The sequence below is a fragment of the Megalodesulfovibrio paquesii genome (genome assembly GCF_054653055.1).
Map to the genome: position 1 here is coordinate 1 of NZ_BAAIGQ010000007.1, position 113,637 is coordinate 113,637.

General features: G+C 63.7%; 100 protein-coding genes and 2 tRNA genes (1 of these 102 only partly in view). 52 read left to right on the top strand and 50 right to left on the bottom strand.

Annotated elements, in window-relative coordinates; all coding sequences use genetic code 11:
- From ACYQ00_RS16430 to ACYQ00_RS16500, 15 genes are all read left to right on the top strand, one after another.
- The coding region (locus tag ACYQ00_RS16430) for a phage tail assembly protein (RefSeq protein WP_460033180.1) at nt 1-283 on the top strand (283 nt) is incomplete at its 5' end.
- 122 nt (nt 284-405) lie between these two features.
- On the top strand, nt 406-996 hold the full coding sequence (locus tag ACYQ00_RS16435; RefSeq protein WP_460033181.1) for a hypothetical protein: 591 nt from the start codon (nt 406-408) through the stop codon (nt 994-996).
- Nucleotides 936-3,188 (top strand): phage tail tape measure protein, encoded by a 2,253-nt coding sequence (locus tag ACYQ00_RS16440; protein ID WP_460033182.1) that lies wholly within the window; start codon nt 936-938, stop codon nt 3,186-3,188. Before ACYQ00_RS16435 ends, ACYQ00_RS16440 begins: the two co-directional genes overlap by 61 nt.
- On the top strand, nt 3,181-3,396 hold the full coding sequence (locus ACYQ00_RS16445) for a tail protein X (protein WP_460032480.1): 216 nt from the start codon (nt 3,181-3,183) through the stop codon (nt 3,394-3,396). The genes ACYQ00_RS16440 and ACYQ00_RS16445 overlap by 8 nt, the downstream gene beginning before the upstream one ends.
- Nucleotides 3,397-3,405: 9 nt before the next feature.
- Nucleotides 3,406-4,686: a phage late control D family protein gene (locus ACYQ00_RS16450; RefSeq protein WP_460032479.1), complete on the top strand. Its 1,281-nt coding sequence runs from the start codon at nt 3,406-3,408 to the stop codon at nt 4,684-4,686.
- Between the two features lie 7 nt (nt 4,687-4,693).
- On the top strand, nt 4,694-5,410 hold the full coding sequence (locus ACYQ00_RS16455; RefSeq protein WP_460032478.1) for a phage baseplate assembly protein V: 717 nt from the start codon (nt 4,694-4,696) through the stop codon (nt 5,408-5,410).
- A complete protein-coding gene (locus ACYQ00_RS16460) occupies nt 5,407-5,790 on the top strand; it encodes a phage tail protein (protein ID WP_460032477.1) in 384 nt (127 codons plus the stop codon). Before ACYQ00_RS16455 ends, ACYQ00_RS16460 begins: the two co-directional genes overlap by 4 nt.
- Before the next feature lies 1 nt (nt 5,791).
- A complete protein-coding gene (locus tag ACYQ00_RS16465; protein WP_460032476.1) occupies nt 5,792-6,130 on the top strand; it encodes a GPW/gp25 family protein in 339 nt (112 codons plus the stop codon).
- A complete protein-coding gene (locus tag ACYQ00_RS16470) occupies nt 6,127-7,233 on the top strand; it encodes a baseplate assembly protein (protein ID WP_460032475.1) in 1,107 nt (368 codons plus the stop codon). The genes ACYQ00_RS16465 and ACYQ00_RS16470 overlap by 4 nt, the downstream gene beginning before the upstream one ends.
- Complete coding sequence (locus ACYQ00_RS16475; RefSeq protein WP_460032474.1) at nt 7,230-8,600, top strand: phage tail protein; 1,371 nt, start codon at nt 7,230-7,232, stop codon at nt 8,598-8,600. Before ACYQ00_RS16470 ends, ACYQ00_RS16475 begins: the two co-directional genes overlap by 4 nt.
- A gap of 1 nt (nt 8,601) precedes the next feature.
- Nucleotides 8,602-10,890, top strand: a complete 2,289-nt coding sequence (locus ACYQ00_RS16480) for a hypothetical protein (protein WP_460032473.1) — start codon at nt 8,602-8,604, stop codon at nt 10,888-10,890.
- A gap of 9 nt (nt 10,891-10,899) precedes the next feature.
- The gene (locus tag ACYQ00_RS16485) at nt 10,900-11,859 is read left to right on the top strand and encodes a tail fiber protein (RefSeq protein WP_460032472.1); all 960 of its coding nucleotides are present in this window, start codon (nt 10,900-10,902) and stop codon (nt 11,857-11,859) included.
- 158 nt (nt 11,860-12,017) lie between these two features.
- Nucleotides 12,018-12,497, top strand: coding sequence for a hypothetical protein (locus tag ACYQ00_RS16490; RefSeq protein ID WP_460032471.1), 480 nt, complete (start codon nt 12,018-12,020; stop codon nt 12,495-12,497).
- 197 nt (nt 12,498-12,694) lie between these two features.
- Nucleotides 12,695-12,859, top strand: coding sequence for a Com family DNA-binding transcriptional regulator (locus ACYQ00_RS16495; protein ID WP_460032546.1), 165 nt, complete (start codon nt 12,695-12,697; stop codon nt 12,857-12,859).
- Nucleotides 12,856-13,587 carry a DNA-methyltransferase gene (locus ACYQ00_RS16500; protein WP_460032469.1) on the top strand — a complete coding sequence of 244 codons (732 nt, stop codon included), beginning with the start codon at nt 12,856-12,858 and terminating at the stop codon, nt 13,585-13,587. The genes ACYQ00_RS16495 and ACYQ00_RS16500 overlap by 4 nt, the downstream gene beginning before the upstream one ends.
- 236 nt (nt 13,588-13,823) lie before the next feature.
- Here ACYQ00_RS16500 and ACYQ00_RS16505 read toward each other — a convergent pair.
- The 5 genes from ACYQ00_RS16505 to ACYQ00_RS16525 all read right to left on the bottom strand — a co-directional run bounded on the left by ACYQ00_RS16505 (nt 13,824) and on the right by ACYQ00_RS16525 (nt 18,281).
- Nucleotides 13,824-13,900 (bottom strand) — tRNA-Pro (locus ACYQ00_RS16505).
- Between the two features lie 100 nt (nt 13,901-14,000).
- Entirely contained in the window at nt 14,001-15,146 is a 1,146-nt protein-coding gene (locus tag ACYQ00_RS16510) for a M48 family metalloprotease (RefSeq protein ID WP_460033183.1), read from the bottom strand.
- Between the two features lie 18 nt (nt 15,147-15,164).
- Nucleotides 15,165-15,797 (bottom strand): LemA family protein, encoded by a 633-nt coding sequence (locus ACYQ00_RS16515; protein WP_460033184.1) that lies wholly within the window; start codon nt 15,795-15,797, stop codon nt 15,165-15,167.
- Nucleotides 15,791-17,680 (bottom strand): DUF2207 domain-containing protein, encoded by a 1,890-nt coding sequence (locus tag ACYQ00_RS16520; protein ID WP_460033185.1) that lies wholly within the window; start codon nt 17,678-17,680, stop codon nt 15,791-15,793. Before ACYQ00_RS16520 ends, ACYQ00_RS16515 begins: the two co-directional genes overlap by 7 nt.
- Before the next feature lie 43 nt (nt 17,681-17,723).
- A complete protein-coding gene (locus tag ACYQ00_RS16525) occupies nt 17,724-18,281 on the bottom strand; it encodes a LemA family protein (protein ID WP_460033186.1) in 558 nt (185 codons plus the stop codon).
- A gap of 219 nt (nt 18,282-18,500) precedes the next feature.
- Between ACYQ00_RS16525 and ACYQ00_RS16530 the strand changes: the two genes are divergently transcribed.
- The 5 genes from ACYQ00_RS16530 to ACYQ00_RS16550 all read left to right on the top strand — a co-directional run bounded on the left by ACYQ00_RS16530 (nt 18,501) and on the right by ACYQ00_RS16550 (nt 23,415).
- Complete coding sequence (locus ACYQ00_RS16530) at nt 18,501-19,556, top strand: extracellular solute-binding protein (protein WP_460033187.1); 1,056 nt, start codon at nt 18,501-18,503, stop codon at nt 19,554-19,556.
- Between the two features lie 184 nt (nt 19,557-19,740).
- Complete coding sequence (locus tag ACYQ00_RS16535; protein ID WP_460033188.1) at nt 19,741-20,859, top strand: ABC transporter ATP-binding protein; 1,119 nt, start codon at nt 19,741-19,743, stop codon at nt 20,857-20,859.
- A complete protein-coding gene (locus tag ACYQ00_RS16540; RefSeq protein WP_460033189.1) occupies nt 20,856-21,701 on the top strand; it encodes an ABC transporter permease in 846 nt (281 codons plus the stop codon). Before ACYQ00_RS16535 ends, ACYQ00_RS16540 begins: the two co-directional genes overlap by 4 nt.
- Nucleotides 21,698-22,552, top strand: coding sequence for an ABC transporter permease (locus ACYQ00_RS16545; protein WP_460033190.1), 855 nt, complete (start codon nt 21,698-21,700; stop codon nt 22,550-22,552). The genes ACYQ00_RS16540 and ACYQ00_RS16545 overlap by 4 nt, the downstream gene beginning before the upstream one ends.
- On the top strand, nt 22,552-23,415 hold the full coding sequence (locus tag ACYQ00_RS16550) for a glycerophosphodiester phosphodiesterase (RefSeq protein ID WP_460033191.1): 864 nt from the start codon (nt 22,552-22,554) through the stop codon (nt 23,413-23,415). Before ACYQ00_RS16545 ends, ACYQ00_RS16550 begins: the two co-directional genes overlap by 1 nt.
- 49 nt (nt 23,416-23,464) lie before the next feature.
- On the opposite strand, the gene ACYQ00_RS16555 is transcribed toward ACYQ00_RS16550, so the two are convergent.
- From ACYQ00_RS16555 to ACYQ00_RS16570, 4 genes are read right to left on the bottom strand one after another with little or no spacing between them, the layout of a single operon-like run.
- Nucleotides 23,465-24,631, bottom strand: a complete 1,167-nt coding sequence (locus ACYQ00_RS16555) for an MltA domain-containing protein (protein WP_460033192.1) — start codon at nt 24,629-24,631, stop codon at nt 23,465-23,467.
- Nucleotides 24,632-24,666: 35 nt separating this feature from the next.
- Nucleotides 24,667-25,956 carry a NupC/NupG family nucleoside CNT transporter gene (locus tag ACYQ00_RS16560; RefSeq protein WP_460033193.1) on the bottom strand — a complete coding sequence of 430 codons (1,290 nt, stop codon included), beginning with the start codon at nt 25,954-25,956 and terminating at the stop codon, nt 24,667-24,669.
- Complete coding sequence (locus ACYQ00_RS16565; RefSeq protein ID WP_460033194.1) at nt 25,953-26,804, bottom strand: hypothetical protein; 852 nt, start codon at nt 26,802-26,804, stop codon at nt 25,953-25,955. Before ACYQ00_RS16565 ends, ACYQ00_RS16560 begins: the two co-directional genes overlap by 4 nt.
- A 3-nt stretch (nt 26,805-26,807) precedes the next feature.
- Nucleotides 26,808-27,641: a ParA family protein gene (locus ACYQ00_RS16570; protein WP_460033195.1), complete on the bottom strand. Its 834-nt coding sequence runs from the start codon at nt 27,639-27,641 to the stop codon at nt 26,808-26,810.
- Nucleotides 27,642-27,747: 106 nt separating this feature from the next.
- Between ACYQ00_RS16570 and ACYQ00_RS16575 the strand changes: the two genes are divergently transcribed.
- Entirely contained in the window at nt 27,748-28,857 is a 1,110-nt protein-coding gene (locus ACYQ00_RS16575; RefSeq protein ID WP_460033196.1) for a glycoside hydrolase family 3 protein, read from the top strand.
- Nucleotides 28,858-28,869: 12 nt separating this feature from the next.
- On the opposite strand, the gene ACYQ00_RS16580 is transcribed toward ACYQ00_RS16575, so the two are convergent.
- The 3 genes from ACYQ00_RS16580 to ACYQ00_RS16590 form a co-directional block, all read right to left on the bottom strand.
- Nucleotides 28,870-29,754, bottom strand: a complete 885-nt coding sequence (locus ACYQ00_RS16580; RefSeq protein WP_460033197.1) for a DUF6920 family protein — start codon at nt 29,752-29,754, stop codon at nt 28,870-28,872.
- A complete protein-coding gene (locus tag ACYQ00_RS16585) occupies nt 29,735-30,376 on the bottom strand; it encodes a TetR/AcrR family transcriptional regulator (protein WP_460033198.1) in 642 nt (213 codons plus the stop codon). The genes ACYQ00_RS16580 and ACYQ00_RS16585 overlap by 20 nt, the downstream gene beginning before the upstream one ends.
- 103 nt (nt 30,377-30,479) lie before the next feature.
- Complete coding sequence (locus tag ACYQ00_RS16590; protein WP_460033199.1) at nt 30,480-32,000, bottom strand: aminotransferase-like domain-containing protein; 1,521 nt, start codon at nt 31,998-32,000, stop codon at nt 30,480-30,482.
- Nucleotides 32,001-32,147: 147 nt separating this feature from the next.
- On the opposite strand from ACYQ00_RS16590, the gene ACYQ00_RS16595 reads away from it, so the two are divergent.
- The gene (locus ACYQ00_RS16595; RefSeq protein ID WP_460033200.1) at nt 32,148-33,113 is read left to right on the top strand and encodes an EamA family transporter; all 966 of its coding nucleotides are present in this window, start codon (nt 32,148-32,150) and stop codon (nt 33,111-33,113) included.
- Between the two features lie 51 nt (nt 33,114-33,164).
- Here the strand turns inward: ACYQ00_RS16595 and ACYQ00_RS16600 are convergent, their stop codons facing one another.
- Nucleotides 33,165-33,800 carry a substrate-binding periplasmic protein gene (locus ACYQ00_RS16600; protein ID WP_460033201.1) on the bottom strand — a complete coding sequence of 212 codons (636 nt, stop codon included), beginning with the start codon at nt 33,798-33,800 and terminating at the stop codon, nt 33,165-33,167.
- A gap of 481 nt (nt 33,801-34,281) precedes the next feature.
- On the opposite strand from ACYQ00_RS16600, the gene ACYQ00_RS16605 reads away from it, so the two are divergent.
- From ACYQ00_RS16605 to ACYQ00_RS16635, 7 genes are all read left to right on the top strand, one after another.
- Nucleotides 34,282-35,781, top strand: coding sequence for a hypothetical protein (locus ACYQ00_RS16605; protein ID WP_460033202.1), 1,500 nt, complete (start codon nt 34,282-34,284; stop codon nt 35,779-35,781).
- A 54-nt stretch (nt 35,782-35,835) separates the two neighbouring features.
- Nucleotides 35,836-36,426 carry a tRNA 5-(aminomethyl)-2-thiouridylate-methyltransferase MnmM gene (gene mnmM, locus ACYQ00_RS16610; RefSeq protein WP_460033203.1) on the top strand — a complete coding sequence of 197 codons (591 nt, stop codon included), beginning with the start codon at nt 35,836-35,838 and terminating at the stop codon, nt 36,424-36,426.
- Between the two features lie 169 nt (nt 36,427-36,595).
- Nucleotides 36,596-36,934, top strand: a complete 339-nt coding sequence (locus tag ACYQ00_RS16615; protein ID WP_460033204.1) for a hypothetical protein — start codon at nt 36,596-36,598, stop codon at nt 36,932-36,934.
- A gap of 34 nt (nt 36,935-36,968) precedes the next feature.
- Nucleotides 36,969-39,212, top strand: coding sequence for a methyl-accepting chemotaxis protein (locus ACYQ00_RS16620; protein WP_460033205.1), 2,244 nt, complete (start codon nt 36,969-36,971; stop codon nt 39,210-39,212).
- Nucleotides 39,213-39,471: 259 nt separating this feature from the next.
- On the top strand, nt 39,472-40,839 hold the full coding sequence (locus ACYQ00_RS16625; RefSeq protein WP_460033206.1) for a YhjD/YihY/BrkB family envelope integrity protein: 1,368 nt from the start codon (nt 39,472-39,474) through the stop codon (nt 40,837-40,839).
- A 201-nt stretch (nt 40,840-41,040) separates the two neighbouring features.
- Entirely contained in the window at nt 41,041-42,816 is a 1,776-nt protein-coding gene (locus ACYQ00_RS16630; RefSeq protein WP_460033207.1) for a sensor histidine kinase, read from the top strand.
- On the top strand, nt 42,813-43,715 hold the full coding sequence (locus ACYQ00_RS16635) for a PhnD/SsuA/transferrin family substrate-binding protein (protein ID WP_460033208.1): 903 nt from the start codon (nt 42,813-42,815) through the stop codon (nt 43,713-43,715). The genes ACYQ00_RS16630 and ACYQ00_RS16635 overlap by 4 nt, the downstream gene beginning before the upstream one ends.
- 96 nt (nt 43,716-43,811) lie before the next feature.
- On the opposite strand, the gene ACYQ00_RS16640 is transcribed toward ACYQ00_RS16635, so the two are convergent.
- The 7 genes from ACYQ00_RS16640 to ACYQ00_RS16670 all read right to left on the bottom strand — a co-directional run bounded on the left by ACYQ00_RS16640 (nt 43,812) and on the right by ACYQ00_RS16670 (nt 52,063).
- Nucleotides 43,812-45,854, bottom strand: a complete 2,043-nt coding sequence (locus tag ACYQ00_RS16640; RefSeq protein ID WP_460033209.1) for a chemotaxis protein CheA — start codon at nt 45,852-45,854, stop codon at nt 43,812-43,814.
- Nucleotides 45,841-46,161, bottom strand: a complete 321-nt coding sequence (locus tag ACYQ00_RS16645) for an STAS domain-containing protein (protein WP_460033210.1) — start codon at nt 46,159-46,161, stop codon at nt 45,841-45,843. The genes ACYQ00_RS16640 and ACYQ00_RS16645 overlap by 14 nt, the downstream gene beginning before the upstream one ends.
- A 22-nt stretch (nt 46,162-46,183) precedes the next feature.
- Nucleotides 46,184-46,735 (bottom strand): chemotaxis protein CheW, encoded by a 552-nt coding sequence (locus ACYQ00_RS16650; RefSeq protein WP_460033211.1) that lies wholly within the window; start codon nt 46,733-46,735, stop codon nt 46,184-46,186.
- Nucleotides 46,736-46,774: 39 nt separating this feature from the next.
- Nucleotides 46,775-48,595 (bottom strand): methyl-accepting chemotaxis protein, encoded by a 1,821-nt coding sequence (locus ACYQ00_RS16655; protein ID WP_460033212.1) that lies wholly within the window; start codon nt 48,593-48,595, stop codon nt 46,775-46,777.
- A 401-nt stretch (nt 48,596-48,996) separates the two neighbouring features.
- Nucleotides 48,997-49,389: a class II SORL domain-containing protein gene (locus ACYQ00_RS16660; RefSeq protein ID WP_460033213.1), complete on the bottom strand. Its 393-nt coding sequence runs from the start codon at nt 49,387-49,389 to the stop codon at nt 48,997-48,999.
- A 136-nt stretch (nt 49,390-49,525) separates the two neighbouring features.
- On the bottom strand, nt 49,526-50,077 hold the full coding sequence (locus ACYQ00_RS16665) for a chemotaxis protein CheW (protein WP_460033214.1): 552 nt from the start codon (nt 50,075-50,077) through the stop codon (nt 49,526-49,528).
- 51 nt (nt 50,078-50,128) lie between these two features.
- Nucleotides 50,129-52,063, bottom strand: coding sequence for a methyl-accepting chemotaxis protein (locus ACYQ00_RS16670; RefSeq protein ID WP_460033215.1), 1,935 nt, complete (start codon nt 52,061-52,063; stop codon nt 50,129-50,131).
- 702 nt (nt 52,064-52,765) lie between these two features.
- Here ACYQ00_RS16670 and ACYQ00_RS16675 point away from each other — a divergent pair.
- Nucleotides 52,766-53,395 carry a S24 family peptidase gene (locus ACYQ00_RS16675; protein WP_460033216.1) on the top strand — a complete coding sequence of 210 codons (630 nt, stop codon included), beginning with the start codon at nt 52,766-52,768 and terminating at the stop codon, nt 53,393-53,395.
- A gap of 262 nt (nt 53,396-53,657) precedes the next feature.
- Here the strand turns inward: ACYQ00_RS16675 and ACYQ00_RS16680 are convergent, their stop codons facing one another.
- From ACYQ00_RS16680 to ACYQ00_RS16690, 3 genes are all read right to left on the bottom strand, one after another.
- The gene (locus tag ACYQ00_RS16680) at nt 53,658-54,194 is read right to left on the bottom strand and encodes a chemotaxis protein CheW (protein ID WP_460033217.1); all 537 of its coding nucleotides are present in this window, start codon (nt 54,192-54,194) and stop codon (nt 53,658-53,660) included.
- 27 nt (nt 54,195-54,221) lie between these two features.
- The gene (locus ACYQ00_RS16685) at nt 54,222-56,153 is read right to left on the bottom strand and encodes a HAMP domain-containing methyl-accepting chemotaxis protein (protein WP_460033218.1); all 1,932 of its coding nucleotides are present in this window, start codon (nt 56,151-56,153) and stop codon (nt 54,222-54,224) included.
- 326 nt (nt 56,154-56,479) lie between these two features.
- Nucleotides 56,480-59,167: a cation-translocating P-type ATPase gene (locus ACYQ00_RS16690; RefSeq protein ID WP_460033219.1), complete on the bottom strand. Its 2,688-nt coding sequence runs from the start codon at nt 59,165-59,167 to the stop codon at nt 56,480-56,482.
- A 462-nt stretch (nt 59,168-59,629) separates the two neighbouring features.
- Between ACYQ00_RS16690 and ACYQ00_RS16695 the strand changes: the two genes are divergently transcribed.
- Nucleotides 59,630-60,148, top strand: a complete 519-nt coding sequence (locus ACYQ00_RS16695) for a hypothetical protein (RefSeq protein WP_460033220.1) — start codon at nt 59,630-59,632, stop codon at nt 60,146-60,148.
- 36 nt (nt 60,149-60,184) lie between these two features.
- Here the strand turns inward: ACYQ00_RS16695 and ACYQ00_RS16700 are convergent, their stop codons facing one another.
- Both ACYQ00_RS16700 and ACYQ00_RS16705 read right to left on the bottom strand, forming a co-directional pair.
- The gene (locus ACYQ00_RS16700; RefSeq protein ID WP_460033221.1) at nt 60,185-61,921 is read right to left on the bottom strand and encodes a sensor histidine kinase; all 1,737 of its coding nucleotides are present in this window, start codon (nt 61,919-61,921) and stop codon (nt 60,185-60,187) included.
- A 183-nt stretch (nt 61,922-62,104) separates the two neighbouring features.
- Complete coding sequence (locus tag ACYQ00_RS16705; RefSeq protein WP_460033222.1) at nt 62,105-64,240, bottom strand: methyl-accepting chemotaxis protein; 2,136 nt, start codon at nt 64,238-64,240, stop codon at nt 62,105-62,107.
- 372 nt (nt 64,241-64,612) lie between these two features.
- Between ACYQ00_RS16705 and nikA the strand changes: the two genes are divergently transcribed.
- The 5 genes from nikA (at nt 64,613) to ACYQ00_RS16730 (ending at nt 69,858) form a co-directional block, all read left to right on the top strand.
- Nucleotides 64,613-66,172, top strand: a complete 1,560-nt coding sequence (gene nikA / locus ACYQ00_RS16710) for a nickel ABC transporter substrate-binding protein (RefSeq protein WP_460033223.1) — start codon at nt 64,613-64,615, stop codon at nt 66,170-66,172.
- Between the two features lie 107 nt (nt 66,173-66,279).
- On the top strand, nt 66,280-67,221 hold the full coding sequence (gene nikB, locus ACYQ00_RS16715) for a nickel ABC transporter permease subunit NikB (RefSeq protein WP_460033224.1): 942 nt from the start codon (nt 66,280-66,282) through the stop codon (nt 67,219-67,221).
- A complete protein-coding gene (gene nikC / locus ACYQ00_RS16720) occupies nt 67,218-68,171 on the top strand; it encodes a nickel ABC transporter permease subunit NikC (RefSeq protein WP_460033225.1) in 954 nt (317 codons plus the stop codon). The genes nikB and nikC overlap by 4 nt, the downstream gene beginning before the upstream one ends.
- A complete protein-coding gene (locus ACYQ00_RS16725) occupies nt 68,168-69,019 on the top strand; it encodes an ATP-binding cassette domain-containing protein (protein WP_460033226.1) in 852 nt (283 codons plus the stop codon). The genes nikC and ACYQ00_RS16725 overlap by 4 nt, the downstream gene beginning before the upstream one ends.
- Complete coding sequence (locus tag ACYQ00_RS16730; RefSeq protein WP_460033227.1) at nt 69,016-69,858, top strand: ABC transporter ATP-binding protein; 843 nt, start codon at nt 69,016-69,018, stop codon at nt 69,856-69,858. The genes ACYQ00_RS16725 and ACYQ00_RS16730 overlap by 4 nt, the downstream gene beginning before the upstream one ends.
- Nucleotides 69,859-69,875: 17 nt before the next feature.
- Here the strand turns inward: ACYQ00_RS16730 and ACYQ00_RS16735 are convergent, their stop codons facing one another.
- The 22 genes from ACYQ00_RS16735 to ACYQ00_RS16840 all read right to left on the bottom strand — a co-directional run bounded on the left by ACYQ00_RS16735 (nt 69,876) and on the right by ACYQ00_RS16840 (nt 89,944).
- Entirely contained in the window at nt 69,876-70,133 is a 258-nt protein-coding gene (locus ACYQ00_RS16735) for a hypothetical protein (protein WP_460033228.1), read from the bottom strand.
- Nucleotides 70,134-70,304: 171 nt separating this feature from the next.
- On the bottom strand, nt 70,305-70,907 hold the full coding sequence (locus ACYQ00_RS16740; protein WP_460033229.1) for a hypothetical protein: 603 nt from the start codon (nt 70,905-70,907) through the stop codon (nt 70,305-70,307).
- Nucleotides 70,904-71,380, bottom strand: a complete 477-nt coding sequence (locus ACYQ00_RS16745; protein ID WP_460033230.1) for a hypothetical protein — start codon at nt 71,378-71,380, stop codon at nt 70,904-70,906. The genes ACYQ00_RS16740 and ACYQ00_RS16745 overlap by 4 nt, the downstream gene beginning before the upstream one ends.
- 120 nt (nt 71,381-71,500) lie before the next feature.
- A complete protein-coding gene (locus ACYQ00_RS16750; protein ID WP_460033231.1) occupies nt 71,501-72,247 on the bottom strand; it encodes a sulfite exporter TauE/SafE family protein in 747 nt (248 codons plus the stop codon).
- A gap of 277 nt (nt 72,248-72,524) precedes the next feature.
- Nucleotides 72,525-73,091, bottom strand: coding sequence for a flavodoxin family protein (locus tag ACYQ00_RS16755; protein WP_460033232.1), 567 nt, complete (start codon nt 73,089-73,091; stop codon nt 72,525-72,527).
- 10 nt (nt 73,092-73,101) lie between these two features.
- The gene (locus tag ACYQ00_RS16760; RefSeq protein WP_460033233.1) at nt 73,102-73,740 is read right to left on the bottom strand and encodes a methyltransferase domain-containing protein; all 639 of its coding nucleotides are present in this window, start codon (nt 73,738-73,740) and stop codon (nt 73,102-73,104) included.
- A 65-nt stretch (nt 73,741-73,805) separates the two neighbouring features.
- The gene (locus ACYQ00_RS16765; protein ID WP_460033512.1) at nt 73,806-75,095 is read right to left on the bottom strand and encodes a hypothetical protein; all 1,290 of its coding nucleotides are present in this window, start codon (nt 75,093-75,095) and stop codon (nt 73,806-73,808) included.
- Nucleotides 75,095-75,928, bottom strand: a complete 834-nt coding sequence (locus ACYQ00_RS16770; protein WP_460033234.1) for an outer membrane lipoprotein-sorting protein — start codon at nt 75,926-75,928, stop codon at nt 75,095-75,097. The genes ACYQ00_RS16765 and ACYQ00_RS16770 overlap by 1 nt, the downstream gene beginning before the upstream one ends.
- A gap of 78 nt (nt 75,929-76,006) precedes the next feature.
- A complete protein-coding gene (locus tag ACYQ00_RS16775; protein WP_460033235.1) occupies nt 76,007-78,463 on the bottom strand; it encodes an efflux RND transporter permease subunit in 2,457 nt (818 codons plus the stop codon).
- 55 nt (nt 78,464-78,518) lie between these two features.
- Nucleotides 78,519-78,983: a MarR family winged helix-turn-helix transcriptional regulator gene (locus tag ACYQ00_RS16780; RefSeq protein ID WP_460033236.1), complete on the bottom strand. Its 465-nt coding sequence runs from the start codon at nt 78,981-78,983 to the stop codon at nt 78,519-78,521.
- A gap of 177 nt (nt 78,984-79,160) precedes the next feature.
- Entirely contained in the window at nt 79,161-80,036 is an 876-nt protein-coding gene (locus ACYQ00_RS16785) for a radical SAM/SPASM domain-containing protein (protein ID WP_460033237.1), read from the bottom strand.
- A gap of 4 nt (nt 80,037-80,040) precedes the next feature.
- A complete protein-coding gene (locus tag ACYQ00_RS16790; protein WP_460033238.1) occupies nt 80,041-80,850 on the bottom strand; it encodes a WcbI family polysaccharide biosynthesis putative acetyltransferase in 810 nt (269 codons plus the stop codon).
- A 59-nt stretch (nt 80,851-80,909) separates the two neighbouring features.
- On the bottom strand, nt 80,910-81,875 hold the full coding sequence (locus tag ACYQ00_RS16795; RefSeq protein WP_460033239.1) for an FkbM family methyltransferase: 966 nt from the start codon (nt 81,873-81,875) through the stop codon (nt 80,910-80,912).
- Nucleotides 81,876-82,018: 143 nt separating this feature from the next.
- Nucleotides 82,019-83,251, bottom strand: coding sequence for a glycosyltransferase (locus ACYQ00_RS16800; RefSeq protein ID WP_460033240.1), 1,233 nt, complete (start codon nt 83,249-83,251; stop codon nt 82,019-82,021).
- 23 nt (nt 83,252-83,274) lie between these two features.
- A complete protein-coding gene (locus ACYQ00_RS16805; RefSeq protein WP_460033241.1) occupies nt 83,275-84,204 on the bottom strand; it encodes a glycoside hydrolase family protein in 930 nt (309 codons plus the stop codon).
- Nucleotides 84,205-84,206: 2 nt separating this feature from the next.
- On the bottom strand, nt 84,207-84,743 hold the full coding sequence (locus ACYQ00_RS16810; RefSeq protein WP_460033242.1) for a GNAT family N-acetyltransferase: 537 nt from the start codon (nt 84,741-84,743) through the stop codon (nt 84,207-84,209).
- Nucleotides 84,740-85,399 (bottom strand): methyltransferase domain-containing protein, encoded by a 660-nt coding sequence (locus tag ACYQ00_RS16815; protein WP_460033243.1) that lies wholly within the window; start codon nt 85,397-85,399, stop codon nt 84,740-84,742. The genes ACYQ00_RS16810 and ACYQ00_RS16815 overlap by 4 nt, the downstream gene beginning before the upstream one ends.
- A gap of 6 nt (nt 85,400-85,405) precedes the next feature.
- Complete coding sequence (locus tag ACYQ00_RS16820) at nt 85,406-86,467, bottom strand: GNAT family N-acetyltransferase (protein ID WP_460033244.1); 1,062 nt, start codon at nt 86,465-86,467, stop codon at nt 85,406-85,408.
- An 8-nt stretch (nt 86,468-86,475) separates the two neighbouring features.
- The gene (locus tag ACYQ00_RS16825; protein WP_460033245.1) at nt 86,476-87,720 is read right to left on the bottom strand and encodes a radical SAM protein; all 1,245 of its coding nucleotides are present in this window, start codon (nt 87,718-87,720) and stop codon (nt 86,476-86,478) included.
- A gap of 55 nt (nt 87,721-87,775) precedes the next feature.
- Nucleotides 87,776-88,528 carry a WbqC family protein gene (locus ACYQ00_RS16830; protein ID WP_460033246.1) on the bottom strand — a complete coding sequence of 251 codons (753 nt, stop codon included), beginning with the start codon at nt 88,526-88,528 and terminating at the stop codon, nt 87,776-87,778.
- A complete protein-coding gene (locus ACYQ00_RS16835; protein WP_460033247.1) occupies nt 88,528-89,661 on the bottom strand; it encodes a DegT/DnrJ/EryC1/StrS family aminotransferase in 1,134 nt (377 codons plus the stop codon). Before ACYQ00_RS16835 ends, ACYQ00_RS16830 begins: the two co-directional genes overlap by 1 nt.
- A gap of 206 nt (nt 89,662-89,867) precedes the next feature.
- A tRNA-Arg gene (locus ACYQ00_RS16840) sits at nt 89,868-89,944 on the bottom strand.
- A 267-nt stretch (nt 89,945-90,211) separates the two neighbouring features.
- On the opposite strand from ACYQ00_RS16840, the gene ACYQ00_RS16845 reads away from it, so the two are divergent.
- Nucleotides 90,212-92,530, top strand: a complete 2,319-nt coding sequence (locus ACYQ00_RS16845; RefSeq protein WP_460033248.1) for a methyl-accepting chemotaxis protein — start codon at nt 90,212-90,214, stop codon at nt 92,528-92,530.
- 95 nt (nt 92,531-92,625) lie between these two features.
- On the opposite strand, the gene ACYQ00_RS16850 is transcribed toward ACYQ00_RS16845, so the two are convergent.
- Nucleotides 92,626-95,922, bottom strand: coding sequence for a PAS domain S-box protein (locus tag ACYQ00_RS16850; protein ID WP_460033249.1), 3,297 nt, complete (start codon nt 95,920-95,922; stop codon nt 92,626-92,628).
- Nucleotides 95,923-96,088: 166 nt separating this feature from the next.
- Between ACYQ00_RS16850 and ACYQ00_RS16855 the strand changes: the two genes are divergently transcribed.
- The 4 genes from ACYQ00_RS16855 (at nt 96,089) to ACYQ00_RS16870 (ending at nt 99,201) form a co-directional block, all read left to right on the top strand.
- A complete protein-coding gene (locus ACYQ00_RS16855) occupies nt 96,089-97,258 on the top strand; it encodes an NTP transferase domain-containing protein (protein WP_460033250.1) in 1,170 nt (389 codons plus the stop codon).
- Nucleotides 97,242-97,892: a histidine phosphatase family protein gene (locus tag ACYQ00_RS16860; protein ID WP_460033251.1), complete on the top strand. Its 651-nt coding sequence runs from the start codon at nt 97,242-97,244 to the stop codon at nt 97,890-97,892. Before ACYQ00_RS16855 ends, ACYQ00_RS16860 begins: the two co-directional genes overlap by 17 nt.
- 121 nt (nt 97,893-98,013) lie before the next feature.
- Nucleotides 98,014-98,442, top strand: a complete 429-nt coding sequence (locus tag ACYQ00_RS16865; protein WP_460033252.1) for a nucleoside 2-deoxyribosyltransferase — start codon at nt 98,014-98,016, stop codon at nt 98,440-98,442.
- A gap of 18 nt (nt 98,443-98,460) precedes the next feature.
- Nucleotides 98,461-99,201: an N-acyl homoserine lactonase family protein gene (locus tag ACYQ00_RS16870; RefSeq protein WP_460033253.1), complete on the top strand. Its 741-nt coding sequence runs from the start codon at nt 98,461-98,463 to the stop codon at nt 99,199-99,201.
- Nucleotides 99,202-99,255: 54 nt separating this feature from the next.
- Here ACYQ00_RS16870 and ACYQ00_RS16875 read toward each other — a convergent pair whose 3' ends face one another.
- Nucleotides 99,256-100,284, bottom strand: coding sequence for a methyltransferase domain-containing protein (locus tag ACYQ00_RS16875; protein ID WP_460033254.1), 1,029 nt, complete (start codon nt 100,282-100,284; stop codon nt 99,256-99,258).
- Nucleotides 100,285-100,368: 84 nt separating this feature from the next.
- Entirely contained in the window at nt 100,369-101,091 is a 723-nt protein-coding gene (locus ACYQ00_RS16880; RefSeq protein WP_460033255.1) for a hypothetical protein, read from the bottom strand.
- 202 nt (nt 101,092-101,293) lie between these two features.
- On the opposite strand from ACYQ00_RS16880, the gene ACYQ00_RS16885 reads away from it, so the two are divergent.
- From ACYQ00_RS16885 to ACYQ00_RS16935, 11 genes are all read left to right on the top strand, one after another.
- The gene (locus ACYQ00_RS16885) at nt 101,294-102,334 is read left to right on the top strand and encodes a molybdopterin-binding protein (RefSeq protein ID WP_460033256.1); all 1,041 of its coding nucleotides are present in this window, start codon (nt 101,294-101,296) and stop codon (nt 102,332-102,334) included.
- Nucleotides 102,335-102,597: 263 nt separating this feature from the next.
- Entirely contained in the window at nt 102,598-105,330 is a 2,733-nt protein-coding gene (locus ACYQ00_RS16890) for a molybdopterin-dependent aldehyde oxidoreductase (protein WP_460033257.1), read from the top strand.
- A gap of 81 nt (nt 105,331-105,411) precedes the next feature.
- Nucleotides 105,412-106,020 carry a nitroreductase family protein gene (locus tag ACYQ00_RS16895; RefSeq protein ID WP_460033258.1) on the top strand — a complete coding sequence of 203 codons (609 nt, stop codon included), beginning with the start codon at nt 105,412-105,414 and terminating at the stop codon, nt 106,018-106,020.
- Nucleotides 106,021-106,035: 15 nt separating this feature from the next.
- Nucleotides 106,036-108,354 carry a pyridine nucleotide-disulfide oxidoreductase/dicluster-binding protein gene (locus tag ACYQ00_RS16900; RefSeq protein WP_460033259.1) on the top strand — a complete coding sequence of 773 codons (2,319 nt, stop codon included), beginning with the start codon at nt 106,036-106,038 and terminating at the stop codon, nt 108,352-108,354.
- On the top strand, nt 108,354-108,569 hold the full coding sequence (locus ACYQ00_RS16905; RefSeq protein WP_460033260.1) for a DVU_1557 family redox protein: 216 nt from the start codon (nt 108,354-108,356) through the stop codon (nt 108,567-108,569). The genes ACYQ00_RS16900 and ACYQ00_RS16905 overlap by 1 nt, the downstream gene beginning before the upstream one ends.
- Entirely contained in the window at nt 108,566-109,294 is a 729-nt protein-coding gene (gene trsM / locus ACYQ00_RS16910; RefSeq protein ID WP_460033261.1) for a DVU_1556 family methyltransferase, read from the top strand. The genes ACYQ00_RS16905 and trsM overlap by 4 nt, the downstream gene beginning before the upstream one ends.
- A gap of 5 nt (nt 109,295-109,299) precedes the next feature.
- Nucleotides 109,300-109,758 (top strand): DVU_1555 family C-GCAxxG-C-C protein, encoded by a 459-nt coding sequence (locus tag ACYQ00_RS16915; RefSeq protein ID WP_460033262.1) that lies wholly within the window; start codon nt 109,300-109,302, stop codon nt 109,756-109,758.
- The gene (gene trsS / locus ACYQ00_RS16920; protein WP_460033263.1) at nt 109,751-111,139 is read left to right on the top strand and encodes a radical SAM (seleno)protein TrsS; all 1,389 of its coding nucleotides are present in this window, start codon (nt 109,751-109,753) and stop codon (nt 111,137-111,139) included. The genes ACYQ00_RS16915 and trsS overlap by 8 nt, the downstream gene beginning before the upstream one ends.
- A complete protein-coding gene (locus tag ACYQ00_RS16925; protein ID WP_460033264.1) occupies nt 111,136-112,458 on the top strand; it encodes a DVU_1553 family AMP-dependent CoA ligase in 1,323 nt (440 codons plus the stop codon). The genes trsS and ACYQ00_RS16925 overlap by 4 nt, the downstream gene beginning before the upstream one ends.
- Nucleotides 112,445-113,488, top strand: coding sequence for an XdhC family aldehyde oxidoreductase maturation factor (locus ACYQ00_RS16930; protein WP_460033265.1), 1,044 nt, complete (start codon nt 112,445-112,447; stop codon nt 113,486-113,488). Before ACYQ00_RS16925 ends, ACYQ00_RS16930 begins: the two co-directional genes overlap by 14 nt.
- 128 nt (nt 113,489-113,616) lie before the next feature.
- Nucleotides 113,617-113,637 carry the beginning of a HEAT repeat domain-containing protein gene (locus ACYQ00_RS16935; RefSeq protein ID WP_460033266.1) on the top strand. It continues 666 nt past the right edge of the window, so 21 of the gene's 687 nt are visible here — the first part of the coding sequence; its start codon is at nt 113,617-113,619; the stop codon falls past the right edge of the window.

Genomic DNA, 113,637 nt, shown 5'->3' on the forward strand with positions numbered 1-113,637 from the left:
CCAGGGCGTGCCCCTGGCCTATCCTGTGGTGTTTGACGGCAAGACCGTGGACAGCCTGACCATGCGCCGGCCCACGGTCAAGGACATGCTGGCCGTGGAATCCCTGGGCAGTGAGCAGCAGCGCGAGCTGCATCTCTTTGCCAGCCTGTGCGACGTCAATCCCGAGTGTTTGGAGCTCTTGGACCTGGCCGACTATGGCCAGCTGCAGGAGGTGTTCAGCGGTTTTTTGCGGCGTCCTGCCGCGGCCCGGACGTCGCAGCCCAGCTCCGCGCCGCCTGCCTGAGGCTGGCCGCGGCCACGGGCTGGAGCCGGGCGGAGCTCCTGGCCCTGACCCTGGAAGAACTGGCCGCCTGGCTCACGGCCCTGGCCACCCTCGACCCCATCCCCACCCGCACGTAGGACCCCATGAGCAAGCTCGCCGTCTCCCTCCTCATCGGGGCTGCCCTGGCCGGCAGCTTCGGCTCCACCCTCGGCCAGGCCAAGCGCGGCCTAGCCGGGCTGGGCAAGGAGCTGGGCGACGGGCTGGAAAAAGGTCTGGCCAAGGCCCGCCTGGGCCAGACCCTGGCCAAGGATCTGCAAGCTGCCCAGCGGCGCATCAATGAAGTGCAGGGCGCGGCCAGCCGGGCCTTGCAGCCCAACCCGCGCATCAAGACCGAACTGGCCGCGGCGCATTTGGCGTATCGCAAGGTCTCGGAAGAAGCCAAAAAGTACAACTTCACCCTGACCGACGGCGCGCGGGACGCGGCCCGGTTTGCGGCGGAGGAACGCAAGCTGGGTCAGGCCATGCAGGCCCACGCCCGCATGGGCCAAGCCCTGGCGGCCCGGGATGCGGTGACTGAACGCCGGGGCGAGTTGCGGGGGCAGATGCTGGGCGCGGTGGGCATGGGGTTGACCCTGGCCGCGCCGGTGCGGGTGGCCGCCAATTTGAAGCATCCATGGCCAGGGTCGGTGCGGTGGGCAAGCTCGATCTGGCGGGTGAGGAGTTCAGGCGTCTGACAGCCACGGCCCGGGAGCTGGGGGCCACCACGGCCTGGAGCGCCTCGGAAGCCGCAGGTGGCATGCAGTATCTGGCCATGGCCGGATTCAAGGCCAACGACATAATTGCCGCCATGCCCGGCATGCTGGATTTGGCGACAGCCGGCAATATTGATCTGGCCCAGGCTGCGGATATCGCCTCCAATATTCTGTCCGGGTTTGGTTTGCCGGCCGAGCGGATGGGATACCTGGGCGATGTGATGACCAACACCTTCACGTCCAGTAATACCTCGCTCGCGATGCTGGGCGATACCATGAAGTATGTGGCCCCGGTGGCCAAAAGTCTCGGGGTGGGGGTAGAGACTGTGGCGGCCATGGCCGGCAAGCTGGGGGACGTGGGTATCCAGGGCTCTGAGGCTGGTACGGCAATGCGGGCCATGTACGCCCGTCTGGCCTCGCCGCCCAAGGAAGCCGCGAAAATGATGCAGCGGCTGGGCGTACATGCCAAAGATGCCAAAGGCAACCTGCGGGATATGCCGACCATCCTGGCGGAAATGAACGCCGCCATGACCAAGCGGGGCCTGGGGACGGCCCAGCGCGCGGATGTGCTTTCCACCATATTCGGCGTGGAAGCCCTGGCTGCGGCCACGGAACTGATGAACAAGTCCAGTTCCGGAGAGCTGCAGGCGTTTATCGAACAAATCAAGGAGGAAGGGGCCGCGGCCGAAGTAGCCCGCAAGCAGCAGGAAACGCTGATGGGGCAGTTTAAGGCCTTGGGGAGCGCCACGGAGTCCCTGGCGATCAGCATTGGCAATGTGCTTGCGCCGGTGGTGCGGGGGGCGACTGCGATCCTGACCAGAGCGGCCAGCGCTGTGGACACCTTTGCCAATGCGCATCCTGAACTGACCAAGGTGGTTGTGGGCGCGGTAGCAGGACTGATGGCCTTCAAGGTGGCTTCAATCGGCCTTGGCTACGCCCTGACCTTTGTCACCGGCCCCTTGCATTCGCTGCGCGCGGGCCTCGCCCTGTTGCAGACCATGCGCCTGGCCTCGGCCGCCGGGGGGCTGTCTTCCCTGACCCGAGCTGTGCCGGCGCTGGGGTCTGTCGGGGCAGCGCTCTCCGGTCTTAAGGCCGGGCTCCTGGCGCTGAGTCCTGCGCTCCTGCCGGTGCTCGCCTTGGCGGGGCTTGGGTACCTGGTCTACCAACACTGGGGACCGCTCAAGAGTTTTTTTCAGGGTGTCTGGCAAGGCCTGAAGGATGAGGCTGGTCCAGCCCTCGAGAGCGTGGGCAAGGCGCTCTCTGCTTGGGGGGAGGCCTTGGCCCCGGTCAAGAGCGCGTTTTCCAGTGTGACCAATTTCCTGGGTGATCTTTTTGGTGGACCAGCGAATATGCAGGCCTCGGAAGGAGCGCGGACCTGGGGGCAGGCCGTGGGGCAGACCCTGGGCGCAGCCATCTCGGGGTGGGTGAATCTCATCGACTGGGGTGTGTATGCGGTGTTCAGTGTCGTGCAGGGCATCCAGGATGCCTGGGCCGGAGTGGGGCGATTTTTTAGCGGGCTGGGCAAAAGTGTAACCGGCATGTGGGATTCGGCCCTGGCCAGTCTGGCAGGGGTACCCGGGAAGATTGAGACCTCACTGGGCCAGGCGCTGCAGTACCTCTCCACCCTGGACCTGTCCGGGGCCGGGCGGCGGCTGATCGATACCTTTATTTCGGGCATCACCAGTATGGGGGGGGCGGCCTATGACGCCGTCAAGGGCGTGCTGTCCAAAATTCCAAGCTTATTCAATCGATCTGATGCCAAGGAAGGGCCACTCTCCAACGTGACGCACCAGGGCGGCATGCTTGTGCGCACCCTGGGTGCCGGCATCCAGGGTGCCGGGGCCGGGCCGCTGGTGGATCCCCTGGGGCAACACCTGGGCGCGGTTGCAGCGCTCCTTGACCCCGCGTCAGGTGGTGCAATGGGGGCGGCGACTGGTGATGCGGCGGGCAGCGGCGCAGCCGTGCCGGCTGGCCCGGGAGCAGCCGGCGGGGCAGGAAGCCCCGGCGGCCTGACCATCCACTATGCCCCGCAGATCACCGTGCAGAGCTCGGGACAGGGCACGGGACAGGACGCGGCCGGAGGCCTGGCCCAGGCCCTGGCGCAAGACAAGGAGGCCCTGGCCCGGCTGATCCGGGAGCTGCTCCACCAGGAGCGGAGGCTGTCCTATGCCTAGCACCTACACCACCCAGCAGGGGGACATGTGGGACCTGGTCGCCTTCCGGCTCTGGGGCCGGGAGACGCTCTTCCATCATCTGCTGGCCGCCAACCCGGCCCACCGCGAGGCCGTGGTCTTCGGGCCGGGGGTGGTGCTCACGGTGCCCGAGCTGCCGGCCGGCACCCAACTGACCACGGCGGACACCCGCCCGCCATGGCGGCGGTAGGAGGCGGCGGTGAGCGACTTTTCCTTTTCCAAATCCGAAGGGACCACGCCTGCCACCGGCAGCCGGGAGCCGTTTTCCTTTTCGGCCTCCGAGCGGGCGGACGCCGTGCCCGTGGCCGCGCCGCAGCAGACGCCCGAAGGCAACCCTTCGGCTTCATCCACTTCTTCCACGGCGTCCACCCAAACGTCCACCCAATGGGAGGGGGCGCGGGGGAACTCAGTTCCCCCGTCCTTTCCTTCCACTTCTTTATCCCGCCACGCCGTCCTGTCCCTCATGGCCCAGGCCTCGGCATCCAAGACGGACCTGGCGGACGTCAGTCAGGACGTGGCCCCGTACTGCCTGTCCGTGACCTACACGGACAACGCCCACGGCCAGGCCGATGATCTGCAGCTGGAATTCGAGGATCGGGACCACGCCTGGGCCATGGGCTGGATGCCCGACAAGGGCGACCGCCTGCGCGCGGCCATCCAGTGCCGCAACTGGTTTGCGGACGGGGACAGCCTGGAGCTTGCCTGCGGCAGCTTCACCATCGACCAGATTGATTTGAGCGGCCCGCCGGATGTGGTCCGGGTGCGGGCCGTGTCCGCGGCGGTGGATACGCCGCTCAGGCGCGAGGCCAAAAGCCGGGCCTGGGAGCACGCATCCCTGAAGACCGTGGCCGGGGATCTGGCCACGGAACATGGGCTCGCCCTGCACTATGAGGGGGACGAATGCGCCTTTGTGCGCCTGGACCAGCGCCAGGAAAGCGACCTGGCCCTGATCAAGCGCGTGGCCGAGCGCCAGGGGCTGACGGTCAAGGTCTGCGAAGACCGGCTGGTGATCCGGTCGGCCAAAGAGGCCGACGCCCAGCCGCCCAGCCTGGCCATTGCCCGCGGGGTGACGGCCGTGAGCCGCTTCCAGTTTTCCACGCAATCCTCCGAAACCTACGGCGACGCCTCGTGCGACTACTGGGAGCCCGAGGAAAAGGCCCTCAAGTCCGCAGGCTGCGCCCCGGAACGGGCCGAAACAGACAAACAGGTGGGCCATACGCTCAAGATCAACACGCGGGTGGAGAGCCAGGCCGAGGCCGAGCGCGTGGCGGCCAACGAACTGCGCCAGGCCAATCAGAAAGAATGGACGGGCAGCCTGGACCTGATGGGCGACCCGCGCCTGTACGCCGGCCTGGTGGTGCAGGTCCAGGGCTGGGGGCGCTTTGACGGCGCCTGGATGGTGGAGACGGCCACGCACACCCTGAACCGATCCGCCGGCTACACCACCTCCATCTCCATCCGCAAAACGCTCAACTATTGAGGCTATCATGCTGGGCACCTTGATGGACGCATTGCACCGCCAGCGGGGCGAGACCAACCACGTCATCCGCATTGGTCTGGTGGTGGGCCTGGAGCCGGCCCGGCACCGGGTGCGGGTGCAGATGCAGGATCAGGACGGCCTGGTCACGCACACCGTGCCCGTGCTCTGCCGCAAGGCCACGGCGGACCAGGACGCCTGGCTGCCCGACGTGGGCGACCAGGGCGTGATCCTGTCCCTGCCGTATGGCCAGGAACAGGGCGTCTACCTGGGCTCCATCTTTTCCGGGCCGGACCCGGTGCCGGCCCTGGCCGCGGCGGGCGGGGCGGACGTCCAGGAACGGGCCTTCAAGGACGGTTCAAGAACCGGGTATGACCGCCGGTCCCACCGGCTGTTTCGGCACGTCCAGGGTGCTGCGGAGGGTGGCGGTATTGACGAGCAGCTGCAGGGCGACCTGTGCACCCTGCGCATTGTTGAAGGAAACCTGCTCATCAAATTGAAGGAAGAAAAACAGCTGCCCACGGAACCGCCGGAACCACCGGCAGCCGAGGACTGGCGGGCGCTCAAGGGCGAGGGCTACGTGGTGATCGAGGCCCCGCGGATGATCGTCCTGAACGCCCCGCAGGTGCTGATCATGGGGGCCATGTCCCAGGCCGCCTTTCGCAAAGATTTGCTGGAGGAAGGCATCTGGTCGGAAAAGATTGATGACGGCGGGGGTGGGCAATGAACGTCGGCAGCCTGGGCAGCGTGGCCTTTGAGGTTTCCAGCGAGACCATCCGCACCTGGGAAGCCTGTTCCCGGGAACGCAAGGTGCAGTTTGCCGAGCATGCCGTGGTGGACGGCAAGGCCCGGCTGCAGTGGCTGGGCTACGGCCTGGAAACGTCCCGGCTGGACATCCTGCTCTGCGCCCCCTGGTGCGACCCCGCCGAGGAGCTGCAACACCTGCGCGGCCTGCAGGACGGCGGCGCGCCGCACTATCTGGTGCTGGGGGGCGAGCTGTGGGGGCGCTATGTCCTGGAGAGCCTGTCCGAGACCCGCCTGCGCACGGATGGCCGGGGCCGCCCTCAGGTGCTGCGGGTGAACCTGTCTCTGAAGGAACACCATTAAGATGGGCATGGAAACGACGCTTATCCTGCGCAGCCGGCCCGAGGCGCTGCTCATCGGGGCCACGGGCGTGGAAGATATCATGCAGTGCGTGCAGCTGATCATCCTGACCCATCTGGGCAGCGTGGTCCTGGACCGCACCTTTGCCGGGGACGGCAGCTACATCGACCAGCCCGGCCCCATGGGCGCGGCGCGGGCCATGGCCAGCCTGGCAGAGGCCATCGAGCGCCATGAACCGCGGGTGCGGGTCAAACGCATCGAGCTGCCCGCGGACCAGGCCGCCAATGCTGACGGCGCGTTTTTTCCCGTGGTCACCATCACCATCAAGGCAGGGGCGCTATGAGCGAGCTCATGTTCGTGGATACGGACCCCAGCCGGGTGCAGGCCGAGGTCATGGCCGCCTATGAACTGGCCGCGGGCAAGACGCTCTATCCCGGCGACCCCGTGCGCCTGTTCCTGGAGAGCGTGGCCTACACCCTGTCGCACCAGCGCTTTTTGATCGACTGGACGGCCAAGCAGAATCTGGTCCGGTACGCCTCGGGGCCGTACCTGGACGCCCTGGGCGAGCTGCTGCAGACGGTGCGCCTGCCGTCCCAGCCGGCCCGGACCACCCTGCGCTACAGCCTGGTGGCTCCCCTGGAATGGGCCGTGGCCGTGCCGGCGGGGGCGCGGGCCGTGGCCGGCAATGGCGCGGATGCGGCCGTGTTTGTGCTGGCCGAAACGCTGGTCATCGCCCCCGGCCAGCTGGCCGCCGAAGGCGTGGCCACCTGCAGCGCGGCCGGCGCGGTGGGCAACGGCTTTGTGCCGGGGCAGATCAACAAGATGGTGGAACCCATCGCCTACGTGGACCGCGTGGCCAACGTCACCCCGTCCTACGGCGGCTGCGATGGCGAGTCTGACGACCATTTCCGGGTCCGCGTCCAGCTGGCCCCGGAGGCCCTGGGCATCTGCGGCCCGGCCGAGGCCTACCGCTACCACGCCCTGTCCGCTCACCAGGGGGTGACGGACGTGGCCGTGGTCTCGCCCTCGCCGGGCCAGGTGGACGTCTATCCCCTGTGCGGCGGGGCGCTGCCCGCGGCCGAGGTCATCGCGGCCATTGCCGCGGCCCTGAACCGTGAGGACGTCCGGCCGCTGACGGACATCGTCCAGGTGTGCACGCCCGTGGCCGTGGCCTATGGCGTGGCGGCCACCTGGTGGCTGGACCCGGCCCAGGCGGCCCAGGCCGGGACCATCACGGCCCGCGTGGCCCAGGCGGCCCAGGAGTACGTCACCTGGCAGGCTGCGAAGCTTGGGCGGGACCTGAACCCCAGCCGCTTGACGGCGCTCTTGATGGACGCCGGGGCCACGCGGGTGGAGGTGACCAGTCCCGCCCCCCGCGCCCTGGCCGCCTGGGAGGTGGCCCAGGTGGATGAGATGCAAGTGGTCTTCGGAGGGATGGAAGCATGACGCCTGCCGTCAAGACCTCCATCAGAGAGTTGGCCCTTGCGGACCTGCTGCCCGGCTCCATCGCCGCGGACCCGACCATCCAGACCTCGGCCGCGGCCGTGCAGGGCGAGCTGGCCGGGGTGACTGCGGCCATTGACCTGCTGGACATTTATGCGGACCTGTCCGGCTATGCCCAGCGCCTGGGCGGCCAGGTCCTCGACGCCGTGGCCTGGGGCTGGCACGTGGATTTGTATGACCTGCTGGAGTCCACCCCGGAACGCCTGGAGGTCACGCGGCGGTTTGTGGAATTCCACCGCCTCAAGGGCACCAAGGCCGGCCTGGCCCTCTATTTCCGCACCTTCCTGAAACGTAACTTGCTCGCCGCCTCGCCGCCCACCAAGAGCTATCTGGGCGGCAGCCTGACGGCGGACGAGCGGGCCGCCTGGCTGGCCCCGCATCCGGAAGTGCGGGTCTACCCGTACCGGCATGCCGGGGTGGCCGTGGGGGCGCATGTGGGGGACACGTTCGGATATGGCCGGGCGCGGTTCCTGGCGCGGGGCGATGCCCTGTTGCGCATCGGCGATCAGGTGACGCTGTATGATCCCAAAACGGCACGGGAAACGCCCCTGCACAGCCTGCAGACCGAGCGCCAGCGCCTGGAGCGCCAGGCCACGCGCACGGTGCAGGTGGCCTTGCCGGGCGATGCCGGGCGCGGAGACAGCCGTGGCCGCGCCGTCATGTGCGGCGGGCTGCTCCATGGCTTCCTGGCAAACTTGGACGCCGCATCACGCTACTACCTGCTGGAGCAGGCCGCGCCGTATGCCGATGAGCTGGACCGCCGCCGGGCGCTGGCCGTGCAGCCCTCCCTGGAGCCCGTGCGGGTGGGCTACGAGCTGGTGGCCCAGCCCGGCCACCGCAGCCAGGTGGTCTTCCTGGGCAATCGCTGGACAGACGTCTTTCCCGACAAGGGCGGGGCCTGCCTGGCCAGGTGCTTTCCCCACGCCAGCCGCGCCGCGGACCGCATCTACCGGCGCACCAGGCTCTTCGACCCGGCCCGCAACGCCTTCCCGGCCCGCGACGCCTCCCTGTTCCTGGGGGCCTTCCGCCTGGGCGGCTTCCCGGCGCATCACGGGGAGGCCGCCGTGGACCTGCTCCGGCCGCAGTCCCGCCACGTGGCCTTTGTGGGCCGCCATTTTTCCGGCCGGCGCTTCCTGGCCACCGTGGACGCCCAGGGCTGGATTGACCGCATGCGCCGCGTGGGCCGCGAGGCCGTGCGCCTCTCGGACAAAATTGACGTCCGTATCACCAACCGCCGCACCGTGACCTGCAGCGCCAGCCTCAAGGCCGGCGCGACGGTGGTGGGCGAGCGACAACTGGAGGTTGTCTAACATGCCATCCCGATTCGTTGTCTTCCGGGACCGCCAGGAGTTCCAGGCCGCTGATTTGAATAACACCCAGACCTTCATGGATGAGATGCACCAGCATCTGGTCATGGACGCCATCACCGCCGAGCGCATGTTCGTCGGGCTGACCGTTTCCAAGAAGAGCGCCACGGAGCTGGACATGGCCGCCGGCCGCCTCTGGGACGGCCAGGCCGGCATCATCTACCGCAAGGATCAGGCCGAGACCATCAGCATTTTCAGCCACCTGCCCCTGCAGGATTCCCGCTGGCTGACCCTGTCCGTCATCGGCCAGGAGGTGGAAACCGACCTGCAGCCGCGGGATTTCCTCATCGATCTGCAAAGCGGCCAGACCGAGCCCAGCGTGGTGGCCATGGAGCGCGCCCGGACCATCGCCGTGCTGGTCACGCCGGGCCTGGAGTCCACGGACCCGCAGCAGCCCGTGGCGCCCATGGGCTACACCGAGGTGGCCGCCGTGCTCCTCACTGTCTCGGGCATTCAGGAGGTGCGCATTGCGGACAACACCCGGCTCATGCGCCTCTTCGACGTCTGGCAGAGCACGTTGGCCAACGCCGCCTGGATTGCCGAGGCCGGCCCCAAACTGGCCGCCATCATGAGCGACCTGGCCGCCCTGGCCGCCCTGATCAAGAGCCAGTCCACCAGCCCCCTGCTGGCCCAGCTGGCCGCCGAAGTGGCCGTGATCCGGGACAAGCTGGCGCTCCCGGCCACGTTCATGGAGTATGAGGCGGATAATTTCCTGGTCAAGGACGAATCCGACACCACCAATCCCGAGTTCCACGCCCTGGTGCAGATGGGGGCGCGCTTCCCCTGGGCCGGGGAAACCGAGATGCAGCTGGCCCCCTTCAACCCCAACGATACGAGCGTCAAGGACCACAACGGCCTGATCCTGCCGGCCTACGAGGTGGTGCCCCGCGTGCAGCTGACGGGCCAATCCGGCAGCCTGGCGCTCAGCCAGTACCAGTTCCAGACCGTGACCACCCGCCAGTGCACGCGCACCCGGCGGCGCATCGAGTACTCGCCCACGTGGCAATCTTGTACCAATGGTCAGTACTGGGCCGAGGTGGATCAGGCGCGGGTGGTCGAAGAGGTCTTTGAAGGCGCGGTGCCCGCGGGCGTCACCCTGGGCGATGCCACCTACATGGAGGCCTGGGGCGCGGGCGGCGCGCCGGGCCATGAGCTGACCCAGGGCCGGCAGGTCTGGGTGCACACCTGGCAGGAGCAGTACACGGTCATCGATTCGGTGACCGAAAGCGTCAACGGCTCGACCAACGCCCAGACCTTCCTGAACAGCTCCAACGGCTGGCTGACCGGCGTGGGCCTGACCTTCACGGCCAAGGCCTCCACCGGCCCGGTCTATCTCTATCTGATGGACACCCTGAACGGCCTGCCCAACCACCACCGGACCATCGGCCGGGCCGTGGTCCAGCCCGAGGCCATCAAGCTCGGCAGCGAGACGCGTTTCGAGTTCGCCGAACCCGTGTACCTGCAAAACGGCCGGCGCTACGCCCTGGTGCTGGTCACCGGCGGCAACCATTATGTGGCCCTGGTCTCGGGCACCCAGTACAGCCAAGGCACGCTGTTTTATTCCACCGATGGCGAATACTTCCAGGGCGACTTCACCAAGGATCTGATGTTCTCCTTGTATTATGCCCAGTTCAAGAACCCGCGCACGGTGCTGGACCTGACCCCGGTCTCCCTGTCCGACGGCATCGCCGTCTTTTCCTTGCTGCACGAGGCCATCGTGCCCGACGCCACGGACCTGACCCTGGAATACCAGGCCAGCGGTAGTGCCGAATGGGTGCGCCTGGTGGACGGCACCACCGACGGCCTCTTGGGCCTGCCGGCCATGTGCCGGCTGCGGGCCGTGTTCAATGGCTCTTCCGACGTCATGCCGGCCTTGGGCTGCTCCGGCAGCAAGCTGCGGGCCAGGCGCGCCGGGACCTCCTTCCGGCACATTTCCACCGAACGGGCGCTGACCCAACCCAGCGCGGAAATCCAGGTCATCCTGCGTCTGGAGGGTTGGGACGCGGCCAAGCACACCTGCGAGGTCAAACTGCGCAGTGGCGCGGAAACCTACACCGGCACGGTGCAGGATCAGGCCCTGGACGCCACCACCATCCGCCGCACCGTGACCTTCACCCCCACCTCTCCGGAAGTCCCGGACGGCATCGCCTCCTACAAGATCCAGATCGAAGGCACCACCACCACGCCCCTGAGCTGCTTCCACGTGGCCCAGCGCATGGACGTGGCGCTGTAGGAGGCCGCAATGACGCTGGACCTGGAAAAATTCGTCTTCATCGACGGCAAGACGCCCCTCAGTGCCGAGGAACTGAACCGGCGCTTTTACAGCCTGGTCCGCCGGCTCCATGAGCTGGAGCAGCTCAAGGTGGACTGGGAGGCCGCCGTGGCCGAGCTGCAAAACGCCGGCCTGGAACGCATCAACTCCGCCGTCATCCCCCTGGTGGACGATCTGGCCGCGGACCTGGACGCCCTCATCGAGGTGGGCAACGCCAACCTGGAGGCCTGGAACGGCACCGTGACCGATTCCCTGGCCGCCTGGGGCGCGGCCGTGGACGCCAAGCTGGCCGAGGTGGACGCCGCCCAGGCCCAGCTGACGGCGGACCTGGCCGCGGCCATTGCCCAGGCCCAGGCCGATGTGGCCGCCTGCGTGGACCAGGCCCGGCAGGACGTGGCCGTCGCCGTGGCCACTGCCGAAGCCGCCGCCACGGCACTGGCCGCCATCCTGCCCGCCGGCGCGGTGCTGGCCTTCGCCATGGCCGCCGCGCCGGCGGGCTGGCTCAAATGCAACGGCGCGGCCATCAGCCGCACCACCTATGCCGCCCTGTTCGCGGCCATCGGCACGGTATTCGGCGCGGGCGACGGCTCCACCACCTTCAATCTGCCGGACCTGCGCGGCGAGTTCGTGCGCGGCTGGGATGACGGGCGCGGGGCCGACGCCGGGCGCACGCTGGGCAGCGCCCAGGCCTCGGCCAACCTCTCGCACTCCCATGGAGTGAATGATCCATCACACCGGCACACCACCAACTACAGCGGCTACAACCCCGGCAGCACCCCCGCCAACCAGGTGATGACCAGCGTCGGCAACTATTTGTTCGGCGTCAACAGTGTCAGCGAATTCAGCGTCACCGGCATCTCCATTGCGGCCAACGGCGCGTCCGAGGCCAGGCCCCGCAACATCGCGCTGCTGTACTGCGTGAAATACTGAGGAAACGGCACAAAAGAAACGGCTCTCGGGGGAACACCGTCCCCCCGAACCCCCCGGATAGGGGGGGAAGGAAAGGCAAGTGTTGTGCGTGAACCCATAGTTGGAAGGGGTTTGGGGAAACTCAGTTTCCCCAAGAAACTCTTAAAAAGGAGCCTCTTGTGATCGTGTACCAATTAGACGCCGCCGGCTACTACCTCGGCGAGGCGGTGGCCGACGAATCGCCCCTGGAGCCTGGCGTATGGCTCATCCCGGCCGGCTGTGTGGAAACACCCCCGCCGGCCATCCCTGAGGGCCAGCGGGCGCGCTGGGAGGCCGGGGAAGCCGGGGAGAATGGGGAGGCCGGCGGGGCCTGGATCCTGGAGGCCATTCCAGAGCCGGAGCCAGAGCCCGACACGACCGAGCCCGAACCCATGGACCGCTCGCGCATCCTGACGCGGGTCGAATTCATCCGCCGCCTGTCGCCCCAGGAATGGGCCACGGCCAAAACCAGCAGCCTCCCGGAAGTGATGTACTTCACGGACCTGGTTCTAGCGGCCGCGGAAATCGACCTGGACGACGCCCAAACCCAGGCCGGCCTGGCTGTGGCCGTACAGGCCGGGGTGCTGACCAGCGAGCGGGCCGCACAGGTGCTGGCATGAGGTGAGATGAGTTGCGGGCGTTAACAGCGCGTTAACGCCCGCCAAAACGGAGGCGCAGGCGGGGTGGTGACACACCCCACCGGCCCGGTGCGACAACACCGGACCACGGCCGAGGCCGCTGCGCCATGCGGAGTCCAGAGCGTACCCCCGGACGCCGCATGGGTAGCAGGCCCAAGGCCCAACAATCAAGCAGGGATATGGACCAAATCCGATGCGGACAGTGCAATAAACTCTTGGCCAAAGGCGAAGCCCTGAACCTCGCCATCAAATGCCCCCGCTGCGGGGCCATGAATCACGTGCGGGCCGCGAGCCCCAGGCAAGAGGCCCGAGAGGCTCCAACGGGAGCAGGCAAGTGCGGATGATCTTTGACAATGGCAAAGTGTTTCAAGGAGAGGCGGTCACGGTGTTGCGGGACCTGCCGGCGGCCTCGGTGGATGCCGTGGTGACAGACCCGCCGTATTCCAGCGGCGGCACCCATGCGAGCGCCCGGCGGCGTGATCCGGCGACGAAATATCAAAACACCGGGACTGCCAAGAGCTACCCAGCCATGCTGGGCGACAGCAAAGACCAGCGCAGTTACGCCCTGTGGGCCACGCTCTGGCTGGCAGAGTGCTGGCGCATCGCCCGGCCTGGCGCACCCTTGCTTATGTTCACGGACTGGCGGCAACTGCCCCTGGCCTCGGACGTGGTCCAGGCCGCGGGTTGGGAATGGCGCGGCCTGGTTATCTGGCACAAACCCAGCGCCCGCCCCATGCTCGGGGAGTTCAGACGGGACGCCGAATATGTGGTGTATGCGGTCAAGCCGCCGTTTCAGCGGGTGCACGATCGCTGCCTGCCCGGCATCTTCCGCCACGCGGTCAACACCGCCGCCAAGGTGCACCTGACCAGCAAACCCATCCCGCTCATCAAGGATCTGCTAGCTGTAACGCCCGAGGGCGGCACCGTCCTGGACCCGTTCCTGGGCGGCGGCACCACGGCCCTGGCCTGCATCGAGACCGGCAGGCAGTTCGTGGGCGTGGAGCTGTCACCAGAGTACGCAGCCCTGGCGGCAGACCGGATCAGACAGGCGGAAGAGGGGATGGGAAACTGAGCAAACACCATGCCGTGCATAATCCATCCCGCAACAGGAGGTGATAAAAGCACGTGCAGGTTGTGATAAAAGCAATCGCTGGCGTACAATGTCCCGCCTGCGCCAAATCCCCCGCTAGCTCACATGTGGATCAGTCTCCTATAACAAATTTAAGACTAAAATTGTCTGGAATTGGCAAGGGCAGCCCACCACAAAAAAAGCGGTTGCAGAATTATTCTGCAACCGCTTGAAATATCTGGTCGGAGCGACACGATTCGAACGTGCGACCCCCTGCTCCCAAGGCAGGTGCGCTACCAGGCTGCGCTACGCTCCGATGCGAAGCGACACTATGTACGCGATCTCGGCTGCGGGCGCAAGGGCGGGGATGGACTTTGCCGCCGCGGGGCTGGCAAAAGGTTGCGGGCGGAAACAGGTCATGGGGGGTCGCCGTGTCCGTGCCGGCGCAGCATGGGCCGGATGCGTTCTGCCAGCTGCCGGCCGTTTTCGCCCGGCAGGTGCTCGAGTTCCAGCAGCAGGGCGTCCACGTCCGCCGGCAGATCGGGAAAGACGCCGTCCCACTGCGGGTCGATGCGCTGGATGCGTTCTTCCAGTGTGGGATGGCTGGCCAAAAGACGCTCGAACAGGCGCGGCGGGCCGGCATGGAAAAAAATGTAGGGCACGGAGGCTGCCAGCGGGGAACGCAACCTCCCGGCGCCGGGTTGGCCGCCGAGGCGTTGCAGCAGGGAGGAGAGCGCCCCTGGCGCACGGGTGCACTGCACGGCAAAGGCGTCGGCCAGATACTCCTGTTGCCGGCAGACCGCCGCCTGAATCATGCCGCCCAGCGCCCACCCCAGCCAACCCGGGACCATCAGCAACACCCCCAGGAAGGCCAGGGGCAGGACCACCTGGTTCTCGTCAGGCGCGCTCTCCTGCCGGGGGGATGGCCTGCTGGCTGCCAGCAGGGTGCGGCCCAACAGGCTGAGCGCCATGAGGCCGTGCACCACGCCCAGGAGCCGGGTGTGCAGTTGCATGTCACCATGCAGGACGTGGCTCATTTCGTGACCGGCCAGGGCCTGCAGTTCGTCGCGGGAAAGACGTTCCATGGCCCCGCGGGTGATGCCCATGACCGCCCATTCGATGCTGGTGCCGGCGGCAAAGGCATTAAGGCCCTGTTCCCGATCCAGCACCCAGACCCCTGGTGGAGGCGCGCCGCAGGCGGCGGCCATCTCGGCCACCACATTGAGCAGCCTGCGCTCAAGAGGGGCCGTGGTATGCAAGGGGATCCTGCGCCCACCGAGCATGCGGGCCACCGTCTCGCCTCCGCCGCGTCGCAGTCTGCGGGTGGCGCGCCAGGAGGAACACGCGATGCCGCCGCAAATCAGGCCGGCGCCGCCGCCAAGCACCCAGGGCAGCAGGGGCCGCTGTTGGGGATCGGTCAGCAGCGAGGGCCAGAACACCAGACACCCGAGCAGGGTCGCCACCGCAACGGCCAGGGCCACAACGCCCATGGCCAGGACAAAGTAGAACACCAGGCTGCCAGTCTGCCGGCGGGCTTCCTCCTGGGCTTCGAACATGTCCATGCTCGTCTCTCCGGGGGCTTAGCGCAGGCGCGTGTCCGGCGCGTGCTCAATGGAACGATCGGCAAAGTCCAGATAGGGGATGTCGGTAAACCCCATGGGGCCGGCCACCAGATTGTTGGGGAACCGGCCGCGGCAGATGTTGAATTGGCGGATGGCGTCGTTGGTGTGCTGGCGGGCGAAGGCGATGCGGTTTTCGGTGGTGCGCAGTTCTTCCATGAGATCCAGTGCCGGCCGGTCCGCCCGGAGTTGGGGATAGCCCTCCAGCAGGGCTACGAGGGCGATCATGCTGTTGGTCAGGCGGGATTCGGCCTCGGACACGGAATGCAACTCCTCCTGCCGCAGGCGGCGCACCCCGGCAAGGGCCTCTCCGGCCAGGGTTCTGGCGTGGGCGACGGCTTCCAGGGTGGCGCGCTCATGGGCCATGTAGCCTTTGACCGTTTCCAACAGCGCCGGGATCAGGTCATGCCTGCGTTTGAGCTGCACGTCGATTTGGGAAAAGGCGTTGCACACGGTCTGCCGCAGGCGCACGAGGCGGTTGTAAACCATGATGCAGCCGAGGATGTCCAGCAACAGAAAAAGCGCCAGCCCGGCCAGAAGCAAGGAAATCCAGTCGGTTGAAGCAAATGCTGGGCTGGCTGCGGCCTCTACCATCCGCCCCCCCCTCCGCCGCCTCCGCCGCCGCCGGAAGAGCCACCGCCCCCGCTGCCGGAGCTGGATCCCGGCGCCGTGGACGACGAGGAGATGGCCGAGCTGAAGGCGCTGGCAAAGGAGGTGGCAAAGCCGGCGCCCATGGCGGCGCTGTGAAAACGCGTGCCCGTGTACCAGACGGGGTGGTAGTCGCTGTCGTATCGGCCAGCCGCGGCCATGGCCTGGCTGAAGCGCTCGCCCCATTGCTTTTCCACATCCAGGGCCATGGCATAGGGGAAGTGTTTTTCGAACACATCCGGGGTGATGGTCACTGGCTGCATCAGTTCCAGCCGCGGCCCTTCGGTGACGGAGAGGAAGAGCTTGTAGCCTTCGATGGCGTCCATGAGTGCGCGTCCTTCCTGGGTGGGGGCCTTGAGCAGTTCATGGAACAGGCAGTGCAGGCCGGCCATGAGCAGCAGGCACAAGGCCGCCAGGGGGCTGGTGGCGTAGGCCAGGGCGCCCAGCCCGAAGAGCTCGCCGGCAACAAAGGGAATGCTGAAAAGTGACATGAACAGGGCAGAACCGTACGAACGGTTGCGCCAGGACGAGATGGCCGTGCGCAGGAGGAAATACACGCCCAGACTCCAGAAGCTCAGCCAGAGGGACATGAACCCGGCCATGGCCGGCTCCCGGGCCGAAAGGGCCACAATGCCCAGGACCACCAGAGAAAGCAGGATGCCGGGGATAAGATACCTGGAATTCTTGAAGAAGTGCAGCTTCTCGTGTTGCAGCAGCAGCCGGGTTTCCAGGGCCTTTTGGGCGGCGGAGAATTCCTTGTGATTCTCTTGTTTGGCCTTGATGCTGGCGCGGGAGCCCAGGAGCTTGTCCAGCAGGGTTTGCTCGTCGGGCGTCAGGGGGGTGCGGCCGCCGGTGGTTTTGGTCAGCACAAACTCCTTGCCATCTTCGTCGATGCGCAGGCGGCCCTTTTGCGCCAGGCTGACAATGGCCGTGGCAAAGGTTTTGTTGTCCGCGCCCATGCGCATGAGCAGCCGCACCGAGGCGGGGGAGAGGCCCTGGGGGGCGCTGTACTGCGGATAAATCGTCCCTTTGGCAGGGTCGCGACCAACACGCAACCAAGTGATATAGTAATATATAAGCAAAGCGAGCACGCCCAGCAGCCCCACGGCCGCAGCCAGGTTGCCGGAAAGAAAACGCCCTGCCCGTTCCGCCTGGGTTGGCTCGGCGACAAAGCCCTTGGGCCAGGCCACGGCCACGGTCAACCCTTCGCGCGCGGCCAGGGGCCGGGTGGTGGCAACGTGCACGCGGCCGTCCGAAAATTCCTCCACCGCAAAGTCCTGTCCCTGGCTGCCCTGGTACCCGGTGTAGGCGGCCAGCTGGGTCACGGGTGCGCCGGAGGGCAGGGTGATCAGCGCCTCGGCCGATTCGATGGCAAAGTCCCAGCCATTGCCGGTCACGTTCCAGTACAGTTCATCGTACGTATCAAAGAATCCCAGCTGCCAGCGGGTGGAGTAGGTGATGGTGTAGGTGTGCGGGCCGGGCTTCAGGAAGGTGCTTTCCTTGCCGAGGTACAGGCGGATACCGTTGCCCTGGGGCTTGGTATGCCAGCTTTCCGGCGCGCCATCGCGCAGGACGCCGATGACGTTGAAGGGAACCTCCAGGCTGTTGCCAAGACGGTCCGTGTACAGGGTGGGGAAGTCGCGATAAATGCCGCGCTTGATCTTGTCCCCCATGGCCACCACGTGGATGGTTTCGGCGACGGTGATGGTGCCGTCCCTGGCCACGCGGATTTCGCTGAGAAAAGAGGTGATGCGTTCCTGCTCGGCAAAGGCAAGGTTGGGGCAGCAGCACAGCAGGGGCAGAATGAGCAGCAGCAGACGGAGGATCATGCGGGGGCTCCTTGCAAGGCAGAGGTCCTGAACGGCCGGCGGATCAATTGAAGCGCACCTGGGGGGTTGCGCGGTCGGCGGGGTCTTCCAGCTCAAAGAACTGCCCCCGGGCAAAGCCGAACATGCCGGCCACAATGCTGCTGGGAAAGCTCTCCACCCGGATGTTCTGGTCGCGCACGGTGCCGTTGTAATAGCGGCGTGCGTTTTGCAAATCGTCCTCCACCTGGGCCAGGGCGGTTTGCAGTTCGCGGAAGTTGGCATCGGCCTTGAGCTGGGGATAGTTTTCGGCCACGGCGAAGAGCCTGCCCAGCGCCTGCCCGAGCATGCCCTCGGAGGCGGCCAGTTCCTCGCGGGTGTGCGCCTGCTGCGATTGCGCGCGCCATTTGGTCACGGCGTCGAGGGTTTCGCGTTCGTGGGCCGCATATCCCTTCACGGTCTCCACAAGATTGGGGATCAGGTCGCTCCGCTTTTTGAGCTGGACATCCACACCGCTGAAGGCTTCCTCCATCATATTCCGTCCGCGGACCAATGCGTTGTACACGGCCACGCCATACAGGGCGATGAGGATGAGGAAGGCAAGAAATCCAAGGAAGTAGAGCATGGGCTGGTCTCCATGTCGGCACGAGGGGGAGGGGTATTTCCGTCAACATATCCGGAAATTGCGTCGCCGTCCAAAAGATTTGGCAATCCTGCCTGAGGGTACGGGCAAAATGTCACCCAAATGTAATCCAGTTGACGTTTGGTCCTGCTTCAGCGAAGTAATAACGATACGTTGTTCCCTCGAATCACGACGTCTATCCGCCTACTCAAGGAGCCCGACATGAAGAAGATTGTGCTGCTGCTGTGCCTCATGCTTGCCTGGAGCGCCACAGCCCAGGCCGAGACCCTTAAGCTGCTGACCTGGAAGGGCTATGCCCCCCAGGCTCTGGTGGAAAAGTTCCAGAAAGAAACCGGCATCACCGTTGAAGTGACCTACTCCAATAACGAGGAAATGGTTGCCAAACTGCGGGCCACCCGCGGCGCCGGCTTCGACCTGGCCCAGCCCAGCCAGGACCGCATCTCTTCCGTGCAGGCGGAATTCAGCATCTACCAGCCCATGGATTACTCCAAGCTGGAAGCTGATCTCTTCATCACCTCCATGCTGGACGCCGTGAAGAAAAACACCCTGGTGGATGGCAAATCCTACGCCGCGCCCTTCTGCTGGGGCACCTCCGGCCTGGTGGTGAACAGCGAAAAGGCCAAAGGCGCCGACGACTGGAACGCCTTGATCGACCCCGCCCACAAGGGCCGCATCAGCTACCGCCTGAAGCGGCCCACGCTCATCGCCATGGGCTATGCCCTGGGCTTTGATCCCTTTGCCCTGTACGCCGATGAAGCCGGCTACCAGAAGATGCTGGACGCCGTGACCGAAAAGCTCATCGCCGCCAAGCCCCTGGTGAAGACCTACTGGACCAACGGCGACGCCCTGCTGGAAAGCGTTCGCTCCGGCGAAGTGTACGTGGCCGAGGCCTGGGACAACGGCGGCTTCAAGCTGCATGCCGAAAATCCGGCCATCGATTTCGTGGCCCCCAAGCAGGGCGCCCTGGGCTGGATCGACACCTTCGCCATTCCGGCCAAGGCCGAGAACGTGGCTGCTGCCTACAAGTGGATCAACTTCATGATGAAGCCTGAAAACGCGGGCTACTTCACCACCGAAGAAAAGACCCCCACCGCCTCCAAGGATGGCATCAAACACGTGGCCCCCGAAGTGCGCGCCGACTTTGAGCGCTGCTTCCCCCAGGCAGTGGTGGACAATATCAAGTGGTACCCGCCTGTTCCCGTGAAGCTGGAGTCCATGGAAGGCCTGGCCCTGGACAAGATCAAGGCCGCCAATTAGGACAAACATTCCGTTCGGGTGCGTTGAGGAGAGAGCCGGCAGCTGCCGGCTTTCTCCTCAACCCCGCTTCTGTCCTGGTGTGCACGCAGTTGCGGTAGAATCATGTGCCTTGCGAACCAAGTGGCCCGATAGCCCCGCTGCCCGGCCATGCCAACCCCCTGCGCAGGAGACCGCGCCACCCGCCATGAACATCGATCTTTCCGTCCAGGGGCTTGTCAAGGAATTCACCACCTTTACCGCTGTGGACAACCTGAATTTCGAGGTCCCGTCCGGCTCCTTTTTTTCCATCCTCGGCCCTTCGGGCTGTGGCAAGACCACCCTCCTGCGCATGGTGGCCGGGTTTGAGACCCCCACCTCCGGCCGCATTGCCATCCGTGGCAAGGACATGGCCGGCGTGCCCCCGAACCGCCGTCCGGTGAATCTCGTCTTCCAGCATCTGGCCCTGTTCCCGATGATGAACGTGGCCGAGAACATCGCCTTTGGCCTCAGGCAGCGCAAGACGCCGGGCCAGGAAATCCGCCGCCGCACGGACGAGGTGCTGGAACGCGTGGGCCTGCCCGGCTTCGGACAAAAGCGCGTGCAGCAGCTTTCCGGCGGCCAGCGCCAGCGCGTGGCCATTGCCCGCTGCCTGGTGCTGGAGCCCTCGGTGCTTCTGCTGGACGAGCCCCTGGGCGCGCTGGATCTCAAGCTGCGCGAGCAGATGAAGGTTGAGCTCAAGACCCTGCAGGCCAAGGTCGGCACCACCTTCATCTATATCACCCACGACCAGAGCGAGGCCCTGGTGATGTCCGACGCCGTGGCCGTGATGCACCGCGGCCGCTTTGAACAGCTGGGCACCCCGCAGGAACTCTATCACTCCCCGCGCACGCCCTTTGTGGCCCGTTTTGTGGGCGAGGCCAACGAATGGGCCGGCGAGGTCGCGTCCCGCGAGGGCGAGGCCGTCACCTTCCGCACCGACGACGGCTTCACTTTTGCCGCCCGCACCGGGGATACCTCGCTGGCTGCCGGGCAACGGGCCAGCCTGTTCCTGCGGCCCGAAGCCATGCGCATCGACCCCCAGCCCGCCGAGGGCGAGGATTGGGAAGGGCACGACCGGTTCAACACCTTTGCCGTCACCGTCAAATCCATCCTTTTCGACGGCGCCAACAGCCGCCTGCTCACGGCCACGCCCCGTGACCGCGAGCTGATGGTGGCCCTGCCGCAGAACCGCCGCTTCGACCATATCCGCCCTGGCCAGACCGTCACCGTGGGCTGGCGGCCGGACGTGGGGCTGTGTTTTGCGGCGGAAGGGAGCGCGGCATGAAATCCTCCCGCCTGGCCTTGTGGCTGTTTTTGGCTCCGGTGCTCGTCTGGCTGGGACTGCTTATCGTCCTGCCGCATGTGGATCTGTTTCTCATGAGCCTCAAAAGCCGTTCCGGCGCATCCTGGACCCTGGAGAACTACCGCAATTTCTTCGTGGAGCCCATCTACTGGAACACCTTTGTCCGCACGGCCATTTATTCGGTCATCACCATGCTGATCACCCTGGTGCTGGGCCTGCCCGTGGCGTTCTTCATTGCCAAGGTAGCCCGGCCGCGGGTGCAGGGGGCGCTGCTGGTGCTGCTGATGCTGCCGTTCTGGGTCAGCGAACTGGTGCGCGTCTACGGCTGGATGATCCTGCTGCGCGAATCCGGGGTGCTGAACTTCTTTCTGCGCAAGCTGGGACTGCTGCATACGCCGGTGGAGATGTTGTACAACGACGCCACCATGATCATGGGACTGGTGTACAGCGCCATGCTCTTTATGGTGGTGCCACTGGTCTCTGTGATGGAGAGTCTGGACAACAGTCTGGTGGAAGCTGCCTATGACCTTGGCGGCAGCAAACGGGACATCTGGCTGAAGATCATCATCCCGCACTGCAAGCCGGGCATCACCTCGGGCTGCATCGTGGTCTTCATGCTCACCCTGGGCAATTACCTTACGCCCAACCTCATGGGCGGCAAGAATTCCTTGTGGTTCACGGAGCAGATTTACAACCAGTTCATCGCCAGCTTCAACTGGAACCAGGGCGCAGCCTTTGGCTTTCTGCTGCTGCTGCTCAGTTCGCTCATCATCTGGGTGGGCCTGAAGGTGACCCGGCAGACCCTGGGCGAGGTGGCGTCATGATCCGCACCCTGCCATCCTCCCGCGGCTACCGCTGGGGGTACTCGACGTTTATCGGCCTGTACTTTTTCTTTTTGTTCGCGCCACTGTGCGTCACCTGCGTGCTGGCGTTCAACAATTCGGATTTCCCCTCCCTGCCCTGGGGCGGCTTTTCCTGGGACTGGTTTGTTGCCAATGGCCCGGGCAGGGTGGGGATTTTTCATGATTCCCAGAACCTGCGCGCCCTGTGGACCAGCTTCCACACGGCCTTCTGGGTTTCCCTGGCCTGCACGGCTGTGGGCACCTGCGCGGCCTTTCTCTTTGAGCAGGAACGATTCCCCGGCAGGCAATTTCTGTATTTTCTGATGCTTGCGCCGCTGGTTATCCCCGGCGTCATCCTGGGCATCTCCATTCTGGTGGCGGCCAACACCGTGGGCATGTTTTTGGAAGACACGTTTGGCATTGATGTCGCCATCCTGCGGCCGAGTTTCTGGCTGGTGGTGCTGGGGCAGTTCGCCTTCATCACCACCTTTGTGACGCTGGTGGTCTCGGCCCGGCTGCGCAAGTTCGACCGCTCCCTGGAGGAGGCGGCCCTGAACCTCGGGGCCACGCGCCTGGGCGTCATCTGGCACATCACCCTGCGCTATCTGCGGCCGGCCATCATCAACTCCGCGGCTGTGGCCTTTCTGATGAGCTTCGAGAACTTCAACACCACGCTCTTCCTCGTCGGCTCCCAGCCCACCTTGCCCATCAATCTCTACCTCCAGGTTCGCGACGGCAGCACCCCGGTCATCAATGCCATCTCCCTGTTGATGATCCTTGGCACGGCCGTGCTGGTGCTGGGCAGCCTGGCCAGCCGCAAAAAGGACGCCTGATGGCGCAGTTGCCACCTCTTCCCTTCCGCTTTGGCCCGGTCTGTGCCCACCGCGGCGGCAGCGCCGTGGCTCCGGAGAACACGCTGTGCGCCGCGGCCAAAGGCCTGGCCCTGGGAGCGGACAGCTGGGAACTGGATGTCCAGCGCACGGCGGACGGCCAACTGGTCGTCTTTCATGATGATACCCTGGGCCGGACCACGGACGTAGCCGCCCGGCCCGAGTTTGCCAGCCGAGCGCCCTGGCCGGTGCATCACTTCACCCTGGCCGAGCTGCAGTCCCTGGACGCCGGCGGCTGGTTCCTGCAGGCCGATCCCAAGGGCGGCATCGCCGCGGGGGCAGTGCCGGAGGCAGACTATCCGGCCATCGCCGCAGCCCGCATCCCCACCCTGAAGGAGGCGCTGACCTGGACCAAGGCGCAGGGATTTCCGGTGAATGTGGAAATCAAGGACCACGCCGGCCAGCCCGGCGACGACACGGTCACCGCCGAGGTTCTGGAAGCCATCGCTACGGCCGGCTGCCAGGAGCTGACCCTGCTGTCTTCCTTCCGCCACGAGTACCTGATCCAGGCCCGCGCCCTCTGTCCGGCGTTGGTCCCGGCCCTGCCTTTGGCAGCCCTGGTGGAGGACAGGCATCCCGATGATCTCATCCCCTACCTGCTGCGCCTTGGCGTGGCCGCCTACCATCCCGACGATGAACTGACCGATGCGCCCTTGATCCGCGCCCTGCACGAGGCCGGCCTGCGCGTGCATATCTGGACCGTCAACGATCCGGAACGCGCCCGCGAACTGCTGGCCGCCGGCGCGGACGCCCTGATCACCGACTGGCCGCAACGCATGAAGGCGCTGGCGGAAACAGGCGCGTAGGCGTGGAGGCGCATTCCTCAGGGAACGCTCCGGGTTCGAGACGCGCCCGTTATTTTGCCAGCAGAATGAAGGCCGTGGCCTCCTGTTTCATGCGGCCGGCCTGATCGGCAGCCTGATCGCCGAAGCCCATGAACAGGTCGAAGTGATTGGCCTTCATGGTCCCGGTGTCCTGGGCCAGGACAAGGCCGCTGAAGGGCTCGGGCTGCGGGGTCTGGTAGCCGGGAAGCTGGGCGTCCATGGCCAGCACGGATCCCAGGGGCACGGTGGATTTGTCCACGGCCACGCTCACGCGCGGGGTAAGCGGCCGACCCATGGCCCCCACGGGATCGCCTGCCGGCTCCTCGCCCAGGCGAAAGAAAATGTACTTGGCATTCAGGCTCATCCACTCCTTCACCTTGTGCGGATGCTCGCGGAAGAGGCGGCGGATGGTCTGCATGCTCATTTCTTCCTTGGTGGCATAGCCCTGGTCGATGAGCGCCCGGCCCACGGGGAAGTAGGGGTGGCCGTTGGTGCCGTCGTAGAGGGCATTGCGCAGGGTGCCGTCGGGGTAACGCAGCCGGCCGGAGCCCTGGATGTGCAGGAAGAAAACGTCGGTCAAATCCTTGGCCCAGGCCAGTTCCAGGCGGCGGCCCTTGAGCGCGCCCTGAAAGTCAATGGCGTCGCGCGGGGGCCAGACGCTGGACTTGAGGTTTGGCGGGGCTTTGTAGATGGGCCAGGGGTAGTCCGGCCGCGGGGCTGGGGAGACGTCCACCAACGGTTCGTAATAGCCGGTTATGAGGGTGCCGGGGGCCAGCTCCAGCCATTGGAACCGCTGCAGGAGCAGGGTCTTGTCACGATCCAGGGAGGGCAGCAGGGCCAGGAGTTCCTGGTTGGTCCGCACCAGTTGCCCCCAGGTGACCGGTTGAGTGCCGGCCATGGCCGCCACGCCGGCGGCAGGCTTGGAAGCCAGATAGTTGAGGGATTCCTGAATGGCCGGGGCCATGGCGGCAAAGGACGGCTGACGCTGGGTGCGCGGGTCCAGCGTTGCGGCCAGCTGGGCCGAGGTCTTGCGGATGTAGGCCGGAAGGGACGCTTGTTGACCGCCAAACCCCGGCTGGGCCGGTTGCCGCGGGGTGGACGTGCCGACGCAGGCGGCGAGCAGGGCGAGCGGCAGGAAAAGCAGGAGACGCAGGACAGGCCGGGGCAGGCTGCGGAGGGCGGAGGGATTGGTGCGCATCTGTCTCAATATTCCTTCACAAAAGTATGGCGTTCTCAGGGCAGGAACACGCCGGCGATACTGCCGGTCATGCAGGTGGCCAGCATGCCGGCCAGGATGGAGCGCAGGCCCAGGGTCGCGATTTCCGCACGCCGCGCGGGCACGATGCTCCCCAGCCCGCCAACCATGATGCCCAGGCTGCCGAAGTTGGCAAAGCCGCACATGGCGTAGGTCAGCACCACCCGGCTTTTGGGACTGAGGGCTTCGGGCGGCAGCTTGGCCATGTTCAGGTAGGCGATGAACTCATTGAGCGCCACCTTGGTGCCCAGCAGTTCGCCGGCGGTGTGGCACTCGGCCCAGGGCACGCCCATGCACCAGGCCACAGGGGCGAGGAGCAGGCCGAAAACCCGCTGCAGGGTCACGGGCTGGCCGGCCATGTCCGGCAGCACGGCCAGCAGGTGGTTCACCAGGGCCACCAGGGCCACCAGCACCACCAGACTGGCCGCCACGTGCAGAAAGAGGGAAAGCCCCTCGGCCGTGCCGCGGCAGATGGCGTCCATGAGCCCCTGGGCCGGCTCCGGCAGCTGGAGTGTGGTCTCGGCGCTGCCGCTGGCAGCCAGGTCGCCCGGGTTTCCCGGCACCATGACCGCGGCGATGAGGATGGCCGCCGGCGCGCTGAGGATGGAGGCCACGAGGATGTGCCCCAGGGCGTCTGGCAGGATGGGCGTGAGGATACCGGCGTAGATCACCAGCATGGTCCCGGCTATGGTGGCCATGCCGGCGGTCATCAGGGCAAAAAGCTCACTGCGGGTCATGCCGGCCAGATAGGGCCGGACGAAAAGCGGCGCCTCGATCATGCCCATGAAGATGTTCGCCGCCGTGCTCAGGCCCAGCGCGCCGCCAATACCCAGCGTCTTGCGCAGCATGAAGGAAAAGAACTGTACCACGCGCTGCAGCACGCCCAGATGAAACAGGGCCGCGCTGATGGCGCTCATGGTCAGGATGATGGGCAGCCCGCGGAAGGCGAAGATATACGCCGCACCGGGAAACGGCTCCCCAAAGGGCAGGTCCCCCCCGCCCAGGTAGCCGAATACAAACGTCGTGCCCGCCCTGGTGGAACTCTCCAGCACCTCCACCAGCCTGTTCAGCATCAGGAAGACGTTCCTGGCCGAAGGCACGGTGAGAAACAACCCTGCCAGCGCCAGCTGCAGGGCCAGGCCGGCGGCGATGATCCGCCACGGCACCCGGCGCCTGTTTTCACTGGCCAGCCAGGCCAGCAGGATGAATAGCGGCAGCCCCAGGGCGCTTTGCAATTCCGAGAAATGGTGCAGGATGGACATGTTCATGCGGCGAGTCGCCCGGCGTGCTGGACCGGGGCGATGAGACGCAGCTCCGCGGTGGTGGCGGTGAACAGGAACAGCCGGCAGCCCCGGCGGGCCAGGGACAGACCGAGAACCTTGAAGAAGGGCCAGAGGCGGTCGCGGTCCAGGATTCGCAGGGCATGATGTGTGTCGCCGTTCTTGGCATGGGCGGCGGTGTCCACAAGGCGAAGCATGCATTCTCCTGTTTGAGGAATGGCTTCCAGGTGCAGGGTGAGGGTGGCGCGACGGGGAAGCTTGCCCTCGGCGCACAGGATGTGCAAGGCGCAAAACGCGCCATGGAGCAGCACCAGGGCCACGGCGCGGGGCAGGACGGGAGCAAGGCCGGCAGGCTGCAGCATGGAGTCCATGTCGAACGTCAATCCATCCCTCGCCAGGCCGGCGGAGGCGAGGAGTTCGCGGAGCAGCAGGGCGCAGGCGTCGGCAAACTGCGGGGCAGAAAACTCCGGCCGGCCGAAAATAGTCGGCAGGGAGAGCACCGCCCGGCGGAACTGCTCATCCAGCACGCCCCGCCAGCGCTCATCGTGCTCTGATTTGCCTGCACGTTCTGCCCTGCCGGTTTTGTCCTTGCCTTTGTCCGGGGCCTCCGGCCGGCCGAAGTGGGGCAGGGGGAACAGGATGGCCAGATCCGCGGCCAGCCCGCCCCGCTCGTCCTGCGACGGCTTCATGTCGGGAGCAGGGGACGTGTCGGGGAGGCGCGGAGCCGTTGGGGGCGCGACCACATCCAGCGGGGATGCACCGGACGCAGTACCGGCCTCGGCAGCGCCAGCGCGCCGGGCCAGGGGATCGTCTCCAAGTTTTTTTCGGACGGCCATGGATTATTTCTCCTTGGAAAGCAGTTCCTTGGCCAGCAGCAGATAGTCCAGTGCGCCGGCGGATCCAGGGCGGTAGCGGAAGATGTCCTGCCCGAAGCCGGGAGCCTCGGCCAGGGCCACGTTCTCCCGAATCCGCGTCTCGTAAAGCTGGTCGGGGAAGTGCTCGCGCAGGGTGGCGGCCACTTCCCGGTTCAGGGTCTTGCTGCGGGAAAAACGCGTCAGCACCACGCCGCCCAAGGTCAGGCCGGGGTTCAGCTGCTCGCGCACGGCGTCCATGGTCCGCAGCAGTTCGGCCAGGCTTTGCAGGGCCAGATACTCGGCCTGCACCGGCACCAGCACCTCGCCGGCGGCACACAGGGCGTTCAGGGTCAGCACACCGAGATTGGGCGGGCAGTCCATGAGGAGGATGTCCGCTGTGGTCGGGTCCAGCCCGGCCAGGGCCCGGCGCAGCAACAGTTCGCGTCCGATGCGCGAGGCAAAGGCCACATCCGCCCCGGCCAGGGCCAGCGAACCGGGGACAATGGCCAGGGAACCAGGATGTTTTGCGGAACCGGGGCTGTCGGCGCCGTTCACAGGCTCGCAAGGCAGGGGCAGAGCCGCCTGCTGCAGCGGCGCACCGGCGTCCAGAACCTGAAAGATGCCAGGGGATTCCGGGTGCAGAGGCAGTTCTCGCAATCCCAGGGAGGCCGTCAGATGCGCCTGGGGATCCAGGTCCAGCAGCAATACCCGCCGGCCCAGGCGGGCCAGGGCCGTGCCAAGGTTGGCCACGGTGGTGGTCTTGCCCACGCCGCCTTTCTGGTTCATGACGGCAATGACACGCACGGTGGTGGAATGCATGGTGGACCTTGCGCAAAGCTGGTAAACGTGGACGCAACGCGCCGCCATTGTGCCGTGAATGGACAAAACAGGCAAGGCGCATGCCTGCAACATTTCTGGAGGAACCATGCCATTGCGGAATTTGGCGCTGCCCCTGCCGCTCATGCTGTCGCTGCTCGTGACCTCGCTGTGGATGTCCACCGCCCGAGCTGCGGAGCCGACGCTGGCAGAGATGTGCGGGCAGATGCTCATGACCGGCTTTCGCGGCCTGACCCTGGCCGAAGCCCCGGAAACGGCTCAGGCCCTGGCTGCGGGGAAGTTGGGCGGCGTGGTGCTCTTTGATTATGATGTTGTCACCAAAACCACTGGCCGCAACATTGCCAGCCCTGAGCAGCTGGACGCCCTGACCCGCGACATCAAACAGGCTGCGCCGGTCCGGCCGTTCATTGCCGTGGATCAGGAGGGCGGCCGGGTGATGCGGCTCAAGCCCCGGTATGGTTTTCCGGAATGGCCCTCGGCCGCGCAAATGGGCGCCAGAAGCAGCCCCGCGCAGCTCCGAAGCTGGGGGCAACGCATGGGCGAGCTGCTGCGCCAGCACGGCCTGAACCTGAATTTCGCGCCGGTGCTGGACGTGAATGTCAATCCGGAAAATCCGGTCATCGGCAAGCTGGAGCGCAGCTTTTCGGAGAGCCCTGGTGGGGTCGGCTCGGCAGGCATGGCCTTCATGCAGGGGCTGATCCAGGCCGGTGTGCTGCCCTGCATCAAGCATTTCCCCGGCCATGGCTCCAGCCGGGAGGATTCGCACCTGGGCCTGCCGGATGTCTCCTCCACCTGGAGCTCCCGGGAACTGTTGCCGTTCCGCATGGCCATCGAGGCCGGCTGCCCCATGGTGATGACCGGGCATCTGTTCAACAGCCGCTGGGATCCGGTCCTGCCGGCCACCCTCTCGCCGAAGGTGCTGCAGGGCATGCTGCGCAAGGATCTGGGCTTCAAGGGCGTCATCGTGTCCGACGACCTGCAGATGGCGGCCATCGCCAGGCAATATGGCCTGCGCGAGACCATTCGCCTGGCCGTGCTGGCCGGGGTGGACATCCTGCTCTTTGGCAACAACCTGCAGTATGATGCGGCCCTGGCACAACGCGTCCACGCCCTGCTCCTGGAGCTGGTCACCTCCGGAGCCATCCCCAGGGAACGGATTCACGAATCATATCAGCGGATCATGCTGCTCAAACGATGAGCTCCGGCCGTCTCAGGGGCTTGCTCGGCCCTGTTGTGTGAAGGTGATGGAAGTGATGCGGCCACGCCAGAAGGGATACGCCACGCCCTTGGCAACGCGGGACACTTCGAACTGCAGGGGAATACGTATGCCATCAACCAGTGCATGCCCGCTGCGGCGGACCCTTTCGCCCGAACCGTGGTAGGGTGTCGAAAGATCGCCGTCTTCTTCGGCATCAAAGGATTCGAGCTGGCCGTCCTCGCCAAAGGTGGCCACCAGCGACGCCTGCTCCCCGTGCGCTTTCGCAATGGCCCTGGCATGGCTGTCGTCTATGGCCTCCCAGCGCACAATGCCACCCGGCAGCAATGCCGGCGGGCACAACGGGCTCTCCAGCAACCACCGGCGCAGGGAGATGCGGTTGAGTGCCGGCGTGGCGGGCTGGTCCATGACGGTGAAGGTGGAGAGCAGCCGGGCCTGCATGCGCATGGCGCCCTGCAAATAGGCGTCAAAGGCGATGGCCCAGAGCGGGCCGAGCAGCGGAGTTCTGGCGGAAAAGACCATGTCCGGACTGTTCGCGGCCAGCACCTGCCGGGCCGTGGTGGGGGCAAAGTGTGACGTGTGGGGGCGGCGGAACTGCCCTTCCATTTCCATTTCCACGAAGAGAACGCGCTGGCCGGAGATGGCCGCGACCCCGCCGGGAAAACTGAAGGCAAGGTAGCGCTGGACGGGAGCCGGTATGTCTTCCGACAGGCTCTCCTGCGGCATGGCGGAACGAGACTGTGGCGAGGCTGCCAGGATGACAGCCTCCTCCAGCCGGGCGATTTCCAGCCGGGTGTTCCAGTCGAAGAAGGCGATGGCCCCTGCTGCCACGGCCAGTACTCCCAACACGGCAACAAGGCTACGCATGCTGCGGGACATGTGGCACCTCCTTGAGGGATGGCGCAGGCGGTTGCAGCAATTCCAGGAGAGTATCGACGACAGCGGACGCCTCCTGCCACGCGGCGGTCTCCCCGGCGCCTGGAGGGGCGGCCATGGCCGCAAGTGCTGCTCCATGCACGGCGCACCAGAACGTTTTTGCCAATGCGTTGGCATCGATATGCCGTGCAAGGCCAAGGGCCTGGCAGGCGCGCACCCCTTCGGCAAGCGCCTCTACCGCCTCGTCCGGCAAGACACTCTCGTCCGCAGGCCGGGGCGGATCGGCCAAGCCATACATGAGGCGGTACAGGGCAGGATTTCCCCGGGCCTGCTCAAGGTAGCGGCGGCCGCCTTCCCGCAACACTGCGACGGGGTCGACCTGTTGCTGGGAATACAGGGTTCGCTTCTGGACGAGGTGTCGCCTGGTCGCTTCCCTTCGCACGGCGTCCAGGAGTGCTTCTTTGTCGGCAAAATGGTTGTATAATGCCGGCGGGCTGCAGCCGATTGCCCTGGAGAGCTGGGCCAGCGTGAAATGCAGGGAATTCCCGGCGCTGATCAAGGCGATGGCCGCCTCCACTGCCCGTTGGGGGATGTCAATCGCCTGCTCCTTCTGAGGGCGTGCCATGTGCCACCTCCAAAAAATGAATAGCATTAATTTAATCACGTTAATTTATCCTGTCAATCCTCCTTCCACCTTCCCTGGCCCGACAGGGCGAGCCCGCGCCTGCTTATTGCCCCCGGGCGATGGCTCCTAGCCGGGCCACGGCTTGCTCCACTTGCGGGGTGAGCTGCAGGCCGGTGGAGAGTCGTAGAAACCGCTCAAAGCCGCCGCCGTTGGAAAAGAGCAGGCCCGGCGAGATGCCGATGCCCTCGGCCGCGGCCCGCAGGAACACCTCCACCCCGGAGGGGCCTCCGGGTGGCAGCTCCACCCAGAGGATGCAGCCGCCTCTGGGCGTGGTGGCCCGGGTGCCCTCGGGGAAATGTCGGGACACCGCCCGGCGCATGGCTTCGGTTTGCGATTCCAGCGCCCCGGTGATGCGGCTCAGGTGCCGGTCGTACAACCCGCGCTCCAGGTATTCGGCCACGGCCAGCTCCGTGGGCGCGGCACAGGAAAGGGTGGACATGCCCTTGAATTCCAGTGCATTGTCCGCCACGGCCTTTCCGGGAAGCAAATACCCCACCCGGTACCCCGGGGCCAGGGTCTTGGAAAAGGACGAGACCAGCGTGACGATGCCGTGCTCGTCAAAGGCCTTGCAGGCCGGGGGACGCGGTGTTCCGCCAGGCCTGAAGGAGGGATAGACCAGGTCGCCGTAGACGTCGTCTTCCACGAGGGGGACATTGCGGCTGGCCAGGAGGCGAACCAGCTCGGCCTTGGCTTCCGGTGGCATGCAGCTGCCATCGGGATTGTTCCAGGTGGCCGTGAGCACGCAGGCGGCAATGTCGAAGCGGTCCAGGGCCTCGGCCACGTCGGCGGGGTGGATGCCCGTTTCAGGATGTGAGGGGATTTCCACGGCCCGCAGGCCCATCAGTTCAATCATCTGCAGGAAAAGATGGTAGGTCGGCGTGGCGATGAGCACGGCGTCGCCGGGGTGGGTCAGGGTTCTGAGGGCAATGGACATGCCCTCCGTGGCGCCGCAGGTGGTCAGCAGCTCCTCGGGGGCAGCCAGCACTCCAGCCAGGGCCAGCCGCCGGGCCACCTGCCGCCTGAGCTCCAGGGTGCCCACCACGGGCGCGTAGTCCGTGGCTTTGTCCGGCTGGCGGCGGCAGATGTCGGTCATCAGGCGGGCCAGGGTCCGGGAGGGGAGCAGGGCCGGGTCCACCTGGGCCACGCTCAGGGGCAGGATGTCGCTGCGGCCCATGGTTTCCAGCACCCGGCGGACGATCTCGCCGCGACGCACGGGCCGGGCCGCCGGTGGCTCAGCCTGGGGGGTGTGCGTGGGGGGCAGGGCAGCCGCAGGCTGCCGGACCACAAAGCCGGAGCGCGGTCGGGATTCCAGCACGCCGGCCTGTTCCAGCGAGGCATAGGCCTGCACCACCGTGGCCAGGGAAACACCCATGGCCTGGGCCGTTTCCCGCAAGGATGGCGCCTTGTGGCCAGGCAGAACCGCGCCGGTGTTGATCAGCCCCAGGATGCGTTGCTCCACGCGTTTGTAGAGCGGGGCCTCGGCCTGGGGTTGGGGCAAGGACCGGGCCAGGGAGGAATCCAGGGCGGGAGCAGGAATCCGGGCTGGTGGAAGAGTGGGCGGCATGGTGGCAACTCGCAATCTGTACTGCTTTAATGATCAGATTCTGTGTCTGTACACATGACAGATTTCGGCGCAATGTCCAGTCCGAAGGTCGGGCCGGGCGCACCGTTGTCTTGCGCATCATGGCCCGCCGCAAGGAGGATTGCATCCATGCAACTGAGAATGAGCGGCCGGGATACGGCAGTGGCGCTCCTGACCACGGTGGTCTGGGGGCTTAATTTTGTGGTGATTCGTTGGGGGCTTGGCGAGTGGCCGCCCCTCTTTTTCGCGGGCTTGCGCTTTGCCGCGGTGGCTTTTCCGGCGGTCTTCCTTATTGGCCGTGGAAACATGCCCTGGAAGCTGATCCTGGCCACGGGCTCCTTTGTGGGTGTGGGCTATTTTTCCTTGTTGTTCGTAGGGATGCAGCTTGGCATGCCGCCGGGATTGTCAGCCCTGGTCTCCCAGGCGCAGGTGCTGTTCACGGCGCTGTTTTCCGTCTGGATGCTCGGGCAGCGGCCCACAATCTGGCAGTGGCTGGGCATGGCCGTGGCCGGGGCAGGGCTGTATCTGTCCGCGGGCAATTCGCTGGCCCTGGCGCCGCTGTCCGGCTTTGTGCTGGTGTTGCTGGCCGCACTGTTCTGGGGCCTGGGCAACATCATGATGAAGAAGCTCGGCGGCCCCATCAAGGTGGATGGCTTCCGGCTGACCATCTGGATGTCCCTGGTGCCCATCCTGCCCAACCTGCTGCTTTCGTTTTGGACGGAGCAGGGGCAGTGGACGGCGCTTTCGGGCATCACCTGGATGGGCGCGTTCGCCGTGCTGTACACGGCCTGGGCCTCCACCATTCTGGGCTGGGGCGCGTGGGCCTGGTTGTTGCGCAAGTATGCCGCACCGCAGGTGGCGCCGTTCTCCCTGCTGGTGCCGGTGGTGACGCTGATCATCGCCGTGGGGCTGGGGATGGAGCCACTGACGGTGGAAACCGGCCTCGCGGCGGCGCTGTTGCTGGGCGGCGTGGCGTTGACGATCTTTGGCGATCGCCTTGGCGGCGCGCTGGGCGGCGCGCTGGGCGGGATGCTGAGAGGGCGGGGCGCACTGTCCTGGCGACGCATGCGGGCCTCTGCCACGGAAGACGCGTAGGCACTACTGATCCGGACACGCCCCGTCTCGCTTGCGAGACGGGGCGTGTCGCTATTCCAGCAAGTCCTGATACACTGGTTCTATTTCCTCAAAACGGACCACCAGCGGTGCCTGCCGGGAGAGGCAGACAAACAGCGGCATGGGCGCGATTTCCAGCGGCGCCTTGACGACACCGGCCGGAAGGATGGGCAGAAAGCGCTGCCCGCTTTCGGCTTCGGCGGCCAGGGCGTCGAGCCGCCCGGAGTTCAGGGCGGGCAGCAGATCGGCCAGGGAGCCGCGCATGGGGCTGCGTCCCGCGGGGGATTCGGCGGCGGGCAGTCGGACGCCGTCAGCAAGGCCCATGCGGAACTGCGGGATGTCCGCCTCAGATTGCAGGGGTTGCGCGGCGTCTTTTCGGACATAAATATGCAGCGGTCCCTGGATGCGATGCGGTGTTGTGAAGCATTGCAGCAGCGTTGCCAGCCTGACACTGTCGGCAACGCCGGCAATGATGTCCGCCCGGCCTTCCTGCAGGGGGGCCAGGTTGTCAGGGGCCGCCAGGGGGATCCACTCCGGCAGAAAATCAAGCTTGCGGGCCAGCGCGGCGAGCAATTCGGCATCCGGTCCCTGGGCCTGGCCGGCGCGCATCCATTGCCAGGGCGCAAGGGAGGGCACGGCGACAAGAAGATGGGTTTTCGCAGTGCACACCGAAGGCGCTTGCAATAGCAAGACACAACACAACAGAACGCGACACATGGTGGTGCAAATTTTTGCATGTTGACAATACATGCAGTTCAAGTACAGTTTACATGAAAAATCAGCAAGACGCTGTGGCGCAATGCGTGTGGCAAGCCGGAACCGCGAGGATGGAAAGAGCGAGTCAACCTGCCGGAAACATTGTATGCATGGCGGCTTATTCATTGGGGATACGGCAAATCAGGTGCATGCGGGTGCTGGATTATTTTTTGGCAACGAGCTGGGGTGGGAGATGACGCAACGTTCTTCGTTTTGCGGCCCGAAGCCGTTTCGCCACATGCTGAGTTGCCGTGTGTTGTGGGCCCGCGTGTTGTGCGCAATCTGTCTGCTGAGCATGTTGCTGCTCGGCGCGTGCGCGAGCGTGTGCCCGGACAAGGCGGAACGGGCGGCCCGGCATGCCCGCCATGACAGTCCTGATCGCGCTGCCGCACGCATGTCTGCTGCCACATCCGGAACTTCCGAGACCCCTGCGGACAGCGCGGCGATGCCGGGACCGGCCACTCGAGACGTGTTTCACCGGCCATCCTCCAATACCACCGTGCTCTTGCTGGATCGTCACCCTGCACCCGGCGAATGGACCGGCCCCCTGACCATGGGCGCGGCCATCCGCGTGGGGCTCCTGCACAGCAACACCCTGGCCGCCTGTCTGGCGGAACTGGGTGTGAATGCGGAACAGGGTCGCAACCTCCCGGAGTCGCAAGGCCGAGGCGAGGTGGCGGAAGCATTTTTCGAAAGCCCGCTGGGCTATGCCCAACTGGCCCCTGGCTGGCCGCGAGCCCTGGCGGAAGAGCATGTCCGCACGGTGCTGCAGGCTGCCGGCATCCGCACAGCGGAAGATGCCCGTTTGAAGCGCCTGGAGCTGACCGCAGTGGCCGCGGCGCTGGATGTGATTCTGGATGTGCGGGAGCACTGGTACATGCTGGTGGGCGCGTCGCAGAGCCACATCGCCACCACGGATGAACTGCTGGCGGCGGAAGCGGCGTGGCAGATGGCAGACAGTTCTGGCTCAGCTGCGCCAGTATCACCAGTTTCGCCAGGAGCCACGGTCCCCCCGGCGGGTTCCCCGCGTGCTGAGGCGCGCGCCCGGCTGGAAGCAGCGCAGCGCGAATCCCTCAAAACGGACTTGGCCCTGCGCGAGGCCCGGCGTCGCATGCAGCAGAGCATGGGAATCCCGGGAAACGACGAGGCCTGGAACGTCCCGCCCCTGTTGCCCGGCAAACCCCTGCGGGAATTTGCCCTGGATGATCGCTCCTTGGAAGAAGCCCAGTGGCGTTCGGTTAATGCCAGTATTGATCTTGCCTTGGCGCGGCTGGATGTGTCCGTCGAGCCCCTGGCGAATGACATCGCCTGGCGTGCGGAAGAGTATCGTACTGTGCGGCCGCAGATGTCAGCAGGCGAGGCAGGCAAGGAACAGCTCAGGCCATCGCGCCTGGAAACCGCACCGGCGGGCGCTCCCGGCAGTGCCGGTTCCGCCGGCGGGGCTGGCGTTGGCGGTTCGGCCTGGGCCAACTGGGCCTTCCCGGCGCCGTTCTTCTCCCCGTCGTTTGTGTCCCGGTCCGCAACCCAGCCGGCCAGGGAACGGGACTGGCGGCGGTATCAGGCCATGGCTGCCGTGGTGCGCAGCGCCACCAGGAGCGCTGGCGAGGAGCTGTTGGCTGCTCGCAAGGCCTTGGAACATCTTGAGGAACTGCATCCTTCCCGCAGAACGTCCCATCTCGCCCTCGCCGGCGTTGACGATTTCAAAAATGGCGCGACCCTCCTGACCAGCGGCGAGCAGGATGCCCTGCTTCGACGTCGGGCGCACATCTCCGCCCAGCTGGATTACTGGATTGCCCGCAGCCGCCTGGAGCATCTCCTGGCCGGGCGTCTGGCGGTGGGCCAGTCTCCAGCGACCTTCCGTCAGGTCAGCATCATGCAGCCTGTTGCGGAATGACGCGCAGGACGGGCCGACGGCGTCACGCTTTTATCCCTGCAGTCCGCCTGTCCCATGCCCCTGCCATACCATCTGACCTTCTGCCATGAACTCCTCGCCCGGCATCTCGGGCCGGGCGATCTGGCCGTGGACGCCACCGCAGGCAACGGGCAGGATACCCTGTTTCTGACCCGGGCTGTCACGCCGGGCGGGCGCGTCTTCGCCTTTGATATCCAACAATCCGCCCTCGACGCCACCCGCGCACGGCTGCAGTCGGCCGGAATTGGCAGCGGGTGCGAACTGTTCCTCGCGGGGCATGAAACCCTGGGCGAACATCTGCCGCTGCTGGCTCGCGGCCGGGTCAAGGCTGCCATGTTCAACCTGGGATATCTTCCCGGCGCAAACACCAGCCTGATCACACACCCGCAAACCACTGTGGCCGCACTGAGCGCCCTTGCGGAGTGGATGGCTCCGGGCGGTTTGCTCACCGTCATGTGCTATACAGGGCATCCCGGCGGAAAAGAGGAGGAAGCTGCTGTGGCCGCGTATTGCCAGGCCATGCCCTGGCAAAAGGCCAGGGTGTTACGCCATGGTTTTATCAACGAGCCGAAAAACAGCACAGTTCTGTATTGTCTTGAGTACGCCGGGCGTGGGCGCCAGGCCTGAAGCGGGAAGAGCCAGCGTGAAAATGGTCTGGATTAGTTGAAGAATTTTGGATAACAACACCGATGGGAATCCAAAAGCCTGAGAGGTCAACATGAACGCTGTACTCCACACTGTGTTTCTGCGGTGTTTGCGATGTGTTGTTGTGAGTGTCCTGCTCTTGGCGGCGGGCGTGTCTCCATGGGAGTCGGCGCTGGCGGAGCCGTTGCAGGACAACGCATACATCCATTTTTTTGTGGTGCCCACGCAGGGAACGCAGAGCGCGAAGGCCCTGGAAGCGATGCGCGAGCACCTTGTGGCCCTGGCCGGCGGGTTTACGGAGCTGGGCACTGCGCCCGGCGGTGAGCGCCAGCCCGATGGGCAGGAGGGCCGGCAGGTGAACGCTGCCTTCCTCGTTGCGGCACCGGAAAATCTTTCGCGCCAGATAGAGGCCTATGTTGCCACACATTTCAAAGAAGAACGGCCGTTTGTGCTTGTGTGGCAGGGGCAGTGCTCCCTGTACCGCAACTGACGGCCAGACCTTTTTACCAACCCAGGGTTAGCCCATGTATTCTCTTTGCCGGATCAGTGTCCCGGCGCTGGCCATGCTGGCGCTGGTGACCTTGTGCGGAATGGCTGCGTTGCGGACCGAGCAGACGGATTCTCTTGCCTCGCCTTCTCCTGTCACGGCCAGGGCGCTCGCTGCAGCGCAGGTATTGCAGTGGGAGCGTGCAGCGCGGCCGGATCTTGTCCCGATCAACCCGCAGGGCCGGGCAGCCCTGCAGGCCGATGCGGCCCTGCTCATACCGGGGAAGGCTGCTGATGGCATGTCTGGCCGGATGCATCCGGCCAAGGCGGACGCCTTCCCGTGGATCATGCTCGCGGTGGGGCTGGGTGTTGGCATTGGCGGCGGGGTGTTTCTGCGCGCTGGCAACAAAGGCTCAGGGGTGGCAGCGCAGCTTGAGGCCTTGCTCAAGGGCCAGGCCATGCAACTTGCGACTGCCACAGGGGGCGACGCCGGCCGGCTGGCCGCAGCGCTGCAGGCGTTGGAAGCCCGGCTGGGCAAGGGGGCTTCAGCCCAAAGCGCCCTGGAAGGGCTGCCCTTCGCCTGCCTGCAGGTGCACAAGGACAAGACCCTGGCGGCCTCCAATGCGCTGGCCGGGGGGATGGATCGGTTGGGCAAACCGGTGGAGCCTTTGCTGGATGGCCTGCAGGGAGCGGCCGATCTGGTGGAACGGGCCCTGCGGGGCGAGGCTGCTTCCAGCCTGGGCGAACGCGGCGGCAGACGGTTTCTGCTGGCGGCCTCACCCGTGCAGGGAGCCCAGCCCGGAGCGGTGCTGGCCTGGGCCGATGTCAGCCTCCTCACCCAGGAAACCGAGGCCGTCTCGCAAAAACTGACGCACCTGCTGGCCCAGGGGTCAGGAGTGAACGAACTGGCCCAGCGCGTGGCTTCAGCCTCGGAGGAGCTTTCCGCCACGGCGGACGAACAGGCTTCCGGCGCCCAGGCGCAAAAGACCCAGGCGGAAGCCGTGGCCACGGCCATGGAAGAGATGAACGCCACAGTCTTTGAAGTAGCTAAAAATGCTGCAGAAACGGCGGATGTGGCCACCGAGGCCTCCAGTGCGGCCACCCGTGGGGTCAGACTGGTGCGCGAAGCCGTGGACTCCATCAATGTGGTGGCTGATTCGGCGTCCAGACTGGAGACGGTGCTGCAGGCCCTGGACAGTCAGTCCGGCGAAATCGGCCGTGTTATCAATGTCATTAATGAAATTGCGGATCAGACCAATCTGCTGGCCCTGAATGCGGCCATTGAGGCTGCCCGGGCTGGCGATGCCGGCCGCGGCTTTGCCGTGGTGGCCGACGAAGTCCGCAAGCTTGCGGAAAAAACCATGGCGGCGACCAAGGAAGTGGAAATCTCCATCCGCAAAATGCAGGAGGATTCCCGCCAGGCCATGCAGTCCATGTCCGAAACGCGGCACCAGGTGGACAGTTCCACCGCGTCTTCCAACCGGGCCGGCTCGGCCCTGGAGGAGATCACTGCCCGTATCCAGGACATGACCAGCCGCGTGGCGCAGATTGCCACCGCTGCGGAGCAGCAGCGCGCCGCGGCGGAAGAGATCAATCAGAATATCGAGGAAATCTCCAATATTGCTGGTGAGGCCGAGGAAGCCGCCAGCCAGACCGCGTCGGCCACCAGGGATTTGGCTGCCCTGGCCCTGGAGCTCCTCACGCTCTCCCAGACCCTCTCTGGCGCACAGGAAGACCCGAGCCGGCTGCGGCATTCCAAGGGCGAGATGCGCGGCGTCTTGCCAAAAATGATGCAGGAATGGCTGCGCAAGCAGTTCCCGCCCCAGGTGGTGGAGGCGGTGCGGGAGGAAACCGGCAATGTGACCTTCCTGCCCACGGCCAGCTACCCGGACCAGGTGATGCACCAGATGGTCGAGGCGGCAGCCCGCAAGGCCGGCAAAAAACCGCGGGACATTTTCCTGCAGTTTGGCAAATTCACGGCCGTGGAATTTCACCGCATCTACAAGCGCTACTTCAAGACCACGGATTTGAAAGAATTTTACCTGACCATGAACGATACCCATGCCCAGCTGACCAAGGACATGCCCGGCATCAAGCCGCCGCGCTTCACCTATGAAGACAAGGGCGACACGCTGGTGATGACCTACCATTCTCCCCGGGGGTACCAGGACTATTTCGAGGGCATTCTGCGCGGGGCGGCGGAGTTTTTCAAACGTCGCGTGGATATTCGCATGGAGCGGCTGGACGCCTCCACAGGCCGGGCGGTGATCCGGTTCCTGTAACGCCGCGCTCCCGAAGGGACGTTGCTGCGTTTTTCGCCGCCGGCAGGGGCTCCTGCCGGCGGCGTTGTTGTCTGGCGTCCGGCGGGGAGCGCCATCAGGGAGTGCGTGATGCTGCTGCCGCAGGGGGATGGGCATGCAACAGTCCTGGGTGCGTGATGCAATACATCTCGCAGTTGCTGACGGGTTGAGAGTGTGCCATGATGCGCGGTAGATTGATACGCCTTGGTAACGCGCCGGGTGCAGTGGGCAAGGAGCGTGCATGCGAATGCTGTGGGTGTTTGAGCGGGTAGTACAATTCCTGCGCACGGAGCTATGGAACAGCGAAACCGCCTTGCCCGGCCCGGCGTGGGTGCTGCTTGTTGCTGCGCGGTGGCTGTACATCCTGTGGAACAGCATTGCCAAGGACCATCTGTTGCTGCGTGCGTCGGCCCTGACGTATGCGACCATTCTGTCCATTGTGCCTTTTTTGGCAGTGGCCTTCTCGGTGCTCAAGGGCTTTGACTTCCAGCGCACCGCATTCATCAACGACATTCTGCTGCGGGTGTTCGCCGGCCGCGAGGCTGTGGTCCAGAACATTATCGACTACATAGACAAAACCAACGTCAAGACCCTGGGCGTCATCGGCGTGGGCTTTTTGTTTGTGACCGTGGTGGGGCTGCTGTCCAACGTGGAAGGGACGTTCAACACCATCTGGGGCGCGCCGCGCAGCCGTCCGCTGGTGCGCAAGGTGGCGGACTATCTCTCCGTAAGCTGCATCTTCCCGGTGCTCATGGTCATGGCGGCGAGCCTGTCCACCACGTTTCAGAGCACCTCTGTCATGCAGCATCTGTTGCAAAACGAGATCATCAGCCTGTTTTATTACAACCTGCTCAAGCTTACCCCCATAGTCAGCGTGTGGGTGGCTTTGAGTTTTCTGTACAGTTATCTTCCAAATACGCATGTACGGATGTGGCCAGCTGTTTTTGGCGGGATGGTGGCGGGCACGTTATGGCTGCTGGCGCAGTGGGCCTATGTGCATTTTCAATTTGGAACGGCCAATTACAACGCCATTTACGGAAGTTTTGCCCAGCTTCCGCTGTTTTTGGTGTGGGTTTACATAAGCTGGGTGATAGTATTGCTTGGGGCGGAGATGAGTTTTGCGTTTCAGCATTACAAGTCCTTCGTGCGTGAGGCGCGTTTCAAGCGCATCAGTCAGGGGGAGCGCAAGGCCGTGGCCCTGGCTTGTCTGGTGGCGCTGGCCCGCTCGCAGGAGGATCGCAACGCCCCGCCCTCACTGGAGGATTTGGCCGCTGCTGCCTGCGTGTCCCCAAACATTGTACTGGAGGTACTGGCCGTGCTGGCCGGGGCCAATCTGGTGGCCGCGGTGGAGTCTGTGGGGGCGGACCGGGAAGATCGGTACGGGCTCATCAAGTCCGCCCGGTCCGTCACCGTGGCCGAGGTGCTGGCGGTCATGGATGATGCCGGTCGGGCTGGCGTGCTGCGGGAGTTGGCCATGAACAGTCCTGTGCTGGAGGCTACCCTGACCCGGCTGACCAAAACCCTTGCCAGCAGCGAGGGCAACGTCTCGCTGGCCGTGCTGGCCTGGGAGTCGCAGGCCGAGCCGCCGGGCACTGTCACAGAGTTGTGACACTCTCCTGGTACAGGTGACCCAATCCCATCGGGCGGTGGCGCGCAGGTCTGCCGCGGCAGAGGCTCCATGCAGAAAGGTCGTTGTTCAGGGCGAATCGCCCGGCGTGTTCCCGTGGTCTGGGCTTGCGTGCTGTGGTGTCTTGCGTGCGGAGCGGCCCTGGCCCAACCGGTGGAGGAGCAGAGGGGGCCGGCCCCTGCAATGGCGTCTTCATCCCGCCCCCTGCGGGTGGTGCTGGAAAGCGCCAGAGCCCCCTTCTCCAGCAGAGACGATCAGGGCCGCCCCAACGGGCTGGCTGTAGATTTCTGGGAGCGGTGGAGTCGGCATGCCGGCGTCCCGCTCTCCATTGCCGTCCTGCCCCTGTACGACGCGTTGCAGGCTGTCCGACAGGGCCGCGCCGACGCCATTCTTGAATTCGCCCATGACGGCAAGGCCCCGCACGGCCTTCGGCTGGGTCCCTCCTATGCCTCCTTGCCCCTCACGCTGTTTTTTTCCCGCAAGCTCCATGGCATCAGTGACCTGCAGGATCTTGAAGGCTTGCGCGTGGGGGTGGTGGCGGCCTCGGCCGAAGCCGACATCCTGGCCGAGCGCCTGCCCTTTGGAACGGTGCTCGTTTCGTACCCGACCACCGAGGCCCTGGTGGCGGGCGCGTCCCTGGGCGAGGTGCATGCCTTTTTGGCGCCGGAAACCGTTGCGGCGCATTACCTGGCCATGAGCGGGGGGCTGGATGCCTTTCTGCAGCTGCGCGAGCCTGCCCTGATTCTGCAGGTGGCCGTGGCTGTGGCCGATAACGCGGACAGCGCGAACGTCCCGCCGCCGGCAGCCCTGCAGCCGTTGCTGCGCACCATGGACGACGCCATGCTCCTGGAGCGACGCGGCATAGAGCTGGCCTGGCGCGGGGAGCGACTGGCCAGGGAACTGCCTTGGCGCTCGCTGGGCGCGGCGGTGCTGGTCCTGCTGCTGCTGGTGGTGGGTGTGCTTCTGTGGAACCGGCAGCTGCAGCGGCGGGTTCGCCTAGCCACAAAGGAACTGCTGGCGCTGAACACCATACTGCAAGAGGAAATACGCACCCGGCGCAACGCGGAAGATGAGCTGGCCAGCCTGAACAGGTTGCTGGAGTTCCGCATTGTGGAACGGACCAAGGCCCTTGGGGAAAAGGCCGCGGAGCTGCAACGCGCCAATGACCGCCTGCGGCGTATGGACGAGGCCAAAACGGCGTTTCTGGCCGCCGTGTCCCACGAACTGCGCACCCCGTTGACCTCCCTGCGCGGGTTTTCCAAGCTCATTCGCAAGGATTTTGAGAAGTTCGTGCTGCCTGGTCTGGCCCAGGCTCCGGACACCCTGGCCCGGGCTGGACGCATTCTGAGCAATCTTGCCATCATGGACGCCGAGGGGGACCGGCTGACCCGGCTGATCAACGACTATCTGGATCTGGCCCGCATCGAGGCAGGCACCATGCCCTGGCGAGACGAGGCGATTTCCCCCGGCGACTGTGTGCAGCGGGCGGTGCAGGCAGTGGCAGGGCATTTTGCGGAAAAGACGCATCTGGATCTGCACGTGGAAACCGCTTCGGATCTGCCGGACCTGCACGTGGATCCTGATCGTCTGGAGCAGGTGCTCATCAACCTGCTGTCCAATGCCATCAAATTCACCGCACAGGGGCATGTGTGGCTGCGGACCAGCGCACGGATCACGGCAGAGGGTGAACGCGTGGTCCGGTTTGCCGTGCAGGACACGGGAATCGGCATTCCCGAGGCAGATCGGGAGCGCATTTTCGACAAGTTCGAGCGGCTGCTTCCCGAGGATACCTTGCAGTCCTCCCTGGCCGTGGGCGCCGGGCTGGGGTTGTCCATCTGCAAGCAGATTGTGGAGAACTATGGCGGCCGAATCTGGGTGGAGGGAGAACGGGGCAGTAATTTTATTGTGGAAATTCCAGTGAATCCGCCGGATTTTGCAACCCGGGAGGCCCAGGGATGAGCAGAGCGCTTGCCTGTTGCTGCATGGTGTGTCTGGTGGTGATCTGGTGGCCCGGGGCCGCGGGGGGGCAGGCTGCGTCCGCAGAGGGGACAGCGCGGATCTGGCGGTTCGGCATCACGGATCTTGTCGGGTTGGAGCAGGCCAGGGAGGAGTGGGGCGCCTTTGCGCGCACCCTGGCAGAGCGGGCCGGCATTGCCCTGGAGTTTGTACCCATGACCCGCCGCGATGATGCACTGCGTGGGTTTGCGGACAAAACACTGGATCTGGCCCTCACCGGGCCGGCAGAGTACGTGGTGCTGCGCAAGCGGACCAATGCCACGGTGTTGCTCGGATTTTCCAGGCCGGACTACTTCAGCGTGCTGGTGACCATGGCCGACGGCGCAATTCGCACCGTGGCGGATCTCAAGGGTCGAAAGGTGGCGTTTGGTCCGGTGGGGTCCACGTCGGGCCACCTGGCACCCATGGGACTTTTGAAGGATCTTGGTCTCGATCCGCTGCGGGATATCTCGGCCGTGCACGGCGCTCCCAAAGCGGGGTGGGAGGCCTTCCTTCGCGGTGATGCAGCGGCCTTTGCCGCGTCAGACACGGCCTTCCGGCAGCTTCGGGAGGCGGAACCCCTGCTGGGGCCAGGGAATTTTCGTGTGCTGGCCCGCAGCGGCGACCTGCCGGGCGATCTGCTCATGGTCGGCGCGCACCTGCCGGCGCAAGATGTCCAGCTGCTCCGCGATGCACTGCTGGCGCATGAGGCCGCGCTGAGTGAAGCCATCCTTTCTCATCCGGGCAATGCCAAATACAAGGGCATGCGCCTGCTGCGCTCCATGCAGGACAGCGATTACAATGCCATCCGGGCCATGTACGGCGCAGTGGGCTTCCCGGCCTATGCGGATTTTCTGAAGTAACAGGCAAGATGCGCCTGCCCCGAACATGGAGGCAGGCGCATCTTGGGGCATGGAATGCTTCTGATTGCGAGGCCGCCCACGCAGGGTGGGGCGAGCCTACTGTGGCGTTTCCGCCCGGTTGACGGCTAAGTCCAGGAGCCGGGGGATATCCAGGATCAGGGAGATGGTGCCATCGCCGTTGATGGTGGTGCCGGAAATGAACGCCACGTGCTTGTACATCTCGTCCAGGCTTTTGATGACGGCCTGCTGGCGACCGACGACGCGGTCCACGGCCAGACCAATTTCCGTGCCGTCCACCTCAGCCACCACCACCCGTTCGAAATCCGGCTGCGGATCGGTGATCTTGAAGAGCTGCCTGAGGCTGATGCATGGCAGCATCTTGCCCATGCGTTCGACAATATCCACCACCTTGGCGGACTCCTGGACACTGCGTTCCTGAAAACCCCGCAGGGCGGTCAGGGGCACGATGTACGTGCCCTTGCCGATGCCGACGCAGAAGCCGTCGATGATGGCCAGCGTCAGGGGCAGGCGGATGGTCAGGGTCAGGCCCTGGCCCACCTCGCTTTCAATTTCCACCGTGCCGCGCAGGGCGTCGATGGAGCGTTTGACCACGTCCATGCCCACACCGCGGCCGGAAAGGTCGGAAACCTTGTCCGCCGTGGAGAAGCCGGGCTCGAAGATCATGTTCAGGATTTCGCGCCGGTCCGGTTCGGCATCCGGGGCAAGCAGGCCCTTGGACTGGGCCTTGCGCTTGATCTTTTCCGGATCCAGGCCCTTGCCGTCGTCAGAGACGCGGATGACCACCTCGCCGCCGGCGTGGCCGGCCCAGAGCCGCACCGTGCCGCGGGCGGGCTTGCCGGCAGCCTCGCGTTGCTCCTGGGGTTCGATGCCATGGTCCAGGCTGTTGCGCAGGATATGGATCAGGGGGTCTTTGAGTCGGTCGATGACGGTCTTGTCCAGCTCCGTGTCCCCGCCCTCGGCAAAGAATTCCACGTCCTTGCCAAGGGTTGTGCTCACATCCCGCACCAGGCGGCGCAGGTTGCCATAGACCGTGCCGATGGGCAGCATGCGCAGGCCCAGGGCGTTGTCGCGCATTTCGTCGGTCAGGCGTTCCAGATCCTCGGCAATCTGCGCCAGGAAGGCGCGATCCAGGGTCTGGTTCACGGCCTGGCTGAGTCGGGACTGGATGATCACCATCTCCCCGACCATGTTCACCAGCCGGTCCAGGCGGTCGGAGTCCACCCGGATGCTGGCGCTGGGGCTTTGGGCCGGGGTTTGGGCGGCCTTGGCTTTTTCCGGCTGGCGCATGGCCAGCTTCTCTTGCAAAAAGGCCCGCAGAGCCTTGGGGATGGCAGTGACCGGGCCGGCGGTGTCCCTGGCAATGGTGGCCAGGGTCTCCAGGTCGCCCTCGCGCGTTTTGCCATCGCCCACCTTTTCCACCAGCACGGCCTGCCCGTCATCCACGAAGACAAAGACATCGCGGATGGCGTCGATGCCCTTGTCCGTATTGAGGATAACGTCCCAAAAGCCGTGGGGTTGTTCGGGGTCGTGTTCCTCAAAGAAGGCATCTTCTCCGGGATGGTAGGCAAAGGCATGGCGGCCCAGGCAGGACAGTTCCTCCAGCAGGCCCAGGGGGTCGCACCCGGTGAGAAAGGCGCCTGGATCGGGCCGGAAGCGGATCCAGAAGGCCTCCCAGCTGGGGGGGGCACCATTGCCGTTGCTGCCTGATGCGGCGGCGTCGGGAGAGGAGGCTGCTCCGGTCGGTTGCACAATGGCCGACAGTTCGGCCAAGAGGGCATCCGAAGCCATGACCAGACCGGCCCCGGACGGGTCGGCCCTGAGGAGCGCCTGGAGGTGGTCCTTGGCCTTGAGGGTCAGGTTCAGCAGCGCGGGAGTGAGGGGCTGCTCCCCGGCGCGGACCTGATCGAAGGCGGTTTCCAGATCATGGGTGAACCGGACAATCTCCGTAAAGCCGAACATGCCTCCGGAGCCTTTGATGGTGTGCAGGGCGCGGAAGACCCGGGCTATGGTCTGGGAGGCGGTGGGGTCCGTCTCCAGCTCCAGCAGGGCTTCCTCCAGCTCGGCCAGCAGTTCGCGGGCCTCGTCCAGATAGGTTTGAATGGGATCAGTGGCTGGCATGGCACGCTCCTCCCGGGGTGGCGGTGGCGGGCGCTGCATGGGGGTGCGGGCACAGCTCGCCCAGGCCGGTCCAGTGCGCGCCAAAGGCCAGGGCCGCAGGCATGTCCGGCTGCAGGGTCAGGGGAACGCCTTTGGCAGCAAAGCAGCGGCGCGCCGCCAACAGGAGCTCGAAGAAGGCAAGATCCCCCCTGGTCACCTGGGCAAAGCTCAGCGCCACGGCTTCTCCCCGTTGCAGGGCCAGCAACAGGCGTTCCTTGAGGGCGGCCATTTCCGCCACGGTGCAGGCTCCTTCCAGTGCAATCCGCATGAGTACGCTCCTTTGCCCGGCCTCAGGCGGCGGGGAGAGGCTGGGCCTCATCCGCCTGCTCGTGATGGGCTTGCCTGCGCTGACCGTCCAACTCATCCAACGAGAGGATTTCTTCTGTACTGAAGACCTTGCTCGCGTCCAGGATGAGCAGGAAGCGATCATTCTGCCGGCTGATGCCTTTAATGAAATCCACCTTGATGCCCGTGCCCATACGCGGGGGCGGGTCTATCTTGGAAGTTTCCACTTCTAGCACCTCCCGGACCGAGTCCGCAATGGCGCCGATGGCGGCCATGCCATCCCCCCGGGAGACTTCCAGGATGACAATGCGGGTGTTCAGGGTGCGCTCGGCCGCAGGCAGGCCGAACTTCAGGCGCAGATCCACCACGGGAACGGCGCTGCCGCGGACATTGACCACACCGCGCATGTATTCCGGGGTGTGCGGAATGCTGGTGATATCGGTCATGTCCAGAATCTCGCGCACGGACTGAATGTCCAGCGCGAAGTACACGTTGTCCAGGGTCAGGGTCAGCAGCCTGAGGGGGCTGTCTCCTTGCGTTGCAGTCGGTGCGCTCATGGACCATTTCTCCGTAGGGCTGAGGTGCAGCGTGGGGCGTTATTGGTCAGAGCTGAACCGTTCGAAGTGATGATCCTCTTCGTCCCCTTCGTTTGAAGCCAGATCCAGGGAAAAGCCGGATTGCTTGGTGGGCGCAGGACGCCGGGCGGGCGCGGGGGCCGGCTTGCGGGCTGCTGGTTTGGCAGCAGGACGGACAGGCCGCGCGGCCTGGGTCTTGACCGTGCGGGTCATGATTTTGGCGTCGGTGGTGAAGAATTCCATGGCGGACTGGAGCTGCTCGGCCTGGGCGGAGAGTTCTTCGGCCGTGCTGGCCAGTTCTTCGGAGGCCGAGGCGTTCTGCTGGATGACCTGATCCAGCTGCTGCAGGGCCTTGTTCACCTGGCCGGCGCCGGAGTTCTGCTCCTGGCTGGTGGCGGCGATTTCCTGGACCAGATCGGCGGTCTTCTGGATATCCGGAACCAGCTTCTCCAGCAGGGTGCCGGCGCGTTCGGCCACGGCCGTGGAGGTGGAGGAGAGTTTGTTGATTTCCGCCGCAGCCGTCTGGCTGCGTTCGGCCAGCTTGCGCACTTCCGCGGCCACCACGGCAAAACCCTTGCCGTGTTCCCCGGCGCGGGCGGCTTCCACGGCGGCGTTCAGGGCCAGCAGGTCGGTCTGGCGGGCGATTTCCTCGATGATGGAAATCTTGCCGGCAATTTCCTTCATGGCGCGCACGGTGTTGCTCACCGCATCACCGGATTCCTTGGCGTCCTGGGCGGCCTTGGAGGCAATGGAACCGGTCTGGCGGGCGTTTTCGGCGTTCTGATTGATGGAGGAGGACATTTCTTCCATGGAGGAGGAGCACTCTTCCACCGAGGCAGCCTGCTCGGAGGCGCCCTGGGAGAGGGTCTCGGAGCTGGCGCTCATCTGCTCGCTGCCAGAGGCCACGTTTTGCGCGCCCAGCTGCACTTCGCTGACGATCTGGGTCAGCCGCTCGATCATCTCGGCAATGCCGCGCATGAGGGTATCCTGGTCCGAACGCGGCGCCACCTTGACGCGCAGATCCCCCTGGGAGAGCAGCTCCATCTTCTCGGCCACATCATGCTCGGCAGCAGCCACGGCGCGCATGGCCTCGGCCATCTGGCCGATTTCATCTTTCTGATGGATGGTCATCTGTCTGGTCAGATCGCCCACCGCCAGGGACTGCGCAAAGGACACGCATTCCCGCACGCCCTTGGAGATGAGCCGGGAAAGAAACACGCCCATGAACAGCCCCAGCAGCGCGGCAAAGCCGATGGCGCTGTACATGACGTTGCGGGCTTGGATGTAGGCTGATTCCGCTGCTTCGGCGGCGCGCCTGGCCTGCTCACGGTTTTCATCGGTCAGGCCAGACAAGGCGTCGTCCGGCGCATTGCTCAGCGGACCAACCACCTTGAGCATTTGCTGGGCGGCTTCATCCTTGTACCCATTCTGGGCCAATTTTTGCGCTTTCAAGGCTTCGGCATTGTAGGCCTCAAACCCTGCCTTGAATTTGGCGTACAGCTCCTTTTCCTTATCAGACATGACGGCGCTGGTGTATTCCGTCATGGCCTGGTTGAGCCGTTCGAGGTTTGCCTCACCACGCTTGATATACTCCTCCATCGTGGCCTTATCTTCGGCGAGGGTGACGCGATAGTTGTTGCGTCCGTATTTGATGAACTCCGTGTTCGCATCGCCCAGATTGATGATGGGCTTGAGGTTGTTGTCGTAGATGCCCCTGAGCATCTCATTGATGGAGTTCATGCTGCTGGCGCCAATCCAGCCGACGCCTCCCATGAGTATGAGGATGATGATAAAACTGGAGATGAGCCGCGTGCCGATTTTCAAATTATTGAACCATTGCATGGATTGCCCCTTAAGTAGGTGGTTTTCTCCAGACATCAGAACCTCGGACAAAGTCGCAGAGATAGAATATCCAAAGCTTAAAAAATGGAAAGGAGTTTTCGCATTTTTGGAATATTTTCCGTGTCAATTCGGAAATCCAAACAGGTTGACTGAAATAAACGTACAGTTCCGGCTGGTTATTAGATGTATATATTAACAAAATTGGCAATATGCATGGCGCATCCAGCGCACTTCTCTTGCGCGGGTACTGGATTTCGCTGCAACGCACTGCGCCATGGGAGCATCCCCTACGCGCCTTGGTATTGGATGATGGTGAGGCAATTAAGATCGCGACACGGACCACGAAAAACGGGAGGCCTGCGGTGCAGACCTCCCGTTTACTGATCGGCAGCAGGGAAAGCTTACTTAAGTGTAATGCTCTTGGAAGATTCCCACAGCCCGTGGATGTTGCAGAAGGACGAGGCCACCAGCGTGCCGGCGGTCTTGGTCTTCATCTGGAACGTCACGGTATGGTTCGTATACACCGGGCCTTCGTTGGGGCCCTTGGCGCATTCGCCGTGGGCGGTGAACTCGAAGGAGCCGATCTCGTAGCCGAACTTGTCGCCCTCGGGCTTGAAGTAGCAGCGAATCCAGCGGATGTGGTGTTCCGTGGTGTTCGGGTGGGCAATTTCCTTGCCCAGGCTCACGGTGACGGGGAAGAACGTCTCCGCGGCAACGGCATCGTCGCATTCAATCACGGGCACGTGCTTTTCGGTTTTCCAATCCGCAGTCTGAAACATGTCACACATTTTCATGGAAGTGGCCTCCAGTGGTCTGCTGTAGGGTGTGGCTCGGAACAAAGACTCTCCCATCATGCAGGACACGGACGCTTTAGGCAAGGGGGAACAGGCATTTTCCTGGCATGTCATTCCCCCTGGCGGCCTTGAACGCTCAGCCTTCCGGGAACGCGGCAGTTTCCCCGGAGAGACCGAACGCGGCGGAGGCCGGATTCAGATCCAATGTTTCCAGGGATAAAGCTTTGTCCTCCGCAAAGATTCTGGCCACATCCAAAATGAGCAGAAACCGCTCGTTGCGATAACAGATGCCGGTGATGAAATCGGCTTTGGTTCCGGCGCGCATATGCGGCGGGGGATCGATATCCCCTGCCTCCACCTCCAACACTTCCTTGACCGAGTCGGCGATGGCGCCAAAGGCTGCCATGCCACCTTTCCGGGGAACCTCCAGGATGACGATACGGGTGTTGAGGGTGCGTTCCGCCTCGGGCAGGCCGAACTTCAGCCGCAGGTCCACCACGGGAACGGCGCTGCCGCGGACATTGACCACGCCGCGCATGTAGTCCGGTGTGTGCGGAATGCCGGTGATATCCGTCATGTCCAGAATCTCGCGCACGGCGTGGATGTCCAGGCCAAAGTGCACGTTGTCCAGAGTCAGGGTCAGCAGTCTCACGGTGCGGCGCTCCTCCTGCACATTGCGCGAATGCATGGCAATGGGTTCCATCGGCTCCTGGGGCTCCATTCGGCAGGCCTCCCTGTGCTAGCCTGCGCGATAGCGCTCGAAGAGGTCGACATCCACAGGATCGCCGCTCAGTTCCAGATGCATGCCGGTAGGCTGCGTCTGAGCCGCCGCAGGCTTGAGAGAAGCGGTTAGCGCGCGCCCCGTCTCGTTCCCCGTGAGTCTGGCCTTGCCGGGCTTGAGCGATGACGGTTGCACGGTGCGCGCCGTGAGCTTGGCATCGGTAATGAAGAAGTCCATGGCGGCCTGGAGCTGCTCGGCCTGGGCGGAGAGCTCCTCGGCCGTGCTGGCCAGTTCCTCGGAAGCCGAGGCGTTCTGCTGCACCACCTGATCCAGCTGCTGCAGGGCCTTGTTCACCTGGCTGGCGCCGGAGTTCTGCTCCTGGCTGGTGGCGGCGATTTCCTGCACCAGATCGGCCGTTTTTTGAATGTCCGGCACGAGCTTGTCCAGGAGCGAGCCGGCACGTTCGGCCACGGCCGTGGAGGTGGAGGAGAGCTTGTTGATTTCCGCCGCAGCCGTCTGGCTGCGCTCGGCCAGCTTGCGCACTTCCGAGGCCACCACGGCAAAGCCGCGGCCATGCTCCCCGGCCCGGGCGGCCTCCACGGCGGCGTTCAGGGCCAGCAGGTCGGTCTGGCGGGCGATTTCCTCGATGATGGAGATTTTGCCGGCAATTTCCTTCATGGCGCTGACGGTGTTGCTCACCGCATCGCCGGATTCCTTGGCATCCTGGGCGGCCTTGGAGGCTATGGCCCCGGTCTGGCGGGCGTTTTCGGCGTTCTGATTGATGGAGGAGGACATTTCTTCCATGGAAGAAGAACTCTCCTCCACCGCGGCGGCCTGCTCGGAGGCGCCCTGGGAGAGGGATTCCGAGCTGGCGCTCATCTGCTCGCTGCCGGAGGCCACATTCTGCGCGCCCAGCTGCACTTCGCTGACAATCTGGGTCAGCCGCTCGATCATCTCGGCAATGGCGCGCAGGAGGCTGTCCTGCTCGGAACGCGGATTCATTTTGACGCGCAGATCGCCTTCGGAGACCAGTTTCATCTTCTCGGCCACCTCGCGTTCGGCAGCGATGATGGCGGCGATGGCGCGCAGGAGGGTATCGTGCTCGGAACGCGGGGTGACCTCCACAGACAGATTGCCCAGGGAGAGCTGCCCGAGCTTGGCGGCCACATCCTGCTCGGCGGCGGCCACAGCGCGCATGGCCTCGGCCATCTGGCCGATTTCATCCTTTTGGCGGATGGAAATTTCCTTGGTCAGATCGCCCACGGCCAGGGCCTGGGCCACTTCCACGCACTGGCGCACGCCGCGGGAAATGAGCCGGGACAGAAACGAGCCCATGGCCAGCCCCAGGAGCACCGCCACGCCGATGGCCCAGAGCATGAGGGAGCGGGCGTCGAGGTAGGTGGCTTCTGCCGCGGCCGCTGCGTTTTTGGCCTGCTCACTGTTGTTTTCGTTCAGTTCACTCAGGATGGCGTCCGGCTGGACAGTCATGGGGGCGATGACCTTGAGCAGGTACTCAACGGCCTGCTCTTTGTCGCCGGCGTACATCATTTCCCGAAGTTTTTTCACTTCGGCAATCACTGCATCATAGGCCAGCTTGAATTTACCATACAGCGCCTTTTCCGAATCGGAAAGCTCCGTGGCCGAATAGGCCTGAAATGCCTGATCGGCCCGAGCCAGATTGTCATCGGCGCGTTTGATAAATTCTTCCATCTCGCCCCGCTCCCGCGAGATGACCAGACGATAACTGTTCCGGGCGAACTTGATGAACTCTGTATTGGCGTCGCCAAGATACGCGATGGGCTTGAGGTTGTTTTCAAAAATCCCCTTCAGAGCCTCATTGATGGTCTGCATGCTGGAAATGCCCAGCCAACCGACAGCACCCATGAGCGCCAGAATGAGCACGGAACTGGCAATAAGCCGTGTGCCGATTTTAAGGTTGTTGAACCACTGCATGGCTCTCCTCGGTGTTGACGGTTGCCCTCTCGCGTTGCCTGTAGCAATTTGTTTTGCGCACACTGCGCCTGCCGCCTTGACCATTTGCGACTTGTGGCTGCGACTGCCCAAGGAATGGAGTGGAAAACCTGTACTACGCTGTTTCGGGGCCTCCTTTGCTGGCTTGTGTCATGTCTCGCTGATTGTGTAATAACATCCCAACAAGGGGCACGTGTGGGTTGCAGCGGCATTGCCGTCCCCCCGCATAGAAGAGCCTCTTGCATGGAGCGGGAATGCCCTTGAGACGAATAGGCGCTGCGGAATGTCTGCAACGTGTTTCAGGCAATGCCCGTGTTGGGTCTTTTTTGAGACGGCTCGCCGACGGGCGTTCAACACGCCGGCAGCCTGCCCGGGAGGGGAAAGGCAAAAATTACCGAATGGTTGAAGGGGGGTGGGACCATGCTTGCTCTGGATCATGAGGGCGACTGTACCATATGTGATACGCATTGCAAGTGCTCGACTCACATGTGTTCCTGGAGCGAAAATCCTGGGAGTGTTATCCTTGACATAATGAAAACACCTTACGAAGTCGCGAGGTTATGGCTTCGAGGCCAACTCGGGGAGGCTGTTACCAGCAGGGAAAATCTTGCCCGACTCAAAACGAGTAAAGCCACGGCAAATCGCGTATTTACACACGGCAGGGATACGTCGGCCGAAGATTTTATGCGCTGGCTTGATGATTTTGGCGCCAAAATCGTTTTTCCCGGTCAGGCAGCGCAGGGTGTTCGCGAATTGGGAGGCTTGGCGCCATGCACAGCGCGCGAGGCGGGCGGATGCGGGGGGGGCAGGTGCGAGATCCCGTTCGACGTGAAGGGGTTCGTGGCGGTGCCATTTGTGGAACAGGGCGCTGCTGCTGGTGCAGGATTGATCCTTGAGGAGCACGTCTCGGAATGGATGATCGTCTATGCGCATTCCTTGTCGTCCCTGTCGCGCGATCTATGCGCTGTGCGGCTGGGCGAGCAGCAGGATTCCATGCTGCCCACGCTGCATCCGGGCGATATCCTGCTTGTCGACAAAGGCGCAGTCAGCCCGGAGATGGCCGATCCGCAGCCGCCCGGCAACATGTTCATGGTGCGCGAGCCCGGGGGGGGGAAGGAGGAAGGCGAGGGGGTGGCCGTGAAGCGCGTTGTTTTTGACCGGGAAGGCTCAACCACGCGTCTGGTCTTCTACTCGGACAATGCCAAGGGGCATCCGCCGCGGATTTTTAACTTTGATAAAGTGTTTGGCGGGGATGTGCGTCGCGCGTTGATCGGTCGCATTGTCTGGGCCTGGAGCGACATGACGCGGAAATGAAACCGCCGCGAGTATTGCGCACTCAATAGACATCTGTACTGAAGATGCAACACCGGGCCGCCTGCAGGGCGGCCCCCGGAGGCGCAGGTCCCGTGAGTCAGGCAGAATCCTTGCATTTCGGCTGACGTTCCTCCACGAAATCCGATGATATTCCTGCCACTTTCGTTCGTGGCCATGACACCCGCGGTTGGCTGATGCCGCGAACGGACAGAGCCGCCGCCCGGGCGGCGGCTCTGTCCGGAAGTCACAATGTAGTGCAGCCTCATGCAGGCATCGCAGCCTCGCCGTCGGCCTGGGGGGTCTCGCGAGCTTCCAGGCCGTCCAGGCTCAGTATTTCGTCTGAAGAGAAGATTTTGCTCACATCCAGGATCAGCAGGAACCGTTCGTTGTGCCGGCAGATACCGCGGATGAAATCCGTTTTGACGCCAGTGCCCATGCGCGGTGGCGGATCAATGCTGGAGATTTCCACCTCAAGGACCTCCTTGACCGAGTCGGCGATGGCGCCGGTGGCCGCCACGCCGTCCCCCCGGGGGACCTCCAGGATGACGATGCGCGTGTTGAGGGTGCGCTCCGCCTCGGGCAGGCCGAACTTCAGCCGCAGGTCCACCACGGGGACGGCGCTGCCGCGGACATTGACCACCCCGCGCATGTAGTCCGGCGTGTGCGGAATGCCGGTGATGTCCGTCATGTCCAGAATCTCGCGCACGGAATGAATATCCAGCGCAAAGTAGACATTGTTCAAAGTGAGGGTCAACAGCCGCAGAAAGCCCTGATCTTGTGTCACCTGTTGTGCGCTCATGGTTGCTCGCTCTCCCCTGGTTTCCGGTTAGTGCGAGGAGCTGAACCGTTCGAAGTGGTGATCATCGTCTTCCACTTCAGCGGCGGTCAAATCCAGGGTCAGGCCATTGCGGTGCGCCGTGGTGGGGCGTGACGTGGCGGCCTTGCGCGTGGCAGGCTTGCGCGTGGCACGCGCACTGTGTGCAGGCGGTGCCTGGGCCACGCGCGCCGTGAGCTTGGCATCGGTAATGAAGAAGTCCATGGCGGCCTGGAGCTGCTCGGCCTGGGCGGAGAGCTCCTCGGCCGTGCTGGCCAGTTCCTCGGAAGCCGAGGCGTTCTGCTGCACCACCTGATCCAGCTGCTGCAGGGCCTTGTTCACCTGGCTGGCGCCGGAGTTCTGCTCCTGGCTGGTGGCGGCGATTTCCTGAACCAGATCGGCCGTTTTTTGAATGTCCGGCACAAGCTTGTCCAGGAGCGAGCCGGCGCGTTCGGCCACGGCCGTGGAGGTGGAGGAGAGCTTGTTGATTTCCGCCGCAGCCGTCTGGCTGCGCTCGGCCAGCTTGCGCACTTCAGAGGCCACCACGGCAAAGCCGCGGCCATGCTCCCCGGCGCGGGCGGCCTCCACGGCGGCGTTCAGGGCCAGCAGGTCGGTCTGGCGGGCAATTTCTTCGATAATGGAGATCTTGCCGGCAATTTCCTTCATGGCGCTCACGGTGTTGCTCACCGCATCGCCGGATTCCTTGGCGTCCTGGGCGGCCTTGGAGGCAATGGCCCCGGTCTGGCGGGCGTTTTCGGCATTCTGATTGATGGAGGAGGACATTTCTTCCATGGAAGAAGAACTTTCCTCCACCGCGGCGGCCTGCTCGGAGGCCCCCTGCGAGAGGGATTCCGAGCTGGCGCTCATCTGCTCGCTGCCAGAGGCCACGTTCTGCGCGCCCAGCTGCACTTCGCTGACAATCTGGGTCAGCCGTTCGATCATCTCGGCAATGGCGCGCAGGAGGCTGTCCTGCTCGGAACGCGGATTCATTTTGACGCGCAGATCACCTTCGGAGACCAGTTTCATCTTCTCGGCCACCTCGCGTTCGGCAGCGATGATGGCGGCGATGGCGCGCAGGAGGGTATCGTGCTCGGAACGCGGGGTGACCTCCACAGACAGATTGCCCAGGGAGAGCTGCCCGAGCTTGGCGGCCACATCCTGCTCGGCGGCGGCCACAGCGCGCATGGCCTCGGCCATCTGGCCGATCTCGTCTTTCTGGCGGATGGAGATTTCCTTGGTCAGATCGCCCACGGCCAGAGCCTGGGCCACTTCCACGCACTGGCGCACGCCGCGGGAGATGAGCCGGGACAAAAACACGCCCATGGCCAGCCCCAGCAGCACGGCCACGCCAATGGCCCAGAGCATGAGGGTGCGGTCCTCGAGGTAGGTTTCGCTCGCCTGGGTTGAGGCAGTCTCGGCCTGAAGGCGGTTTTCCTCGGCCAGCTCGCCCAGGAGTTGGTCTGGCAGGACGCCCAGGGGAGCCACCGTGGTGAGCAGGTAGTCCACGATGTAGTCCTTGTCCATCTTGGTCAGCACCATTTGCTGGAACTTTTTGATTTCCGCAACATAGGCCTGCTCTGCGGCGTGGTATTTCTCCAGCAGCTCTCGTTCCTTACTGGAAAGCTCGGCGCGGGAATATTCTCCCAGCGCCTTGTGAACATTGGCGAGATTGGTCTCCCCCCGTTTGATATAGTCATCAACATCTCGCTCGTTGGTGCTGACAAGCACCCGATATTGATTGCGTCCGAATTTGATGAACTCGGAATTGGCATCCGCGAGATCGACGATGGGTTGAAGATTATTGTTGTAGATGCCTTCCAGCATGCTGTTGATGGATTGCATGCCCGAGATGCCCAGCCAGCCGACACCGCCCATGAGCAACAGGATGATCACAGAGCTGGCCAGGAGCCGGGTGCCGATTTTCAGATTATTGAACCATTGCATGGAAACCCCCTCTCATTGTTGTTACCTCCCATGCGATCAAGATGAAACTGGTCAAGGAATGAATAGCGAATAAAAAAGAAAAAGAAAAGATTCCCCCGAGTTGTCTTGCAATCAGGTGGAGCAAATGATCTGTATTGTCCCTAGGTTGTTAGGGAATAATCCCTAAAACACAGGGTGATTGCCCCCGCGCACGGGCAGTCCCGTGCGCGGAAGAAGCAGCAGGGCGAGGATACTCTTCGATTTTTGCTTAGTATACAAAGGAAGTCAACGAGGTTGATGATGGCAATATCGTTAAGAAATAGAGGCAAATCTGGGCAGGCGCAGGCTCAGGACATGCTGAATATCCTCGGGCGTGTTGATTTGATTAGTGATTTATACAGCTGCAGGACCACGCTGGGGGCGAGGCTGCAGAGCAACACCGTCAGCCAGCCATCACGCCCCAAAGGCACGACGTGCAGCGCGGCAGCCACGGTGGGGACGAACACGGCAATGCACACCAGCCCCAGGCTCACGGCCACCGCGCCCCAGGCAAAGGGATTGCACGTCACGTCATTGACCAACAGGCCGGTGCCGGGTTCCCGCAGGTTGAAGGTGTGCCAGATGCGGGCCAGGGCCAGGGTCAGAAAAGTCACGGCCACGGCCTGCTCCTGGGTCAGCAGCAGCCGGTGCAGGGCCAGCCAGTAGGCGCCGAAGATGCTGGCGGCGATGACCGCACCATACACGAAGATGGCCGTCCAATGCCCGGCGGTGAGCACGGGTTCGCGCACTCCGCGGGGCTGGGGCGGGGGCGGCGCGCCTGTGCCCTGGCCCAGCCCCAGCGCCAGGGCGGGGAAAATATCGCAGATCATGTTCAGATACAGGATCTGCAAGGGCAGCAGGGGCAGCCTGAGTCCCAGGCCCATGGCCGCGCCGATGAGCATGAGCTGACCGACGTTGCCCGAGAGGAGGTAGACAATAAATTTGCGGATATTATTGAAGATCACTCGCCCCTGGTCCACGGCCATGGCCACGGTGGCCAGGGCATCATCCTTGAGCACCAGATCTGCCGCCTCCTGGGCCACCTGGGTGCCCCGCAGGCCCATGGCCACGCCGATGTCGGATTTTTTCAGGGCCGGGGCGTCATTGACGCCGTCCCCGGTCATGCCCACCACATGCCCGGCTTCCTGATAGAGGGCGATGAGATCCAGCTTCTGCTCGGGAGTGACCCGCGCGAAGACGTTGGTCTGCAGCAGCGCGTGCTTTTCTTCGGGGCTCAGGGTGTGGGTTGGCTTGAGATCCGCACCGGTCAGGACCCTGCCTCCGTCCTTGCCAGCGGCGTCCACCAGCCCCAGGGCCTGCCCCACGGCCAGGGCCGTGGCGGGCTGGTCGCCGGTGACCATTACCAGCCGTACGCCTTGCTGCCGCAGCCGGGCCACCACGTCGCGCATTTCGGCTCGGGGCGGGTCGGCCAGACCGGCCAGACCCAGCAGCGTCAACTGGTCATAGGGCGCAATCTGTGGGGACTCGACACGCTTTTCCGCCAGCCCCAGCAGGCGCAGGCCGTTGCCGGCCAGGGCGGCGTTGCCGTCTTCCCAGGCCTGCCGGAGCCCGGGCGAGAGGGGGAGGTCGCCGGCGGGGGTGCGCACCCGGCTGCACGCGGCCAGCACGCGTTCGGGCGCCCCCTTGACGGCCACGAGCACGCCATCGCCATCTTGATGATAGGTCGCCATCATCACTGTTTCAGGATCAAAGGCTTCCTCGCGCAGCTCAGGCAGATCTTGCAGCAGGGCATCGCGTTCCAGGGCCATGGTCCGCCCGGCCTGCAGCAGGGCCAGTTCCAGGGGGTCGCCGACCGGGTCGTCATCCTCGTGATTCAGCTGGGCATTGTTGCACAGCGTGCCGGCGCGGACGGCAGCTGCAAGCTGTGGCGGATGTGCCGGCGTGTTCTGGAACGAAACCGCTTCCGGTGCACCGTCCTGCCGGGCCAGAAGCAGGGAATCGAGGCGCATGCGGTTTTCGGTGAGGGTGCCGGTTTTGTCGGAGCAGAGCACATTGACCGTGCCCAGGGTTTCCACGGCCGACAGTCTGGTGATGACCGCATTGTGCGCGGCCATGCGCCACATCCCCTGGGCCAGGGCGATGGTGGCCACGATGGGCAGGCCCTCGGGGATGGTGGCCACGGCCAGGGCAATGGCCGTCTGGATGATGAAGGGCAGGGCCATGCCGCTGTGCAGCCCGGCCGCCACCACCACGCCCGCCACTGCCAGGGTGATCCAGAAGAGCTTGCCGCCCAGGCTGTTGAGCCGTTTTTCCAGCGGGGATTGTTCGGCCCTGGCCGACTGGGTAAGCGCGGCGATGCGGCCCAGCTCCGTGTGCATCCCCGTGGCCGTGATCAGGGCCAGACCGGTGCCAAGATGCAGGGCCGTGCCCTTGAAGAGCATGTTCGCACGCTCGGCCAGAATGGTGGATTCCGGCAATGGTTCCGCGGTTTTGTCAACAGGCAGGGACTCGCCTGTAAGCGCGCTTTCATTGGCCCGCAGCCGGGAGGATTCCACCACGCGCATGTCTGCCGCCAGCACATCGCCAGCCTCCAGGGCCACGAGATCGCCGGGGACGAGCAGGGGGGTGGGAATCTCCTTGACCCGGCCGCCGCGGATCACGCGGGCGGACGTCTGCGCCATGCGCTGCAGGGCGGCGATGGAACGCAAGGCCTTGAGTTCAGTTATAAAGCCAATGAGCACATTCAGCAACAAGGCCACGGCGATGGCCGCCACCTCCAGCCATTCTCCAAGCACGGCGCTCATGACGGCGGCGAGCACCAGCAGCAGGGCAATAAGATTCATCGCCTGGCGGAGCAGAATGGCATGCCAGGGCTCCTGCTTCTGGGCGGTGATGACGTTTTCGCCGTAACGTTCCAGGCGGGCGCGGGCGTCTTCCTCCTCCAGGCCAAGGCGGAGATCTGTCTTGAGCATGCGGGCCAGTGCGTCGGGCGTCACGGTCCAGGGAGGTTGCACAGGGGGGGCGGAATCAGGCATGCCGGCACCTCGATTGCATGTTCGGCATGAATCATGCAAGAATTTTGTTCAGGAGAGGATGTGTCAAAAGATACCATCAAAAGAAAAAAAACCATATACACACCATTCGTCCTGTGGCATAGGGTAATGGCAACCACCTGCTCCCTTAATTGATTTTGACAATGATGCAGGTGTATTGAGTGGTTGCGAATAAGCCATTCCCAAGGAGAAGACTGCAGTGCAGTTGGTGCGCAGCTGCAAGAGGGGAAGATGCTCACGCACGATTACGAGTCTGCTACGTGGCATCTTTGTGAAAATGCAATTTTTTCCTGTACAAAAATTTAAAAAGATGTGAATAGGTGCAGTAAATATCCGTGAAGCACTGCAGCATCCCACTTGTGGATGTATTGAAGATTCACGGATCTCACGCTGCGAGGGGAGCGGTAACCATGTCATAATTTGACAATCTTGGAGGGTAAGGAAATGACGTTCGACATCTCTACCTTCATGCGGCAGCGCGCGCAGCGATCGGCTTTTGCTGGCAGCACGCCGATCAAGAAATGGATTTCGCTTCCGAGGAATGGCAAGCGAACCCTCGATTTTATGGGGGAGCTTGTCGCAACCATCACGGAACGCAGCATGGTGCATTCGGAATCATCCGAGTGGAAGCTCTCCATATACAAGGCGCTTCCGGACCAGTACGTGTTTGCGTCCATGTTGCGCCTTACTGCGCCAGAACGGATGACGCTGTACAGTGCGCGAGTCTTTGATACACAGCAGGAACTTTGCAGCTTTTTGCTGGAAGGCCAGCACAGCCAGGTGGAGCTGCCACGCAAGCTGCTGCAAAAGGCCGGCATGCTGGGCGTGTGTGGCAAGATGCTGGAACGTTCCCGTCCTGCGGCGCCGCGGCGGCTGCAGTGGGGGGATGGCTGGGCGTCCGTGTGGCAGCTGCTGGCCCATGGCGGCTTTAACTACGCCGAGTCCACCAACGTGCCGCAATAGCGCCTTGGCCGAGGGGCAGCCCTTTAGGTGCCGGAGTCAGGCTGTTTGCGGATGCTCCAGCGGTGGCGCTGGCAGGGAAGCCCCGGTTGGCAGGCGCATCACGATGCGCGCGCCAGTGCCGGCGGGGGATTCCGCATGAATGTGCCCGCCCAGGTGTTCGACGATCTGCTTGCAGATGGTCAGGCCCAGGCCGGCGCCTTTTGCACCGGCCATGTCCGGATGGGCAAAGGCCGGCAGGCCGCTGACGTTTGTCATGCGGCTTTGGAAGAATTTATCAAAGACCAGTTCAAGGTCCTTGGCGGGAATGCCGGGGCCGTCGTCTTCCACAACCATTTCCACCATATTCGGATCATCTTCCGCCATGGAGGCCAGCAGGCGTATCTCGCCATGCGGGGTAAACTTGATGGCGTTGTGCAGCAGGTTCAGCAGCACCTGCTGCATGCGGTCCTTGTCCACCAGAATGGGGGGAAGGGGAGATGCGGGGCTGATGACCACGGCCAGATCCGGGCGCATCGCCAGATCGCCGGACACCGCCTGGGCCGCCTCATGCATGAGGTCTGACACGGCCACCGCCTCCAGCCGCCATTCCACCACGCCGGATTCGATGCGGTTCACGTCCAGCAGATCATTCACCAGCCGGGCCAGACGCAGGCCTTCCTTGGCGATGATGGTCAGGTTGGCGGTGATGGTGTCGGCCTTGGCGCGCAGGAGAGGGTCCGCCGTGGGGCAGCTCTCGACGTAGCGCTGAAACGCCTTGCCCGTAATCTTGGCAAAGCCGAGGATGGAGGTCAGGGGCGTGCGCAGTTCGTGAGAGGCGGAGGAGAGGAAGTTTGTCTTGAGCTGGTCCAGCTCGCGCAGCCTGCGGTTGCTGTGTTCCAGCTCCCGGGTGCGCTGTGCAACCTGATGTTCCAGTTCCTCGTGCATGCGGAGCCGGAACTGGGCTTCCTCCTTCTGGCGGGTGATATCGACGATGAACCCGTAGATGAAATCGGTATCGCCATCAGAGGCCCGGCGGATCCGGGTGGTGATGGCCGCCCAGAAGACCTCGCCATTCAATCTGCGCAGCCTTGTTTCAAAGGCATCAGCCCGGCCCTGGGTACGCAGCAGTTCGAGGTAGCGGTCCCGATCGGCGGGATTCTCGTAGAGCTGGGAGGCGATGTCGGTGATGGAAGATATCATCTCTTCCGGCGAGCTGTAGCCGATCATGCGGGAATATTCAGGATTCACCGTCAGGAAGCGCCCTTTCAGGGATGCCCGGAAAATGGCCACCGGCGCCAGCTCAAAGAGTTCCCGGTACTTGCGTTCCGCTTCCTGCAGTTCGGCTTCGGCGGTCTTGCGGCTGGTGATGTCCCGGAACATGCCTTCCACCCCCTGCACCATGCCGTGCCGTCCGGTGTAGAATCTGCTGGTCACAGCCACCGTCACCAGTGTTCCGTCCTTGCGTTCCAGGACGACTTCATAATCCTGTACCGATCCATGGCGCCGAATGGCTTCGAGCATGGCCGTGCGTTCGTGCGGGTACTTCCAGAAGGAATGTACGGGATGGTGGAGCACTTCCTTCATGCTGCCATAGCCGGTCAGCTCCAGGGCGGACTGGCTGATCATGAGCAGCCTGCCCTGCAGATCGGTGCGATAGAAGACATCGCTGCTGTTTTGCAACAGTGAACGGCAGGCATCTTCCTGCGACTGCAGAAACCTGATCTTGCCCTGCTGTCGCAGAATGACTGCGCCTGCAAGGAAAAATCCGGCCAGAAAGAAGAAAAAATTCGTCATGGCAGAATGGCGGCGCACGAAAAATGGAGAGCATGAAGTGCGCCACCTCACGCTTATTTCATGAAGATGTCTGGAAGACAAGAAAAAGAACACGCACCTCGCCGGTGCGACTGGATATGGCAGCCAAGGCAATGCGCCGGCCGAATCCTGTTCGACCGGCGCCTGAAGCAGGGGCGCGGTTGGTTATGCCGCATCCCCGCGCTGCATGTCGCGAATGAGGGACTGCAGCACCGCGGCCTGCCGGGCCAGCTGGGAGACAGCCTGCGCCGCCTCATGCATGGCCTGCGAGGTTTCTGCGGAAATGGTGCTGACCTGCTCGATGGAGCTGTTGATTTCCTCGCTGGCGGAAGACTGTTCTTCTGAGGCGGTGGCAATGGAGCGGACCTGATCCGACACAGCGTCCACCATCTGGACAATCTGGGCAAGCGCCTCACCGGAAGCGTTGGCCAGGGTTGTGGCCTCACTGATACTGCGGGCGGTGCGGTCCACATTGTCGATGTTGGTACGGGTGCCGTGCTGGATGCCATTGATGGCCGTGCCGACTTCCTTGGTGGCGGCCATGGTTTTTTCGGCCAGCTTCCGAACCTCGTCTGCCACCACGGCAAAGCCGCGTCCCGCATCGCCGGCGCGCGCGGCCTCAATGGCTGCGTTGAGGGCCAGCAGGTTGGTCTGATCGGCGATGTCGGAGATGACATTCATGATTTCTCCAATGCTCTCGGCTTTGTGTCCCAGGTCGCCCATGTCCCGCTTGAGGGCCTGGGTCTGGGATTCCACGTCCTTGATGCGCTGGACCACGCTGTCCACCACCTGTTCGCCCTCCTGCGCCTTGCCGCGGGCATGGTCGGAGGTTTCGGCGGCCTGGGAGGCGTTTTTGGCCACTTCAAGCACGGTGGCGTTCATTTCCTCCATGGCGGTGGCCGTCTCGGCCACACGCTGGGCCTGCTGCTCGGCGCCCTTGCTGGATTGCTCCACCTGCGCGGAGAGCTGCTCCGAGGCCGAGGTGACCACTTCCACCACCTGCTGCAGCTCGCCGGCCACGCGCACCATGCGCTGCATGGCCGCATCCGTCCGCTGACGGGCCTGGTCGGCTTCGGCCATGGCCGCCTGGGCCTTGGCTGCCTGGGCGTCGGCCGCTGCGGACTGCGCATTGGCCTCGGCAATTTTCTCCTTGAGGCTGCCCACCATGGAGTTGAGGCTCACGGCCAGTTCGCCGATTTCATCTTTCTGATCAATGTGCAGCACGCGGTTGTAATCGCCCTGGGCCACCAGTCCGGCGAACTCCACACCGCGGCGCACCGGGCCGACAATGGCCCGCGTGATGAGCAGGGCGATGACCGAAGCCAGCACCACAGCCACGGGCAGCCCGATGAGCATAAGCTGCTCGGACTGTCCAAGCTCATCGTCCGTTTCCGCCGCCAGCTTGGAGACGTTGTCCATGCCGGCCTGGGCAATGGCCTTGGTGAGCGCAAGCAGTTCCTGCGCAGTGTCCGAGCGCTTTTTGCCCAGGGCCGCAAGCAGCTTGGAGGCTTCGACCTGTTTGGCGATGATGGCGGAATACTGAATGATCAGTTTTTCAACGTCTTCCAGGGCCGCCCGGCGTTCCGGGTCCTCCGTGGCGCTGATGAGGGCCAGCAGCAGGGCGTCGGCCTTGGGAATGACGATGGCGGCCTGCTGAAACAGGCGGACATCATTCTGAATATCCGCATTAAGCGTCTTGACGCGGGCTTCTGTGATGTATTCTGTAATATCCGCAATGGATTGCAGCTTCTGTTGGCGGTCGAGCAGTCTGGAATTGTCTGTATCCTGCTCGATGTCGGCGACAAGGGCCTTGTTCTGGCTTTCGCGGTACTGTTTGAGCAGGGTCGCCACGTTGGCGGCCAGGGTCACCCGGTTCTTGCGCGCCGCCCACTGCTGTTCAACAGCCTCCTTGGACTGCGCCACCATGGTCTCATAGCTGGAAAACACCGTATTGGCGGTTTGCACGGCCTCGTTCAGTTTGACGAGATGCTCGTGCTTCTTGGCCAGAGTGGTCGCCTCGTCCAGGGTGCGCTTGAACTCCGCAAGCTCGGTCGTGGTCTGGGTGAAGAGCGCTTCCTCGCCTTCATTAATGTAGCCGCGCAGGGTGAACATGGCCTGCTGCAGATGCCGTTCAAGCCTGTTGGCGATGATGACCTCAGGCACGTACTCCAGGCGCATTCTGCTGGAGTATTCCTGGGCAGCGTTCATGCGGAGCAGGGCAAAGACGCCCAGGACGCAGGTGATGCCAAGCACCAGAACGAATCCGATGGTGATTTTATACGCGAGACGCAGGTTCTTCATGGGAAACAAATCCGGGGGAAAGGTGACGGCGCCTTGGGGGGTGCGCCGGAGGGACTGTCTGTTTGGCTGTTAGGTACATTCCCGCAGCCACAGACGTCAAGTGGCCTGAAATTAATTATCATTTGTAATTATGTGTAAGGAGCGGCGCTTGACGTGGGCTACCGAGAAGGGTACTCGACTGGTGACACGAAAAATAAATATGTACCATAAAGAATGAATGTATTCGTCAAAATGAGACGATCACAACATAACGATGAGAGGAATGCTGTGACTGCTCACTCGCCTGTCTCGGCCCTTGGGCTCTGGTTGTACGAAGTGGTTTTGTCCTCGAACATGCGTCGGCCTGCATTGGGGCTTGTGCTGGGAGGAGTATTGCTCCTTCTGCTTGGCAGCGCTCCGGCCCAGGCAATGCCCAAGGCCGACAAGGACACCCTGGTCTACTCCTGGACCTCCAACTGCGGCCCCCTGAGCCCGCATGCCTATTCGCCCAGCCAGATGTACGCGCAGGACCTGGTCTATGACTCCCTGCTGGCTTATGGCGAAGGCGGCGTCATCCTGCCGGCCCTGGCCGAACGCTGGGAGATTTCCCCGGATGGCAAGACCTACACCTTCCATCTGCGCAAGGGCGTGGTCTTTTCCGATGGCACGCCCTTTACTGCCGAGGTGGCCAAACAGAACTGGGAGGCCGTGCTCAAAAACAAGGACCGCCACAAGTGGCTGGAACTTATCGCCCAGCTGGACCGCCTGGATGCCCCGGATCCACAGACTTTTGTGGTGACCCTGAAAAATCCGTACTACCCGGCGCTGCAGGAAATCTGCCTCATCCGGCCCATCCGCTTTCTCGCCCCGGCCGGTTTCCCGGACGATGGCGACACCATGAAGAGCATCAAGGCTCCCATCGGCACCGGGCCGTACAAGCTGGTGGAAAGCGTGAAGGGCGAGTACGATCTCTTTGAAATCAATGAGAAATACTGGGGCGAAACGCCGCGGGTCAAGCGGCTGCTTGTCAAGGTGATTCCCGATTCCAACGCCCGTTCCGTGGCCCTGGAAACCGGGGAGATTGATTTCATTTACGGCACCGGCGGCCACGGCAGCGGGCAGATCGGCCTGGATGCCTTCCAGCGTTTCGCCTCCATGCCGGCATATGCCACCGCCGTCTCCAAACCCACGGCCACCCGGGCCCTGGCCCTCAATTCCAACCGCGGCGCCACCAAGGACAAGGCCGTGCGTCAGGCCATCCTGCACGCCGTGAACAAGGCCGCGCTCATCAAGCATATCTTCTACAATGTGGAAGTGCAGGCCGAGTCGCTCTTCTCCCCGAGCGTGCCGTACTGCGACCTGACGCTTGCCCCCTATGCCTTTGACCAGCAGCAGGCTGCCTCCCTTCTGGACGCCGCCGGCTGGACCCTGAAAGGGGACTACCGCGCCAGGGACGGCCAGGTCTGCGAAGTGGATCTCTGCTTTACCGGCAATGACGCGCTGCAGAAATCCATCTCCGAAGCCATCCAGGGCGACCTGAAAAAGGTCGGCATCAAGGTCAATCTCATCGGTGAGGAGCCGGATTCCATCTACGCCCGCCAGAAGAGCGGCGAGTTCGGTCTCATTTTTGGCGAAACCTGGGGTGCGCCGTACGATCCACATTCCTTCGTCTCCTCCATGCGCACGCCCTCCCATGCGGACTATCAGGCCCAGATCGGTCTGCCCATGAAGGCGGACATCGACAAGGCCATCAATGACGTCCTGCTCTCCGTGGACGAAGGCAAGCGCCGCGAGCTCTACGGCTACATCCTGCGTACCCTGCATGAGGAAGCCGTCTACCTGCCGATTTCCTACCAGACCATGATCGCCGTCTGGCCCAAGGACCGCATCGAAGGCGTCGCCTTCGGTCCCACGGACAGCGAACTGCCTGCGCAGGGAATTGGCAAGAAGTAGGGGAAGAGTGAGGAAGGAAAGAAGGAAGCCAGGGGGGATAATCCCCCCTGGACCCCTTTGCGGGGGGAACAGCTTCGCCAAGCCGTTTTTCCAAAAAGGACAAGAAGATGCTTCGGTTCATTCTCTGGCGTGTGGTGGTGCTGGTGCCGATTCTGCTGGCCGTGTCCGTGGCAGTGTTTCTGGTGCTGCGGCTGGGGCAGGGGGATCCGGCCATGGCCTATCTGCGGCTTTCCCAGGTCCCGCCCACGGATCTGAATCTGGCCCTGGCCCGCGAGGAGCTGGGCCTGGACCGGTCCCTGCCGGTGCAGTATGCGGACTGGCTGGGCAAGGCCGTGCGCGGGGACTTTGGCCGCTCCTACGTGACCAAAAACGACGTGCTGGGCGACGTGCTGCACTACCTGCCCAAGACCCTGCTGCTGGCCGGGGTGTCCCTGGTGCTGACGCTGGCCGTGAGCCTGCCGCTGGGGATGTGGTCCGCCCTGCGCAAGGATCGCTGGCCGGATCAGCTGGCCCGGGCGGTGTCTTTTTTTGGCGTGTCCATGCCCAATTTCTGGCTGGGCTTCCTGCTGATCTGGATCTTCTCGGTCAAGCTGAACTGGCTGCCGTCCATGGGATCGGGCGGGGTGGCCCATGTGATCATGCCGGCCATTACCATGTCCCTGATGTCCCTGGCCATCAACACCCGGCTCATCCGGGCGAGCATGCTGGAGAACATGCACGGCCGGCACGTGCTCTTTGCCCGCAGCCGGGGGGTGCCGGAGTCACGCGTGGTGGGGCGGCATATCTTTCTGAACGCCTGCATCCCGGTGGTGACGGCCGTGGGCATGCATCTTGGCGAACTCTTCGGCGGGGCCGTGGTGGCGGAAACGCTCTTTGCCTGGCCGGGGCTGGGCCGCTACGCCGTCTCGGCCATTTACAACCGGGATTACCCGGTGCTGCAGTGCTTTATCCTGCTGATGACCGTAATTTTTGTGCTGATGAATCTGGTGGTGGACATTGTCTACGCCTGGCTTGATCCGCGCATTCGCTTTCGGGAGGCTGCCGCATGAAGTGGTTGCAATCGCGTCATCCTGTCGTGCCCCTGGCCCTGGCGTTGCTGGTGGTCCTGGGGTTGGCCGGCGCCTTTGCGCCGGTGCTTTCGCCGTATGACCCGGACGAAGTGACCCTGGCCCTGAAGTTCGCCCCGCCCACAGCCGAACACTGGCTCGGCTGTGATCACCTGGGCCGCGATGTGCTGACCCGGCTGCTCTACGGCACACGGGTTTCCCTGGGCTGCGTGGCGGCCATTGCCGGCTGTATCTGCCTGCTGGGTCTGGTGGTGGGGGCTGTGGCTGGCTTTGCCGGGGGCAGGGTGGATGCGGCGCTCATGCGTCTGTGCGACGTGTTCCTGACCTTCCCCACCTTCATCCTGGCCATGTTCATGGTGGGCGTGTTGGGCACGGGCATGGGCAACGTGGTCCTGGCCATCACCCTGACGCACTGGGCCTGGTACGCGCGGATCATCCGCAGCCTGATCCTTTCCCTCAAGCATCGGGAGTATGTGCTTGCGGCGCGAGTGGCCGGCTCCAGCCGGCTGCAGGTGCTGGTGCGGCACCTCCTGCCGCCGGTGGCGGCGCAGCTGGTCATCCTGGCCACCCTGGACATCGGGCACATGATGCTCCACGTGTCCGGCCTGTCCTTCCTGGGCCTGGGCGTGACCCCGCCCACGGCCGAATGGGGCGTGATGCTTGGAGACGCCCGCCAGTTCGTCTGGACCCATCCCGAGCTGATCTTCTACCCCGGCGCCATGCTCTTTATCACGGTGATGGCCTGCAACCTGCTGGGTGACGCCATGCGCGACGCCCTGGACCCGGCCCTGCGGGAAATCGTGGCCCATGAACATGGCGCTCTGGAGGCGCCAGCCTGTCCTGCTCCAGTCACTGCAGGGCCAGCCAGTGCAGGCAATCCTGATGGCCCGGCGCAGGGGCTGGCCGAAGAGCCGGTGGAGGTGCGGGCATGAGCGGACAGCAGGATGTGCTCCTGGCATTGCGGGACGTGGCCGTGCAGGCGGCCAATGGCGTGGAGCTGGTGCGCGGTGTGCGTCTGGACGTGCGGCGCGGCCGGGTGCTGGGGCTGGTGGGGGAGAGTGGCAGCGGCAAATCCCTGACCTGCCTGGCGGCCATGGGGCTCCTGCCCCGGGGGCTGACCATGGTCCGGGGCGAGGTGCTGCTGGAAGGCCGGCCCATTCAGGACCTGCCGGCAGAAGAACGCCGCCGGCTGCGTGGCGGCCGGCTGGCCATGATCATGCAGAACCCCATGAGCTGCTTCAATCCTGTGGTTACCATCCGCACCCACATGCTGGAGACACTGCAGGCGCACGGGGCAGTGCAGTCCGGGGAAGGGCGGCACGGTCGGGAGACCGACGCGCGGCTGGCTGCGGCCCTGGCTGAGGCGGCCCTGCCGGATCCCATGTCTCTCCTGCCGCTGTATCCCTTTCAGCTTTCCGGGGGCATGCTGCAGCGGGTGATGATTGCCATGGCCCTGTTGCTGGACGCCCCCTGCCTGCTGGCTGACGAGCCGACCACAGATCTGGACGCCACAGCCCAGGCGCAAATCCTCGACGTGCTGGATTCCCTGCGGCAGCGCCGCGGCCTGGCGGTGCTGCTGGTGACGCATGACCTCTCCGTGGTGGCCCGGCTGGCCGATGACGTGGCCGTGATGCGCCATGGTCATCTGGTCGAGCATGCGCCAGCAGCGCAGCTCTACCGCACACCCCAGCATCCCTACACCCGCCGGCTCATGGCCGCGCATCTGGCCTTGTACGGGTTGCAGCTTGAAGACACCACCCGTCAGGAGATCCCCGCATGACTCTGCTTGCCATCGAACACGTCAGCAAAACCTACATCCGCGGCGGCTTCTTTTGTGGGCACGAGACGGTGCCGGTGTTGCAGGACGTTTCCCTGACCGTGGAGGAGGGCGAATGCGTGGGCCTGGTGGGCCGCTCGGGCTCGGGCAAGTCCACCCTGGGACGCATTGTCCTGGGCCTGGAACGGCCGGACGCGGGCCGGGTGCTGCTGCAGGGGCGGAACCTGCACAACCTGCGGCACGGGGAACGCAAGTCCGTGCGGCGCATGGTGCAGGTGGTGTTTCAGGATGCCGCCGGGTCCCTCAATCCGCGCTGGACCGTGGGCCGCAGCATTGCCGAGCCCCTGGGCAACTTCGAAGGGCTGCGCGGCGCAGCCTGCACGCGGCGGGTGCATGAACTCCTGGAGCAGGTGGGTCTCTCCAGCCGGGAGGCGGACAAGCTGCCCCACGCCCTCTCCGGCGGGCAGCAGCAGCGGGTATGCATCGCCCGGGCCCTGGCCCCGCGGCCGGCGCTCTTGCTGCTGGACGAGGCCGTGAGCAGCCTGGACATGCTGGTCCAGGCCCGGATTCTCGACCTGCTGACCGACCTGCGCGCCGCGCACCGCACGGCTTATCTCTTTGTCAGCCATGACCTGCGGCTGGTCCGGCGTTTTGCCGACCGGGCCGTGCTCATGGACGACGGGCGGCTGACGCCTGTGGATCTGACCGCGCTGTCGCCCGAGGCCGGAACCGCGTCCCCCGCCCTGGCCGCGCTGCTGGCCGGAGTGTTGCCGGCCCTGCCGCCCCAGCCATCCCAGCCGCTCCTGCCATCCCGGTCGGGCGCACGGACGCAAGCGCACTGACCGGTGCGGAGCCACTGTCAGGTGATCAGGGAGTCGGGGAGTCCACTGATCGTGGGCGATGCAGCGCAGGGCGTAGCTGCCGTGCCACTGCTCAATGCCCACGGTCCAGCCACCCCATCGAGTTCATGCTCCCCGGCCTGCGGCAGGCGCAGCAGGCGATAATACGGCACGCCGGCGCAGGCCTGGGGCAGGCCCATGGGCATGAGGGCTGTCGTCAGGGGCAGGAGGCTCAGCAGGGCCAGCCACAGCGCATACTGCACCGGACAAGACGGCATGGGCGGTACTCCGGAGGCGTCCGGCGGCTGCCTGCCAAACGGCAGACCGTGCGCGGGGCCGGCCTGGCCGTCGCGCCGGGATGGCCGGCGGCGATCGGGTGGAGCATGCCAGAAGCGGCCGGCCGGGGCTGTCCGCGAAGATCCTTACAAAAGCATCATCCCTGCAGCCGGCTAAGTAGCAGCCGGCAGGTGATTGGACTCGTCCTTGAGAAAGGCCAGGGTCTTTTCCGGCAGGGCCTTTTTGCCCGCCGCGCCCTCGCCGGCGGCTTCGACGTTGTCCAGGGCCGCCAGGTCTTCGGTGATGGTCAGCATCAGGTCGGTAAAGCGGGTCTGGTGGCGCAGGCGTTCGCGGGTGTCCTGGCTGAACCAGGCTTCCTTGAGCAGCTCGGCGGCGTGGTGGTGGATCATCAGCGCAATGGGCTTGGGCATGCCGGCATAAGTGCTCAGCATGGCGGTTTTCATCTCGTCGATGCTGTCCAGAAACTCCTGGAACTGCGCGGTCTGGCGCTCTTCTTCCATGCGGATGCGGGCGCATTCCTCCTGCAGGCGGATGTCCATCTTGGCCAGGCGATGCTTCAGTTCCACCTCGGCCACGGCCCGGTCGTGCCGCAGCTTGTCCAGCTCCGGCTGATGGGCCTGCTTCCAGGCGGCGGTCTCGGTCTTCACAGCCAGAAAGATGTTGGCGATATAGCTGCCGATATTGCTCCCGAGGTTGCGGGGGGAGGTGTCGGCATGGTTGTCGGTACTGTCGCCGGAAAGGGGGGAGGACGTCATGGATGATGCTCCTGGCGGAGAAATGCCTGCAGCCTGGGCGAGGTCTGCGCCGCGTCCGTCGTCACCAACAGCTCATGCAGGGCGTGCAATCGGGCGAACTGTAGGGTGGCGACAAGATCACGAATAGATTCAAGCGTTTGATGATAAAGTCCCAGCGAGATGGCTTCGCGCCGCGCCACAAGCTGTTCCCGCACCAGGGCAGCCAGCTCGGCCAGATTGCCGCGCTGCCGGAGGACGAGCAGCTCTTCCCGGGTGAACTGCCCCTGCTCACGCAGGGCCTGCCGGCGTGCGGTATGCCGGCGCAGAGTCCACTCCACCTGCCAGTGGGTCTTGAGAAAATACACCGCCAGCCACAGCAGGCAGCCCAGCCCCACCAAAAAAACCACCAGCCCACCTGAGGCGAGGGCAAACACCAGCTGTTCCAGCATATTCATGGAGGGCGCAGGCAGGGCGCCAGGGGCGGTGGGTATCACGGCTACGGCATCACGATCCGGAAGGGTGCGAAACTATTACAAAGCCCTCGGGAAAGAATGCTCTGTGTAGCAGCCGTCCGGCTCTGGCGTCAAGTTCGCTGCAGCAGGGGCTTCTCCCGATCAGCAGAATTCCTTGATGACGATGGTGATGAACAGGATGATGAAAACCAGAAGCATGGTCCGCTTGATCAGTCTCTGTCCGGAGCGGATGGCCAGGGTGCTGCCCAGGTAGCCGCCCAGCAGGTTGGCAATGGCGATGGGCAGGCCGATCTTGTACAGCACGGAGCCATTGAGGGCAAAGGTGACGAAAGAGCCGACGTTGGACGCGAGATTGAAGGCCTTGGACAGGGCCGAGGCGTTGGTCAGATGCATGCCCACCAGCAGGTACATGGCCAGGATGAGAAACGTGCCCGTGCCGGGACCGAAGAAGCCGTCGTACAGCCCGATGGCCAGGCAGATCAGCGGGACGTACACATACTGCTCCCTGGCGGTGAATTGGTGCAGCTCGGACTTGGTGCTTTTGCGGGGCAGAAAAGTGGCCAGGGCGGCCACGGGCAGGAGCATGAGGATGGCCGTGGCGGTGGTTTCCTGACTCAGGAGCAGCACGCATTTGGTGCCCAGGATGGAGCCGACGATGGAAAAGCCCGCGCCCACGGCCGCCAGCCGCCAGAGGAGCTTGCCATTGCGGATGAAGTTCAGCAGGGCGGTCATGGTGCCGAACATGGCGGCAAACTTGTTCGTGCCCAGGGCCTGCTGGGGGGGCAGGCCGCTGAGCAGCAGGGCCGGCAGCATGAGCAGGCCGCCGCCGCCGGCAATGCTATCCACCAGGCCGGCCACAAAAGAAACAATGCACAATATGACGAGCATGACAGCCTCAGGGTACGGGTGGCATGCAGTTGCATCGCCACGAAGAGAGGGGCTGGATCCGCATCCAGCCCCCTGAAATCCTGGGTGCCCCGGCCCCCGAACAGGGCTTGCACCTGCGGTGGCGGTTCACGATCCGCCTCCCGCAGGCGGCCTATCATCTGCTCATCCAGAAGTCCACCTTTCCTTATGGTTCCTCGCTTTCTTCCGGAGCCCACTTCTCCAGGGTTCAATTGGCCTGGAAAGGGCCGGACAGCTCACTTCTTGTCCCTGGCTCGGCTCATGCGCAAGGCGTTCCGGCCTTCTGATATGCTTCCAGGGAAGCCAGCAGCCCGGCAGTCCGGTTTCTGATGTCGGCGAGGTCGGCTTCGCCGGGGCGCTGACGGATGTCCCCCAGCCGTCCATAACGGTTCAGCTCGTCTCGATTCTTGAAGGCCCCGGGCACATGCCAGGCGTCCAGGACGAGATATCCGAGATGTTCCAGGAAGGCACGCAGCCAGGCCGTCATGGGCAGTGCTTCACGTTCGCCAATATGCGGTCCGCCGAAGGTGCCGAAGCACACCCCGAACTTGCCAGGCAAAATCGGCGAGGCAGGTCGGATACGGCCGGCTGCGTTCTCCGATTTCATGGTGCTCATGATGGAGTCCATGAGCTGCTTGGTCGGGAGCCAGTCGATGACCGGCGAGCCCACCAGGATCAAGTCATAGTCCAGGAAATTGACGGCGGTGTCTTTGCGGACCTTGACGAGGTCCGAATGCCCCCAGATCGACAGGACGGTTTCATGGATGGCCTGCGCCACGGCGGCGGTGTTGCCGCCCAGGGAATCGTAGAAAACAAGCGACTGCATCAGCTTCTCCTTACACGTGGGCCAAGGGCAATCTCCAGGCGGAGTGGCCCGATTGTGGTTGTTTTATGAACAACGAAAGATAGTTGCCGCCAAGATCCTCGACGGCGAGCAGTGAGAGACCGCATTCCTCCAGGGTCGGGGCCTGTCGCAGGCCCACCAGCCGCGGGAGCCCTTCCGCAGTACAAGAAAGGTGGTGCCTGCATTCGAGAATGCCAAGCCTGCCTCCAGGCCGGAGCAGACGGCGCATCTCCTGCAGCACTGCCGGCAGGGCCTGGGCCACGGCAGGGATCTGCACCACCGCGGCCAGCAACGCGGCTGTGACCGTGCCCCCGGCCACGGGCAGCCCCTGCGTGAGATCCGCCACGTGAGCCCGCAACTGGGCAAGACCGCGGCTGGCGGCATGCTGCGCCAGCGTCTCGATGCATCGGGACGAGACGTCGAAGGCGTGGACCACGCCCTGCGGCCCGACGAGCTGCGCGGCGTGCAGGGCATAGGCTCCCAGGCCGCAGCCGGCGTCCAGAAAGACGTCCCCCGGCGCAAGCCTCAGGGGGCCGAAGACGGCTTCCGGGGCCTGCATGCCGAAACTCGATGGATGCCGGGGCCTCCCGTGGACCAGAGCGCCCGGTGTGGTGGCATGATTTGCGTGCATGGCGGTTTTCTCCCAGAGCGTTGCGTGTTCGGGTGGAGGAAGGAATTCAGTTCCAACAGCACAAGCTAAAAGCTGTAGCGCAAGGCCATGTACACGTTGGTATTGGCCTTGTATTGTCCGAACATGGTGTCGTCCTGCCGGCCCAGGAAGATGTTGGCCCCGAGTTCCTGGGAGATGTGGTCTGTCCATTTGTAGAGGGCCTTGGGCCGGAGGTAGGCGTCTTCGTCGCTGGGGGACCAATAGCCGGCCAGGGACAACTCCAGATTCTGGTGCATGAGGAGTTTGGTGAGCTGCACCGTCAGCACGTGCCGCAACTCGTCGCGGGGGTGATTGCCCTCGAAACTGTCCCGGTAGTGCTGGTAGTCAAGAAGCTGTTCCACATAATACTGCGCACTGCCGGTAAAGTCCCTGCCAAGTTCCCGCGCATAGCCGACGAGGTAGCGCATTTCGGAGTTGTTGATGGCCGGGTCGCGGCCGTCGGGATCCTCCTGGGAATGGTACCAGGCCACTTCGAGGTTGCCGATGCCGCCGGCCACGGGCCCACGAGCGCTGGCACCGCAAACCTGCAGGCGCGGAAAGGTGGCCTCTCCCAGGACGCTCAAGCCGGCAGGGTTTTTCCAGAACCCGAGGTAGCCGTAGAGTGCGAGTTCATAGGCATCAACGTTCCGGTAGAGCCGCGCGGCATACTCGGCGTCCTCGAACCAGTGGTCCGGGGCATCGACATCCAGCTGTGATTTGTTGCCGGCCAGGCGTCCCAGCAGGCCATTCCAGTAGGAGACATATTGCCCGGTGATGAAACGGTCGGCGGTAAAACGCGGGGTGACCACGAAATCCGCATTCAGGTAGTCGGAAAACAGGCTGATCTTGATGCTGTCCGAAGGCGCCTTGAGGTATTCGGCATCCCGGCCAAGGAAATAGGATTGCCAGTCCTTGGGGAACAGGTCGTTCAGGAAGACCAGGTCGCCGGTACCCCAGGTCAGCACCTGCCGCCCGATCTTGAGATCCATGAAGTCGGCGGGACGCAGAAAGGCCCAGGCCTCGCGGGTCTCGTAGCGCGCCTGTTCCAGAATGCCGTCAAACCAGACGTCCCCTCTGAACTTCAGCTGCACCCAGTCCGCCTGGGTGGACACCTCCCCCTGCAACCGGGTTTCCAGGAGGGAGGCCTCCTTTTCGTACGGGTCAGGCTGGGTGCGGACGCCGGGACGGATTTCCACGAATCCATGCACCTCCGGGGTGCTGAACTGGTCCAGGATCGACTCGGCCCGGCAGCCGCTGGCCTGGGTCATCAGCATGAAGGCCAGGGCCAGGCAGGCAAGGGCGGCCTGCCTGGCTTTACTTGGCAGGGAGCGGCCCATCACTCCAGCACCTCGTTGGGCGCGCGCCGCAGATAACGCTCCGTGAACAGGGAGTCTTCCAGCCCGAGGTTGTAACGCACCTTGGCAAAGCGCATGTCCGTCTGGCTGCCGCGCTCGAGATCCGTGGCCCGGGAGTGGACCACCGTGGGATAGCGGACGGGCTGGCCGTCTTCCATGGCCTCGACCGCGTCCACGGCCAGGACCTCGATGACACGGTACGGCCTGGTATCCGCCTTGAGGTACTCGATCTTCATGGGCAGGAAGGTGGTTTTGTCGATGTGGGCGATGTAGGCGGCAAACTCCACGGCATCCGGCTGTTTGGGAGTGCTTTTGACGAGATAGGCCGTTGCTGTGGTTGCAAGCAGTTCGTGGGCGTCCTCCTCGGGGTTGCGGCCGGAGATGTCCTCATACAGGAAGTCTGATCCGACAAAGCTGGTGCGCTTGTCGCTGGCGGCGATGCGTTTGACGAGGTCCAGGCTGGGCATGTACAGCCAGCGGTCATCGTCCTGGCCCAGGCCCACGTGTTTGTGGACCATGAAGACCATCTTGCGCACGTCGGCAGGCTCCTGGAAGTGGACGAAGTAGCGCTGTTCCTGGTCCCGGGTGTCGCCATTCTTGCGCAGCATGTTGAACTGGCGCGTGCGCTCCCGGCCCTGTTTGTCGGTGATGGTCATGGTTGTGGTGCCCTTGCAGTCCAGCCCCTGATACAGCGAGGCATGGTTGGCTCTGGCCACGATGGTCTCCACGGGCAGGGCCGCCTCCTGCGCAGCACACTGCCCGGCCAGGGCCGCCAGCCAGAGCGCTGCCAGCAGTGTTCCAAGGATGGTTTTCATCTGCAGTCTCCTTTCCCTCTTGCGGAGGGTGCGTTGGATGAATGTGTGGGGAGCGGACAGGGGGCCAGCCATTGCTTGTCAGCGATCCGTCGTCTCGCTTCCGGCCATGACGGGCGGCGCCTGCAGCAGGGCCAGCTCCTCCTGCGTCTGCGCTTCTGGTTCTCCCTGCGCCTGAAACCGTCTGGCCCGGAACAGCCAGCCCTGGCCCACGGTCAGCAGGGCCGGCAGCAGCACCAGGGTCACAGCGCCGGAGAGGGTCAGGATGGAGAACAGCAGCAGGCCCGTTGTCTTGTAAGGAACCAGGGCCGCCACCAGCATGGGCAGGAACCCGATGGCAATGATGATGACATTGCGGCTGATGGCCCGGGCCGGCTCGCCAAACATCCGGGGGGCGGTGTTGGACCAGGAGCCTGTTTCCGAGGTGAGCTGCCGGCTACGCTCCAGGAAGTGGATGGCAAAATCCACGGCAATGCCCAGGGAGATGGCCCCAAGCACGGCCACCGGCATGTCATAATCCAGGCCGAGGAAGCCGAGGGCGCCATAGATGAGCATGATGGTGAGTGTGAGGGGGACCATGCACAGCAGCCCCCACAGGACGGAGCGGAAGAGCACAATCATCATCCCCAGCACGATGACAAAGCTGCCACCCAGGGAGCCGAGCATGCCCCAGAACATTTTACCCTGGAAAATGTAATTGATGTAATGCAGGCCGGCAAAGTTGAACGCCAGGGGCACGGGGGGCTTGTTCTGCTGTATGTACTGTGTGATGGCCTGCACCGCCGCCTCGGTGCGGGTGCTGTCACCGCTTTGAAACTGCATGAAGATGTTGGCGGCATCGAAAGCCGGCGTCACAAAATGCCAGATGTCCTGCGGCTTGTGGCTTTGCTGATACTGCAGCACGCATTCGGCAACAGCCGCCGCGCTTGCGGGAATCCGGAACTGCTCTGGGCTGCCGTCAATGAGTTCCTGATGCACCTTGCGCACGATGTCGGCCAGGGAGGTGCTTTTGCCGATGTACCCCTGTTCGACCAGCCACTGCTGCAGGGTGGCCATGTAGGTGAGGACGTCCGGTCGCTTGAAAACTTCCCCGCCCGTGGGGGCTTCCAGGATGAGCGAGGCCGTGTAGGTGCCGCCAAAGTGCCTGTTTAACGCGGTATCGGCCTCGCGGATGGGGTGGCCGGTGGCGAAACGTTTGGCGTAGTTGTCGTTGATGGTGATCTGCGACATGCCCCAGATGGACGCCAGCACGCAGAGGCCACACCCGGCCAGAACCAGACCGGCCCGACGGCAGGCGAAGCGGCCCAGGCGGGCCAGCAGACGGGCGAGCAGGGAGTCTTCTTCCCCCCCTTGTGCGGCCAGGCCAAAGTTGCGCAGCATCCGTTCCGGCAGCAGCATGATGTACGCAGGGACAAACAGAATGGTGATGATCCAGGCGAACATGACGCCGACGCCCACAAACGCGCCGAAGACCCTGGCCGGAGGAATGTCCGTGGTGACAAAGGAGAAGAACCCGGCCGCCGTGGTCAGCGAGGTGTACAGCATGGGCATGAACAGCGTGCCCATGACCTCCCGGATGCTTTCCTTGCGCCCTTTTTCCACGGTGTAGACGTCGAAAAACTCCGAGAGCACATGAATCGAATCGCACATGGAAATGGACATCAGGAAAATGGGAAGCATGGAACTCAGGATGTGCACCGGGAAGCCAAGGGCGATCATTGACCCCAGGGTGACCGCCACCGTGGCCGTGGCAATGACCATGGGCAGGATGACCAGACTCCACTTGCGGAACATGGCGTACAGCAGGCCAAAGATCAGCAGCATCGTCAGCGGTGAGGCCAGGACCATCTCGCTGAACATCTCCACCCCGATGGCTCCCTCGGCCACGGGCAAACCGGCGATATGCCAGGCTTCCGAGCCGCCAAATTCGGCAATCTTCTCCTGGAGCGCCGTGTAGATCTCGTAGCTGAGCAGCTTGTCCGTCAGCGGCAGGTAGAGGCATAGCGCTTTGCCGTCGGCCGAAACCATCTGCCCCACGAGCAGCGGGTTGGACTGGGCCTTGTCGCGAATGGCCAGGGCCTCGGCCTGGGTGGCCGGCGGGCGCGGCATGAGCCACTCGAAGGCAATGGTCCCCGGGCCGGCCTGGTGCAGGTGATCCACCACCGAGGGGGCCACCATATCCACCTCGATCACCCCCTCAGGCCGGCCCGGGTGCGCGGGATCCTCATGGCGCAGGGTCTTGGCGAACTGGGTCAGCGCGTGGACGTGGGCCAGGGTCTGAGGGTTGAACACCCCATTCGGATCGTCCTCCTTGATGACGCCGACAACAATGGTGTCGCTCAGATCAAACTGCTGTTTGGCGGCATTGTGGAAGACCCGCACCGCCTCCGTGCGTTCCAGCATGTTCTCCGGATCCGTATCCAGGCGCATGTTGGGGAAAAACATGGTGCAGAAGAGCAGGGCGGCCAGCAGTCCGCCAGCGACCCAGCGAGGGTGATCGACAGCAAAGGATACAAGTGAGGTTTTGAGCGAGTGCACGGGTCAACTCCGGTGATTTAGTTAAGTTACTTAACTATTGTGCCAAAAAAAAGTCCTACCGGGAAAGCCGCTTGTCGATCACTTCGCCAAGGGCCTCAAACAGCACGGTGAGGGTGGCGATTTGGGACATGGAGAACCCGCGCAAGCGTTCCATCAGGGCCTCCTTGTCCTCGCCATGGAATCGGGCGTGGGCGTCAAAGGCCTGCTGGCCGAGAGGGGTCAGGGTGAGCTGGAATTCCTTGTTACTGTGGGGGGCCTGCCTTTTTTCGAGGAACCCCTTGTCGCACAGCCGGGAAACCATTTGTGATGCCGCGCTCTTGGTGATGCCAAGGGCCGTGGCCAGTTCGGTCACGCTCAGCTGCTTCCGGCTGCCCACCACCTCGATGGTATGAGCCTCCCGGGTGGTGACCTCAACGCCATCCGTCACGCGTATCGGCAGTTCCTCGCTACGGGCATACTGGGTTGCCACGCGTTGGAACTGACGCACCGCGCTCATGATCAGGTCGTCCTTGGTCTCCATCTGCCACTGCTCCTTTGCCCAGGCGTTCTCGGGAGGAATGCCGGCGCCGTGGGGTGAACAGTAAATCCACTAAACCATCTTGTCAAGCCCTTTTGGCAATACCCATTGACGAGGTCGGCCTTGCCGGCGGACCGGCACAGGCCGACCTTGTCAATGGGTGCGCATCGTTTCGGCCAATCAACAGCAGCGCTGTGCCGCAATATGCTCGTTGAATTCACGTTTGCCAGCCAGGCAGGTCATGTTGCAGACTTCCATTTCCCCAAGGCGATTGGCGCGATTCAATGCGAGCATATGTTGGTACACATCACCGTGGTAGATCTCGCTCAGGGATGAATTGAAAATATTACCCAGCAGTATTCTGGTGGTGGAGCAACAGGGTGTGACATTTCCATTGTTGAGCACAAAATAGTTTTTTGGGGAAAGTCGAGGGCATGTGCCACGTGTATCTTGGGAGATATGTGTGGTATTTGGCAATAGCTGGTCGGCAACAAATGTTTTGATCACTGGAGCAAATCGCTTCCACATGGTGTGGAACATCTCGGCTTCATGCTTGTTCTCGTTGCACTTGACAAAGCCGAACATGATTTCAGAAGGCCTTACTACAGCCGCTTTGGCCTTGACCGCCAATGTCATGCAGTTTTGTATAGTCCGTTCCGGATGCGGGATCTTGGCGACATTCGCCAGGGTGGTCGGCGTTGCGGCGTTGATGGAGACCTTCAGCTTGAAATTGATGTGTGCCAGCAGGAAATCGATGATGCTTTCCTCCAGCAGCGAGCCATTGGTGATGAGCTGGATATCCAGGCCGCGCTGTCTGCATGCCTGGATGCCTTGCCGGATGTGAGGCCACAGCAAAGGCTCTCCCATGCCGTGCAAATCCACACAGGAAATTGGTTCGTGCTGTGTTGAAAACCTTGTGACTTCATCCAGAACATGCACAAATTGCTCCAGCGTCATGTGCTTGTTCAGTTGATGTGGTGCATCCTGGGGGTAATTTTCACGACCGCAAAACACACAACGGATATTGCAGAAGGATGAAGATTCGATAAGGAACATACATTTATCCTCTTTGCCAGGAGGCATATCGGTACATGTACTCTTCCCAGGAAAGAAGCTCGCCACGTATCTGATAGCGTTCTTCCTGATGCCCGTATTGCAAGCCAAAATGGCGCGCGATTTGTGGGTGGACTGGTACCTGGTAATTTCCGCCAAGATCTGCGAAGTGTTTCACTGCATCCAGCGTGAGCAAGGGAAAGTGACAGTATTCCAGTATCTGATTGGCCAACTCCAGCAGCAGCTCGGCGCGTGGATGGTTGAACGAGTTGAAGAGCCTGGCTGTCCGAATGCGGCGCAGCAGCCGGGGCACATCTATGGTCGCGTCCGTCTCAAGCGAGCGAATGTACTTTATATTGCTGCACAACAGACCATCAAGAAACTCCGGGCTTTCCGCATGGGCGGCATACTGTTCCACAATGGCCTGCGGGGGCAGCCCCTCCTGGACCAGCCGGCTGACAAACGAATCGCCATAAGGAAAAATACCCGGGTCGGCGCCTGGTTGCGTCTGCCTGGGGTCCGGGCCGAGTTGCGGCCAGAAGGGCTTCCAGGTGACATATGGGATGCGCACCACCCGGGCCCCGGAAGACAACGCACTGCAAATGGCCTTGCCGCTCAAGGCGCCGTGCTTCTCGCGTAGGTAGTGGATGATCAGCAGGGCGCATTGCCTGAGCTGCTCCGCATCCGGGCGTTCACCAAGATGACAGCGAAACGTGCGCACCTCAAACTGGTCCCGGAACGCTGACGACAGATTCAGCATCTTCCCAAGGGCTGTCCCCTGGCATGTTGCCTGTATGATACAAAGCTGCTTGGGCATGCTCTTTACAGCTCCCGCGCTGTCCGTATGTGTCAAATCGAACGCTTGCAGTGTCGTGGTTACAGTGTCTCGGGCGTTTGTCTGGCAATGGCAAACAGTACTGTTTCCTGCCGCACTGGTGTCGCGTGTTTCAGGTAGAACGAGTAGGCAGGGTTCAGGGCCTTGATAAGGGCGGGCAGGCGCGCCAGGTCATCGGTGCGGTGGTAGGCGGAGATGGCAAGCCTGGGCGCATACCGGCGCAGTGTCTTTGCCGCCCCGAGCAAAGCGCGCTCTTCGGCGCCTTCAATATCCATTTTGATGAAGTCCACCCGGTCCAGTTGGTGTTTCTCCAGCAAATCGTCAATGGTAATGGTGGTGATGGTCTCGCCTGCATCACTCGAGGGAGCCCCCTCCAGCAGGCGCGAGGCGGACCCATTCTCCGAAAAGTTGAGCAGGCAACCGCTGGTGTCCCACAGGCCATGTCGCACCAGCTGTACGCGCTGGTCAAAGCCGGGGTTCAAGGCCAGGTTTTGCTGGATGATGCGCAGGTTGTCTTCAATAAATTCGAATGTATAAACCTTACCTTCCGGTCCGACCAGGTCGGCAAAGTACACTGCGGTATCGCCCCATCCCCCGCCGGCATCAATGACGATATCCCCCGGGCCTGCCGTAATGTGTATGGTGTCGGTATGATAGGCGTACTGTTCCACCTTGCAGAGCGCATGCAGGCCTTGCGGAATGGACAGCAACTGAAACCCGAAGCCCAGGCCCGTGGTATCGAACAGACCAAGCTGATAGACCCGGCCAGAGATGACGGCTTCGGTCACGTTTGGCGTGCGCAGGTGTTCGGCCGCAAGGTTGGCCAGTTCGGCCTCGTAGTCTCGCACCTCCGGCAGCACGTTTACATGCTTGCCCCCGAGCGCCCGGAAGGCCAGCAGCCGGACCATGCATTGCCTGGAGGCGTGGTCCGCAAGACACTCATACGCCGTCTGCAATGCCTTTTGAAACTCCAGGTTGAACCACAGTTCGCTGATGATCGAAGGCATTTGCTCCGCAACCTTGCAGTCCTTGAACAACATGCCGACAAATTGTCTGAACAGCGATGTGAATGCAGGTTTTCTGTTGATTACCTGCTCCGAGAAAGAGTTTCCTGGTTCTTGCATGTTGTATACCTTATGTGGGTTGACTTTCAGGCCTGTTGCATTGCGTGGGGAGACTGTTCACCACAGGTCTGGCTTTCGGAATCATAAACCGGCAATTGCATATACTGTAGAAGCTTCACCACAAAAGCCTGGAGTCTGCATCTGTCCAGCACAAGTGATCTACCATTCGCGGCAATTTGCGCCAGCGCCGCTTCGTCCTGCAGTGCTTTTTCAGCCACTGCGTGCAGGTTCTTCCCTTGCAGGCTGTAGAAAAGAACATTCTGATTGTGCGAGAAGATGCTCCGGAAAAATGTATTGGAATCCGTCATCATGACTGCACCGGCAGTGGCGGTGTGCATCAGGCGCTCGTGCAGGGCTCCGGTGTGCATTGGAATGTTGTGTATGATGATTTTCGCTTTTTCAAAAAGCTGCTGCACAACAGGCCAGGGCTTTGGTGAAACCATCGTCACATTGTTCACCTGGATTCCATGCCGCTGGCAATCCGAGATGACCACCACTTTTTTGGACAGGCCAAGTCGCTGTAGTTGTTGCAACAGTTCCAGACGTCGGTTGGTGCGGATGACATGCATGGCCATCCAGAGATCTTCGAAGAACTGCGCCTTGTTCTCGGTTAATGCTGCCGCAAGTGCAGGGTGTGGCGCGAGCAGCCGGCTGGCAATGTCAAGGATGGACTCCTCATTGGTGAAGGCGCCTTCTGCAATGAGCGCATCGAAGAATGGTGCAGCAATGGAATAGCGTGCCGGATTGCCAAAAAATCGAACATTGCCGCAAAACAACACATCAATGGGGCGCGCGGCAATGGGCAGCATTGCGTCAGGTGCCTTGGGTGGCTCAACAAAATACTCTGTGCCAAAATCTGTGACCCTTGGCCGCGGATTCACTTCATGAATGGCCGAAGCCAGGCCAGGATCCGCGGCCAGTACAACGGCATGTTCCCCCAATCCCTGAATCAGGGGTACCTTGTTGAAGGGCGTGTCCAGTGTTGAAGCGTACTGGAACCCATACCGTTCGTAAAATGGTTGACCTTGCAGTTGCACAGAAGAGAACCGCAGATTGATATCAAAGCACAGCTTGATATCATAGCGAGCTCTGAGTTGTTCTATGTGGGCGATCAAATCGTCCTTGTTACGGCAGAGCGATGTGAAATATCCCGCAGCGGAAAACTCAGCCGCAAATGCATTCACAACAGATGAGACATAGTGTCCATCTTGAAAGTCGTTGCAAAGCACAACAGCACTGGCGGTGTTGGATACTCCCATTGCTGCTCCTGTACTGCGGCCCGTTACTCGACAAACTCCGCACAGCAGAAGCCGTAATACCCAAAGCCGTTGCCATTGTAGAACAGGTAGCGCTTGCCGCCTGCATCCACCACGGCCGGGTAGGCCTGCATTTTGTCGTCGTATTCTTCCGGCCCGGGGGCGATGCCAGCCTGCTCGTCATCCCGCGTCCAGTCTGTGGGCGTGGTTGCCGTGGCATAGCCAATGCGGTAGCTGTCTGCCCCGTCGCGAAAGGCGTCGGAGCCGCGGTAGCACAGCCACATCTTGTACTGGTTACCGTCCTTGACTACTGCGGCTCTGGCATTGGCTTCTTCAGGGGTTTTGGGAGGGATGCAGGTGAGGTAGTGACGATTCCAGTCCAGGCCGTTCTGCGTGGTTGCATATTTGACGACATAGAGCGGTTCGTAGATCTCGCCTTTCTTGACCCAACCCGTACCGGACGTGTACCAGATATGCCACAGTCCGTTTTCTTCAAGCATCCAGGGCGTAATGGAAAAATACGGTTCTTTGGCGTCACGGTCAAAGATGGGCCCTTCGTACATTTTGCGGAAGGTGGTGCCCCCATCGTCGCTTTCGGCCACGCCAATGGCGTTGCTCCACGGGACCACAACGCGGCGGTTGTAGCCATTATAGAACAGGTACACCTTGCCGTCCTTGCGCAGGGCAAAGTTGCCGAGCACGCCGCTGTCATCAAAGGTGCCGGGCTGGCCGATGTCGAACAGGCTGCCCTGGTGGACGTACAGGATGTTTCGTGGATCAGTGGGGTCCAGATCCACAAAGCTGATTCTGCTTAACCCATTGGCATCCCGGTATGTATAATACACCCTGATCCGGTCCTCCAGCACCAACGGGGTGGGCAGCATGGCGTGGCTTTTGATCCAGTCCAGCTTGTGTTCGGACAGATCGAACACCATTCCCAGTTTTTTCCAGGCCATATTCACGCTCCCTTGGGATGTTCGTTTGGGGGAAGGGCGTCCGGCGCACGCAAGGGCAGGCCAAGAGCCCAGAAATCCTGGCCCCACCAATGGTTGGGATGAAATCCCTCCTGGTGGAAGCCGAGTCGCTCATAAAACCGCACTGCCTGGGCAGTGGGGGCCGTGAGTTTGATTTTGTGCGCGCCCAGCTCGCGAAATCGTGCGCAGGCCGCGTGAAACAGCGCCGACCCGACACCTTGGCCCTGTGCCTCCGGGGTGACCAGCAACCACATGATGGTGCCCACGCCGCCTTCTGGCGGCAGCCCAAGCAGCAGGCCAAGGAGCATGCCGGGCAGCAGGCCGCAGGACTGGTCCGCCTGCATGGCCGTGAGCACCACGGAGCGCCCCTGCTCCAGCCGGGCGGCCAGGGCCTCCGGGGAAAACATGGCCCGATACGCCAGCATGGCGGCTTCAGGGAACTGAAAACTCGCCGCGCAGACGCCATCCAGCAACGCCAGCATGGCGGGGCCGTCTTCCGGTCGCGCAGGGGCAATGATCATGGCGCGCTCCTGCTGGCCGTGCATGGCGTCTTGTATACGTATACCGTGTATTCATAGAGCCCGTAATCCATGCGGATGGCCACATGGCGGCTCAACTGCCGGACCAGGAACGCGGCGCAATTGTCCAGCGGCCAGTGAAACAGATCGTCCCGCTTCCAGTCGACATGATGGTTCATGACATTGAAGGCCATGCCAATCCGGCATCCTTTGAACGCGGCTGCAAGAAACCGGTGGGCAAACTCTTCCATGGCTTCCTGGGAGAGCGAGAGTTTTTCCGTCAGCACACCGTTCATGACGATGTAGTCGGCGCAGTGCTCTTCCAAAGGTGTTTGCAGAATGTCCTGCACGCGGAAACTGGCTTCAGGATGCCTTGCCGCGGCCTGGTGAATCATGGCTTCTGAAATGTCCATGCCGGTGTACTGCAGTGCGCGGTATCGGGGGCTGGCCTGGACATGATCGCGCAACAGGCCGACCCCGCACCCCAGATCCAGCAGCGAGGCCTGTTCATCCCCCGCCCGCACCACGCCGAGCATGACCTCGAAGCGGGTCTGCAGGTCCTGGGCGTTGGGCCAGTCCACCCCGCGGTGGTTGGGGCCGTGCTCTGCGAGGCGTTGCTCGTAATGCCGCTGGATAATGTGGTATTCAGGCTGTGTCATGGCTTGTCAGTCCGTGCTGGAAGGTGATGTCGCTCTGTTGCGTTGCCTCCAATACGGTGGGAAGTAGCCGCTCGGATCGGGATCAACGTGATATTTTTGACACACCGCCGCATACTGCTCCGGGATAAGGATCTGCTTGAGCACGTGAGGGAAGACGGCCTGGCCGCCGAAGCGGCGCTTGAAGGCGTCGAGCCCGTCGTTCACGGCAGCACCGCCACCAAGATTCAGCCACCGGGCGCCGTCTGTGCGCAGGCGGAGGATGCCTTCCCAGATGAGCAGGCGGGTGGCATGCCGGCCGGCTGTCGAAGATGCGCTCAGAAAGTACTCTCCCCAGCTTCCTTGTCCGTTCGCCCCGGAGCGCAGGAACAAGGCCACGGCCTCCACCTGCCCCTGCACCTCCGCACCCAGCAGAAGCGCCCCGGGAAGCGAGGCAAAGCGGCGCAGGGTCTCTGCTGAAAAATGATAGACCGCCGCCGCGCCGACAGCCTGCATGGTGTTGGGGTAGTGTTTCAACAATGCATCCAGTACCGCTGGTGTATCAGACGCCGACTGCACTTTTGTGTCTCGTGCCAGACGGCGGATTTCGTAGCGATGTATCTTGTCCAGGCTGGACCACAGGGCGTCTTCTTCCAATGAAAGATCCGTCACGTACACACACAACGGCGAGAGAACAGTCTCTTCGCGCCAGAGTCCCTGTGCAAACTCTGCCGCGGGGTGCTGCATAATGTATGCGGTGCAGATACCCTGCCTCTGGAAAAAATCGACCCACTGCCGTTGCAGCGCCGGGGCCTGGCCAGGGGCGAAGGTGGAGAAGAATCCCCCGAACCCATATGGCGAGTAGACGTCCTCGGGGGCAGCAGAATCCACGCGCCGCAGGCTGAGAGGGCATACGAGGCGGGCGTCTTGTGCCTCTGCAGCATACAGCAAGGGAGCAGTTCCGGAAGAGTGGTGCAGTGCATCACAATACGCCCTGGTGTGCGGCACGGGGCAATCGAGCCCTGCGAGGGCCGCATCCCAGGCGGCGGCCTCAGTCAGGGGGATCATGCGCTGATGCAACATATCATCCATGCGACGCCTCAAGAGAGAATGTAGCAGCCATCCTCAGCCAGAATCCGGGCGCGATGCTCGATATCTGCCTGGGCCACCTTGCCCGGCAGCGTGGCGGAAAGGGCCTTGGGCCGATCCTCGTATCGGTTGATGGTCACTTCGGCAAAATCCAGAGCGCTGGCTGCACGACGGGAGGCTTCAAAATCCTCGGGCGTCTCGCCAGGAAAGCCGATGAGCAGGCTGGTGCGCAAGGCAATGGCGGGTGCCTGGGTCCGAATGGTGCCCAGCACTGCCAGAGCGTCCTTGATGGCGTATTTGCGGTGCATGGCGTGCAGCACGCTATCCGAACCAGACTGCAAAGGCACGAACAGTTCGCGAATGTGCTGCTGGTATTTGGTCAGCACGGGCAGGATTTCCTCACGATCTTCCACCAGCCATTGCGGGCTGCAATCAATAATGATGAGCTGGAAGTCGCCTTCATGCTCGCAGAGCGCCGTCAGCAGGCTGGCGAGGGAGCTGCCCGAATCCCTGCCATAGCAGCCCGTATCCTCGGCAATGAGCTGAAATACCTTGTAGCCCTTGCGCAGGCCTCGGCGGAAGTCGGAAACGATATCATCCAGGGGCCGGCTCCGCAGGGTGCCGGTGGCGTACTTGGTGGCGCAGAACGAGCAATTGCTCAGGCAGCCATCGGCAATCTTCACATTGTAGTAGGGCTGGAATTTCTTTTTGGGCTTGCCCGTGAGCAAGGCCTTGGTCGACTCATAGACCTGCTTGCAGGCAATGGAGGCCTCCAGGAACCGGCCATCCATGAAAAATTTGTAGAACACCTTTTTGTACAGGGTCGACTGCCGGCAGAAACTGCGGGCAACAAGATAATTCACGATGTCCTTGTTGTCGGAGATGCTGTCCGGCAACTGCACCTGGGAGAAGGGCACTGTGGCGCCGATGAGCGCATCCAGCTTGTCCAGTTGTCCGGTGGGAATGAACAGGCATTCCCCCAGCGCCTCAATGGGGCCGGGATTGATCAGCGGCAGGCAGCCTGTAACGACCACGCGCGCGCCGGGCTTTTTACAGCGGCGCATGGCCTCCTGAATGCTGCGCAGGGAGTTCAGTTCATTGAGAGCAACCACACCGCAGGTGGCAACAACAATCAAATCCGCATCCTCTGGACGCCGAGAGCTTTGCCAGCCGTTCGCTTGCAGGTAGCGTTGAATGTGGATGACATCCAGGCCACGCCTGATACAGCCTGCGCTGAAGACATAAACAGTGCTCATCGCTCATCACCCTGCGGGATTGACAGTGTTGAAGACGCCAAGTCCAAAGCAAAAATCACGCCACCGCATCTTTCGTGTCTGGAGGCCTCTCAGTGCCATCAATCAGGACGTATGCTGCAAGCTGCGCGGCCAGTTCTCCCTGTGGCGTCTGCATCATGACGTCGAGAATGGAGAGCGCAGGCACAAACGTTGCGGCCGGCTGCGGGTAGGCAGGTAATGCCGGTTTGACAAACCGCAGTTCCATGCCTTCCCTGGCAAATACTTCCTCGTGGTACAGCTCGATGCCCCCGATGGGATTCAGGTATCGTGTGGTGCCAAGCGCCTTGGCGAGGGCAAGAATCTTCTCTGCTCCCTTGAGCCTGCGTGCGTCCTCGGCTGTCAGCATGTCCGAGGCGACGAGGAACCGCCGCTCCAATCCGAGATACCGTGCAGTCGCCAGGATTGATTTCTGGCACAACTGCGCCAGGGTCAATGTTTCCGAAGCCAGTACGTCGGCCACAAGTTCCATCACTTCCGCGTAGTTGGGTGCCTTGGCATAGGCATGTTTGAGCATGGTGAGGAACTTGGCGCGAAACTGCGGGAAACTCTCGCTCAGAAAACGCTCCTGTATCCAGGCTTCCCGGGGGGCGGCAGCCAGAGGCACCGTGAAGAGATGCGGTTTGCCCTGCACCAGGATCCGGTTGCGATTGACGAATCCACGGTCAATGTGCTGTACATTGTCCAGAAAGACAAAGGAGTCACAGGCGTGTATCAGGTTGAAATACCCAAGATACGGAAAAAAATAGGGCTGCATGATTGCAGTGCGCATTACATTCTCGCCTGTTCAATTACGTCACAGACACGATGCACATCATCCTGCCGCAAGTCAGTGTAAAATGGCAGGCACAATACTTTCTTTGCCACAGCATGTGCATTGGGCAGATTGGCGGGATCAGCCGAGGGCAGCCGCCGGTAGCAGGGCGCCTGGCTGACCAGCGGGTAGAAATAGCGCCGCGGGTAAATACACTCGCTCACCAGTTTGTCATGGAGCGCATCCCGGGTAATGCCAAACTCTTCCTCAATGAACACGGGGAAGTAGCAATAGTTCCGCTCGTAGTTGCTGCCATGCGCCAAAGGGCGCACGCCGGGAATGCGCTGTAGCCGTTCACGGTACTGTGCGTCCAGGACCTGGCGCATGGCAAAGTCCTGCTCCAGGCGATCTAATTGAAGCAGGCCAAAGGCTGCGCACACCTCATTCATCTTGCCGTTGATGCCCTGGCCGACAATGGTCACTTCATCTGCAATGCCGAAGTTCTTCAGATAGTCCACCCGGTTCTTCATTTTCCGTTCATGCATGACCAGCGCCCCGCCTTCAATGGTGTTGAAGACCTTGGTGGCGTGGAAACTCAGCATGGACATGTCGCCCCAGAATGTGTCACGGAGTTCACCCAGAGGCTTCACCCCGAATGCATGCGCCGCATCATAGAAGGTTTTCAGGCCATGCAGATCGGCAATGCGTTGTAAAGCGGCAGTGTTCGATGGCTTGCCATACACATGGCACGGCATGATTGCAGTGGTCTCTGGTGTGATCAGCGTTTCCACCTGTTCCGGATTAAGGCTGAGTGTCTCCAGGTCGATATCGCAAAAGACGGGGGTGCATCTGTTCCAGTAGATGGCGTGCACGGTTGCAGGAAAGGTGAAAGGAGTGGTGATCACTTCCCCTGTGATATGCAATGCCTGCAGGCCCGTTTGCAGTGCAATGGTACCATTGCAGAACAGGCTGATGAAGGGGACATTGAGATATTCGGCAAGGGCAGCCTCCAATCGGTCATGGAAGGGGCCCATATTGGTCAGGTACTTGCTTTTCCAGATGGCGCGCAGGCTTTCGACAAACAGATCGAAGTCCGGCAACGTCGGTTTTGTGACGGTCAATTTATCGTAGTATAGTGCCGACTTGTGCATACCTGCCCCCTTGCTGCGTACCTGGCTTCGCCGTGATGGGTGTCGTGCCCTGTGGCAAGCAAAAAATGCACCATGTCTGTGGCACGCGGGAAAGAGCAGAACGTTCACCCCCCCCAGCCAACCACCTTCCCCAAGGTTGGCATTTCCGGTTGGCTCCAACGAAAAAGGGGCCAGCCAATGCTATGGCTAACCCCTTGGAATTGTTGTGGTGCCCCCGACAGGAATCGAACCTGTGGCACCAGGATTAGGAATCCTGTGCTCTATCCGACTGAGCTACGGGGGCGGAAACGAACTTTTTTATGGTGACGCGGTCGGTTCGTCAAGCTCTTTGAGTGGCCGGGCAATGGCCTGGAAATACGTTTTGTGAAAGAGTGAACAACCTGCCATAACTGATGTCGCGATAGGGTAACTATTTCAGCAGTTACAGGAACATAAATCTTGCTGTTTGAGTTGCGCCAACGCTTTGCCGGTGGTATGGGGATGGGCTGCCTTTTCCCCCAGGATGCCCTTGGGGAACGCGGCTTGATTTCACTGTGCAAGGAGTGTTGGAATGCGTATCCGCAGTGTGGGTTCCGCCCTGGCCATCGCGGCAATTCTGGTGACCGCCCTGGCCGTGTTCGGCATTGTCATGTATGTCACAACCTCCACGTATCATCTGGTGCTGGAAAAAGAGCGCCAGGCCCTGAATCAAAGCGCCAAGGCCGCCGCCAGTTCGCTGGGGCTGTACGCGCGCACGGCGGCTTCCCTCATCCGCTCCATTGCTGGTGAGGATTCCATTGCACGCGCCCTGCAAGGCTCGCCAGAGGCGGCCCAGGCCAGGCTGGCTGCGGTACTCAAAGCCAATCCGGACCTCTGGTCCCTCATCGTTCTGGATGACAAAGGCCTCATCTGCGCCGGCATCAATGCCGAGGGCGGCAGTCTTATCGGGCAGAGCCGCAGTGACCGCGACTACTTCAAGGCGATTATGGCCGGCCAGAACGAGTACATGGGCAAGAACATTCTCACCGCCAAGTCTGGCGGTGCCAATATGTTCATTTATCTTGCGGTCACCGCCATTCGCGATGCGAACAACCGTATTATTGGCGCGGTGGGTGTGTTTCCCCGCTGGGAGCGCTTTACGGATCAGTTCATCGATCCCCTCACCTTTGGCCATCGTGGTTACGCCTTTGCCCTGGATTCGACCGGGCATCTGGTCGCGCACGGTGCGGATAAGAGCCTGATGCTCAAGGATGTCTCCGGCGAGGTCTTTGCCAGGCGCGCCCTGGCCGAGAAAAACGGCGAGTTTGAATACACGTGGGATGGCGAGCTCAAGCACCTGAGTTTTGTCACGGATCCGGAGTCCGGCTTTGTCGTTTGCACGGGGGCGTACGTCTCTGAATTGACGGCATCGGCGGCAGAGCAGCGGAACATGCTCCTCCTGATTGGTGTGTTGTCGGTGCTGGTGCTTGGTGGGGGACTGACACTCCTGATGCGGAGATTCGTGGCCGTGCCGATCCAGGCGATTGAGCGTTTCACCAGCGCAGTGGCCAATGGCAAGTACACTGCCGTGCTGGAGGGCCGCTTCCGCTTTGAGCTGGCAGGGTTGGCGGCCGACATTCAGCGCATGGTTGAAGAATTGAAAAAACGCCTGAGTTTCGCCCAGGGGGTGCTGCAGGGCTTTGTGTTGCCCTGTGCCGTGCTCGATGCCAATAATCGCACCACCTTTGTGAACACCCACATGCTCAAGGCTCTGGAAAAACCAGGCACACCGGATGATTACCTCGGGCAAACCTCGGGGCAGCTGATCTGGGGTGATCCCTCGCGCGAGACGTTGTCCGAACGGGCCCTGCGCGAAGGCCGCATGCTGCAGACAGAAGCGGAATATCCCACCAGCCAGGGCACAAAAGTGTTTGACGTCACCTCCACCCCCATTCTGGATCTCGATGGCAAGGTCATGGGCACCCTGGCTGTGTGGTTCGAGCTCACGGAGATTCGCCGGCAGCAGGAGGCCATTCGCGTCCAGCATGAGCGCATGGCGCAGGCTGCCGCGGCGGCAAATGCAGTATCCGATCAGGTTGCCTCGGCCTCGGAGGAACTGGCCGCGCAGATTGAGCAGTCCAGTCGAGGGGCGGAGGAGCAGCGCAACCGCGTGAGCGAGACGGCAACTGCCATGGAACAGATGAACGCGGCCTCCATGGAAGTGGCCAGAAGCGCCTCCGCTGCGGTGGAGCTGGCCCGGCAGGCCAAAACCAGGGCCGGGGAGGGCGCGGAGACTGTGCGCAAGGTGGTGGATACCATCAATGCGGTCCAGCATCAGGCCGAAGGACTCAAATCCGACATGACTGACCTTGGCCGCCAGGCTCAGGACATCGGCCAGATTCTGAATGTCATTGCCGATATTGCGGACCAGACCAACCTGCTGGCCCTGAACGCGGCCATCGAGGCCGCACGCGCGGGCGATGCCGGCCGCGGCTTTGCCGTGGTGGCCGACGAGGTGCGCAAGCTGGCCGAAAAAACCATGGCCGCCACCAACGAGGTGGGCCGGCACATCAAGGCCGTGCAGGAAAGCGCCCGCAAGAACATTCAGGGCACCGAAGCCACGGTGGAGGCGATTGTGCGCAGCACCCAGCTGGCCGGCGCCTCTGGCGCGGCCCTGGGCGAGATTGTCGGCTTTGTGGATCGGACCGAGGGGCAGGTCCAGGGCATTGCCGCGGCCAGCGAGGAGCAGTCCGCCGCCAGCGAGGAAGTGAACCGCAATACCGAGCAAATCAACCGTATTGCCGGCGAAACCGCCTCCGCCATGCAGCAATCCGGCGAGGCCACCGCGGAACTGGCGCGTCTGGCTGCGAACCTCAAGGGCATTATCTCGGACATGAATGCTGGGAAGTGACGGCAGCAACCACAGGGCCGCCGGAATCTGCGTATTGCAGTGGGCGGCCCTTGCTGCATTGGGCGAGCACAGTCTCCCGTTATTCCAAAGGCAACTCACTGGCCTCGGGGGTGCTGGGCCAGCAGCCGGCCGAGCAGGCGGGTCAGGGCCTTGAACTCCACCGGCTTGGGCAGGTAGCTGTTCATCCCGGCCGCCAGAAAGCGGTCGCGGTCCTCGGGCATGGCGTAGGCAGTCAGGGCCACGATGGGAATGTGGCGAACCGTTTCGCCCGCCTGCCCGTCGCGAATGGCGAGCGTCGCCTCCAGCCCGTCCATGACGGGCATCTGAATATCCATGAGCACCAAGTCGAACCCCTCGCGCTGCAGGGCTTCCAGGGCGGCCTGCCCGTGCTCCGCTTCCACGACCTCCAGACCGCTCTGCTTCAGGAAATGGTGCAACGCCAGGCGGTTCACCTGCTCGTCCTCCACAATGAGCACGCGGGCTGGTGGCAGGGGGGTGCTCTCCGGGAACAGGGGTTCCCGGGGGCCTGTCCTGGCCGTATCCTGTGCGGCGGGCAAGGGCAGAGACACGTAACACGCGGTGCCCTGGCCCGGAGCGCTGTCCAGACACAGGGAACCGCCCATGAGCGCGGTCAACTGTCGGACGATGGGCAGCCCCAGCCCCACGCCCTGGGTGCGGCGAAGCCGACGCGCCTGCTGTGCCTCGCCCTGGAAGAAGGGATCGAAGATGCGGGGCAGAATGTCGCTGGCAATGCCGCTGCCTGTGTCCCTGACAATAAACAGCAGGGCAGGGCGCGTCAGGTGCGGGCCGCTCAGGGGCTGGATTTCAAGGGTGACCGTGCCGATGCTGGTGAATTTCAGGGCATTGCCCACCAGATTGAGCAGGATTTGGCGCAGGCGCTGGGCATCTCCAACCAGCATGGCGGGCGTGTCTGGCGCACAGCGGATCCGCAAGGCGATGCCTCGCTCCCTGGCAGCCATGCCAAACAGCAATTCCACGGACTCCACCACCTCGGCCAGACGGAACGGTGCGCTCGAAATGCGCAACCTGCCGGACTCCACGGCGGAAAGGTCGAGAATATCTGAAAGCAGGCTGGTCAGCCGGATGGTGGAATTCAGGGCTGCCTGGGTCAGTTCCCGCTGGTCAGGCGGTTGAAGGCCCTGGAGTAGCAGCTGGAGCATGCCCATGACGCCGTTGAGCGGAGTACGGATCTCGTGGCTCATGTTGGCCAGGAATTCACTCTTGACCCGGTTGGCGGCCTCGGCGGCGCGGGTGAGCCGGCGCAACTCTTCCAGAATCCGCGTTCTGGCCGTCACATCCTGCAGCACTCCCCGCAGCAGGGTGGGAGTCCCGTCCTCATCCGGTTCCAGCCGGGCGAGGAGCCGCAGGCTTTGCCGCGCCTCTTCGGGGCGATCGACGTCTGCCCGCGGCTGCAGCTGCAGGTCGCGGTCAACCATTGTTCCGGGCGCTGCCGTCTGCAGGGCGGCCAGGGCCTGCTGCAGTTCCGCGCGTTCCTGGTCGCTGGCAAGGCGATTGAGCAGGTGATCAAGGGAAAGGGACTCCGAAGCCGGGGGCTCCTGCATGGTGCTGGGCAGGCCCAGGATGCGCAGGGCCTCGGCCGACCAGGTTGTCTTTCCTGTGCTCAGGTCGTGCGCAAAGTGCCCCAGATGCGCGAGGCGCTGGGCTTCCAGCAACTGAGCCTGGCTTTGTTGCAGGGCGGCTTCGGCGCGCTTGAGATCGGTGATATCAAAGGCAAAGCCGTTCCATTGGATGGAGCCATCCTCCTGCCGGATGGGGATGGATTCCGTCTTGAGCCAGCGGGTCTGGCCATCGGGCCGGATGAAGCGATGGGTGTTGGAGTATGGCGTCAACGCGGCGGCAGAGGCCAGGGTATCGGCCATGACCCGGCTGGCGTCTTCGGGGTGGACGCTGTTGAAGAGCACAGAGGCATCGCGCAGCACATCGGCAGGGTGCAGCCCCTGAATCTCGCGGACCCGGTCGCTGACGTACCCGAAGCTGAGGTGCCCCTCCGGGCTGAGCCGGAGCTGGTACAGCATGCCGGGCACGGTATCGGCAATATGGCGCAGCTGCTGCTGGCTTTTGCGCAAGGCTGCCTCTGCCTGCACCCGCTCTGTGATGTCGATGATGCAGGAATACAGGACGGATTCTCCCTGGAGCATCAGGGGGCCGCTGTACACCTCCACATCCCGGACCTCCCCGGAGGCCAGGCAATGACGAAACTGAAAATGACGCTTGCCCCGGCACTGGGCGGCGGCCATTTCGCGCTGGATGGTCTCCAGCGGCGCGGTATTGATCTCGGTGATGCGCTTGCGTTGCATCTCGGCCTTGGACCAGCCGTAAAATGCGCAGGCCGCCTTGTTCACGTCAATGATGGCGCCGGATTCAGGATCAATCAGCGCCATGACCACGGCATTGTCCTCGAACAGGGCCCGGTAATGCATCTCCCGTTCCGCCAGGGCCAGCTCGGCAAGCTTGCGACTGGTCACGTCCATGGAGAAGCCGTCGATGAGGAACGTGCCGTCGGGCTGGCGGTCGCGGATGCGCGCGTTCATGGCAATCCAGATCCGCTTGCCGTCAAGGCGCCGGGCTTCGTATTCGAAGTTGCTCACCCCACCGTGGCAGAGCAACTGGTCAATGAATTCCTGCCGGCGTTCGGGGCTGACATACAATTTCCTGGAAAGGGTCTGGAATTCGCGGACGGCCTCCTCGGGACTGGCCGCGCCAACAATGCGGGCCATCTCCGGGTTCACGTGCAGGGCGTGGCCTGCGGAGTCCGTCAAAAAGATGCCCACCGGCGCCTTTTCGAACAGTTCCCGGTACTGGGATTCGCTCAGGTGCAGGGCGTCCTGCGTGCGAAGCAGATTCTGATACAGCTGCATCAGGGCTGCGTCGTTGGAACGAATGGTGGAAAACTGCTCGGCCGCAGGGAGGCTTGGCTCCTCGAATGTGGGTTGCGCAATGGGCTGTGATGCGGGCTGCAGCTGGGGCATGCTGCGCAGGCAGAGCAGGGCGGCCGGCCGGCCCTGCCAGTCCAGGCCAGAGGCCGTGGCTTCCAGCCATTCGTGCGTCGCGGCCTCCCGAAACAGCAGGCGCGGGGACTCAGCCGTGCACGCGGTGTTGCAGAACTCCAGCACCAGCGGCAACTCTTCGTGGTGGATGCATTCGCTCAGGGGCGGCTGGGCCTCGGGATCGTCCGCAAGGTGCAGGAGCCGGCGCAGGGCCGGATTGCCATGGACGATGCGGCCATCCTGCACCACGGCCATGCCATCGGGGGCATGCGCCAGCAACAGCGCCGCAACCGAGGCAGAGGCCTGGGCTGTGCCCATTTCATATCCCGACTGGCGGCCTGACGTGTCATCAGAATCTTGCATGCAGGCGGTCCCCTATTTATTCATAGCCCCACACCGCCCGGAGCTCAAGGGGGAAAGCCCGGGAGCCAGGACTCCGGGCAAGACTTCCGGCCCGGCGGCGGGTGTGGTATGCGGCGGTTTCTGGCCGCAGGGCGTGTGCCATGGCCGCAACGCAAAGAAGGAGCGCATGGAGCATTCGCAGTACCAGGAGCCAGCCGTCATCATTCTTGCCGCGGGCAAGGGCGAGCGCATGGGGGGCTGCAAGGCCCTGACCCGCCTGGGGGGGCAGACCTTTCTGGAGCGCATCGTCGCAGTCCATCGGCAGGTGGCGGCGGAGGCCAGGATTATTGTGGTGACCGGCGCAGAGGCGCAGGCCGTGATCGCCCATGCAGCGTCCCTCGGACTGGAGACGGTGCACAACCCCCGCTTTGAGGCAGGAATGCTGACCTCGGTGCAGGCCGGCCTGGCCGCGGTGGACGGTGTCGCGCCTGCCGTGCTGCTGCACCCGGTGGATATCCCCTGCGTCCGGCCAGCCACCATCCGCCACATGCGCCGGGCCTGGGCCGCGCAGCCCGATCCGGCCCGCATCCTCCTGCCCGTGCTGGGCGAGGACGCTGGCAAGAGCGGGCATCCGCCGGTGATCGGTGCGGCGCACTGGGCCGGCATTGCGGCCTGGGCCGGCCCTGGCGGTCTGGCCGGCTATTTTGCCGCCCTCCCGGGGGCCGGGCCAGCTGGCGTCCGGTCTGTGCCTGTCAGCGTGCCCGTCGCGGACGAGGCCATGCTCATGGATGCGGACACCCCGGCCGATCTGGCGTTCCTGGAAGCCTGGCTGCCACGGATGGGCCAGCCGACCCCTGCCGAGGCCGAGGCGCTGCTGCAGCTCTATCAGACCAATCCCGACGTGATTGCCCACTGCCGGGCCGTGGCCCTGGCCGCCCGACGGCTGGCGGCTGCCTGCGGCCTGCAGGAGCAGGACACGGCCTGGGCGGCCGGCCTGTTGCATGACATTGCCAAACTGCAGCCCAAACACGCCCGGGCCGGGGCGGAGCTGGTGCGCGAGGCCGGCTTTGGCGCCCTGGAGGAGGCCATTGCCCTGCACCCCGGCGTACCGCCCGAAGACGCGTCCCTGCTGACCCAGCTGGTGGCCCTGGCGGACAAATACGCCTCTGGCGACGAGTTTGTGGATCTGGAGACTCGCTTCGGCCGCAAGGCCCGGCGTTTCAAGGAAAATCCCGAAGCATTGCAGACCATCGCCCGCCGGCTGGCCTCCTCCTGCCAGCTGGAGCGGCGCATGGCCGCGCACATTGGCCGACCGCCGCTGGAGGTGGTTCGAGGTGCCCTTGAATCCGCCAGGTGAAATACGCGTCGCCCTGCTGCGGCACGGCGAGGTGGTCCGCCCTTCTGCCTGGCTCGGGGCCGGGCGCCATTATGTCGGCCAGCTCGACCTGCCCCTGAGCGAGCGCGGGCAGGCCCAGGCCCGGGCCTGGGCGGCGCGGCTCAAGGATGATCCGCCAGCCGTGATCCACGCCAGTGACCTCTCCCGCACCGCCGAAACCGCCGCGCTGCTGGCGGCCGTCTGGCGGGTGCCCGTCCATCTGGATGCCGCGTGGCGGGAAATCGAACTGGGCGACTGGGACGGCCTGGCCATGGACGCCGTGCAGACCGGACAGCCCGACCTGCACGCAGCCCGCGGTGCGAACCCGGCCGGAGTGCGGCCGCCCGGGGGCGAACATTTTGGCGATCTGGCCCGGCGGGTCTGGCCGGCCTGTCTGGCCCTGGAGGCGGCCGTGCCACCCGGCCGCTGGGGCCTGGCCGTGACCCACGCCGGCGTCATCCGGACCCTGCGGCTGCTGGTGCAGGGCCGTCCCCTTGCCGGGGTGTTCGGCGAGCCCGTGCCCCTCTCCAGCCTGCACCGACTGCTGTGTAACGCGGGAGGGAGAGAGAAGGGAACAGGCACGGCGGACATGGAGCCCTGCCCCCTGGAGGAATGACCCGGAGCCGCGTGCGGGAAATTATGGCAACTGATTGACCATTGCCCCTTGACCCCGTCGTCGGGCCGCCCCATACTTTTCTGAAATTCCACCACACTTCAGCCAGAGCAGGGGACATCGCATGCGCGTCTATCAGGCCGGACCGCTCTTTACCGAGGCCGAGCGCCTCTGGCATCGGCACTTAAAGGCCGCCCTGGAGGCGGCGGGACTGAAAGTCGTCTGGCCCGGCGAGCTGTTTGATGAAAAAGAGCTGGCAGACATGGGACACCAGGCCAAGCAGCACATTTTTGAGGCCTGCCGGGATCACCTGGAGCAGAGCGACGTGGTGGTGGCCCTGCTGGACGGCACCCAGGTGGACGACGGCACGGCCTGGGAGATCGGCTACGCCTATGCCAGGGGCATTCCAGTGCATGGCATCCGCACCGATTTCCGCAATGCCGGCGATACGGCCCATTCCCTGGTCAACTGCATGATCGAATGCGCCTGCGTCACCGTGGAGCCAAGCGTCTCGGCCCTCGTGGCCCGCCTTGCCCCGGCGCAGGGCGCGTGACCTCTTCCGGAGCATCGCATGTACACCATCCATCCCCTCGTCATGGGGTCCAAGCGGTTTGACAAATCCATGATGACCTACCAGCACGACGCCGGCACGCCGTACGTCATCCCCATCTATACCTGGCTGCTCAAGGGCGGCGACAAGGTGGTACTGGTGGACACCGGCGAATCCCACCCGCTGATCAGCCCGGACCGCGAGGCCGCCCTGGGCGGCAAGATCCATACCTTCGAGGAAGGCCTGGCCCTGCACGGCCTGACCCCCGAAGCCGTGGACGTGATCATCCATACCCACCTGCACAATGACCATTGCGAGAACGACGCCAAATGCGTCAATGCCGCCATCTACGTGCACCCCAGGGAGCTGGAGCACGTGCACAATCCGCATCCCCTGGATTTCCGCTATCTTGAAGATTACATCGAAGAGGTGGAAGAGCGGGGGCAGCTGCGTCTGGTGGAGGCCGACGGCGAGATCCTTCCCGGCATCCGCGTCATGCACACCCCGGCCCACACCGAAGGCGGGCTGACCGTCTTCGTGGACACGGCCAAGGGCGTGGCGGCCATCACCGGCTTTTGCACCATCCTGGAGAACTTCAATCCTCCTGCGGCGGTGCGGGCCATGGAAATGGAAGTCATCCCTCCCGGTACCTGCGTGAACAGCTACGAGGCCTACGACATCCTGCTCAAAGTCCGCGACGCCGCAGACATCCTGCTGCCCCTGCACGAACCGAAATTCGCCAGTGGGGCACAGATCGGGTAGGGCTGGACGATTGCCCGGGACGCCGGGAAACTGCGATGGGGGCCTGTCCCGAAGCTATGCTTCCATGGAGGCTGTCCAGGTGTTGATCTGCAGCAGGTCCGGCATGTGCAGACTGCAGGCCAGGGTCTGGCCGACCTCGCAGTGCCGGGCGGGGAGACGGAACAGCCGGCGGCCCCAGCTGGTGGGACGGCTCAAGGGTGAGGTGTCGAACGCAATGTCCTCATCAAGCAGGGCCCGGAAATGGAAGCACAGGCCGTCCACCCGGCCGGACCGCGTCACGGTCCTGGTGGCGGCCAGGGTGTGCGGAATTTCCGATTCACTGTGCATCGTGTTGAGATCAAAAGTGAAGATTGGTTCAGGCGTGCACGCGAATGCCTCCACCGCGTCGGCGTCCAGCCAGCGGTATGGGTAGCTGCGACGTTTGAGGGGCGTCAGGAACTCGCTTTCCCTGAGGAAGGACACCTCCAGGCCCTCCACGTCCAGTTCCCACAGGAACGGCACCCTGTGGGCTTCCTTGAGGCAGACCGGCTCCAGAAACACCTCGAACCGGGCCGGCAGGATGCGCCCCGTGGGTTTGAGCAGGCGCGCCTTGAGATCCAGCAGGTTGGCCACCATGTTCTCATTGAATAGCAGGTCGCCCATCTGCTCGTGCAGGATCAGATCTGCCTGTCCCTCCTCGGGCGTCAGCGTGGCTTTGGTGCTGTGGGCCAGGACAAAGCGAATGCGTTCGCTCCCGGAATCTGTATTGCGGGCGGCAAGTTCCCGGGCCAGGTGGATGATGCTGGAATGTTCGATGGCCACCACCACGCGGGGCTTGCGCCGTGCCGCCAGCAGCGCCAGCAGCCCCGTGCCGGTGCCCAGGTCCACCACCACGTCGCCGGGCTGGACATGGCGGGCGATGGCTTTGGCGTAGGACTGCACCCTGGAGACGTCGGCGAGCATTTTTTCGTGCTCGTACAGATTGGAAAATTCATCCACATTGCTGATGTTGTACAACAGCCGGCGGATCGGGCGGCTGGATTTGAGCCGGCGCACGGCATGCTGCAAGTGCTCAACCACGCGGTGTTGTACGGAACACTTCATGATTCCTCCGGCCTGCTGCATGGTGCAATATGGATATTGGCGCTATGAATATATGGCACGACGCCACTGCGTCGTCAACGGAACTTATTGCAGATCGCGCAGCGCCGCGTACAGGCTCATGCCGGGATGGTTGAAACGGAATTCCGTCTCCTTGAGATGCAGGTGCAGGGTATGCGCCTGCAGGCCGCGGAATTTTTCCAGGCGGACCATGGCGTACTGGAGAAACCGGGCCATGCGCTGCGTGGGCGGTTCGCGATGCAGGGGGCCGGTGGTAAAAGGGTCGCAGGGCTCGTAGGCCGGGGCGCTGCGGGCCATGAGCATGGAGACGTCCAGAATCACCATGTCCTGCTTCCAGCTTTGCGGGCAGAAGGAGCCCTTGGAGAAGGTCTCGATCCAGAAGCGGCTGTGCCGCAGGCAGCGCAGGGCATCGTCCTCGCGTTCGGGCAATATCTCAACCACAATGCCGCAGTCCTGCGGCAGCACGCCCAGCAGGGCAGGGGGCTCGCGGTGGGGCGCCTTGCCACCGCCCTTGACCAGACCGAGCTGGAAGAAGGTATCCCCGGGATGGACGTGTTTCATCAGGGGCATGTGCTCGCGGCAATGCTCCAGGATGCTGCGGCGCAAGGCCGCCACGTGGCTGTTGACCGTATTACGGGAACAGTCAAGCGACCTGGCCATGGACGTGGCGTCCAGGTCCAGGGCAAAGAGGCTCAGGAGCTTCAGTTGCTTTTTTTTACCAAACTTGGCGCGGCCATCCTGTTTGTTGGCCGGGCTGGAGTTTGGCAGTAAATCCCGCTTTTTTTTCATCACTCAAAAAAACACGATTCCCTAAAAAGACGTGGCGGTTGGAGGGTCAAACGCAGGGGATTCCTTGTCATGACCCGGTAGCCTCTCCATACGTAAGTATGCTTAACCGAGCATACATGGCAAGAGAGATAGCATCCTGCCCGCATGCCGGGCAAGGGTGCGGCTGGAGACAACCCCAACGCGTGCATGAGAGTAACGTGTCATGAAAGTCATCGATGTCGCCGACGCCGTGGGCAGTGTGCTGTGTCATGACATCACGCGGATCATCCCCGGGGAATTCAAAGGCCGGGCCTTCAAGCGTGGGCATATCGTGCGGCCCGAGGATATCCCCGCCTTGCTCAATCTGGGCAAGGAACACCTCTATGTGTACGATCTGGCCGAAGGCTACGTGCACGAGGACGACGCCGCCCGGCGCATGGCCCTGGCCCTGGCCGGGGACCTGCACGGCGCCAACCTGTCTCTTTCCGAACCCTGCGAAGGGCGCATCAACCTGCATGCCTCCTGCAATGGCCTCCTGCATATTGATGTGGAGCGGCTGGCGGCCATCAATTCCGAGGAACAGCTGGTGGTGGCCACGGCTCACACCGCCCAGACCGTGCGCAGCGGGCGCATGGTGGCGGGGTGTCGCGTGGTGCCGCTGGCCGTGCGGCGGGACAAGCTGGAGCGCATGGAAGCCATCTGCGCCCAGGCCGGCCCGGCCGGTGCCGTGGTGCAGGTACTGCCGTTCCGGCCCCTGAAGGTGGGCGTGGTGACCACGGGCAGCGAGGTGTACCACGGCCGCATCCAGGACAAGTTCGGTCCCATCCTGCGGCGGAAGTTTGCGGAATTGAACTGCACCGTGGTCGGCCAGACCATCGTCTCTGATGAACGGGCCATGGCCGTGGGCGCCATCCGCGCCTTTCTGAGCCAGGGGGTGGACATGGTGGCTGTGACCGGCGGCATGAGCGTGGATCCGGACGATCAGACCCCCTCAGCCATCCGGGAGCTGGGCGGCGAAATCGTCACGTACGGTGCGCCGACGTTTCCCGGCGCGATGTTCATGCTTGCCTATGTGGATGGTGTGCCCGTGGTGGGCCTGCCCGGCTGCGTGATGTACGCCCAGGCCAGCGTGTTCGATCTGGTCACGCCCCGGCTTGTGGCCGGCCAACACGTGACCCGCAAGGATATCGTGGCCATGGGCCACGGTGGGCTGTGCATGAACTGCCCGGAATGCCGCTACCCCGTCTGCCCCTTTGGCAAATAGCCAGTCTCGGGACACGGGATGCAGGAGGTTGTGCAACCGGTTCAGATAATTGGCAGCGGATACCAAATCGGGAATGCGCTGCCGCAACGTGCAAGGAACCTGGAACCAGAACCGGACCTAACCATTTGGAAAAAGACGCAGTGGCGGTCTGGAGGCCGAAGCGATGCGCGCGCCGGCCAAGCGAGAACGCACCGCACTCGGCATTCCTCCGGTACCAAACCACTGCGCCGCCCCTTCCCCAAACAGCAAGGAGTGAGTGGAAGATGATTCAAAAAGTTATCACCGTCAACGGCATCGAACGCAATCTGTTCGTGGACGCCGAAGCGCTGCTGTCGGACGTGCTGCGTCAACAGCTCGGGCTCACCGGCGTCAAGGTGGGCTGTGAACAGGGCCAGTGCGGGGCCTGCTCCGTCATCCTGGACGGCAAGGTCGTGCGCTCCTGTGTCACCAAAATGAAGCGCGTGGCTGACGGCGCGCAGATCACCACCATCGAAGGCGTGGGCCAGCCGGACAATCTGCATCCCCTGCAGAAGGCCTGGGTCCACCATGGTGGCGCTCAATGCGGCTTTTGCGCCCCGGGCTTCATCGTTTCCGCCAAAGGCCTGCTGGACACCAACGCCGATCCTTCTCGCGAAGAAGTTCGCGAATGGTTCCAGAAGCATCGCAATGCTTGCCGTTGCACCGGCTACAAGCCCCTGGTGGACGCCGTCATGGACGCCGCCGCGGTCATCAATGGCAAGAAGCCTGCGTCTGACCTGGAATTCAAGATGCCTGCCGACGGCCGCATCTGGAGCTCCAAATACCCCCGCCCCACGGGTGTGGCCAAGGTCACCGGCACCCTGGATTACGGCGCGGACCTGGGCCTGAAAATGCCCCCCGAAACCCTGCATCTGGCCATGGTCCAGGCCAAGGTCTCCCACGCCAACATCAAGGGCATCGACTACTCCGAAGCCCTTAAGATGCCCGGCGTGCACAGCGTCATCACCCACAAGGACGTCAAAGGCAAGAACCGCATCACCGGCCTGATCACCTTCCCCACCAACAAGGGTGATGGCTGGGATCGCCCCATCCTCTGCGACACCAAGGTGTTCCAATACGGCGACTGCATCGCCCTGGTCTGCGCTGACTCCGAAGCCAACGCCCGCGCCGCGGCCGAAAAAGTGAAGGTGGACCTGGAAGAACTGCCGGCCTACATGAGCGGCCCGGCCGCTGCGGCGGAAGACGCCATCGAAATCCACCCCGGCACGCCCAACGTCTACTTTGAACAGCCCATCGTCAAGGGTGACGATACCGCGCCCATCTTCGCCTCCGCCGACGTCACCGTGGAAGGCGACTTCTACGTCGGCCGTCAGCCCCACATGCCCATCGAGCCAGACGTCGCCTTTGCCTACATGGGCGACGACGGCAAGTGCTATGTGCATTCCAAATCCATCGGCGTGCATCTGCACCTGTACATGATTGCTCCCGGCGTGGGCCTGGAAGCCGACCAGCTGGTGCTCGTGGCCAACCCCATGGGCGGCACCTTCGGCTACAAGTTCAGCCCCACTTCCGAAGCCCTGGTCGCCGTGGCCGCCATGGCCACCGGCCGCCCCGTGCACCTGCGCTACAACTACCAGCAGCAGCAGCAGTACACCGGCAAGCGCTCCCCGTGGGAAATGAACGTCAAGTTCGCCGCCAAGAAGGATGGCACCCTGCTGGCCATGGAATCCGACTGGCTGGTGGACCACGGCCCTTACTCGGAATTCGGCGACCTCCTGACCCTGCGCGGCGCCCAGTTCATCGGCGCTGGCTACAACATCCCAAGCATCCGTGGCCGGGGCCGTACCGTGGCCACCAACCATGCCTGGGGGTCGGCCTTCCGCGGCTATGGCGCGCCCCAGTCCATGTTCGCCTCCGAATGTCTGATGGACATGCTGGCGGAAAAGCTGGGCATGGACCCGCTGGAACTGCGCTACAAGAACGCCTACCGCCCCGGCGACACCAACCCCACCGGCCAGGAGCCTGAAGTCTTCAGCCTGCCGGACATGATCGATCAGCTGCGGCCCAAGTACAAGGCCGCCCTGGAAAAAGCCAAGAAGGACTCCACCGCCACCCATAAGAAGGGCGTGGGCATCTCCATCGGCGTGTACGGCAGCGGCCTGGACGGCCCGGACTCCTCCGAAGCCTGGGCGGAACTCAATGCCGATGGCACCATCACCGTCCACACCGCCTGGGAAGACCATGGCCAGGGCGCGGATATCGGCTGCGTGGGCACGGCGCACGAAGCCCTGCGGCCCATGAAGGTGGCTCCCGAAAAAATCAAGTTCACCTGGCCCAACACCGCCACCACCCCGAACTCCGGCCCCGCTGGCGGCTCCCGTTCGCAGGTGATGACCGGCAACGCCATCCGCGTGGCCTGTGAAACCCTCCTCAAGGGCTGCGAAAAGCCCGGCGGCGGCTACTACACCTATGACGAACTCAAGGCGGCCGACAAGCCCACCAAGTTCGTCGGCCAGTGGACAGCCACCAATGGCACCCACTGTGACGCGCAGACCGGTCTGGGCAAGCCCTTTGTGGTGTACATGTACGGCGTGTTCATGGCCGAAGTGACTGTGGATACCACTACCGGCCAGACCACTGTGGACGGCATGACCCTCATGGCCGACCTCGGCAGCATCTGCAACCAGCTGGCCACCGATGGCCAGATCTACGGCGGTCTGGCCCAGGGCATCGGCCTGGCCCTGACCGAGGACTTTGAAGACATCAAGAAGCACGCCACCCTGGTGGGCGCGGGCTTCCCCTTCATCAAGCAGATCCCGGACAATCTGAATATCGTGTACGTGAACCATCCGCGTCCGGACGGTCCCTTCGGCGCCGCCGGCGTGGGCGAACTGCCCCTGACCAGCCCCCACGCGGCCATCATCAATGCCATCAAGAACGCCACTGGCGTGCGTATTTACCGCCTGCCGGCCTACCCTGAAAAGGTGCTGGAAGCCATCAAGACCAACCAGCAGTAACTGAAACACCGCACACCGGGGACCCCGCGCCAGTTCGCATCGCGCGCGGGGTCCCCGCCTGTATCTGAAGGGAGTCTCACCATGACAGTGCAGGAAGCCATCGCCCAGCGGCGCAGCATCCGGGCCTTTTCCGGCGCCCCTCTGAGTGACGCCCAGCTGAACACGCTGCTGGACGCGGCCCGTCTGGCGCCGTCCAGCCTCAATTCCCAGCCCTGGCGCTTCAAGGTCGTTTCCTCTGCCGAGGAGAAGGCCTGGCTGGCCGGATCCGTCTCCCGCCAGCAGGGGCTGTTCACCTCTGCCGGGGCCGTGCTGCTTTGCTGCGCCGACCTGTCCGGCTATCTCAAGGGATCCGAAGAAGCGGTGCAGGCTTATGTTGAATCCGGCTTCACCGGGCCGGTGATGGATGGTATCAAAGACTATCTGGCCGTGGAACAGGCCTCGGCGCGGGAACGCCTGCGGGCCGCCGGCGCCATGAACGTGGCCCTGGCCGTCTCGCAGCTGATGCTTCAGGCCGTGGAACTGGGGCTGGGCACCTGCTGGGTGGGCATGTTCAACGAGGCGGAAGTCAAGGCGCATTTCGGTCTGGGCGAGGATCTGGCCGTGATCGCGCTCCTTGCCGTGGGGGTGCCTGCGGGGGAAAACCCCGGACCGGCCCGGCGCAAGCCGCTGGATGCCATCGTCCTTCCCTAAAAAAAGGAATGTTTCATGGAGCAACAGACGCTGCGCGCCTGGGAGCAACGCTGCACGCAGGAAGAAGCCCCGAAGTGCCAGGCCGCCTGCCCGCTGCACGTGGATGTCCGGGCGTTCATGGCTGCCATGCAGCAGGGAAAATGGAAGGAAGCCCGTGCCGTGCTCGCCAGGACCATGCCCCTGCCGGGTGTTCTGGGCTTGGTGTGTGAGCATCCCTGCCAGGCCAGCTGCCGCCGCGCCGACCTGGACGAGGCCGTGCACATCGGCCAGTTGGAGCGCGCCGCCCTCCGGCTCTTTCCGCAGCGCGAAGCCATCCGCCCCCTGCCGGCCAAGAACCGCAAGGTGGCCATTCTCGGGGCTGGCCTCTCGGCCCTCACCTGCGCCTGGGACCTGGGCAAGAAAGGCTATGCCCCGGTACTGCATGCACCGGAAGGGGAGTGGGGCGGGCAGCTGTTGGGCATCGCCCAGGACCAGCTGCCTCCACAGGCCCTGGAAGACGCCTTTGCCCAGCTGGCCGGGCTGCGCGTGCAACGCGAAACCGTGCCAGCCCTGGACAGGGCGCTCCTGGAACGTCTTTGCGCCGAATATCCGGCGGTCTACATCGGGCTGGATACGCCTTCCCTGGCCGGCGACCCTGCAGCCCTGGCCCAGGAAGCGCCGGAGCCCGTGACCTGGCAGATTCAGGACCAGAACATCTTCTGCGGCGGCTGCCACACGAACACCTGCATCGACGCCGCCTTCCAGGGGCGCATGGCTGCCGTTTCCGTGGACCGGTTTCTGCAAAACGTCTCCCTCACCGCCGCCCGTGACCGTGAAGGGCCCTACGAAACCACGCTCTTCACCAGCATTGAGGATCTGCCCACCCACCCAGCCGCGCCCGTGGACTGGCAGGCCGAAGACACCGTCCGGGCTGCTGCGGGGCGATGTCTGCTTTGCGAGTGCAAGGAATGCGTGAAGGTCTGCGTGTACCTGGACCAGTTCAAAGGCTATCCCAAAAAATACGCCCGCGAGCTGTACAACAACCTCTCCATTGTCCAGGGGGTGCGCAAGGCCAATACCATGATTGAAAGCTGCAGCGGCTGCGGTCTGTGCGAAGCCGTCTGCCCCAATGATTTCCACATGGGCAAACTGTGCCTGGAAGCGCGGGAGGAGATGGTCCGCACGGCCAAGATGCCCGGCTCGGCCTATGACTTTGCCTGCAAGGACTTCGAACACAACGTCTCGGAACTGGCAGCCCTGGCCCGGCACGCTCCCGGGGCGAGCGCCAGTGCCTATCTGTTCTTGCCCGGCTGCCAGTTGGGCGGTTCCTCGCCAGCCATGGTCCGCCGGGTCTACGGCCATCTGCGGGATGCACTCCCCGAACCCGTGGGCCTGCTGCTTTCCTGCTGCGGCGCGCCGGTCAAGTGGGCCGGCCAGCGGGAACGCTTCGAGGCGCATCTGCATACCCTGCGGCAGACGATAGCGGAGATGGGCTCCCCGACGGTCATCGCCGGCTGTACCACCTGCATCGATACCTTCCGCGAGCACCTGCCGGAACTCAAGTGGGTATCCATGTGGGAGATTCTGGAGGCTCACCCGCCGACCCCGGCCAGCGCCGGCAAACGGCTGGCCCTCCACGATCCCTGCACCTCGCGGCACCTTGAAGCCCCCCGCGCTGCCGTGCGCCGTCTGGCCAACCGCGTCGGGCTGACCTTGGACGAGCCCGGACTTTCCGGCGAGCGCACCGAATGCTGCGGCTATGGCGGCGGCATGGAATCCGCCAATCCTGCCCTGGCCGACACCGTGGCCCGCACCCGGGTGACCCGCATGCACGAGGATCGTCACGTTGCCTCTGGGGACGAAGCCATCCTCACCTGGTGCGCCATGTGCCGCGACAGCCTCTCGCGCACGGGCACGCCGGTGTATCATCTGTTGGATTTCCTCTTCCCTGAATCGGCTGATCCCCCGGCGCAATCCACCTGTTCCTTCATTCGCCGCGCGCCCGGTTTCGCCGACCGGCAGGAAAACCGCCGCCGGCTCAAGCGGGAACTGCTGGCCGAACTCTGGCAGGAGACCTGCACCATGCCTGAAGACAGGAGTCCCCTGCGGCTTGATGCCGAGGTCCAGGAGACCGTGGACCAGCGCCGCATCCTTCTCGCGGACATCCGCGCCGCCCTGCGCCACGCCCGGGAGACGGGCAGGGAGCTGGTCCGCCCCGATACCGGCCGCCGCATCGTCTGCCATGCGCCGGGCACGGTCACTTACTGGGTGGAATACTCCATCGGGACCACACACACGGCGGTGTACCGCATCCACCGCGCCTGGAGCCACCGCATGCGCATTTCGGAGGTCTGATGCAACGCTTTCCCGAAATCATCGCCCGCTACGAAGGCTGGCGCTGCGCCGCCTGCGACGAGCCTATGGTCCCCGGTCCGGCCCAGCTGGCCTACATGGGGGCGGTCTTTGATGTGGAGCTGCCCAAGTGCCCGCGCTGCAATGCCGTCCTGGTGCCGGAGGAGCTGGCCCTGGGCAAGATGCTGGATGTGGAGCAGGTGCTGGAGGACAAATGACCGAACTGACCGGCCGCATGGCGCCAGAGACCGCCGCACCCTTCCATGCCCGCCCGGATGTCCGGGCCGTGCTTGGGGCGACCCTGCGCCCCGGCGGCCTGACCCTGACCGGCCGGCTCCTGGAACTGGCCCGGCTGCCACTGCGCAGCCGGGTGCTGGACCTCGGCTGCGGGCCTGGAGCCTCCCTGGTTTTTTTGCGGGAACAGGGGTTCCGGCCCATCGGGCTGGATGCGACGGTGGAGGCCGGGCCAGCTCTCGTCCCTGCCAGCCCGCTGCCCCGTGTGCAGGCCCTGGCGGCGGTGCTGCCCTTTGTTTCCGCCTCACTCGATGCGGTGTTGTGCGAGTGCTCGCTGAGCTGTACGGGGGCCTCGCCAGCGGTGCTGGCTGAAATCGCCCGGGTGCTGCGTCCTGGCGGGAGGCTGCTCCTGACCGATCTGTACAGCCGTTCCGGGCGCAGCAGCTGCCCGGCGCCTGCGAATGCTGTCCAGGCCGGGGGCAGTTGTGCGGAGGGTGCGCCGACACTGTCGGGGTGGCAGACGGTCCTACGGGACAGCGGTTTTCGAATCCTCATCCTGGAGGATCACAGCCGCAAACTGGTGGAGCTGACGGCCCGGCTGGTCTTTGCCGGCGTGCTGGACTTGCGAGACTCGAAAGACTGGCGGCAGGGGCGCGACAACTGCGAGCCCCCGGGCTATTTTTTGTGCGTTGCCTCAAAGCAAGGATGAATGATATGACGGACTTGGAACAGGAAGTCCTGCGCCTGCTGGGCGATGGCTTCAACTGCAGCCAGATTGTCCTTAAACTCGGCCTGGAACTGACCGGCGAAGACCGCCCGGAACTGGTCCGCATGGCCCAGGGGCTGGGCCATGGTATTGGGGCTGGCGAGGTCTGCGGCGCGCTCCTGGGTGGCATCTGCCTCCTCTCCTGGCACTGCGGCCGCGGCTCGGACGAGGAAACAAAACACCCCATGTTCGACGCCATCCTCAGCGATCTGGTGACTTGGTTCCAGGAGTCGGCCTGCGCCAGCTACAACAGCATCCGCTGCGGGGATATTCTGGAAGACTCCGGCGGCACGCCGCACTTTGAGCGCTGCGCCGGGCTCACCGCCGGAGCCTACGAAAAGGCTGTCGAGATTCTGCAGCAATATGAAATAGATCCCACCCTGCCGCCGGAGGCTCGACATGCCTGAGGCGCGTACTCTGAGTCTGTGCCCGGACTGTCTGGCCGTGGTGCCGGCCGAGTATGTCCAGCAGGGCGAGGACGTTTTTCTGGTCAAGGAATGTCCCGAACATGGGACCTTTCAGACCATTGTCTGGCGCGGCCCGCCGGCCTTTGGCGGCTGGCTCCGGCCCAAGACGCCCGTTCGCGCCCACGCCGAGCCCCGTCCCGAAGTCCGCGGCTGCCCCTACGATTGCGGCCTGTGCGTCAACCACCGCCAGCACACCTGCTGCGCCGTGGTGGAGATCACCCAACGGTGCGATCTGGGCTGCCCGGTCTGCTACGCTGCGTCAGGAACCGATGGGCACTCGGCTCCGGCCGATCCCGATTTCGGCCGGCTGGCCTTCCTCCTGGACCGGCTCAAGGCCCAGGCCGGTGACTGCGTGGTCCAACTCTCGGGTGGCGAGCCCTGCGTGCGGGATGATCTGCCGGCCATCGTGGCCCTGTGCAAGACCAAGGGCTTTTCCTTTGTTCAGATCAACACCAACGGCCTCCGACTGGCCCGGGACCCCGCCTTTGCCCGTGCTTTGGTTGATGCGGGATTGGACACGGTCTACCTGCAGTTCGATGGCCTGGATCAGGCCTCCCACAAGGCCCTGCGCGGCCGGCCCCTGCGCGAGCAGAAACTGGCGGCCGTGGAGGCTGCTGCTGCGGCCCGGCTGGGCGTGGTGCTGGTGGCCACGGTGGTGCCCGGCGTCAATGACGGCCAGTTGGGCCAGCTCCTGGACTTTGCCGTGGATCTCTCCCAGACCCGTGGCCCGGCCGTACGCGGTCTGCATCTGCAGCCTGTGAGTTATTTCGGCAGAATGCGGGAAACACCCGACGACAGCCGGCGCATCACCCTGCCCGAACTCATGCGCGGGTTGGAAGCCCAGACCGGAGGCCGGGTCCGTGCTGCGGACTGCATCCCGCCGGGCTGCGAGCACGCCTTGTGTTCCTTCCACGCCAACTACCTGCGCCGGCCGGATGGCAGCCTGCGCCTGCTCTCCGCGCCGGACTGTTGCTGCGGCCCCAACGTGGCGGCCACGCCGGCAGAGGAGGGCGCGCTCAAGTCCAAGTCTTTCACCCGTCGGCAGTGGGCCTTTCCTGAGGATTTCCAGGCAGGCGGGCCGGGAAACGCAGGCGGGCCGGGCGGCCTGGGAGATATGGACGCCTTTCTGGCCGATGCCAGGCGTCGGGCCTTTTCCCTCTCGGCCATGGCCTTTCAGGATGCCTGGACCATGGACCTGGAGCGCGTGCAGGGCTGTTGCATCCACGTGCTCAGTCCGGAAGGCCGGCTGATACCGTTCTGCAGCTACAACTGCACCTCGCGCCAGGGCCGGGCCTTGCATCGCGGGAGCGGCGGGGCATGAGGGCGCATCGTCTGGACGCATGGATTGCCCGCGGGCTGGGAGAGTCGGGCCGTCCTGATCCAGCCATTCTGGATACACGCCGTCTGGAACTGCTCAACGCCACCCTGGCCTGGGCGCGGGCCTGCAGCCCGTTCTGGCGGGCGCATCTGGCTGGCACTCCGGAAGCGCTGGATTCGCTGGAACAACTGGCCGGATTGCCCATGCTGACGGCGCAGGAGCTGCGCATTCACGGTGCGGCCCTGTGCTGCCTGCCGCAGGGGGCCTTCGAACGGGTGGTGACCATCCAGACCTCGGCCACCACCGGCCCACCCAAGCGTCTGTATTTTACCGGCGAAGATCTTGCAGCCACCGTGGATTTTTTTGCGGCGGGCATGTCGCACATCGTCCCACCTGGCGAGGCCGTGCTGCTGCTCATGCCCGGCGGAAGACCCGGCACCGTGGGCGATTTGCTTGGCCAGGGCCTGGAGCGCATCGGCTCGCCGTGCCATGCAGCCGGGTTTCTGAAGGATGTCGGCATGCTGCATGCGGCTGTCCAGGCGCATTCAATCCGCTGTGTGGTGGGCCTGCCCTGGCAGTTGCTGGCTGCAGCCCGGGCTGGCGGACCGATTCCAGGCGTGCGGTCGGTGTTGCTTTCCGCAGACCGGGCCCCGCAGTGGCTGGTGGACGAGCTGCGCCAGCGGCTGGATTGCGAGGTCTTTCTGCACTGGGGCATGACCGAGACCTGCCTGGGCGGTGCCGTGGACTGTCCGGACCACGATGGCCTGCATCCGCGGCTCCTGGATCTGCATCTGGAGATTATCGATCCGCACACCAATCAGCCCCTTGCGCCGGGCGAGTGGGGCGAGGTGGTGTTGACGACCCTGGCCCGGCGCGGCATGCCCCTCATCCGGTATCGCACGGGGGATTTCAGTCGCCTGCTTGTGGAACCCTGCGCCTGTGGCAGCCGGTTGCCACGCCTGGAGAATCCGGCCGGCCGGCTCCAGCCTCCCCTGGTGCTGCCCTCCGGGGGCACGCTGGAGGAACACGCCCTGGACGACGCCGTGCTGCAGACGCCGGGACTGTCCGCCTGCCTTCTGGAGTGGCGGCAGGCCGGAGGAAGGGCCGGGGAGCGTGACTGCCTGCACGTGCTTGCCAGTGGTTCAGGACATGATCTTGAAGAAGCCATCGCCGCCCAGCTGCGCAGTCTGCGTGGTGGCGAACCGCCCGGCATGGAACTCGCTGTCGAGTGTATTTCCCTGGAGACCCTGCTGGCCCAGGCCCCACCCAAGCGCCTGTTGCGTCGTATCAGTATGGAGGAGTCCGCACATGCCTCTGTTTGACGTTATTGCCGCCGCGCCATTGCCGGCTGCCCTGGTCACCATTCTGCATCAGGACGGGTCCACCCCGCGCACGGCCGGGGCCCGCATGCTTGTGTTCCCCGACGGCACCATCCAGGGAACCATCGGCGGCGGACTGGTGGAAGCCAAGGCCATGGAACTGGCGGCCGCAGTCCTCATGACGGGACAGCCTGTGATTGAGGAGTACGATCTGGCCGGCCGGGCCGATCCCGGCATGGACATGATCTGCGGCGGCCGGCTGGAAGTGCTGGTGGAACGGCTGGACGCTGCTGCCTGCGAGGCATTTGCCGAGCTGGCCAGGCATTTGGCCGCCGGGCGAAGTGCCGCCATGATCACCACAATTGAAGGCTTGCCCCTGACCATCCGGCGCGAGGTACTGTCCGATCCGGCAGCGGGCCTGCCGGCAGGCCAGGCAGGCCAGGCGGACCGGGCGGACCGGGCGGACCGGGCGGACCGGGCGGGCTGGGTCTTTCAGAAGCACGGCGCACTGCGCCGTCTGGTGGAGGTGCATACCCCGCCGCCAAGCCTGTATCTCTTTGGGGCGGGACACGTCTCCCAGGCCACGGCCGAGGTGGCCCATGTGGCCGGTTTCCGGGTGGTGGTGGTGGATGATCGGTCGGAATTCGCCAATGCCGCGCGCTTTCCGCATGCCGCCAGGCTCGTCGTGCCGCCGACGTATGACCGGCTCTTTGAGGATTCAGCCTTGGCGGAGGAGGCTCTGGGTCCGCAAAGTCATCTGGCCATCCTGACCCGTGGGCACCGGCACGATGCCACGGTATTGGCGCAAGCCCTGCGCACCCCGGCGGGATGGGTGGGCATGATCGGCAGTCGGCCCAAGCGGGAGGCAACCTATCAGCGCCTGCGCCAGGACGGTTTTGAAGACAGTGACTTCGCCCGCGTGGCCTGCCCCATCGGGCTGGCCATCGGCGCGCAGACGCCGGGCGAAATCGCCGTCAGCATTGTGGCGCAGCTGATTCAATTTCGGGCCGCCAAGGGAACTGGCGCACCATGAGCATCCGGTCTCGCCGGCATGTATTTTGCCTTGCCAGCGGGCAGGCGCAGCAGCAGCACGGCGGGCGGACGGGCCGCTCCGGTCAATCCGGGCGGAGTGGCACTCCCTGTGAGACGGGGCGCGGCGGCATGGGACCGCCTGCAACACAA

What these genes read in the sequence shown, in the direction of transcription:
- ACYQ00_RS16570 (WP_460033195.1), bottom strand. Translation starts at nt 27,641, where the DNA reads ATGCATTCCACCACCGTGCGTGTCATTGCCGTCATGAACCAGAAAGGC.
- ACYQ00_RS16850 (WP_460033249.1), bottom strand. Translation starts at nt 95,922, where the DNA reads ATGCAAGATTCTGATGACACGTCAGGCCGCCAGTCGGGATATGAAATG.
- ACYQ00_RS16535 (WP_460033188.1), top strand. Translation starts at nt 19,741, where the DNA reads ATGAACATCGATCTTTCCGTCCAGGGGCTTGTCAAGGAATTCACCACC.
- ACYQ00_RS16525 (WP_460033186.1), bottom strand. Translation starts at nt 18,281, where the DNA reads ATGCTCTACTTCCTTGGATTTCTTGCCTTCCTCATCCTCATCGCCCTG.
- ACYQ00_RS16770 (WP_460033234.1), bottom strand. Translation starts at nt 75,928, where the DNA reads ATGAAAACCATCCTTGGAACACTGCTGGCAGCGCTCTGGCTGGCGGCC.
- ACYQ00_RS16510 (WP_460033183.1), bottom strand. Translation starts at nt 15,146, where the DNA reads ATGGACATGTTCGAAGCCCAGGAGGAAGCCCGCCGGCAGACTGGCAGC.
- ACYQ00_RS16740 (WP_460033229.1), bottom strand. Translation starts at nt 70,907, where the DNA reads ATGACGTCCTCCCCCCTTTCCGGCGACAGTACCGACAACCATGCCGAC.
- ACYQ00_RS16695 (WP_460033220.1), top strand. Translation starts at nt 59,630, where the DNA reads ATGACGTTCGACATCTCTACCTTCATGCGGCAGCGCGCGCAGCGATCG.
- ACYQ00_RS16880 (WP_460033255.1), bottom strand. Translation starts at nt 101,091, where the DNA reads ATGAAAAAAAAGCGGGATTTACTGCCAAACTCCAGCCCGGCCAACAAA.
- ACYQ00_RS16815 (WP_460033243.1), bottom strand. Translation starts at nt 85,399, where the DNA reads ATGACACAGCCTGAATACCACATTATCCAGCGGCATTACGAGCAACGC.
- ACYQ00_RS16925 (WP_460033264.1), top strand. Translation starts at nt 111,136, where the DNA reads ATGAGGGCGCATCGTCTGGACGCATGGATTGCCCGCGGGCTGGGAGAG.
- ACYQ00_RS16520 (WP_460033185.1), bottom strand. Translation starts at nt 17,680, where the DNA reads ATGATCCTCCGTCTGCTGCTGCTCATTCTGCCCCTGCTGTGCTGCTGC.
- ACYQ00_RS16580 (WP_460033197.1), bottom strand. Translation starts at nt 29,754, where the DNA reads ATGTCCCGCAGCATGCGTAGCCTTGTTGCCGTGTTGGGAGTACTGGCC.
- ACYQ00_RS16605 (WP_460033202.1), top strand. Translation starts at nt 34,282, where the DNA reads ATGTCTGCTGCCACATCCGGAACTTCCGAGACCCCTGCGGACAGCGCG.
- ACYQ00_RS16470 (WP_460032475.1), top strand. Translation starts at nt 6,127, where the DNA reads ATGAGCGAGCTCATGTTCGTGGATACGGACCCCAGCCGGGTGCAGGCC.
- ACYQ00_RS16560 (WP_460033193.1), bottom strand. Translation starts at nt 25,956, where the DNA reads ATGAACATGTCCATCCTGCACCATTTCTCGGAATTGCAAAGCGCCCTG.
- ACYQ00_RS16550 (WP_460033191.1), top strand. Translation starts at nt 22,552, where the DNA reads ATGGCGCAGTTGCCACCTCTTCCCTTCCGCTTTGGCCCGGTCTGTGCC.
- ACYQ00_RS16705 (WP_460033222.1), bottom strand. Translation starts at nt 64,240, where the DNA reads ATGAAGAACCTGCGTCTCGCGTATAAAATCACCATCGGATTCGTTCTG.
- ACYQ00_RS16435 (WP_460033181.1), top strand. Translation starts at nt 406, where the DNA reads ATGAGCAAGCTCGCCGTCTCCCTCCTCATCGGGGCTGCCCTGGCCGGC.
- ACYQ00_RS16545 (WP_460033190.1), top strand. Translation starts at nt 21,698, where the DNA reads ATGATCCGCACCCTGCCATCCTCCCGCGGCTACCGCTGGGGGTACTCG.
- ACYQ00_RS16760 (WP_460033233.1), bottom strand. Translation starts at nt 73,740, where the DNA reads ATGCACGCAAATCATGCCACCACACCGGGCGCTCTGGTCCACGGGAGG.
- ACYQ00_RS16465 (WP_460032476.1), top strand. Translation starts at nt 5,792, where the DNA reads ATGGGCATGGAAACGACGCTTATCCTGCGCAGCCGGCCCGAGGCGCTG.
- nikB (WP_460033224.1), top strand. Translation starts at nt 66,280, where the DNA reads ATGCTTCGGTTCATTCTCTGGCGTGTGGTGGTGCTGGTGCCGATTCTG.
- ACYQ00_RS16650 (WP_460033211.1), bottom strand. Translation starts at nt 46,735, where the DNA reads ATGAGCGCACCGACTGCAACGCAAGGAGACAGCCCCCTCAGGCTGCTG.
- ACYQ00_RS16515 (WP_460033184.1), bottom strand. Translation starts at nt 15,797, where the DNA reads ATGGTAGAGGCCGCAGCCAGCCCAGCATTTGCTTCAACCGACTGGATT.
- ACYQ00_RS16675 (WP_460033216.1), top strand. Translation starts at nt 52,766, where the DNA reads ATGCGCTGGCTTGATGATTTTGGCGCCAAAATCGTTTTTCCCGGTCAG.
- ACYQ00_RS16915 (WP_460033262.1), top strand. Translation starts at nt 109,300, where the DNA reads ATGACGGACTTGGAACAGGAAGTCCTGCGCCTGCTGGGCGATGGCTTC.
- ACYQ00_RS16480 (WP_460032473.1), top strand. Translation starts at nt 8,602, where the DNA reads ATGCCATCCCGATTCGTTGTCTTCCGGGACCGCCAGGAGTTCCAGGCC.
- ACYQ00_RS16875 (WP_460033254.1), bottom strand. Translation starts at nt 100,284, where the DNA reads ATGAAGTGTTCCGTACAACACCGCGTGGTTGAGCACTTGCAGCATGCC.
- trsM (WP_460033261.1), top strand. Translation starts at nt 108,566, where the DNA reads ATGACCGAACTGACCGGCCGCATGGCGCCAGAGACCGCCGCACCCTTC.
- ACYQ00_RS16785 (WP_460033237.1), bottom strand. Translation starts at nt 80,036, where the DNA reads ATGTTCCTTATCGAATCTTCATCCTTCTGCAATATCCGTTGTGTGTTT.
- ACYQ00_RS16750 (WP_460033231.1), bottom strand. Translation starts at nt 72,247, where the DNA reads ATGCTCGTCATATTGTGCATTGTTTCTTTTGTGGCCGGCCTGGTGGAT.
- ACYQ00_RS16620 (WP_460033205.1), top strand. Translation starts at nt 36,969, where the DNA reads ATGTATTCTCTTTGCCGGATCAGTGTCCCGGCGCTGGCCATGCTGGCG.
- ACYQ00_RS16655 (WP_460033212.1), bottom strand. Translation starts at nt 48,595, where the DNA reads ATGCAATGGTTCAATAATTTGAAAATCGGCACGCGGCTCATCTCCAGT.
- ACYQ00_RS16905 (WP_460033260.1), top strand. Translation starts at nt 108,354, where the DNA reads ATGCAACGCTTTCCCGAAATCATCGCCCGCTACGAAGGCTGGCGCTGC.
- ACYQ00_RS16460 (WP_460032477.1), top strand. Translation starts at nt 5,407, where the DNA reads ATGAACGTCGGCAGCCTGGGCAGCGTGGCCTTTGAGGTTTCCAGCGAG.
- ACYQ00_RS16670 (WP_460033215.1), bottom strand. Translation starts at nt 52,063, where the DNA reads ATGCAGTGGTTCAACAACCTTAAAATCGGCACACGGCTTATTGCCAGT.
- ACYQ00_RS16540 (WP_460033189.1), top strand. Translation starts at nt 20,856, where the DNA reads ATGAAATCCTCCCGCCTGGCCTTGTGGCTGTTTTTGGCTCCGGTGCTC.
- ACYQ00_RS16810 (WP_460033242.1), bottom strand. Translation starts at nt 84,743, where the DNA reads ATGATCATTGCCCCTGCGCGACCGGAAGACGGCCCCGCCATGCTGGCG.
- ACYQ00_RS16445 (WP_460032480.1), top strand. Translation starts at nt 3,181, where the DNA reads ATGCCTAGCACCTACACCACCCAGCAGGGGGACATGTGGGACCTGGTC.
- ACYQ00_RS16890 (WP_460033257.1), top strand. Translation starts at nt 102,598, where the DNA reads ATGATTCAAAAAGTTATCACCGTCAACGGCATCGAACGCAATCTGTTC.
- ACYQ00_RS16795 (WP_460033239.1), bottom strand. Translation starts at nt 81,875, where the DNA reads ATGCCTTCGATCATCAGCGAACTGTGGTTCAACCTGGAGTTTCAAAAG.
- ACYQ00_RS16805 (WP_460033241.1), bottom strand. Translation starts at nt 84,204, where the DNA reads ATGGCCTGGAAAAAACTGGGAATGGTGTTCGATCTGTCCGAACACAAG.
- ACYQ00_RS16630 (WP_460033207.1), top strand. Translation starts at nt 41,041, where the DNA reads ATGGCGTCTTCATCCCGCCCCCTGCGGGTGGTGCTGGAAAGCGCCAGA.
- ACYQ00_RS16855 (WP_460033250.1), top strand. Translation starts at nt 96,089, where the DNA reads ATGGAGCATTCGCAGTACCAGGAGCCAGCCGTCATCATTCTTGCCGCG.
- ACYQ00_RS16625 (WP_460033206.1), top strand. Translation starts at nt 39,472, where the DNA reads ATGCGAATGCTGTGGGTGTTTGAGCGGGTAGTACAATTCCTGCGCACG.
- ACYQ00_RS16895 (WP_460033258.1), top strand. Translation starts at nt 105,412, where the DNA reads ATGACAGTGCAGGAAGCCATCGCCCAGCGGCGCAGCATCCGGGCCTTT.
- ACYQ00_RS16590 (WP_460033199.1), bottom strand. Translation starts at nt 32,000, where the DNA reads ATGCCGCCCACTCTTCCACCAGCCCGGATTCCTGCTCCCGCCCTGGAT.
- ACYQ00_RS16640 (WP_460033209.1), bottom strand. Translation starts at nt 45,854, where the DNA reads ATGCCAGCCACTGATCCCATTCAAACCTATCTGGACGAGGCCCGCGAA.
- ACYQ00_RS16690 (WP_460033219.1), bottom strand. Translation starts at nt 59,167, where the DNA reads ATGCCTGATTCCGCCCCCCCTGTGCAACCTCCCTGGACCGTGACGCCC.
- ACYQ00_RS16830 (WP_460033246.1), bottom strand. Translation starts at nt 88,528, where the DNA reads ATGCGCACTGCAATCATGCAGCCCTATTTTTTTCCGTATCTTGGGTAT.
- ACYQ00_RS16725 (WP_460033226.1), top strand. Translation starts at nt 68,168, where the DNA reads ATGAGCGGACAGCAGGATGTGCTCCTGGCATTGCGGGACGTGGCCGTG.
- ACYQ00_RS16835 (WP_460033247.1), bottom strand. Translation starts at nt 89,661, where the DNA reads ATGCACAAGTCGGCACTATACTACGATAAATTGACCGTCACAAAACCG.
- ACYQ00_RS16440 (WP_460033182.1), top strand. Translation starts at nt 936, where the DNA reads ATGGCCAGGGTCGGTGCGGTGGGCAAGCTCGATCTGGCGGGTGAGGAG.
- ACYQ00_RS16825 (WP_460033245.1), bottom strand. Translation starts at nt 87,720, where the DNA reads ATGAGCACTGTTTATGTCTTCAGCGCAGGCTGTATCAGGCGTGGCCTG.
- ACYQ00_RS16665 (WP_460033214.1), bottom strand. Translation starts at nt 50,077, where the DNA reads ATGCATTCGCGCAATGTGCAGGAGGAGCGCCGCACCGTGAGACTGCTG.
- ACYQ00_RS16780 (WP_460033236.1), bottom strand. Translation starts at nt 78,983, where the DNA reads ATGGAGACCAAGGACGACCTGATCATGAGCGCGGTGCGTCAGTTCCAA.
- ACYQ00_RS16820 (WP_460033244.1), bottom strand. Translation starts at nt 86,467, where the DNA reads ATGGATGATATGTTGCATCAGCGCATGATCCCCCTGACTGAGGCCGCC.
- ACYQ00_RS16755 (WP_460033232.1), bottom strand. Translation starts at nt 73,091, where the DNA reads ATGCAGTCGCTTGTTTTCTACGATTCCCTGGGCGGCAACACCGCCGCC.
- ACYQ00_RS16500 (WP_460032469.1), top strand. Translation starts at nt 12,856, where the DNA reads ATGATCTTTGACAATGGCAAAGTGTTTCAAGGAGAGGCGGTCACGGTG.
- ACYQ00_RS16485 (WP_460032472.1), top strand. Translation starts at nt 10,900, where the DNA reads ATGACGCTGGACCTGGAAAAATTCGTCTTCATCGACGGCAAGACGCCC.
- ACYQ00_RS16565 (WP_460033194.1), bottom strand. Translation starts at nt 26,804, where the DNA reads ATGGCCGTCCGAAAAAAACTTGGAGACGATCCCCTGGCCCGGCGCGCT.
- ACYQ00_RS16660 (WP_460033213.1), bottom strand. Translation starts at nt 49,389, where the DNA reads ATGAAAATGTGTGACATGTTTCAGACTGCGGATTGGAAAACCGAAAAG.
- ACYQ00_RS16900 (WP_460033259.1), top strand. Translation starts at nt 106,036, where the DNA reads ATGGAGCAACAGACGCTGCGCGCCTGGGAGCAACGCTGCACGCAGGAA.
- ACYQ00_RS16555 (WP_460033192.1), bottom strand. Translation starts at nt 24,631, where the DNA reads ATGCGCACCAATCCCTCCGCCCTCCGCAGCCTGCCCCGGCCTGTCCTG.
- ACYQ00_RS16595 (WP_460033200.1), top strand. Translation starts at nt 32,148, where the DNA reads ATGCAACTGAGAATGAGCGGCCGGGATACGGCAGTGGCGCTCCTGACC.
- ACYQ00_RS16765 (WP_460033512.1), bottom strand. Translation starts at nt 75,095, where the DNA reads ATGGGCCGCTCCCTGCCAAGTAAAGCCAGGCAGGCCGCCCTTGCCTGC.
- nikC (WP_460033225.1), top strand. Translation starts at nt 67,218, where the DNA reads ATGAAGTGGTTGCAATCGCGTCATCCTGTCGTGCCCCTGGCCCTGGCG.
- ACYQ00_RS16730 (WP_460033227.1), top strand. Translation starts at nt 69,016, where the DNA reads ATGACTCTGCTTGCCATCGAACACGTCAGCAAAACCTACATCCGCGGC.
- ACYQ00_RS16885 (WP_460033256.1), top strand. Translation starts at nt 101,294, where the DNA reads ATGAAAGTCATCGATGTCGCCGACGCCGTGGGCAGTGTGCTGTGTCAT.
- ACYQ00_RS16680 (WP_460033217.1), bottom strand. Translation starts at nt 54,194, where the DNA reads ATGAGCGCACAACAGGTGACACAAGATCAGGGCTTTCTGCGGCTGTTG.
- ACYQ00_RS16585 (WP_460033198.1), bottom strand. Translation starts at nt 30,376, where the DNA reads ATGGCACGCCCTCAGAAGGAGCAGGCGATTGACATCCCCCAACGGGCA.
- ACYQ00_RS16845 (WP_460033248.1), top strand. Translation starts at nt 90,212, where the DNA reads ATGCGTATCCGCAGTGTGGGTTCCGCCCTGGCCATCGCGGCAATTCTG.
- ACYQ00_RS16865 (WP_460033252.1), top strand. Translation starts at nt 98,014, where the DNA reads ATGCGCGTCTATCAGGCCGGACCGCTCTTTACCGAGGCCGAGCGCCTC.
- ACYQ00_RS16495 (WP_460032546.1), top strand. Translation starts at nt 12,695, where the DNA reads ATGGACCAAATCCGATGCGGACAGTGCAATAAACTCTTGGCCAAAGGC.
- trsS (WP_460033263.1), top strand. Translation starts at nt 109,751, where the DNA reads ATGCCTGAGGCGCGTACTCTGAGTCTGTGCCCGGACTGTCTGGCCGTG.
- ACYQ00_RS16575 (WP_460033196.1), top strand. Translation starts at nt 27,748, where the DNA reads ATGCCATTGCGGAATTTGGCGCTGCCCCTGCCGCTCATGCTGTCGCTG.
- ACYQ00_RS16700 (WP_460033221.1), bottom strand. Translation starts at nt 61,921, where the DNA reads ATGACGAATTTTTTCTTCTTTCTGGCCGGATTTTTCCTTGCAGGCGCA.
- ACYQ00_RS16530 (WP_460033187.1), top strand. Translation starts at nt 18,501, where the DNA reads ATGAAGAAGATTGTGCTGCTGCTGTGCCTCATGCTTGCCTGGAGCGCC.
- ACYQ00_RS16735 (WP_460033228.1), bottom strand. Translation starts at nt 70,133, where the DNA reads ATGCCGTCTTGTCCGGTGCAGTATGCGCTGTGGCTGGCCCTGCTGAGC.
- ACYQ00_RS16800 (WP_460033240.1), bottom strand. Translation starts at nt 83,251, where the DNA reads ATGGGAGTATCCAACACCGCCAGTGCTGTTGTGCTTTGCAACGACTTT.
- ACYQ00_RS16870 (WP_460033253.1), top strand. Translation starts at nt 98,461, where the DNA reads ATGTACACCATCCATCCCCTCGTCATGGGGTCCAAGCGGTTTGACAAA.
- mnmM (WP_460033203.1), top strand. Translation starts at nt 35,836, where the DNA reads ATGCCCCTGCCATACCATCTGACCTTCTGCCATGAACTCCTCGCCCGG.
- ACYQ00_RS16645 (WP_460033210.1), bottom strand. Translation starts at nt 46,161, where the DNA reads ATGCGGATTGCACTGGAAGGAGCCTGCACCGTGGCGGAAATGGCCGCC.
- ACYQ00_RS16685 (WP_460033218.1), bottom strand. Translation starts at nt 56,153, where the DNA reads ATGCAATGGTTCAATAATCTGAAAATCGGCACCCGGCTCCTGGCCAGC.
- ACYQ00_RS16455 (WP_460032478.1), top strand. Translation starts at nt 4,694, where the DNA reads ATGCTGGGCACCTTGATGGACGCATTGCACCGCCAGCGGGGCGAGACC.
- ACYQ00_RS16475 (WP_460032474.1), top strand. Translation starts at nt 7,230, where the DNA reads ATGACGCCTGCCGTCAAGACCTCCATCAGAGAGTTGGCCCTTGCGGAC.
- ACYQ00_RS16790 (WP_460033238.1), bottom strand. Translation starts at nt 80,850, where the DNA reads ATGCCCAAGCAGCTTTGTATCATACAGGCAACATGCCAGGGGACAGCC.
- ACYQ00_RS16930 (WP_460033265.1), top strand. Translation starts at nt 112,445, where the DNA reads ATGCCTCTGTTTGACGTTATTGCCGCCGCGCCATTGCCGGCTGCCCTG.
- ACYQ00_RS16635 (WP_460033208.1), top strand. Translation starts at nt 42,813, where the DNA reads ATGAGCAGAGCGCTTGCCTGTTGCTGCATGGTGTGTCTGGTGGTGATC.